Annotated in this window: 107 protein-coding genes and 3 pseudogenes; 74 read left to right on the plus strand and 36 right to left on the minus strand. The window is 70.7% G+C overall.

Features of this window, described 5'->3' with window-relative positions; genetic code table 11:
• Positions 1-52 precede the first annotated feature (52 nt).
• The 6 genes from BI06_RS00900 to BI06_RS00925 form a co-directional block, all read right to left on the minus strand.
• A complete protein-coding gene (locus BI06_RS00900) occupies positions 53-784 on the minus strand; it encodes a hypothetical protein (protein WP_043463754.1) in 732 nt (243 codons plus the stop codon).
• Positions 785-974: 190 nt separating this feature from the next.
• A complete protein-coding gene (locus tag BI06_RS00905; protein ID WP_149030209.1) occupies positions 975-1,205 on the minus strand; it encodes a hypothetical protein in 231 nt (76 codons plus the stop codon).
• 294 nt (positions 1,206-1,499) lie between these two features.
• On the minus strand, positions 1,500-2,057 hold the full coding sequence (locus tag BI06_RS00910; RefSeq protein WP_149030210.1) for a hypothetical protein: 558 nt from the start codon (positions 2,055-2,057) through the stop codon (positions 1,500-1,502).
• Between the two features lie 231 nt (positions 2,058-2,288).
• Complete coding sequence (locus BI06_RS00915; protein WP_043463760.1) at positions 2,289-4,850, minus strand: hypothetical protein; 2,562 nt, start codon at positions 4,848-4,850, stop codon at positions 2,289-2,291.
• A gap of 1,133 nt (positions 4,851-5,983) precedes the next feature.
• Positions 5,984-6,772, minus strand: a complete 789-nt coding sequence (locus tag BI06_RS00920) for a GntR family transcriptional regulator (protein ID WP_043463763.1) — start codon at positions 6,770-6,772, stop codon at positions 5,984-5,986.
• On the minus strand, positions 6,769-7,278 hold the full coding sequence (locus BI06_RS00925; RefSeq protein WP_051740068.1) for a UTRA domain-containing protein: 510 nt from the start codon (positions 7,276-7,278) through the stop codon (positions 6,769-6,771). Before BI06_RS00925 ends, BI06_RS00920 begins: the two co-directional genes overlap by 4 nt.
• Before the next feature lie 188 nt (positions 7,279-7,466).
• Here BI06_RS00925 and BI06_RS54585 point away from each other — a divergent pair, with 188 nt between their 5' ends.
• From BI06_RS54585 to BI06_RS01010, 17 genes are all read left to right on the plus strand, one after another.
• On the plus strand, positions 7,467-7,832 hold the full coding sequence (locus BI06_RS54585; RefSeq protein WP_082558170.1) for a helix-turn-helix domain-containing protein: 366 nt from the start codon (positions 7,467-7,469) through the stop codon (positions 7,830-7,832).
• Between the two features lie 76 nt (positions 7,833-7,908).
• Positions 7,909-8,106, plus strand: coding sequence for a hypothetical protein (locus tag BI06_RS49095; RefSeq protein ID WP_149030211.1), 198 nt, complete (start codon positions 7,909-7,911; stop codon positions 8,104-8,106).
• An 879-nt stretch (positions 8,107-8,985) separates the two neighbouring features.
• Complete coding sequence (locus BI06_RS00935; protein WP_043463773.1) at positions 8,986-9,513, plus strand: hypothetical protein; 528 nt, start codon at positions 8,986-8,988, stop codon at positions 9,511-9,513.
• Between the two features lie 144 nt (positions 9,514-9,657).
• On the plus strand, positions 9,658-9,906 hold the full coding sequence (locus tag BI06_RS00940; protein ID WP_043463776.1) for a WhiB family transcriptional regulator: 249 nt from the start codon (positions 9,658-9,660) through the stop codon (positions 9,904-9,906).
• Positions 9,906-10,367 carry a hypothetical protein gene (locus BI06_RS00945; protein WP_043463780.1) on the plus strand — a complete coding sequence of 154 codons (462 nt, stop codon included), beginning with the start codon at positions 9,906-9,908 and terminating at the stop codon, positions 10,365-10,367. The genes BI06_RS00940 and BI06_RS00945 overlap by 1 nt, the downstream gene beginning before the upstream one ends.
• A gap of 178 nt (positions 10,368-10,545) precedes the next feature.
• Positions 10,546-12,417, plus strand: a complete 1,872-nt coding sequence (locus BI06_RS00950) for a hypothetical protein (protein ID WP_043463782.1) — start codon at positions 10,546-10,548, stop codon at positions 12,415-12,417.
• Between the two features lie 179 nt (positions 12,418-12,596).
• Entirely contained in the window at positions 12,597-12,824 is a 228-nt protein-coding gene (locus BI06_RS00955; RefSeq protein WP_043463785.1) for a hypothetical protein, read from the plus strand.
• 572 nt (positions 12,825-13,396) lie between these two features.
• A complete protein-coding gene (locus BI06_RS00965) occupies positions 13,397-13,648 on the plus strand; it encodes a hypothetical protein (RefSeq protein ID WP_043463788.1) in 252 nt (83 codons plus the stop codon).
• A gap of 152 nt (positions 13,649-13,800) precedes the next feature.
• Complete coding sequence (locus BI06_RS00970) at positions 13,801-14,766, plus strand: hypothetical protein (protein WP_043463791.1); 966 nt, start codon at positions 13,801-13,803, stop codon at positions 14,764-14,766.
• A 17-nt stretch (positions 14,767-14,783) separates the two neighbouring features.
• A complete protein-coding gene (locus BI06_RS00975; RefSeq protein WP_043463794.1) occupies positions 14,784-15,248 on the plus strand; it encodes a hypothetical protein in 465 nt (154 codons plus the stop codon).
• Between the two features lie 5 nt (positions 15,249-15,253).
• Entirely contained in the window at positions 15,254-16,459 is a 1,206-nt protein-coding gene (locus BI06_RS00980) for a hypothetical protein (protein ID WP_149030212.1), read from the plus strand.
• 285 nt (positions 16,460-16,744) lie between these two features.
• Positions 16,745-17,209: a hypothetical protein gene (locus BI06_RS00985; RefSeq protein ID WP_043463801.1), complete on the plus strand. Its 465-nt coding sequence runs from the start codon at positions 16,745-16,747 to the stop codon at positions 17,207-17,209.
• Positions 17,206-17,562: a hypothetical protein gene (locus BI06_RS00990; protein WP_043463804.1), complete on the plus strand. Its 357-nt coding sequence runs from the start codon at positions 17,206-17,208 to the stop codon at positions 17,560-17,562. The genes BI06_RS00985 and BI06_RS00990 overlap by 4 nt, the downstream gene beginning before the upstream one ends.
• The gene (locus BI06_RS00995) at positions 17,555-17,758 is read left to right on the plus strand and encodes a hypothetical protein (protein ID WP_043463808.1); all 204 of its coding nucleotides are present in this window, start codon (positions 17,555-17,557) and stop codon (positions 17,756-17,758) included. Before BI06_RS00990 ends, BI06_RS00995 begins: the two co-directional genes overlap by 8 nt.
• Before the next feature lie 194 nt (positions 17,759-17,952).
• On the plus strand, positions 17,953-18,387 hold the full coding sequence (locus tag BI06_RS01000; RefSeq protein WP_149030213.1) for a hypothetical protein: 435 nt from the start codon (positions 17,953-17,955) through the stop codon (positions 18,385-18,387).
• A gap of 84 nt (positions 18,388-18,471) precedes the next feature.
• Positions 18,472-19,005 carry a hypothetical protein gene (locus BI06_RS01005; RefSeq protein WP_149030214.1) on the plus strand — a complete coding sequence of 178 codons (534 nt, stop codon included), beginning with the start codon at positions 18,472-18,474 and terminating at the stop codon, positions 19,003-19,005.
• Positions 18,989-19,474, plus strand: coding sequence for a hypothetical protein (locus tag BI06_RS01010; RefSeq protein WP_043463815.1), 486 nt, complete (start codon positions 18,989-18,991; stop codon positions 19,472-19,474). Before BI06_RS01005 ends, BI06_RS01010 begins: the two co-directional genes overlap by 17 nt.
• 69 nt (positions 19,475-19,543) lie before the next feature.
• Here the strand turns inward: BI06_RS01010 and BI06_RS53050 are convergent, their stop codons facing one another.
• Positions 19,544-19,669 carry a hypothetical protein gene (locus tag BI06_RS53050; RefSeq protein WP_369826029.1) on the minus strand — a complete coding sequence of 42 codons (126 nt, stop codon included), beginning with the start codon at positions 19,667-19,669 and terminating at the stop codon, positions 19,544-19,546.
• Positions 19,633-20,229 (minus strand): winged helix-turn-helix domain-containing protein, encoded by a 597-nt coding sequence (locus BI06_RS45765; protein WP_082558171.1) that lies wholly within the window; start codon positions 20,227-20,229, stop codon positions 19,633-19,635. The genes BI06_RS53050 and BI06_RS45765 overlap by 37 nt, the downstream gene beginning before the upstream one ends.
• A 191-nt stretch (positions 20,230-20,420) precedes the next feature.
• Between BI06_RS45765 and BI06_RS01020 the strand changes: the two genes are divergently transcribed.
• From BI06_RS01020 to BI06_RS01045, 6 genes are all read left to right on the plus strand, one after another.
• Entirely contained in the window at positions 20,421-20,786 is a 366-nt protein-coding gene (locus BI06_RS01020) for a hypothetical protein (RefSeq protein WP_149030215.1), read from the plus strand.
• A 113-nt stretch (positions 20,787-20,899) separates the two neighbouring features.
• Entirely contained in the window at positions 20,900-21,334 is a 435-nt protein-coding gene (locus tag BI06_RS01025) for a hypothetical protein (protein ID WP_043463819.1), read from the plus strand.
• 140 nt (positions 21,335-21,474) lie between these two features.
• Complete coding sequence (locus BI06_RS01030; protein WP_043463822.1) at positions 21,475-21,849, plus strand: hypothetical protein; 375 nt, start codon at positions 21,475-21,477, stop codon at positions 21,847-21,849.
• A gap of 175 nt (positions 21,850-22,024) precedes the next feature.
• Entirely contained in the window at positions 22,025-22,582 is a 558-nt protein-coding gene (locus BI06_RS01035; RefSeq protein WP_043463824.1) for a Pycsar system effector family protein, read from the plus strand.
• 174 nt (positions 22,583-22,756) lie between these two features.
• Complete coding sequence (locus tag BI06_RS01040) at positions 22,757-23,329, plus strand: hypothetical protein (RefSeq protein WP_043463829.1); 573 nt, start codon at positions 22,757-22,759, stop codon at positions 23,327-23,329.
• A 220-nt stretch (positions 23,330-23,549) separates the two neighbouring features.
• On the plus strand, positions 23,550-24,554 hold the full coding sequence (locus BI06_RS01045) for a hypothetical protein (protein WP_043463832.1): 1,005 nt from the start codon (positions 23,550-23,552) through the stop codon (positions 24,552-24,554).
• A gap of 91 nt (positions 24,555-24,645) precedes the next feature.
• Here BI06_RS01045 and BI06_RS01050 read toward each other — a convergent pair whose 3' ends face one another.
• Positions 24,646-25,212, minus strand: coding sequence for a hypothetical protein (locus BI06_RS01050; protein ID WP_043463837.1), 567 nt, complete (start codon positions 25,210-25,212; stop codon positions 24,646-24,648).
• A 385-nt stretch (positions 25,213-25,597) separates the two neighbouring features.
• Here BI06_RS01050 and BI06_RS01055 point away from each other — a divergent pair, with 385 nt between their 5' ends.
• The 5 genes from BI06_RS01055 (at position 25,598) to BI06_RS01075 (ending at position 29,010) form a co-directional block, all read left to right on the plus strand.
• Positions 25,598-26,113 (plus strand): hypothetical protein, encoded by a 516-nt coding sequence (locus BI06_RS01055; protein ID WP_043463840.1) that lies wholly within the window; start codon positions 25,598-25,600, stop codon positions 26,111-26,113.
• A gap of 214 nt (positions 26,114-26,327) precedes the next feature.
• A complete protein-coding gene (locus BI06_RS01060; protein ID WP_149030216.1) occupies positions 26,328-26,513 on the plus strand; it encodes a hypothetical protein in 186 nt (61 codons plus the stop codon).
• Positions 26,514-26,670: 157 nt separating this feature from the next.
• Positions 26,671-27,447 carry a hypothetical protein gene (locus BI06_RS01065; protein ID WP_149030217.1) on the plus strand — a complete coding sequence of 259 codons (777 nt, stop codon included), beginning with the start codon at positions 26,671-26,673 and terminating at the stop codon, positions 27,445-27,447.
• A gap of 352 nt (positions 27,448-27,799) precedes the next feature.
• Positions 27,800-28,093, plus strand: coding sequence for a hypothetical protein (locus tag BI06_RS01070; RefSeq protein ID WP_043463851.1), 294 nt, complete (start codon positions 27,800-27,802; stop codon positions 28,091-28,093).
• Between the two features lie 545 nt (positions 28,094-28,638).
• Positions 28,639-29,010 carry a hypothetical protein gene (locus BI06_RS01075; RefSeq protein ID WP_043463855.1) on the plus strand — a complete coding sequence of 124 codons (372 nt, stop codon included), beginning with the start codon at positions 28,639-28,641 and terminating at the stop codon, positions 29,008-29,010.
• A 29-nt stretch (positions 29,011-29,039) separates the two neighbouring features.
• On the opposite strand, the pseudogene BI06_RS55355 reads toward BI06_RS01075, so the two are convergent.
• Positions 29,040-29,132, minus strand: a pseudogene (locus BI06_RS55355) (hypothetical protein); the annotation flags it as partial.
• Positions 29,133-29,579: 447 nt separating this feature from the next.
• Here BI06_RS55355 and BI06_RS01085 point away from each other — a divergent pair.
• From BI06_RS01085 to BI06_RS01110, 6 genes are all read left to right on the plus strand, one after another.
• The gene (locus BI06_RS01085) at positions 29,580-30,023 is read left to right on the plus strand and encodes a hypothetical protein (protein ID WP_043463861.1); all 444 of its coding nucleotides are present in this window, start codon (positions 29,580-29,582) and stop codon (positions 30,021-30,023) included.
• A gap of 730 nt (positions 30,024-30,753) precedes the next feature.
• On the plus strand, positions 30,754-31,260 hold the full coding sequence (locus tag BI06_RS01095; protein ID WP_043463867.1) for a hypothetical protein: 507 nt from the start codon (positions 30,754-30,756) through the stop codon (positions 31,258-31,260).
• A gap of 489 nt (positions 31,261-31,749) precedes the next feature.
• A complete protein-coding gene (locus tag BI06_RS45770) occupies positions 31,750-32,325 on the plus strand; it encodes a phosphotransferase family protein (RefSeq protein WP_082558172.1) in 576 nt (191 codons plus the stop codon).
• A gap of 119 nt (positions 32,326-32,444) precedes the next feature.
• On the plus strand, positions 32,445-33,188 hold the full coding sequence (locus BI06_RS01100; RefSeq protein WP_033818554.1) for an aminoglycoside phosphotransferase family protein: 744 nt from the start codon (positions 32,445-32,447) through the stop codon (positions 33,186-33,188).
• 271 nt (positions 33,189-33,459) lie between these two features.
• A complete protein-coding gene (locus BI06_RS01105; RefSeq protein ID WP_149030218.1) occupies positions 33,460-34,446 on the plus strand; it encodes a hypothetical protein in 987 nt (328 codons plus the stop codon).
• 79 nt (positions 34,447-34,525) lie between these two features.
• On the plus strand, positions 34,526-35,161 hold the full coding sequence (locus BI06_RS01110; protein ID WP_043463876.1) for a hypothetical protein: 636 nt from the start codon (positions 34,526-34,528) through the stop codon (positions 35,159-35,161).
• Positions 35,162-35,296: 135 nt separating this feature from the next.
• Here BI06_RS01110 and BI06_RS01115 read toward each other — a convergent pair whose 3' ends face one another.
• Positions 35,297-36,232 (minus strand): hypothetical protein, encoded by a 936-nt coding sequence (locus BI06_RS01115; protein WP_043463880.1) that lies wholly within the window; start codon positions 36,230-36,232, stop codon positions 35,297-35,299.
• A gap of 272 nt (positions 36,233-36,504) precedes the next feature.
• Here BI06_RS01115 and BI06_RS55360 point away from each other — a divergent pair.
• From BI06_RS55360 to BI06_RS01140, 8 genes and pseudogenes are all read left to right on the plus strand, one after another.
• A pseudogene (locus BI06_RS55360) lies at positions 36,505-36,693 on the plus strand (helix-turn-helix domain-containing protein); the annotation flags it as partial.
• A 36-nt stretch (positions 36,694-36,729) separates the two neighbouring features.
• Positions 36,730-37,704, plus strand: a complete 975-nt coding sequence (locus tag BI06_RS01120; RefSeq protein WP_233289967.1) for a transcriptional regulator — start codon at positions 36,730-36,732, stop codon at positions 37,702-37,704.
• A 156-nt stretch (positions 37,705-37,860) separates the two neighbouring features.
• Positions 37,861-38,019 carry a hypothetical protein gene (locus BI06_RS50155; RefSeq protein ID WP_158515428.1) on the plus strand — a complete coding sequence of 53 codons (159 nt, stop codon included), beginning with the start codon at positions 37,861-37,863 and terminating at the stop codon, positions 38,017-38,019.
• Positions 38,020-38,069: 50 nt separating this feature from the next.
• Complete coding sequence (locus BI06_RS01125; protein ID WP_033817952.1) at positions 38,070-38,432, plus strand: ATP-binding protein; 363 nt, start codon at positions 38,070-38,072, stop codon at positions 38,430-38,432.
• Between the two features lie 206 nt (positions 38,433-38,638).
• Entirely contained in the window at positions 38,639-39,745 is a 1,107-nt protein-coding gene (locus BI06_RS01130; RefSeq protein ID WP_033817951.1) for a radical SAM protein, read from the plus strand.
• Positions 39,746-39,749: 4 nt separating this feature from the next.
• The gene (locus tag BI06_RS54590) at positions 39,750-39,884 is read left to right on the plus strand and encodes a hypothetical protein (protein WP_255360172.1); all 135 of its coding nucleotides are present in this window, start codon (positions 39,750-39,752) and stop codon (positions 39,882-39,884) included.
• Between the two features lie 68 nt (positions 39,885-39,952).
• Positions 39,953-40,759 carry a hypothetical protein gene (locus BI06_RS01135; RefSeq protein WP_082526177.1) on the plus strand — a complete coding sequence of 269 codons (807 nt, stop codon included), beginning with the start codon at positions 39,953-39,955 and terminating at the stop codon, positions 40,757-40,759.
• An 11-nt stretch (positions 40,760-40,770) separates the two neighbouring features.
• Positions 40,771-41,691, plus strand: coding sequence for a phosphotransferase (locus BI06_RS01140; RefSeq protein ID WP_033817949.1), 921 nt, complete (start codon positions 40,771-40,773; stop codon positions 41,689-41,691).
• Positions 41,692-41,868: 177 nt separating this feature from the next.
• Here BI06_RS01140 and istB read toward each other — a convergent pair whose 3' ends face one another.
• The 7 genes from istB to BI06_RS01175 all read right to left on the minus strand — a co-directional run bounded on the left by istB (position 41,869) and on the right by BI06_RS01175 (position 52,251).
• On the minus strand, positions 41,869-42,660 hold the full coding sequence (gene istB, locus BI06_RS01145) for an IS21-like element helper ATPase IstB (RefSeq protein WP_033817948.1): 792 nt from the start codon (positions 42,658-42,660) through the stop codon (positions 41,869-41,871).
• On the minus strand, positions 42,657-44,153 hold the full coding sequence (istA, locus tag BI06_RS01150; protein ID WP_033817947.1) for an IS21 family transposase: 1,497 nt from the start codon (positions 44,151-44,153) through the stop codon (positions 42,657-42,659). Before istA ends, istB begins: the two co-directional genes overlap by 4 nt.
• A 40-nt stretch (positions 44,154-44,193) precedes the next feature.
• Positions 44,194-45,441, minus strand: coding sequence for an IS110 family transposase (locus BI06_RS01155; RefSeq protein WP_051740072.1), 1,248 nt, complete (start codon positions 45,439-45,441; stop codon positions 44,194-44,196).
• A gap of 873 nt (positions 45,442-46,314) precedes the next feature.
• Positions 46,315-46,764: a hypothetical protein gene (locus tag BI06_RS01160; RefSeq protein WP_051740073.1), complete on the minus strand. Its 450-nt coding sequence runs from the start codon at positions 46,762-46,764 to the stop codon at positions 46,315-46,317.
• The gene (locus tag BI06_RS01165) at positions 46,761-48,857 is read right to left on the minus strand and encodes a hypothetical protein (protein ID WP_033819452.1); all 2,097 of its coding nucleotides are present in this window, start codon (positions 48,855-48,857) and stop codon (positions 46,761-46,763) included. The genes BI06_RS01160 and BI06_RS01165 overlap by 4 nt, the downstream gene beginning before the upstream one ends.
• The gene (locus tag BI06_RS01170; protein ID WP_033819453.1) at positions 48,854-50,788 is read right to left on the minus strand and encodes a hypothetical protein; all 1,935 of its coding nucleotides are present in this window, start codon (positions 50,786-50,788) and stop codon (positions 48,854-48,856) included. The genes BI06_RS01165 and BI06_RS01170 overlap by 4 nt, the downstream gene beginning before the upstream one ends.
• Positions 50,788-52,251: a site-specific integrase gene (locus tag BI06_RS01175; protein ID WP_043464155.1), complete on the minus strand. Its 1,464-nt coding sequence runs from the start codon at positions 52,249-52,251 to the stop codon at positions 50,788-50,790. The genes BI06_RS01170 and BI06_RS01175 overlap by 1 nt, the downstream gene beginning before the upstream one ends.
• 163 nt (positions 52,252-52,414) lie before the next feature.
• Between BI06_RS01175 and BI06_RS01180 the strand changes: the two genes are divergently transcribed.
• A complete protein-coding gene (locus BI06_RS01180; RefSeq protein WP_149030219.1) occupies positions 52,415-52,645 on the plus strand; it encodes a hypothetical protein in 231 nt (76 codons plus the stop codon).
• 410 nt (positions 52,646-53,055) lie between these two features.
• Here the strand turns inward: BI06_RS01180 and BI06_RS50160 are convergent, their stop codons facing one another.
• Both BI06_RS50160 and BI06_RS01185 read right to left on the minus strand, forming a co-directional pair.
• Positions 53,056-53,193, minus strand: coding sequence for a hypothetical protein (locus BI06_RS50160; RefSeq protein WP_158516361.1), 138 nt, complete (start codon positions 53,191-53,193; stop codon positions 53,056-53,058).
• Positions 53,194-53,255: 62 nt separating this feature from the next.
• Complete coding sequence (locus BI06_RS01185; protein WP_043463886.1) at positions 53,256-53,846, minus strand: hypothetical protein; 591 nt, start codon at positions 53,844-53,846, stop codon at positions 53,256-53,258.
• Between the two features lie 323 nt (positions 53,847-54,169).
• Between BI06_RS01185 and BI06_RS01190 the strand changes: the two genes are divergently transcribed.
• From BI06_RS01190 to BI06_RS01200, 3 genes are all read left to right on the plus strand, one after another.
• Positions 54,170-54,907: a hypothetical protein gene (locus BI06_RS01190; RefSeq protein WP_043463889.1), complete on the plus strand. Its 738-nt coding sequence runs from the start codon at positions 54,170-54,172 to the stop codon at positions 54,905-54,907.
• Positions 54,908-55,365: 458 nt separating this feature from the next.
• Entirely contained in the window at positions 55,366-58,770 is a 3,405-nt protein-coding gene (dnaE, locus tag BI06_RS01195) for a DNA polymerase III subunit alpha (protein WP_043463892.1), read from the plus strand.
• A gap of 5 nt (positions 58,771-58,775) precedes the next feature.
• Positions 58,776-59,825 (plus strand): hypothetical protein, encoded by a 1,050-nt coding sequence (locus tag BI06_RS01200; protein ID WP_063794890.1) that lies wholly within the window; start codon positions 58,776-58,778, stop codon positions 59,823-59,825.
• A 190-nt stretch (positions 59,826-60,015) separates the two neighbouring features.
• Here BI06_RS01200 and BI06_RS01205 read toward each other — a convergent pair whose 3' ends face one another.
• From BI06_RS01205 to BI06_RS01220, 4 genes are all read right to left on the minus strand, one after another.
• Complete coding sequence (locus BI06_RS01205; protein ID WP_043463895.1) at positions 60,016-60,552, minus strand: hypothetical protein; 537 nt, start codon at positions 60,550-60,552, stop codon at positions 60,016-60,018.
• A gap of 9 nt (positions 60,553-60,561) precedes the next feature.
• A complete protein-coding gene (locus tag BI06_RS01210; RefSeq protein ID WP_063794883.1) occupies positions 60,562-61,248 on the minus strand; it encodes a DUF402 domain-containing protein in 687 nt (228 codons plus the stop codon).
• 248 nt (positions 61,249-61,496) lie between these two features.
• A complete protein-coding gene (locus tag BI06_RS01215) occupies positions 61,497-63,278 on the minus strand; it encodes a hypothetical protein (RefSeq protein ID WP_043463898.1) in 1,782 nt (593 codons plus the stop codon).
• Entirely contained in the window at positions 63,275-65,071 is a 1,797-nt protein-coding gene (locus BI06_RS01220) for a hypothetical protein (RefSeq protein WP_149030220.1), read from the minus strand. The genes BI06_RS01215 and BI06_RS01220 overlap by 4 nt, the downstream gene beginning before the upstream one ends.
• A gap of 141 nt (positions 65,072-65,212) precedes the next feature.
• On the opposite strand from BI06_RS01220, the gene BI06_RS01225 reads away from it, so the two are divergent.
• The 5 genes from BI06_RS01225 (at position 65,213) to BI06_RS01240 (ending at position 70,513) form a co-directional block, all read left to right on the plus strand.
• Positions 65,213-66,679 (plus strand): hypothetical protein, encoded by a 1,467-nt coding sequence (locus BI06_RS01225; protein ID WP_051740092.1) that lies wholly within the window; start codon positions 65,213-65,215, stop codon positions 66,677-66,679.
• A 61-nt stretch (positions 66,680-66,740) separates the two neighbouring features.
• The gene (locus BI06_RS01230; protein WP_149030221.1) at positions 66,741-67,730 is read left to right on the plus strand and encodes a hypothetical protein; all 990 of its coding nucleotides are present in this window, start codon (positions 66,741-66,743) and stop codon (positions 67,728-67,730) included.
• Entirely contained in the window at positions 67,727-67,858 is a 132-nt protein-coding gene (locus tag BI06_RS54595; protein WP_255360173.1) for a hypothetical protein, read from the plus strand. Before BI06_RS01230 ends, BI06_RS54595 begins: the two co-directional genes overlap by 4 nt.
• Positions 67,859-68,231: 373 nt before the next feature.
• A complete protein-coding gene (locus BI06_RS01235; RefSeq protein ID WP_051740077.1) occupies positions 68,232-69,698 on the plus strand; it encodes a helix-turn-helix transcriptional regulator in 1,467 nt (488 codons plus the stop codon).
• A gap of 521 nt (positions 69,699-70,219) precedes the next feature.
• Positions 70,220-70,513, plus strand: a complete 294-nt coding sequence (locus BI06_RS01240) for a hypothetical protein (RefSeq protein ID WP_149030222.1) — start codon at positions 70,220-70,222, stop codon at positions 70,511-70,513.
• Positions 70,514-70,528: 15 nt separating this feature from the next.
• Here the strand turns inward: BI06_RS01240 and BI06_RS01245 are convergent, their stop codons facing one another.
• A complete protein-coding gene (locus tag BI06_RS01245; protein WP_082558177.1) occupies positions 70,529-71,149 on the minus strand; it encodes a hypothetical protein in 621 nt (206 codons plus the stop codon).
• Positions 71,150-71,153: 4 nt separating this feature from the next.
• Complete coding sequence (locus tag BI06_RS45775) at positions 71,154-74,258, minus strand: DnaB-like helicase C-terminal domain-containing protein (protein ID WP_107113244.1); 3,105 nt, start codon at positions 74,256-74,258, stop codon at positions 71,154-71,156.
• A 299-nt stretch (positions 74,259-74,557) separates the two neighbouring features.
• Here BI06_RS45775 and BI06_RS01255 point away from each other — a divergent pair, with 299 nt between their 5' ends.
• The 3 genes from BI06_RS01255 to BI06_RS47615 all read left to right on the plus strand — a co-directional run bounded on the left by BI06_RS01255 (position 74,558) and on the right by BI06_RS47615 (position 76,231).
• Entirely contained in the window at positions 74,558-74,839 is a 282-nt protein-coding gene (locus tag BI06_RS01255) for an HU family DNA-binding protein (RefSeq protein WP_043463911.1), read from the plus strand.
• A 113-nt stretch (positions 74,840-74,952) separates the two neighbouring features.
• Entirely contained in the window at positions 74,953-75,432 is a 480-nt protein-coding gene (locus BI06_RS01260; RefSeq protein ID WP_043463913.1) for a hypothetical protein, read from the plus strand.
• Positions 75,432-76,231 (plus strand): IS5 family transposase gene (locus BI06_RS47615; RefSeq protein WP_369826033.1). Its coding sequence is split into 2 segments (ribosomal slippage): positions 75,432-75,780 and positions 75,780-76,231, totalling 801 coding nucleotides; the frame shifts between segments, so codons are not numbered across the junction. The genes BI06_RS01260 and BI06_RS47615 overlap by 1 nt, the downstream gene beginning before the upstream one ends.
• 592 nt (positions 76,232-76,823) lie before the next feature.
• Here the strand turns inward: BI06_RS47615 and BI06_RS01270 are convergent.
• A complete protein-coding gene (locus BI06_RS01270) occupies positions 76,824-77,936 on the minus strand; it encodes a hypothetical protein (protein ID WP_043463917.1) in 1,113 nt (370 codons plus the stop codon).
• A gap of 194 nt (positions 77,937-78,130) precedes the next feature.
• Between BI06_RS01270 and BI06_RS50165 the strand changes: the two genes are divergently transcribed.
• Entirely contained in the window at positions 78,131-78,286 is a 156-nt protein-coding gene (locus BI06_RS50165) for a hypothetical protein (RefSeq protein ID WP_158516362.1), read from the plus strand.
• A gap of 87 nt (positions 78,287-78,373) precedes the next feature.
• Here the strand turns inward: BI06_RS50165 and mihF are convergent, their stop codons facing one another.
• A complete protein-coding gene (gene mihF / locus BI06_RS01275) occupies positions 78,374-78,676 on the minus strand; it encodes an integration host factor, actinobacterial type (RefSeq protein ID WP_043463920.1) in 303 nt (100 codons plus the stop codon).
• An 82-nt stretch (positions 78,677-78,758) separates the two neighbouring features.
• Here mihF and BI06_RS01280 point away from each other — a divergent pair, with 82 nt between their 5' ends.
• The 3 genes from BI06_RS01280 (at position 78,759) to BI06_RS01290 (ending at position 80,799) form a co-directional block, all read left to right on the plus strand.
• Complete coding sequence (locus BI06_RS01280; protein ID WP_043463923.1) at positions 78,759-79,421, plus strand: hypothetical protein; 663 nt, start codon at positions 78,759-78,761, stop codon at positions 79,419-79,421.
• Positions 79,418-79,600: a hypothetical protein gene (locus BI06_RS01285; protein WP_043463926.1), complete on the plus strand. Its 183-nt coding sequence runs from the start codon at positions 79,418-79,420 to the stop codon at positions 79,598-79,600. The genes BI06_RS01280 and BI06_RS01285 overlap by 4 nt, the downstream gene beginning before the upstream one ends.
• A gap of 227 nt (positions 79,601-79,827) precedes the next feature.
• Positions 79,828-80,799, plus strand: a complete 972-nt coding sequence (locus BI06_RS01290) for an SUKH-4 family immunity protein (protein ID WP_149030223.1) — start codon at positions 79,828-79,830, stop codon at positions 80,797-80,799.
• 293 nt (positions 80,800-81,092) lie between these two features.
• On the opposite strand, the gene BI06_RS01295 is transcribed toward BI06_RS01290, so the two are convergent.
• From BI06_RS01295 to BI06_RS01315, 5 genes are all read right to left on the minus strand, one after another.
• Positions 81,093-81,860 (minus strand): hypothetical protein, encoded by a 768-nt coding sequence (locus BI06_RS01295; protein ID WP_043463933.1) that lies wholly within the window; start codon positions 81,858-81,860, stop codon positions 81,093-81,095.
• 62 nt (positions 81,861-81,922) lie between these two features.
• On the minus strand, positions 81,923-83,161 hold the full coding sequence (locus BI06_RS01300; RefSeq protein ID WP_043463936.1) for an IS110 family transposase: 1,239 nt from the start codon (positions 83,159-83,161) through the stop codon (positions 81,923-81,925).
• 538 nt (positions 83,162-83,699) lie between these two features.
• Entirely contained in the window at positions 83,700-84,476 is a 777-nt protein-coding gene (locus tag BI06_RS01305; protein WP_043463937.1) for a hypothetical protein, read from the minus strand.
• 368 nt (positions 84,477-84,844) lie between these two features.
• Positions 84,845-85,573 (minus strand): hypothetical protein, encoded by a 729-nt coding sequence (locus BI06_RS01310; protein ID WP_043463938.1) that lies wholly within the window; start codon positions 85,571-85,573, stop codon positions 84,845-84,847.
• A gap of 147 nt (positions 85,574-85,720) precedes the next feature.
• On the minus strand, positions 85,721-86,650 hold the full coding sequence (locus tag BI06_RS01315) for a trypsin-like peptidase domain-containing protein (protein WP_082558180.1): 930 nt from the start codon (positions 86,648-86,650) through the stop codon (positions 85,721-85,723).
• A 162-nt stretch (positions 86,651-86,812) separates the two neighbouring features.
• Here BI06_RS01315 and BI06_RS01320 point away from each other — a divergent pair, with 162 nt between their 5' ends.
• The 6 genes from BI06_RS01320 to BI06_RS01340 all read left to right on the plus strand — a co-directional run bounded on the left by BI06_RS01320 (position 86,813) and on the right by BI06_RS01340 (position 94,931).
• Positions 86,813-87,802 carry a DNA-processing protein DprA gene (locus tag BI06_RS01320; protein ID WP_051740078.1) on the plus strand — a complete coding sequence of 330 codons (990 nt, stop codon included), beginning with the start codon at positions 86,813-86,815 and terminating at the stop codon, positions 87,800-87,802.
• A 254-nt stretch (positions 87,803-88,056) separates the two neighbouring features.
• Positions 88,057-88,542, plus strand: a complete 486-nt coding sequence (locus BI06_RS01325; protein WP_233289968.1) for a ComF family protein — start codon at positions 88,057-88,059, stop codon at positions 88,540-88,542.
• A 444-nt stretch (positions 88,543-88,986) separates the two neighbouring features.
• Positions 88,987-91,008, plus strand: coding sequence for a polymorphic toxin-type HINT domain-containing protein (locus BI06_RS01330; protein ID WP_043463943.1), 2,022 nt, complete (start codon positions 88,987-88,989; stop codon positions 91,006-91,008).
• Complete coding sequence (locus tag BI06_RS49100; RefSeq protein ID WP_149030224.1) at positions 90,995-91,489, plus strand: hypothetical protein; 495 nt, start codon at positions 90,995-90,997, stop codon at positions 91,487-91,489. Before BI06_RS01330 ends, BI06_RS49100 begins: the two co-directional genes overlap by 14 nt.
• Positions 91,486-91,671, plus strand: coding sequence for a hypothetical protein (locus tag BI06_RS01335; protein ID WP_043463946.1), 186 nt, complete (start codon positions 91,486-91,488; stop codon positions 91,669-91,671). Before BI06_RS49100 ends, BI06_RS01335 begins: the two co-directional genes overlap by 4 nt.
• A gap of 851 nt (positions 91,672-92,522) precedes the next feature.
• Positions 92,523-94,931 carry a hypothetical protein gene (locus tag BI06_RS01340; RefSeq protein ID WP_158516363.1) on the plus strand — a complete coding sequence of 803 codons (2,409 nt, stop codon included), beginning with the start codon at positions 92,523-92,525 and terminating at the stop codon, positions 94,929-94,931.
• 250 nt (positions 94,932-95,181) lie between these two features.
• Here the strand turns inward: BI06_RS01340 and BI06_RS01345 are convergent, their stop codons facing one another.
• Together BI06_RS01345 and BI06_RS01350 are read right to left on the minus strand one after the other, a co-directional pair.
• The gene (locus BI06_RS01345; protein ID WP_043463952.1) at positions 95,182-95,745 is read right to left on the minus strand and encodes a peptide deformylase; all 564 of its coding nucleotides are present in this window, start codon (positions 95,743-95,745) and stop codon (positions 95,182-95,184) included.
• Complete coding sequence (locus BI06_RS01350) at positions 95,742-96,695, minus strand: helix-turn-helix transcriptional regulator (RefSeq protein ID WP_233289969.1); 954 nt, start codon at positions 96,693-96,695, stop codon at positions 95,742-95,744. The genes BI06_RS01345 and BI06_RS01350 overlap by 4 nt, the downstream gene beginning before the upstream one ends.
• 145 nt (positions 96,696-96,840) lie before the next feature.
• Here BI06_RS01350 and BI06_RS01355 point away from each other — a divergent pair, with 145 nt between their 5' ends.
• The 6 genes and pseudogenes from BI06_RS01355 to BI06_RS01380 all read left to right on the plus strand — a co-directional run bounded on the left by BI06_RS01355 (position 96,841) and on the right by BI06_RS01380 (position 102,231).
• Entirely contained in the window at positions 96,841-97,992 is a 1,152-nt protein-coding gene (locus tag BI06_RS01355) for a vegetative cell wall protein (RefSeq protein ID WP_043463957.1), read from the plus strand.
• Positions 97,989-98,702, plus strand: a complete 714-nt coding sequence (locus tag BI06_RS01360; protein WP_043463960.1) for a hypothetical protein — start codon at positions 97,989-97,991, stop codon at positions 98,700-98,702. The genes BI06_RS01355 and BI06_RS01360 overlap by 4 nt, the downstream gene beginning before the upstream one ends.
• On the plus strand, positions 98,699-99,937 hold the full coding sequence (locus tag BI06_RS01365; protein WP_043463963.1) for a hypothetical protein: 1,239 nt from the start codon (positions 98,699-98,701) through the stop codon (positions 99,935-99,937). Before BI06_RS01360 ends, BI06_RS01365 begins: the two co-directional genes overlap by 4 nt.
• The gene (locus BI06_RS01370) at positions 99,934-100,791 is read left to right on the plus strand and encodes a hypothetical protein (protein ID WP_043463967.1); all 858 of its coding nucleotides are present in this window, start codon (positions 99,934-99,936) and stop codon (positions 100,789-100,791) included. The genes BI06_RS01365 and BI06_RS01370 overlap by 4 nt, the downstream gene beginning before the upstream one ends.
• Positions 100,792-100,834: 43 nt before the next feature.
• A pseudogene (locus BI06_RS01375) lies at positions 100,835-101,593 on the plus strand (transposase); the annotation flags it as partial.
• A 35-nt stretch (positions 101,594-101,628) separates the two neighbouring features.
• Positions 101,629-102,231: a hypothetical protein gene (locus BI06_RS01380; RefSeq protein ID WP_043463969.1), complete on the plus strand. Its 603-nt coding sequence runs from the start codon at positions 101,629-101,631 to the stop codon at positions 102,229-102,231.
• Between the two features lie 14 nt (positions 102,232-102,245).
• Here BI06_RS01380 and BI06_RS01385 read toward each other — a convergent pair whose 3' ends face one another.
• Complete coding sequence (locus tag BI06_RS01385) at positions 102,246-102,728, minus strand: ATP-binding protein (protein ID WP_043464185.1); 483 nt, start codon at positions 102,726-102,728, stop codon at positions 102,246-102,248.
• A 502-nt stretch (positions 102,729-103,230) separates the two neighbouring features.
• Here BI06_RS01385 and BI06_RS01390 point away from each other — a divergent pair.
• The 4 genes from BI06_RS01390 to BI06_RS49110 all read left to right on the plus strand — a co-directional run bounded on the left by BI06_RS01390 (position 103,231) and on the right by BI06_RS49110 (position 105,188).
• The gene (locus BI06_RS01390; RefSeq protein ID WP_043463971.1) at positions 103,231-103,434 is read left to right on the plus strand and encodes a hypothetical protein; all 204 of its coding nucleotides are present in this window, start codon (positions 103,231-103,233) and stop codon (positions 103,432-103,434) included.
• Positions 103,434-104,006 carry a restriction endonuclease gene (locus BI06_RS01395; RefSeq protein ID WP_369826031.1) on the plus strand — a complete coding sequence of 191 codons (573 nt, stop codon included), beginning with the start codon at positions 103,434-103,436 and terminating at the stop codon, positions 104,004-104,006. The genes BI06_RS01390 and BI06_RS01395 overlap by 1 nt, the downstream gene beginning before the upstream one ends.
• Before the next feature lie 145 nt (positions 104,007-104,151).
• Positions 104,152-104,421, plus strand: a complete 270-nt coding sequence (locus tag BI06_RS49105) for a hypothetical protein (protein WP_149030227.1) — start codon at positions 104,152-104,154, stop codon at positions 104,419-104,421.
• Between the two features lie 239 nt (positions 104,422-104,660).
• Positions 104,661-105,188 carry a hypothetical protein gene (locus BI06_RS49110; protein WP_149030228.1) on the plus strand — a complete coding sequence of 176 codons (528 nt, stop codon included), beginning with the start codon at positions 104,661-104,663 and terminating at the stop codon, positions 105,186-105,188.
• Positions 105,189-105,582: the final 394 nt, after the last annotated feature.

The raw sequence follows: 105,582 nt of genomic DNA on the forward strand, positions 1-105,582 counted from the left end.
GGCCGGCCGACTCAGTACCTGATGGTGGTGTGCACCGCGTACGCCCCGTCGGTCAGGTCCCGGCGATGGTCCTCAGCTGACCGAGGGTCAGCTCCTGGGTGCGTGCGGCGGCGTTGCTCGCGGTGAACTCGAGGAGGCCCCGGCCGGGGTTTCCGCCACCCGGGTGCAGCGCCGCGGTGTCCTTGCCGTCGGATTCCACCAGCTGCTGGAGGTAGGCGGCGAGCGCTCGGGGGCCGCCGCCGCTGTAGCCGACGTTGTACTCGTTGGCGCGGTGCTGGGGGAGGAGGGCCAGGACGTTGCGGCTGGTCCTGGTCCAGAAGGTGCCGCGGTCGATGACCAGGGTGGTGACGCTCTCGCCGTCACGCAGGCTGACAGGGGCGAGGGTCTGATAGGCCCACCGGTCGGTGCTGCCGCTGACGGTGCGGTGGTGCTCGGCGACCACAGGCGTGCCGAACTGGGGATCGGTGAAGGATCGCCGGCAGACGCAGCCGGACTCACTGACGGCGGCGGGACTCGCGGTGTTCTCATCCACGCACGGGTCGAACAGCCGCGGCAGCTCCAGGTTGGTGACCAGGAGGGCGTGCAGGGCGTTCGGGGTGGAGCGGTGCAGGCGCTCGGCCCACTCCTGCACGTACGGGCTGGAGTGTTCGATCCGGGTCTCGGGGTGCAGACCGCTGGTGACGACCTCCGAACCGGGCTCGGTGTAGAGGACGAAGTTCGCCCAGGAGCGGGTGCTCTCCGGGTCATAGGTGGCCTTGAGGTCGTGCCGGGTGTAGCTGCTCAACTGCGCTCTCTCCCTTGGAGACTCCCCCGCCGAACAGGCGATGTCACGCTCAGTGTCGCAGGTGCTACCGGGCCGTGTGGGGCCTTCGACCGTTGCGGCCGGATCGGCTTCGGTAGGCCGATTCCCTGTGCACCGGCCAGCGGTGCAGCAGCTCGGACCGGGGATCTGGGGTGCCGCGGATCCGGCGGGGTCAGGGCTGCTGTGGCTCCGGGGAGGGTTCGGCCTCGGCAGTGGCGCCGGGGCCGAGCCGACGCCGGGTGCTGGGGGGCTGGCGCGGCTCGGCGGAGTCCTGGACGAAGGTCGGTTCCAGGAACGGGCTCCGCTCGGCGGCGAGCATCCGGGCCTGACCGTCCGGCGGAGGGGTGTGGGCGGCCGGCTCGGAGAAGGGCTGCCAGAGTGGCCGTCGGATGGGCTGATTCATGATCACCAGTGTGTCAGTTCCTTCGCACCGACCAGCGCGGGAGACCGGGACGAACCACGCACACAGCGACCGCAGCGACTGACAGTCGGACAGCTGTGCACGGTCGGCCGGTCCTGGTGTTCCGGGGCGGCGGCCCGGCCGGGGTCTGCGTCTGCCATCTCGCTCCGGTCGGCCGGCGTCCTGCGCAACGCTGCGGATTCCGCTCACCCCAGGGCGTGCCACGGCGATCCGTCGCCGTGTCGAGCACGGTGCGCGCGACCCGGCGCACGGGGACGGCGAGGGCCGGGGGCCCGATCAGATGCGGATGGTGATGTGGACCTTGCTGGACGGCGGAGCATCGGGGTGGCAATAGGCCCAGTCGGCGCCGCCGGGAGCAGCGACGAGGTACGGCTGCCGCAGGTCGCCGCAGATCCACACCGTGCCGATGTCGTCGGTCATTGCTCCGTAGAGCTTGGTGGGAAGGCGGGTCTTGCCCGACCGCACCACGGCCCCGTTGCGGGCGAGGAGCTGTACGCGGACCGCGGTGGCACCGGTCCGCTTACGGCCGGGCAGTGCCTGGGCCTCCGCCCGGGTGAGTACCTGCACGCGGCACGGCCAGACCTGCCAGGGATGGCCGGCGAGGATGCTCTGTTCGCCCCGGGCGAGGATCCGCTGCTGGCCGATTCCGACGACGACGATCACCAGGAGGGCGAAGGCGAGGAGAGCCGGGAAGACGAGCAGGTCGACCCACTGCCCGATCACGACGAGCAGTCCGGTCACCCCGGCCAGCGCGACGACCACGTGGAGCTGCTGTCGGTCGAAGGCTTCCTCGAACCGGCGCTTGAACGCCGCCGCCGTTGCAGGGACGTCCAAGGCGACACCGTCGACGACATGGTGGCCCAAGCGTTCCGCTTCCACTGGTGATCCTCTCCCCCGGCCGGTTCCACTTCGCCGCGGGGGACAGTCTTCCAGCCCCAACAGGCGGGCAGAGGCGGTTCTTCGAGGTCGACCAGTTCGTCTCCGGGACGAGGTCGCCGCGCATCCAGTCAGGCCGGCGCATGGCGGGTCTCCGGCCCGGACCGCGGGGCCTCCTGGACGGCACGCTCACCTCCCGGATTCGGCAGCGGCCAGGGCCTCACCAACCGCCCGACGGCTCAGTGGTGCGGGCTGCACCGGGCGTCCGTGCTCACGCAGCTTCGCGATCTTGTCCAGTCGCCGGTTCAGGAGGTACTCGGCGGTGCGGCGGATCGCGGCCCTCCCCTGCGCCACGGCCTCGCGCTTGGCGGCGGCACGGTCGTCGTACCGGTGGGCGACGCGCATGACGGTGTCGTGCGCCATCTGCCCTTCCTCCGTGGCCTGTGGGTTGCGGGCCAGCTCGCGCAGGGCCCACGTCCGGGCGATGCCCGCGCAGTTCTGGGCCGTCACCATGTCGCTCAGGGCCAGCGCCGCGGTGCTGGCGTCCGGGCCGAGCCCGTTGGTCGCCCGCTCCCGCCGGATCGCCGCATCCAGGTTCTTCCGGGCTCGGGCGATCACCTCCCGCACGCTCGCCCGGTCGGACAGGTCCGCACCGCCGGCCAGCTCCAGGTCGACCGCCTCGGCGAGCGCCGCCCGGGCCGCGAGCTGAGCGGAGCAGGCCGTGCACAGCCCGGCCGACTGCTGCGCGCCGCACCGCGAGCACGGCATGGCCTGCCGCTCCAGTTCCGCCGCCAGCCGCTGCGCCGCCCGCTGCGCCTGACGTTCCTCGGAGCGCTTCCGGTCTGCTTCGGCCCGCTCCAGAGCTGCAGCCAGGTCGGCCGCCCGCAGCTCGGCGTGCCGGCGCAGGTGTGCGTCGATCGCGGGCCCGCGGTCCTCGAAGGTGGCGTTGGGAGTGGAGGCGACGACCTGGGCGATCAGGGCGCGGCGGAGCGAGCGCCGGTCGGCCAGGCGGCCGTCGCAGCTCGCGCAGTCGGCTCCCCAGGTCAGGTCGATGCCGTCGTCGCAGGCTGCGGAGCCGCAGATCTGGCGCTGGGTCAGGCCCTTGCGAATCAGCCAGCCGAACGGGTTGGTGACCATCGTGGGACCGCCCTGCTGGTGGAGCCGGTCCTTGAGCCGGTCGGCCAGCAGGTCGACGGCAAGGCTGGAGCCGGACCACAGGGCAATTTGTCCGAGGGCCTTCCGGGCTTCGACCACCACCTGGTCGCGCAGGTACGGCCGGTCGAGCCGTTCCCAGACCGGAAGAACCGGGAGGAGGGCCTGGGCAAGGTCCGCAGGAGGAGCGACCGGCGAGACCGACTGCAGGTGTCGGCCCTGCCGTCCCCGGCCAGGGGTCCGTTTGCGCTGCTGAAGGCCGGTCGAGTCGAGGTTCGGCTGTTCCCCGCGAAGCGGGTGGCCGGAGCTCTCCACGACGGTCAGCTGCGGCGCGGCGTCACGGGACTCGCCCTCGCGCGCACCCGCGCGCTCCGGCCGGACATCCTCAGCCCCAACGGCGCACGCGCCGGAAGAGCCATCTACAGCGCGAGCAAGACCACCCACCTCAACCACCGGAGAGTGCAGGGTGTGAAGGGGGGTAACAGCCGCGAGGTCTCCAACAGCAGGCTTCCCGGGCTCCGGTGCGCCGCTGACCTGGGCGTTCTTCCCGACAGCAGCGGCGCACTCGGGTGGGGTAGCAGCGGCGGGGCTGCCGGCGAAGCCGAGGTCGGTGTCGAACCCGTCCTCCAGGGCCGGATCGGCGACCGGAGGCTCCTCGAGGTCGGGCTCGCCGCAGAACTCCCACCAGCGATCTGCGGCCGGCCACTCCCGGGCAGCTGGCGGCTGTGCGGCCTTCGGGTAGGACGACGCCTTCGTCTGGGCGGCGGTGGGCTCGGGGACGGACCGCAGGGCCGGCAGCGCCGGGTCGGCCGACGGGGTGGCGTTGTCGGCCTGGTGCGCGGCGGCCACGGCCGGGATCACGATCCGGGCACGCGAGCGCAGCCCGGACGCGCCACGGCGCGGACGGGTCAGCACGCCTGCGTCCTCCAGGCGGACCAGGACGTGCGCGGCGCCGGCCGGGGAGCAGCCCAGCATCCGCGAGAGCGTCACCGCCGGTCGTCCGACGTGGGTGTCCACCCGGCCGCCGCACATCCGGACCCGGCCCCGGGCTGACGCCGAGAGCACCAGCAGCAGCAGAGCGAGTCGATCGGTGCTGGCTCCGCGACCGGTGCGTGAGGCCAGCAGACCCACCACCGGATCGCGGCCGTCCCGGAAGGCCCACCCCGGCGCGAACAGGTGCTCGATCAGGCGGAAGAGGACCGCGAGTTCCCGCTGGCTCAGGGCCAGCGGATCCCGCTCCCCCGTCTCCGGGCAGCGCCCGGCCAGCCCCAGGGTGGACGACATTGCGCTCCACAGCGGCAGGACCTTCAGCTGCAGGGAGTCCTCAGCTCCGTCGGAAGTGCCGGGGGCGCTCGCCGCCACCGGCTGGACGTCGCCGGGCAGGCCGGCGCCCCGCAGCGCCCGCAGCACGTGCTTCATGTTGTCGCGGCCCGTGCCGCACCAGCGGCCCAGCTCCGCCTTGCGGATCTCCACCACGCCGGTCGTGGCCGGGGTGCGGGCCATCAGCACCACCGCGGCCAGCCGGACCGAGTCGTTCTGCTCCTTCAGGCCGGGAGATGCCAGCAGCGCTCGCACCGCCGTGCTCAGCCGGGACCGCATGATCGGCGAGAGGACGAGCGGGTGCGGGGCGGGTGCCTCGGGGCCTTGGCCAGGGATCAGCTGCAGGGCCGGGCCGGCCGATCGCTGTGGGGGGACTTGAGCCGGCGGTCCGTCGTACGTGCGCGCGGGTGTGCTCACCGCCCACGCCCTTGTCCGGCTGACCGGGCAGCACCGGACGGCGCCATCGCACGAGGGTGCAAGGGCGCGAGGAGGAAGTCCGAAAAGCAGCGGCTCCACGGACTTTTGGGCATGCCGAAGTGGCAAACGGCAGCCGTTTGCTGCATGATGGCCTCGTTCATCGCCTCTTGGCGAGAGCACGCAGAAGGGCCCTCACCGGGCTTGACGCGGTTCCTGGGAAGAAACCGAATAAGGGTGCGAGAGGCGACGGGCCCCTGCCAGGGCGGTCCCTCACGTGGACGATCTGGGCGCGAGCCGGCTGACAACCGGATTGCTCCCGGGCGGCGCTGCGCGAAGTCCTCCCCGGCAAGGGAGGAACAGCGAGATGGGCGCCGCCCCTAGAGGGGCTAGGTCATCCACACCCCCGCACCGGGCCGGCTGCGCTCGGCAGCTACGGCGAAACCCGCGCTCCTGGCGACTCGGAGCGCGAGCAGTTCCACGCGGATACGTCCCGATCGGGCGTCACGCGCAGTGGTGAACCCCACGGGCCGCAGGGCGGCGTTCAGCGGGGAAGTCCTGAGGGCAGGTTGGACCGGGCTGGCCGGGCGCGGCGTTCCGCTGCGCGACATCGGCCGGGCGCTGTTGCACCCCGAGACCGCAATCCAGGTACGCTGATTCACAGCGCTACACCATCCTCGAGCTAGGTGTTACGCGACGAGTCACCCGGAGCCGTCTGATACACGGCCCCCGACTCTGGCCCCCGGCCGCCGATCGTGCGGGACTTCCAACCCCGCCGGCGGCCCAAGGGGGCCTATTCTTTTGTCCGACTTGTCCAGCTGACCGGGGATTCCAACTCCCAGTCAGCCACGACGGCCGGATCCTGATCCTAAACCCATCGCACACGGCAATCGCCATGCGTTTGCTTGGCCTCTCGCGCGTGTGTCGCTGCGCCACCGCTGGCGCGATCATGCCTGGCTGACGGTACATCCATTCGCAAAAAGCAGCAAGGCAACCCTCTAGAAGCTGTACTGGAGCTCGTAGAGGTGGCCCGCCTTCGCCATGACGGTGACCTCGATGATCACGTCCTCGGTGCTGCGCACGACCCGGAAGGTCCGCAGCACGGGAACCAGCTCTCCCGGCAGATGCAGGGCAACGAACTGCTCCTGGGTCGGGATGCATGCCGAGACTCGGTCGACGGTCCCATCCGGCGCCGGCGTATGGCCCATCGCCGCGAGAAGCGCCGGTGTGCCGCCCCGGATCTTCCGGGGCTCCAGGAGAGGAGTTCCCTCCGCGATCGCCAGCGGGTAGTGGGAGTGCACCAGCTCGGCCGGCTGATCATCAAGGCGCAGTAGCTGAGTCCGGCGGGCAACCAGCTCCCCGGCCTCGATACCGAAGGCAGCCGCGACTTCCCGCGGAGCCGCCACCTTCCCGACGGATAGCAGCTCGATCGTGGCTCTGTCGCCCTGACCCTCCGCCTCCGAGATCCAGCGGTACGTCTCACCCGGTGCCGCCGGAGCTGAGTAGGCGGCGGGGACCATGATCCGTCGCGGCCTGTAGGTCACCGTGGTGCTGGCCCCTGCGCGCGACGTCACGAGGCGCTCGTCCTTCAGCAGGTTCACGGCCTTCTGGACCGACGCATTCGAGGCGCCGAAGCGGCCGATGAGAACAGCCGTGGAAGGCAGCCGCGCCTCCCGCGGCAGCTCGCCCGAGAGGATCTCGTCACGAAGGTCGGCCGCGATGCGCTGGTGAACAGCGCGCGGGTCTTCCCGATCCGCCTTCCTCGAACGGTCCTGATCAGTTGTCACAATGCCTCCCCGGCGGCGTACATCTCGTAGCGGAAGCGCTGGTGGAGGGCAGAGGCGACCACCACGTCCACCTGGATCGGGCGGCCGGCCGCCGTCGCGCAGGTCCTGTGCATCACGAGCACCCACACGTCGGCCGGCAGGCGCAGCAGGTCGACCTCGGACTGGATGGCCGGCCTCGCCTCGATCTCCTCGGCGACGCAAGGCATCTCGATCCCGGCCTCGCGGAGCAGCTTCTCCGGGCCGCCCTTGATCTTGGCAGGCCGAATCAGTGCCGTTCCGTTGGCCACATCGAACTGGAAGAACGAGTCGGTGAGCTCCACCGTCACGTCGTCGAGGTCCACCGCGCGGCGCCGGACACCTACTGGCGAGCCGGTCGGCACGCCGAGGAGGTACGCGACCCTGTCGGGTGCCTCGACCACCCCGGCCTCCACGATCCGGTGGGTCCCCCGGCGGCCGGCCTCGGCCGCCTCCTCCGCCCACGCATCACCAGGGGCTGCAACGCCCACGTACCGCGATGAGCTGCTTGTCCACCCAGCTCCGCCCATGCCTCTCCCCCCACGCTCCTAGCCGTCTCACCTTGCTGGTTTCCAGATTAAGCCCAGGCAGGCGCACGGAGACCCAATGAGAAGCTTGCTGCTTTTCGCAAAAAGCAATACGGTTCGGGTGTTGGGAATCCACGCAGGGGAGAAAGCACATGGATGCCGCCCGTTCGGCGCCCGGGCGTTCGCCTGCGAGGAGTGTTGCGGTCAGCTCCGGAGCTCGCTTCGGTCTGGCCGGCCACCGAGGGCGAGCACGCCGGTCCGCGGTCCGCCAGCAGGCGGCGCCGAGACCGGATGTGTCCGTCCAGGAGGCTGCGACGCTCCTCGGGGTGCACGCCTGCACGATCTACCGCTACATCAAGGCCGGACTGCTGGCGCACAAACGCACGGGGTCGGAGCCGCCGCAGGAGGGCGGGACGGGCCGGCGCGGCGGGGGGATTCGCATCCCGGTCTGGTCGATTGACGAGATGCGAAAGGTCAGGCAGCGGCAGGCCGACAGCCCGGAGCACAGCAGTAGTTGAAAAGCAAGAGACCTCGGCTCCGCCTGAGCAGCTGTCACCGAGGTCTCCGGGAATCAACTCGCGAGGAGAGATCCACATGGACATCATGCACCAGCCGCCGCCCGCAGAATCACGAGGAGTGCACCCCGCGGCCGCCCCGGTCATCCTCGACCCGCGCAGCGCCTACTTCGGCCAGCGCGCGTACACCCGGGACCCCTGCAGCCGGCCCGGCGCCGAGCAGCACACCGCGCGCAACTTCGGCGGCCCGTACACGGTCGAGGGCGGGGGTGCCTGATGACGTTCAAGCCCGAGTTGCGCAGCTACATCGGAGGCCGCGGCCCGGAGGACTCCGGCTCGTCGGAGGGTTCGTCCGCCGAGCCGGAGGGGGGCGACCAGTAGTGGAAATCCAGCAGGAGAAGCAGACCCAGCAGGCCGACCTCTTCCTGACCTGGTCGAAGGCTCCGACGCAGCCGGAGCCCGTGCCGCAGCCCGCACCACAGGGCAGCGGCGCGCAGTAGGCGCAGCGCGCCTCGTAGATCATCACCCGCAGTACGCCGTCCCGGCGCGTGCTCTCGGAACCGCTCTGTCATGGCCATGCCAGCAGATCGGCGCCGGGAGTGTGCGACGGGCCCGTCAGGGCCTCAGCACTCTGCACCACCACGACGCGCCCGGAAGGGCGGCCCGAGGGGGCCGTTCCATGGAAGTGCCCGCCTACTTCTCAACTCAACAGTGTGGCAAAAGAGTTAGACCCCGCAGTCGCGAGCGTGACGCCGCTGCGAGGTGATCAACAAGCCTTCGATCGAGATGCACGAACCTTGGCCGCGGGGCCCGCCTCCCCGCTCACCATCCAGGCGAGATCGTCCCGGCCTCGGCCGGGCGGTAAGCGGCCGTCACGCCTCCCTGACAGGGGGCGCGGCCGTCACGCACTCCGAGTTCCACCCGAAGTACCTGTTCGACTCGGCCGCCGCCTCCCGCACGGGAGGCGGCGGCCGAGTCGCAGTTCGCTCCGGAGCTGCCCAGGACCCGCAGCCGAGAACGGCGTCAACCGCCCTTCTCCGTACGGCTTCTGGGGGGTTCCGGATCACCCGGCCTCCGCAGGCGCAGCGCTTGCGACCGACATCCGGCGCCAGCCCGGCTACCCACTGCGGGGCCGGGCAGGTCCGAAGGAGTCGCTATGGACGGTTTCTCCCCGGCACCGCAGGTGCCGTGCTTCTTCCGCGGCGGCCTGACCGGCTCGCTGCGTGCCGTGAAGGGTGGCATCGCCCTTCTCGCGCTCGGCGCCTCCGGGGCCACCGGCCTGCTGGACGCCCTCCACCTCCACGTCCTGGCCAACAGGGCGGACCGGCTGCAGTTCTGGCTGGCCGTCCGCGCCGGGCGATGGTCCTACCGGGCCGCCTGCATGGACGGCACCGTCACGGTGAAGGTGCCCGGGCCCGACAGCGTCTACCTGCCCGACCCCCACCCGGCGGAGCTCGTGGACGGCACCGCCCCGGCGCCGTTGTCGCCGCTCGACCGGGCCCGCGCTGATCACCTGGCGGGTCTGTGCTGCCCGGCCGACGTCCCGATCGAGGGGTGCCCGCCGGTGCAGGACGCGGTGCTGGCCGCCGACCCCACCCTTCTCGATCTGCTCGAGGCGGATCTGATGCGCCGGTTCGCCGCGCTCGACGACCTCGCGGTCCGCGAGGACGACGGTCCGCGGTGAGCGACGAGCGGTCCACCCTCTAGGCCCAGCACCTCAAGTCCTGCCCGGGCCGTTGCGCGCCCGGAACCTGACCACGGCTTCACCCGAGTCATCCGCCGCCCGGCAACCGGGCCGGCCCACCGTTCCAAGAAAGGAGAGACGACGATGCACTGGATTCACCGCGCTGTCTGCCGCGAAGAGGACCCCGAGCTGTTCTTCCCGATCGGCAACACCGGCCCGGCCCTGCTCCAGATCGAGGAAGCCCGATCCGTCTGCAGACGTTGCCCCGTGATGGAGCAGTGCCTGCAGTGGGCGCTGGAGACCAACCAGGACGCCGGCGTCTGGGGCAGCATGAGCGAGGACGAGCGTCGTGCGATGAAGCGCCGCGCCACCCGGAACCGGGCCCGGACCTGATGCCCCCGTTCGCCACCTTCCGAGCCGAGCGTCTGGCCGACGCCGCGCAGGCCGCCGCCCAGCACTTCGAGCGGCACCCGCCGGACCCCGTGCTGCTCCGCCGTGCGCTGGAGCGGCCGGGACTTCGGGCACAGGTCCTGGCGGCAACGCTGAGGTTCCTCAATGCGATCACCGACCTGGACGCCAACGAGTCCGTGGTCTCCGTGCACGGCCAGCTGCGATCGGTGTTCGTCCAGCTGGGCAGGCTGGTCCGGCTTCTGCGTCTCCAGGCGTTCCTGAGTGCCGGCCGTGCCCGGCCGGGAGCGGCCACCAGCGCCGAGATGTCCAGGTTCACCAACCGCCTCGACGACCTGGCGCACCTCCTGCTCACCGACCGCCGGGCCGAGGGCTGCGCTGGCTCCGCGCGGCTTGGCCTCGGCCTGGTCCACCACATCCTGACCGGCAGTCACCTGCCGGTGTGAGTCCGCCTGAATCTAGGCGGCGTCCTCGGCGCCGGTCTCACCGCGCCTGCTCCGACCCGCCCAGCCGAACCCGGTGGGCGCTTCCCCTTCCCCGCTGGACAGCCGGCCGATTCGAGTCCCACCGAGTCGGCCATGTCCCGTACTTCCCGCCCACCGGGCCCGACCAGGAGACCCAGAAATGTCCACCCTTCGCTCCCTGCTGCCGTCCCCCGACTGGCTGGCCTCGCACACCGATCTGCTCGCCGGGGTCTTGGTGGCCGTCGCCACCGCGCTGCTCATCCTGCACCGCTGGCGCAAGGCGGAGCGGACCTACGAGGACGAGCTGACCATGTCCGACGAGCAGATCGCCGAGCGCAACCTGCGCGCGGACGCCCGCGGCCGGCGCTCCGACGACCTGTGGACCGTCGCCGTCGCGTCGGCGGCGGCCGGGCTGTCCTCGAACGGACTGCGGAAGATGGGCCGCGACCTGATCGGGCTGTCCTCTCCGTTCGACTGGCTGCCATTCGTGGCGCTGGACGTCGCCGCCTACATCTGCGGCGCCCGGGCCCGGCGCCGCTCCCGCGCCGGTCAGCCGCCCGGCATCAGCGGTGCGCTGGTGTGGGTGTTCGCCCTCATCTCCTCCGCCTTCTCGGCCTCCGAGGGCGCGACCCTCGGAGAGGCCGTGGCCCGCGCGCCGTGGCCGATCATCGCCGCGATCCTGTTCGAGCTGGGTTCGCTCGAGGAGCGCACCGCCGCCCGCGAGCTCGCCCGCCGGGCCGGCGACTGGTTGGACCGCCGCATCCGCATGGTGCGGATGCTCCACCCCATCGAGGGCATCAAGGTGGCGCTCGCCCTGGCCGCCGACGAACACCTCTCCCAGGCCGACGCCACCCGCCGGGTCCGTATCCAGACCGCCGCCACCCGGTTGTACAGGGTGCGGCTGATGGACGAGCGGGCCAAGGACAAGGAGTCGGGGGCGCAGCGTGGGGGCGCAGCCCGGGCGCGGGCCCGGGCGGTCCGTCGCGCGCAAGCTGCTCAGGCCCGAGTCGCGCTTGTTGACCAGACGCACATCCTGGCCGACCTCGAGCGTCTGGTCCGTACTCCCGACACTGCCGGGGTCAACTTCGGCAAGCGTGCGGCGGTGGAGACCGTACTCCGGTCGTTCGTCGGGGAGGGTCCGGGTACGGCCGAGCCGGGTACGGGTGCCTACCCGGGTACGCCCCCGGTTCAGGACTCGACCGGAGGTACCCGCGGGGCCGTACCCGAGTACAAGCCGTACCCGGCCGTACCCGCCTCGTACCTGGCGGCGGGACAGCCGGGTACGGGTACGCCGCTGCCGACGAACCCGGGTGCAGAGGGTCGTACCCGGCCGGCCGAAGAGCCGTACTCAGGTACGGCGCAGCCCGGACCGGGCGTGTACCCGGGTACGGCGCAGCCGGGTACAGCGGCGTACCCGGGTACGGCGCAGCCGGGTACGAGCGTGTACCCGGCCCCCGCAATGCCGGGTACGGGTACGCCCGCTGACGGTGTACCCGGGATGAATTCGCAGGTCACGGCCGGTGCGACCGGCCAGGACACGAGTACGCCCGCCGCCGAGCCGGGTACGGGCGCGCCCCAGGCGGGTACGCCCGGCCCCGCCGAGGCGGTCGAGCACGAGTACGTGCCCGGCCCCGACAGCGTGTACGAGCCGGACCGCCACGCCTGCGTCGATCACCCGGGTACGCCCGCCCCGACGGCTCCGCCGACGGGTACGGCGGCGGAGGGCGAGGACAGCGGGGACGAGTCCGAGGAGGACGGCGAGGACGACCTCAGCCGCGCCCGGAAGCTGGTGCCGTACCTGGACGCCGATGGGAAGCTGCCGCTGAGCATCCGGGAGGTGAAGAAGCTTCTGGGCGTCGGCCAGATCAAGGCGAAGGCCGCGATGGAGGTGGCCCCCACCCTGGCCGCCGAGACCGAGGCGGAGAGCACGCCGGTGCAGGACTCGGCGTCTCCTGCACCCGCGTTGGACAACCGGCTCCCTGCCCAGCCCAAGGAGAGGGAGTACGCGAGTGCCGCAGCTGCCGCGGCTTGACTGCTCCGGCCCTGGGCGTCGGGACTTCCGCGACGCCGCTCCCGGTACCTCGCCCTTCTGGGCCGCCGCCCCCGTGCGCCGGCCGGCGGCGGTCCAGAAGGGCAGCTCCAGGCCGGCACGGCCTTCCTGCTGGCCGCTCGACCCCCAGATTCGATGACTGAGAGTTAGGAAAAGCCGCGATGGCCCTGAGCCAAGTTCTGGTCTCGGCCGCGCTCGCCGGCGGCTCCACCCTGCTGGGACTGGTGGTGATCCGGCCGATATCGGACCGGATCCGCGCCCGCCAGGAGGCCACCGACGAGGCGCAGACGCTCCTGGAAGCGACCCCCGACACGGCCGTCCCAACGGCCGCCGAACCGCCCCGGCCGCAGCCCCGAACCGACACGAAGCACCCGGCCCGAGCTGCCTGACGGGCCCATCCCGTGGTGGCCGGCCACTTCTGGCCGACCACTGCGGAAGCCGCCCGCCGGGCCCGCACACCTGTCGCGGTAGCCCGCCCCCTAGCCGATCTACCTGCACAAATACCGATTCTCGCGGTGCCCTACCGCCCCTGCGGACGATGCCCGGCCCCAGATGGGGGAGCGGGGCATCCGCCGGCCACGCACGGGGCACGCCACCTCTCCGTCCCACCACTCGACCCGCCAGCCGCCGACCGGAGCTTCGCCATGCCCGCGCACGAGATCCGCATCAGCCACACCGACCACGGCGACGTCCGCATCGGTCCCGTCGACGAGCGCCAACAGGCCGTCGCCATCGCCGTCAACCTCCAGGCCGCGCGCAACGCCAGCCACTGGCACCGAGACACCATCATTACCGTGGGTGACTGGTCTCCCGGCGGCCGGAGTCTTCCACTCCTCCCGCCGGACCCGCACACCATCGCCGTCCTGCTCGGGCGCGAGCACGCCGACCCCACCGTCGGCTGCGTGCCCAGTACCCGGGACCGAAGGCGCAACAGCTCTGGGAGCAGGCCGTCGACATCGCCGTGGGCCCGCAGTCGCGCCGACTGCCGGTGCCCGCCGCGGCCGGACCGAAAGGCGAGGCCGGTCCCGACGGGCAGGCCACCCGGCTCACCGAGCGGCTGCGCGTCGTCGCGGTCGCCGCCGCCGTGCTGACCGGCGTCGCCGGCCGGCTGCGCGCCGACCCCCTTGTCCTCTGCTTCGGCCTCGGCTTCGGTCTCGGCCTGCTGCTCGCGCTGGGCGGCCTGGTCGCCACGGCCCTGTCCCGCCTGCACTGACCACGCCCCGTCCGCCCCGACCCGAAAGGCCACGCCATGCTCACCGAGGTCTTCCGCTACCTCGCCTCCGCCCTGTTCCTCACGGCCGCCGCCATCTACGGAGTGCTGCTCAGCGCGCTGATCGTCCACGTCCTCGGCGGGAGCGTGGCGCGATGACCGAGCAGACCCCCGCACCGGACGCCTCCGACGGAGGAGACGGCACGCCCCCCGAGACCCGCGTGATCGTCCCGACGCAGGTCGTGCCCGCCGCCGACCAGCCCCCGCGGCCCGACTTCCCGCCCTTCAGCCCGCAGGACCGCGCCGGCCTCGCCAAGATCACCGATGCCCCCGCCGCGCCCCGGCCGGCAGCCCCCGAGCAGCCGCACAACCCCAACCCGCAGTGGTGGCGCGACCTCACGGCGAAGGTCATGGGCACCGAGGAGGTCAACGAGCTGCCGGTGGGCGGGGCGCAGCCGGTCACCGCCACCGTCACGGTGAAGACGACCATTCCCCAGCGCCCCGCCCACCCGCCCCGTGGTCCGGCCGCCCAGGCCGGCGGCGGCAGCGGGGGAGGGTGGAACGGCCGCGGCCCCGGCCCCGGCGCTCCCTCCGAGGGCCCGCCGGCGAACGACTCGAACTGCCCACACTGCGGCGGGCAGTTCACCGCCTGCTCCTGCCCCCTGCACAAGACCCCTCCGACGACCCCGCCCGCCGCGGCGCCGACCGAGGAGACCGAGGAGCTCGAGGACATCGAGCAGGAGGTCACGGTCCTGGTCAAGGTCGGCGACGAGAAGGCCAAGGAGAAGTCCAGGTTCAAGAGGGCCCTGCCCGAGGTCCTCAAGGCCACGCCGAACAAGACAGGCAACGGCTGGCACAGGGCCCGCGTGCTGTGGACGGTGAAGTGGATCGGCCCTGTGGTCCCGGCCTGGGGCTTCGACCTGCTGGAGAAGGCGCAGCACCTCATCCTCTGGTTCCAAGGCCCCGGCGAGCAGTTCTGGATGTCGGTGACCTTCGTCGGTGTCGGCGCCTTGATCGGCTGGCGCACCCGCGGCTGGTACCCGCCGCTCGCCTGGGTCCTGCGCATGCCCTTCGCCACCGCGCTCGTGGCCGCCCTGACCGTCACCATGCCCCTCACCTGAAAAGGAGTCACCCCGCCATGTCCGAGATTTTCAACACCGCCGTTCAGCTCGCCTCCGCGCCCGCCACCTCCGTGGGCACCGGACTCGGTGTCATCACCGCCGCCGGCCTGGCCGGTGTCGGGACGGTCGGCCAGATCGCCGTCCTGAAGAACGGGGCCAACCCGAAGATCGCCGGGAAGCTCAAGTGGGAGCACCTCGCCCTCGCCGGCTACATCAACGCAAGCCTGTACGGGGCGGCCGGCTGGGAGGGCCCGCACGACGCCATCACCAGCGCGACCGGACCGATCGCCGCTTCCTGGGGCCCGGGCGGCGTGGCGCTGGGCATCACCGCCATCCTCTGGCTGCGCACCCACGGCAAATGGCGGGCGAGCATCCTCGGCTTCTCCGCCGGTGTGCTCTACGCCACCGCTGGCGGCTGGTGGTCGATCGGGAGCATGGCCGTCACCTACGTCGCCAACATGGTTCCCGGGCTGGGGAAGTGATGGCCGTGGACGCCGTACTGACCAAGGAGCCCATCGCTCCGGCCGCTGACGTCGAAGAGGCGGACGTCGAGGAGGAGCTGGACGTCGAGGAGGAGGACGAGGCCGAGGCCAAGGAGGTGGAGGGGGCCCCCAAGCGCGTCGCGCGGGCACTGTCCTCCACCTTCCACGCGGCGCTGCCGTACGTCGTCGGCATCCAGGCGATGAAGTCGCTGGCGCTCGGGACCTGGGTCATGGCCAGGAAGACGGTGGTCTGGATCATCGACGGCGATGCCCTGGAGATTTTCGCGCCAGGAATCATCCGGAAGCGGAAGGCGAAAGCCGCGGCGGCCAAGAAGGCCAAGGCGGCGCCCGCCAGAGCCAGCGGAAAGGCGAAGGCGGGGGCCAGCGCGCGGAGGCCGAAGGGGAGTGGCGCCAAGCGGCCTCCGGCCTCCGCAGTGAAGGAGAAGCCGGCGCCGCAGACGCAGCCCCAGCAGGCGGAGGGCAAGGAGCTCCCCGGGTGGATGCTGCGGCTCGGCGGCCTGCTCTTCGGCGGATTCCTGGTCGTCTACTACCTGCCCCACAACCCGGCGATCTGGATGCCGATCGTGCTGGTGCCTTGGGCCGCCGCCGCGTGGGTCTACGCGCCGCTGCCCGCGCCGAAGGCCGAGAAGCCGGAGCAGGAGCAGGAGCAGCCCGAAGAGGAGCAGGAGGAGGTCTTCGAGGACGACGAAGAGCTCGACGAGGACGACCCGGCGGGGGAGCAGAGGGCTGGGGAGCAGCGGGTGCTTTCCCCGGAGCAGATCGCGGACCGCTTCAGGGTGTACGTGGAGCATGCGGTTGCCGCCCGGTACGCCGAGGGTGTTCGCGGCATCCGGCAGGGCGTCCATCTGGAGGACATGCTGGCCGACCTGAAGCGGCGGGGACTGATCACCGACCCGGCCTGGGACACCACCGCCCTGGCGGCCTACTTCCGCCGGATCGGCATCCCCCTCCGGGACCCGCTGCCACTGACAGTAGCGGGCAAGAAGAGGAACCGGATCGGCGTCGACTTCAAGGAGCTGTCCGCGGCCCTCGGCCGGGAGCCCCTGCTGCCCCCGCATCTGGTCCCCGACAACACCCCCCAGGAGGCCCCCGCCGGGCCCCCTTCCGGGGCTTGCTCGACCCTCTCCCGGGGGGTCCCGGAAGGGGCGCGGAGCACCCCCGCCAAGGCCCCCCGGGAGGGGGCCGGATGACCCTCGCCGACAGCCCCGCAACCGCCCCTTCCACCGCCCCGGCCGGGGCCGGCCGGGGGCCGCCCCTCCCCCACTTCCCCGGCTTGGCCACGCCCCCTACCGAATCGCCCTACCGGCGCCCCGACCTGCACAAATACCGAACCGCCTACCGGCCCTACCGTGACCTACCACCGCCCTACCAGCCCCGGGAGGGGTGCGGCAGCACCAGCTGCCGCACCCCTCCCGACGTCTGCCCAGGGCATCTCGGAAGGCCGGCAGGCACCCCAACCTCAGACAGGAAGCAACATGTCCAACTGGCTGTACAGCCGGGCGCTGACCCTTGCCCGGGCCGGCTCCCCGTCCGCCGGAACCATCATGATCGACTTTGACGGGGTCATCCACGACCAGAACGACGGATGGCGCGGCGGCGAGGTCTACGGACCGCCGATCCCCGGCGCCCTCGAGGAGCTGCAGTTCCGGTCCGCAGGCGGATGGTCCCTCGCAATCGTCACCGCCCGTCACCACGACCAGCACCCCGACGTCGCCCGCTGGGTCGAGAAGCACACCGGGCTGGAGACGGTCGTGTGCGCGCAGCGCCACGCCTACTGGCAGGACCGCCGGGTACTGGTGACCAACGTCAAGCCGGGCGCGGTCGCCTACGTCGACGACAACGCCGTCCGGTTCGACCCGGCGGCCGGCGGCTGGGCGACCGCGCTCTCCCCCTTGCCCTACGACCGCTCCGAGATCCTGTCCGCCGGGAGGCGGGGATGACCGGGGAGCTGAGGCTGCTGCAGCCGGACATCCGCACCGATCTGCTCGCAGCACTGAGGACGCCGGACGCCGCGGGCACGGCCACCACCGCCGCCAGCGCCGCGACCACCGCGTCGACCGTCGAGATCGTCCTGCAGATGAAGGGCCACGAGCACGAGCCCGAAGACCTGTACTGCGAGAACCTCCTCGGTGTCCTGGGGCAGCGCGTGCCCTACGTGCTGCTGCGTCTGCTGGAGCTGGAGGAGGAACTCCACCAGCTGCGCCGGGTCGGGACCGACCCGGCGCAGCTGGTGGGCGACGGCACCGGCGGAGTGGCCGGTGCCGCCCTTCCGGTGGAGACCCCCGGTGAGTGACCACGGTCTCGACGACGAAGAGATCGAACGCCGGACGGCCGCCGCCGAGCAAGCCGCGCAGAAAGGCAGGGACCGCGAGGCCGCCAGCCTCTACAGCAAGCTCGGCGAGGACATCCAAGCCGGGCACGGGCCCTTCGACACCCGCGCGATCGACGCCTTCGAGGCCATGGCCCGCGTGATCAGTGGCGGCAGCTAGAACCCACCGCCAGCCCGCCGATGACGTCGTCTGGACACCTCGCCCCAGAGGTGACAGCACCACCTGCACCTCCGTGGCCGGGTGGCCCGCTGCGATCGGCGCAGTCGGGCCGCCCGGCCTCTCCGCACCCAGTGCCGCCAGCCTCGCGCTGGTGAGCACCTCGAACGAATCGAGTTCTCACATTGGTCACCGTCTTGCGAGTCGCCGCGCTTCTGGCCCTCGCCGCGCTCCTGCTCGCCGAGCTTCGCGGCCGTGAGTCGCTGCGTGACCTCACCGTCCACGTGGACGTCCGCTACCCGGGCAAGCCGGTCCCGAACACCTGGGACCACCCCGGGGCGCTGGCCACCGTCTCCTGGATGGCCCGCCGGATCGACCTGACCGGCCGAGAGGTCCCGGAAACCGAGATCGGCTCCACCCGGTGGACCGACCCGGGCACGGGTCGCGAGTTCGACCTGGAGGCCGACTTCCTTCTGGAAGGCGGGCCGGAGAACAGCATCACCTGGCGCTACGACGACCAGTGGCAGGGCGGAGTGCCGGTGCTGCATCCGTTCTGGGGCGCCGACCGCACTCCGGCGTTCGGTGATCGGCTCCTGATCACCGATCGTAGGTTGGTCCTCGCCACCCGCTGAACCTCCCGCCCGCGGCGGCGGGGCGATCCGGCGCTGCCCGGACCGCCCCGTCCCGACCGCCCGATACCTCTGCTGGAGGACCCCGTGCCCGACCAGGCCAATCAGTCCCGACCTGCGGATCCGATGCGCCTGTTCGACCGCTGGCGTCGCCGCCGCGCGCAGCGCCCTGAGATTGACGCCCTCTTCAACGCCGTCACCTACCGGGCCGAGGGCCGCTACCGGCCGGGCGGCGTGGTCCGCTGCTCGGCCGTGTGCTGGCTGGCGATCGCGGAGATGACCAGCCGCAAGGGCGGCCTCGTCATCGGCCGGATCGGTGAGCCGGATGGCAAGCCCATCCCGGTGGGCGGTGGCGCGGAGGTCCTGCTGAAGGTTCTGCGCCGCCTCACCGCCGCGGGTGCGTACGTGCGGGTCGACCTCGGTCCGCTGGAGATGGGCTTCCTCGTGGACAGCGCCTACGCGGTCGGCGACGAACAGCTCCTCGAGGCGCTGCGCAGCGCCGTCGCCCGCAACGCCTTCCCACTGCACATCACCCTCGACTACTGCATTTTGCAAGTCGGGGTCGCCCCCGCCGTCGCTGTGGCAGTTGTGCGACGATCGCACGATGTTGCGCAGTCTTGAGATCACCGCGGTTCTGTCTGGACTTGAGAAGGTTCATCGTGATCGGTTGTTCTGGAAACCCACGATCCAGCTGAACCTGGATTGCTTCGTCTGCGAGCGGGTTGGCCGCACCACCTCGCTGGAGAGGGGCGCTGAGCGGGCCGTCTGCTGGAGCGGCAGGGACGAGCAGCACTTCACCGCGGCTCGGATCGCTGCGTTCGACGTGACGAGCCAGGACGACCGGCTGGCGTTGCGGACTGTGGTGGACTTCTGGTGGGCGCCATTCAAGGACGCCAAGCGGTGCGGCGACGCAACGCCGTTGAGCAACTGGGTCCGCCTGCACTATGGCAACTACTGCCCCCACCAGGAGACGTCCAGCGAAGGCTCGATCCAGACGAACGTGCGACGTCCCACGGGTGTGTACTGCGGAAGCTGCAAGACGGAGATCGCGGTGGATGCGGAGGTTCCGTCGATTCGGCTGCTGGTGTGAGTCTCGTGCGGGACAGTCCTTCATGTCCATGCAGGGCTGCGGCGTAGTCGCCTCATGTCCGGTTTGTGATCACGCGAGGCCGAGGAGGGTCAGCGGGCGTAGTGGGTCGCGGGCGTTGCGGCGGAGGGCGGCGGCGATGTTGGTGACGCCGGTCCGCTTCAGGGCGCCGATGGCCAGGTTGCGGAAGGTCGCCATCGCGCGCGGCGCACTGCCGGTCCTCGCGAACCCGGCCTCGTCCTCGAAGACGATCCAGGCCCCGAGCGCCGCCGCGGTACTTTTACACGGGGCCACACCTCCTGCTTCCACAGCTCCACCGCACACTCGTCCCGCTCGAGCGCCCGGCGGGCGGGAGCCTGCCAGGGCCAGCCGTGCCGCTTCAACAGCCGCCACACCGTCGCAATCGACAACCTCATCCGGAACCGGCGGCCGATCACTGCCTGAACCCGGGCCAGCGTCCACCGCTGGTCCTCGAACCCGTGAGCGGCCGGCCCCCTGCCCAACTCCAATTCCAGTTCCGCGAACTGGTCCGCCGAAAGCTTTGGCACACTCGCAGGACCCGACGAGCGCGGGGCATCCGTGCCGCCCTCGCGCCAGGACCGCCTCCAGCGTTCCACCGACCGCTCGCTGACCCGCAGGTCACGGGCAATCACCGCGGTCCGCTCGCCTGCCTCGAACCGCGCAGCGGCCTCCAGCCGCACCTGTTCACGAAACGCCCGCCGCTCAGCGGTCAGGCCCCCACCCTGCGCATACCGCACACCATTGGCATACCGCAGGGATCACTTCCTGTCACTACCCGACAACCAAGCGAAAACCTCAGTAACAGCTCCCGAACCCCTAGGTGCTCACCGCTCCCGGCGAGCACCCGCCCCGGCGGTGCGCAGGCCTTCCGCCCGCCACGGGGTCGGTGGGCCGACCGGCCGCCGCGTCAGATTCCATGGAGAACCCGATGACCACGATCAGCCCACCCGCCGAGGGCATCGGCCCGCCCGGGCCGGACGAACCACACCAACCGAACTGCCCTGGAGGATGCGACGGGACCGGGGTGCGCCTGGTGACGGTGACCTGGGAGGACCATGGCGACGGGATCTTCGTTGCGGTCTACCAGGAGCCCGTCGACTGCCTGGCCGGCCAGGACCAGGAGCCCCACGACTGCGCCGACTGCAACGGCACGGGGTACGTCTACGAGGGCGGGTACCGGCACCTGTGCCAGCGCTACCTGACCCCCGGTCTGTTCTTCTGGGACGCTGACGACCCCGAGGCTGACGCTGACGGCGGTCCGTCCTACCCGGCCGCGGACGACCACCCGTTCTGAGTCGCCGCCCACGAGCCCGTTCGCGGCAAAGTGGAGAAGGAACCGAATTCCTGCCGACGGCACGGCCCTGTGAGCCACAATGGCGATGTATCCGCAGGGTGAGGGGAGCAGCGATGGGGTGGCGGAAAGCCGAGGAGGCCGGCCTGCGGGTTTTGGAAAACCCGGACGGTCGGTATCCCGATCCCTACCTTGAACTGCTCCGCCTGGGTGTCCAGCACACGGGGGACAGGCTAGTGGTCACCCTCTACCTGGCTGGCGGGGTTGTCACCGGCCAGATCATCACGCTCGACGAGTGGGAGAAGCGGATCCTCCGGGAGATCAAGCAACAGAGCAGCGGCGTACGCAACTCCGCAGGCGGGCCGATGGGGGTGCTCGACGAGCGGGCGGACGAGCAGGAGACGGACCGTTCCGACGCTGACTCCCCGTTCGTGCACCTGCGCGACGCCTTGTACCGCCGCTCGGGTTGCGAGCCGCTCAACGTGCCTACCTGGCGCGGGCCGATCGCGGCGATCACCGGATGGTCTGTCGGAGAGCCGCCAGCGGCGTAGGCGGTTCAGTCACCGACCGTTGTCGGTTGTCGCCGTTACGATCCGCCCCGGACGGCCCCCGCGCACGGGGTCGGATAGGCCGTCCCTCGCGGAGACGCGGTACTCCGCTGCACGATGCGTCAGCTTTTGGGGGTGGGCCTGTGTTCGATCTTCTCCGCCGTCGGCAGGTCCTGCCCGTAGTCGAGCTGATCCAGCTGCTGAACCAGGCGCTCCGGCGCGCCAGCACGAGCTGGAGATGCCCGACGCCCACTGCCCGGTACAGGGGACTTGACGCCCCGGCGGACTTCCAGCGGCCCCTCGCAGCTGCGTACCACACCCAGACCGAGGTGCTGGCCGACGTCCACGAACTCCTCACCGCTGCCCGGGCGAACCTCCCCGACACAGTGCCGGGGCTGCACACTCAGCAGTCGATCGCCCGGGCCGCCCAGCTTCTCGGCGAGGCCGAGATCGCGCTGCGGCAGGCCGCGCTCGCTACCTGTCCCGACGCCGACCCGCTGGCCGCCCGCCAGCGCTGACCGACAAGCATCCCTGCCGCACACAGCCGCGCCCGGTCCGAGACCGGCGCCCCGTCGGCATTCCCGCCCGCTCTCCGTACCGCCGTCCTGGCGATACCCCCGAACGAATGCCCGGTGACGCCCCGGGCGCAGCCGGCGACCACGAACCGCCCCACCGCCACGAAGGAGAACAGCGATGAGCACTCCGACCACGGACCGCACCGCGGCGCAGACGCCGGCGCTGCCCAACCCCGCCCCGAGCGACCCCGTAACGGAGGCAACCACCGCCAGCGCCAGCGGCGCGCCGTCCGCCTACACCGCCGACCAGGGCCTCGCCGACGAGCTGGCGGCCGTCACCGGAGACCTGCTGCGCGTCGAGCCGAAGTCGGGCCTGGTCTTCACGTCCGCGACCGCTGTGATCGCGGGTGTCGCCCTCATGCCGAAGATGCCGCCCGGTGCCCTCGTCCTGGCCTCGGTGGGCATGGCCGCGACGCTGGTGGCGACGGTGCTGGCGACCTTGGTGGTGACCCCCCGTCTGGACCGCAGCCGCAGTACGAGCTTCACGCGCTGGGCGGTGATGAGGCCGGAGGAGATCCCGGCTGCGCTGGCCGTCGACAAGCGGCCCGAGCGCCTGCACAAGCTCAGCCGACTGTGCGAGTGGAAGATGCGCCTGCTGATCTGGGCCAACGCGAGTTCCATCGCCTCCATCGTCGCCATCGGCCTGGCCGCGATCATCACGAAGTTCGCCGCGTAGCCCCAGCCGGTGCGCATCGCGGGAGTTGCCGGGAATCGGTGCCGCCCGCGGAGTGCACCGGCCACAATCGGTCCGGCCCGACTTCCGGCGGCAGCCCGGCGGCCGGAGCACGAGTCCGGAAGAGCTGTAGCAGCACATCGCGCGCGCCGGACGGCGCGCAGAAGGGACACAAGCGTGAACGCACTTCCGCACCCCCAGCAGCAGGGCGACGGCCCCGACGGGCAGCCCTCCGACCGAGAACTGGCCGCGGCCCTCGCCGCCGGGACCGTGCTCCTCGAGCTGCCGTACCGCGGTCATTGCGTCCAGGCCGTCATCACCGACTTCGGTGTGTTCGGCCGGCGCGACGTCTTCGGGTGTTTCCGGGAGATCGCACCGCACACCCTGAACCAGTGGACCCGGTTCCCCGACCCGCAGGCCGCTACCGCGTGGTGCCGCAACGTCCTTGCCGAGAGCCTCTACCGGGTCGGCCCGACCGGCGTCGGCCGGCACTTCGCGGTCTGGCACGGCACGGGCTGGGCGGCCGAGATCGACCTCGACCGCCAGCGCTACACCTTCGCGACGGGCACGCCCCCGGCCGCCGCCTACGACGTCCTGGACGCCCGCGAGGACGCCGACGAGCCGCTGACGGCGGTCGAGGCCCGCGGCTGGGCCTGGCTTCTCGACCAGATGCCGGACCCCGTCTCGCAGTGGCCGCGCAGCATGGCGGACGAGTACCTGCGCCGCGTGCTGATGGCTGGCCTGCAGTAGTCCGCACCACCGGCCGAACGGGAACACGGGCGACGCCTACGGCCGGCCACGACCGGCGGCGCCGCCCGCACCGGCCGCCGAGAAACCCGGAGCTGACCGACAGCGGCGGGCGCTACCATGCCCGAAGGTCGGTCGGGGACGGAGCAGCGACCCTCGTCCGGCCTGCACGTTCGCGGCCCACCGCAGCGGGCTACTGACGATGCGCGAACCGGGAGTACCGATGGCCGACTTGAGCAAGCAGCCCGGGGCGAGGTCGGTGTTCGACCCCGCCGTCCCGGCCCAGACGCAACATGCCCTGGTCCACGAGGCCGACGCCTGCCCGGAACTCCTCGCCGACGCCGACGCGACGGGCCGGTTGGGACTTCGCTCCCGTACCGACGGGAAGCTGCTGCGCCGCAGCCTGGGGACGGCCGCGGGAGGCGGGGCCCTTGCGCTGGGGATCTGGATCTTCGAGGCGTGCGGGGGGTTCGGCGAGGACATCGACATGGGCACGTACGAGCCCTTCGACAGGTTCATGCGGAACGCGGTCGACGCAGGCTTGGCGATGGGGCTGATTCTGTTCATCGCCGGGGCCGCGTTCGCGGCCCTCCAGGTGTTCCTGGACACGGGCCGCGACGCGGAGATCAACCACCACATCGACCAGGCCCGTGGCCGCTACGTCCATCCGAGCTGGTTGACCACCGACGCCGCTCTGCTGCTCGGCCGGGCCCAGCAGGCGATCGACATCATCTTCGCCTCCCGGCTCCAGCAGGACGACCTGGGCGGCCTGGGCACCGCGAACCGGATCCAGCTCCCGCAACTGGTGTGGGACCTCGCCGACTCCCTGCACCGCTACAGCAGGACCGCGCAGGCCGCCGCCACAGCGGTCGCCGACAGCCCGGAGGTCGACCAGCTGCTGGCGGCCGAGCGGGAGACGCTCGACGCCGTCCTGGCCGGAGCCAAGGAACAGGTCGAGGCGCTGGAGGACTACGCCGCCCGCGCCCAGGAGGTCGACCGGCTCGCCGCCGACCAAGCGGTGGCGGAGGGGATCGAGGCGCGCAGCGCCGAGGTGCGCGACCTGGTGGCCGGGACCGCCGCCGCGCGGATCGGAGTGGAAGGGATCACCTCGCTCAGCACGTCCGCCGCGGTGGTGAGCGAGGCCCTCGCCGACGCGCTCCAGGCGGCCCAGGACGCCGCAGCCACCGTGCTGCCGGTCCGCTCGGACACCAGCCGCCAGCTCCCCTAGAGCAACCGCAGGGGCCCGATTCGCCTGGCGGCCGGCCCCAGCGCGGGCCGGCCCAGGCGCCCAGGGGCCCGTGCAGTGCTCGGTGGCCGGGTCAGCCGGCCCGCTCCCCTCCGGGCAGGTTCAGGACGCGCCCACCCGACGGCACCTGCGGGACGTCCCTGCCGGGAAGCCACCAACCCGTCCGGTCGACATCGGGCCCGCTCTCCCCGTGATGGAGCACCGCGACCGCCCGCAGCACACCGGTGACCGCCTCCTGGAGCGCGCGGGCCTCGGCCTGCCCGAACTCGGCGAGCCGTTTCGGCAGTCCACCCGGACACAGCCAGACCAGGTGCCGGCCGAGCTCCCGGAACCGCGCGTCCCAGTCCGCCGCCAGCTCGAGGTACCTCTTCACCGTCCGGTCCACTGACTGCGCGAGGCCCTCATCGCCGTGGCTCCGCCCTTCCACCGCTTCGCCCCGGAGTACCTCCGCGTCGACCCCGTCCAGCTCCTCCCGGAGGTCCGCGACTGCGGCCTGGTAGGAGGCGAGGGCGGCTCGCTGCTCGGAGACCGTGCCGGAGACCGCGGGCGACAGCCGCCCGCCCGGTTCGGGGACCTCCGCCAGGTTGGCCGCCGCCAGGGGGCCAAGGCCCCGGGCGCGGGCTGGAGTTCGGCTGCGCACACCCCGTCCAACGAGCCGGCCGGAAGCCGGACACCGGCCCTCGGCGGCGCCCGGGGCGCGCGTTCGTTGCAGAGTCGGCCGGCGACCCCGCAGGCCGCCGGGGCGGCCGGGCCCCGCCGGACGCACTCCGGCCCGGGCAGTTCCGCGGGCCTTACCCGCTGCGGCACCCCCTCGGCCCCGGCGATCTGCCATCATGACGCCAGGGCGGCCCGTCACTCAGCGACAGCCGCCGGCCAGGTGATGGCTGGCCGACTTCTCCCCGCATGCGCGGGGTTGGATCATCCAACGCCCCTTCGGGCGCGCACTGCCCTCCCTGCACGGCGCAGGGCGACACCCGGGCCCCGCCACGGGTGTGCACCCCCGTCACCATCCAGGAGGAGCCGTCGTGTTCAAGAGCACCGCCACCGATCAGATCGTCCCCGCCGTCACCGTGGCATTCCCGGGGCTGCGGCAGGTCGCACCTCTCGCGTTGGGCTCCGGGCTCGACCAGGTGCAGATCGACCGGGACCTGACCGCCCGCTACGCCTGCGGCCAACTCACCGTGCACGTGAAGGTCGGCCAGGCCGACCACCTCAGCGGCGATCCGGACGACGAGAGCCTGCAGCGGCGGGTCGACGCCCACGCCAGCATGCTGGTCCAGAGGCTGCACCCGACCGAGCTGCCGGCCGGCGAGTGGGCGATGATGGCCCCCGCGGCGGAGATGCACTTTCCGACGGCGTACATCGCGGCGACCGACAAGCTCACCCCGCGTTCGCCGATGCTGTGCTCGCGGTGGTGGCCCAGGCACTCCTCTACGCCACCGCTGCTACCGAGCAGGCCACGCCGGTCGCTGCCGACCTGGCCGAGGAATCCCGCTGGGCGGCCGATTGCCCGGCCGACAAGCCGGTGGCCGCCTATGTGAGGACACGGCGCCTGGAACGCGACAGGGCCCGGCAGGAGCAGCAGATGGAGGCGAGCGCGGCGCGCTGGGCCGCGGTGAAGGCCGAGATCGACGAGCCCCCGGCACGGTAGCCCCTGTCCCGCCGCCGGCCGCTAACCAGGCCAGACGTCAGACTCCGTGCCCCGGATCGGTGAACCTCTCCGCGGGCACGGCCTGACGGGCCATCATGTTCGGCGTGGACGACCTCACCCCCGCGCCGGGGTATACCGCTCATCTTGACCAGCTCGGGGCCCGGGCGCGTGATCTGAGCGCGCAGGAGCGCAGCCGGGTCGAGGAAGTCTCCGCGCGAGTGCACGAGAGCCCAACACCAGAGGCAGTCGGCGAGCTGCTCACCGCGCTGCGGGCGGCGGGGTTCGAGTAGGCCGTCGGCGCGTACGGGCTGGATCCTCCTGCGTGGCGTCGTCCGGTGCGTGCCCCCTGTCGCATGCCGTCCGAGGCACCTTGTCCCTGGGGCCTGTCAGCCGGCGGCCCCATAATGAGAGGACCGCCATGTGGGCGACGTGCGATGGGGAGTGCTGATGGGGTTGTTCCGGTCCGGCCAGGGCGATGCCGTCATCGTGGACCCCGGTCTGTCGAAGCAGGTCAGGGAGACGGTGCGCCTGCTCGCACGACAGCACCCCCAGGTGCTCACCGACCCGTCCGCGCCCCTGCCCCGGACCGCGGGCTTCGACTACGGGCGGCTGGCGCTGGCTGCACGCGGGTTTCTCATCACCGTCGTCCTCGCCACCGCCGTAGCGGTGGGGCTGAGCTGGGGGATGCCCCGGTTGATGGCCGCTGCGCAGCCGGACGCGAAGCAGCCCCACTTCTTCCAGCCCATGATCGTGTCGATGTGCGTCCTGGTGGTGATCATCAGTACCGCTCTGGAGCTGCTGCGGGCCCGGGTCGACGGAGGACGCGCCGCGGTCGCCCGTCACCTCGCCGAGGCCCGTGGCCGCTACCTGCTGCCCGGCCGGGACCTCGACCGCGTCACCTGGGCATCGGCGGTGCGGGCTCGGCGGGCCCTGGCCAGCGTCGCGGCCAGTACCTACTTCCTGACCTCCGTCGACGGTCCCGACCACGAGGCGCTGGCCGGGAGCTTCTGGACTCTGGCGCAGGACATGGCCAGCAGCCACAGCAGTGCGGCCATGGACTCGTTCGCGGCGGCCGTCGAGGTCTACCTCGCGGACATCGAGGCGGCCGACGCGATCAGCTTGACGCCCACCCGCTCCGGCCCGGACAAGGAGCGGCACGAGCAGGCGATCGAGCGGGCCAACGCAGCCGGCCGCCACGCCATCGCGCTGGCGACGGCCACCTGACCCCCACGCCCATCCCCCCATCCCCAGCGAAGGCTCCATCCGGCACCCGGGTGGAGCCTTCGCCGTGAAGCACGCCTCAGCGAGGTGCGGGGCGAACAAAGCGCGTCCCGAAGGGCGTCAGTCCGCTATCCGCCCGTCACCGCGCGCCGGATTCCCGGCCGCACCCTCGGCCGCATCCGTTCGTTAGACCGGGAGAGCGCCCCGACCAGGGTGCGCAGTCGCGCCTGCTCCACACGGCCCGGTACGCACCCCCACGGCCTGGGCCGGTACGGCGCACCTGGTCGGCCGGTCACACCGGCCGACCAGCACGCTCAAGCCAGCTGTCCCCACGCCCGCTCGGAAGGGAAAACCCGTGACCGACCCGGTCTCCACGGCCCGCACCGACATCAACAGCCGGTACCTCGTGACTGCCCAGGCCACCCAGAGGGAGATCGACGGCCTCGAGGAGACGTGGGCTCTGCCCTCGGCCCAGCGCTGCGCCCACTGCGGTGAGGTCATCACCGCCGGCGGGCGGGGTGAGGACGCCTGGTCCGGCCCGATGCCGCTGCCCGGGCAGGCCGCGCTGTCGGTTCCTCGTTATCACCTCGACCGCGACGAGTGCAGGCAGGCCAGCGGTCTGCCCCCGACGGCGCCCAGGCCGTCCTGACCGATCACCTACGGGCACACCGGTCAGGAAGCTGCGGTTACCCGCAGTGCAGTGGCCCCCGGTTCTGGATGACGGTTCTCGGCTATCACGCCCAAGCCCTGGTGCCGGAACCCGAGTGGAGTCGACGGACAGCGTAGAACCCACTCTCCCAGTCGTCCCGCGCTCGCGGCCACCGGCCGCACCGTGCACCGCATCGACCAGCCCGGCGGCGACAACCCGCACGCCCAGCGGGTGCGCGCCGTCAACAACCTGTTCGCGCCGATGCGCCGCCACCGACGCCAGCTGGGAGCTCCTCACCGAGCGCAGTGGCCAGTGCATCCGGCGAATCATCGGTGTCAGAGGGAAAGGCTATGGGCTGTTGACGAGTACGTGCGACCAGCAAGGCAAGAAGGCTCTCGGAGATCGTTTCCCGTCACGCCGGTGATCGTTTCCCGAAGCTGGCGATGCCTGTCGGGGGCGGTCGCGTGGGCGAGCCGTACCACCTTGCCTCGCAAGCCGTTCGACTCGGCGTGACAGGATGTCGCGACAGGTTGGGAGGGACGCCGATGAGCATGCCCGAGTGGTGGCGGAACGTGGTGACGGTCAGCGATGCATTGGATGTAACTGTCGACGACGACCTCTCGCTGGTCTTCCGGGCCGCCTGGCTGGCCGACGCCTTCGTCGGGGTCGCGTCGGAGCTGACGCAGGACCAGCGGCAGCGAGTGCTGAGGATCCTGGAAGGGGTGCTCCGCGAAGGCAGCGAGGACGATGCCGCAGCGGTCGCCACCGGCTTCCTTGACGCCCTTCTGAACGCATGGGACAACGGTTTCGATCTCGGCCTGGTCTGGGATGACCTGGGACCGGAGTCGCAGTCCTACTGCCTGGCCTGGAACCAGATCTGGGGCATCGAGTCACCAGAGTGGATGGTCTCCTCCTGACACTGCGACCCTTGTCCCGCTCCACGCGCCTACGGCAAGCCTTCCGCCGACAGGCTGATCCGGCGCCGTTCGAGGTCGACACCGAGGATCCGCACGAAGATCTCCTGGCCTTCGTGGACGGCCTGCCCCGGCGAGAACTATCGTGCCGCGCTGGAGCGGCTGACGGAGACCTGGGAGCCGGGCCGCCCCGTCATCCCCTCCGCGTCCACGGTCAAACAGGCCCGGCTGGAGAGCACCGTGCTGCACCGCGGCCGGGGACTGTCCACCGTCGCCGCGCACCCGATGGGAATCCGGGCCCTCCACCCGCAGGCCGACCTGCTGACCATGACCTTGGAGCCCGAGCCGTACGCCATCGCGCACTGGGCGAGGAGCCTGCTCCCGGTCGACCCCGGCCCGGGCAACGAGATGTACGGCGCCGGCGGACTGCGTTACACCACCACCAACCACCACGTCCTGCTCGCCCAACTCGGCACCGGAGCCCACATCAAGCTGAACGGCTTCCCCGTCCGCCTGTGGGAACGCGCTGCCGCTGCGGTCGAAGCGCAGGCCTTCGCCATCGGGGAGCCCCCGTGCTCCGCAGCCCGGCAATGTGTCCCGCCGAACGCGACATCGAGCAGTGGCGCGCGGCCGTCCGCCGTGACCCGCAGTTCGGTAGCGACCTGCTCCGCCGGATCAACGTCACACGCTTTCCCGGCCGCTACGGCGGCAGTGACCTGTGGTCCGACCCGAGCAGGCCGGGATGGAGGTGGAAGCTGGAGATGATCAACACCCCGGACCACCCCCGGATCCTCGCGCTGCTCGCCCACCCCGTTGTCGGTCTGGATCTCGCGGTCACCGACGTCTGGTGCCACTGCCGCCAGCCCGACACCGACCTGCTCGGGCTCGGCAGCGACCGCTCCGGCTGCATTATGACGCTGACCAGCCCGGACGGTCTCCGCGAGCTGGAGCTGCGGGATCTGCGGTGGTCCGACGGCCCTGAGGCGCAGCTGCAGGCGCAGGGGAGCAGGGCGTAGGAGAACGCCGACGCTTTCGTGGTCCGCGCGTAGGGCGGCAGGTGGCCGGGCCCAGAGCGACGGGGGAGCGCTCTGGGCCCGGCCACCTGCGCCGTGGCGCGGCTACTTTGCCCGGCGGCCCGTGTCGAGCTCTGTGGTGGGGCCGCCGTGCCGGGAACACTAGACCCATGCTGCGGTGGGCCGCTAGGGCTGTGAGCTGCGATTTTTCGGCCGCGAACATGCCACGGACTCGCCCGTGGGCACGGCCCGGTCCGTAGACTGACTGACCCCGTCACGCACCCCGCCCACGGTCGTCGGACCTGCCCGGCCCCCGCCCCCGCGGCGGAGGCCGCCGTCGCCCTTCGCGGCGCCGGCTCGCTCGCCGAGCTCGACCGCCTGCGCACCAAGGAGAAGGCCGCCCGCGGTGCCCTGGTGGCCGGGGAGAGACCGCCGTACGGGGCGGCTGTCGGCGATCGCGCCGACGTGTGCCCTGTCCAGGTCCCGCAGCAGCAGCTCCTGCGTGGTCGGGCCCGGGTGGGCGTCGAGGTCGAGCCCCCACACACCCATATTCTCGGGCGTGGCCTGTCCGCACGTCAGTGATCGCGGGCCTGTTGTCGGTGGTCCGTGGCATCCTTCTCGCGTTCACCGGCAAACGGTGATGCTGTTCTTCTCTGCGCAAGCGGAGGTCGAGGCGATCACGCCTCCCTGACCGCGTCCGTACGCCCCTACGGCGTGCGGGAGAGGATTTGCTATGCCCGCCACCCCGCCCGAACTCCCCCCGTACGTGTACCTCACGCCCGTCACCGTGGGACTCAACGACGGAAGCACAAACGCGGTGCTGATCATCAGCACCAACGACCCGCAGGCCGTCCGGCACCTCCCGCTGCCCGAGGCCCTGTATGTGTCGGAGGACGGCAAGCTCGGCATGTGCGGGTCGAACGTGCAGACCCTGGACTGCCGCCGACTGCCGGAGGACTGGCAGCAGGCCGCAGCCCCCGCCGACGGCTATCAGGCGCAGGCGATGGTCTGCGTCGTGCAGGAGGCGATCCCTCACCACCCCGACGAGCCGCCGGGCTGGGCCCCGGACGCATCCCCCTCGGCGGAGCCGCCGCAGTGGGCCGCCGACGTGCTCGCCGAGCGGTACCGGATCGCCACCCGCCCCGTCCCGGTGACGATCGGCGGGCTCGCGCCCATCCCCGCCTGGAGGACCCCGACCACGGTGGAGGCCTGGGCGTCCCGAATCTCCGGCCCGAACTGAGAACGCCGGCGCTCCAGGCAGCCCTTCCCAGGAGCGGGCAAAGGCACTCGCAAGAGTGAACGTGGATAGAGGAATTTCTGACGAGATGTCAAGGGCTACGCCCCTTTCTCGTTAGGGATGCCTCTATCCACGTCAGCTGTGCCGGGAGTCGCTTTGAGAATCACCCTGATCGCCGAGGAGACCGAAGGCTTCCTGGACGAGCGAGCTCCAGCGGTAGGTCGAAGCGCGTCCGGCCGGGGCCCGCCACCACTTTCCGTGTCTTCGGCACCCCTACCTCCTCTCCTTCACTCCAGGATGGTCCGGCCGCGATGCGGACGGCATACGCCGCTTTCTGCTGGATACCAGGGCCCGCCCGAGGCCGCGCCGCTGTAGGCTGAGAGCCCTTGCCGGGCGCGTACTTCGATCGCGGGGCCACTCTCACACCAGGGGATCCTGTGCAGGGCCAGCCCGCGACCGAAACGTCTGAGGACCATTGAGGGAGCGGCTGCAATGGCTGATGCGCCTGATGGCGCGATCACACTTTCCGGCGGGCGGATGAGCCCAGGTCTTGTCCGGGTTGGTGATTCCGTGCGCAGGCCGGTGTCAGATGCCTCAGAATTCGTTGCCGCTCTCCTGAATGTTTTCGAACAGCGGGGATTCGACGGCGCCCCGAAGTATCTCGGGCAGGACGACGGAATGGATATTCTCAGCTTTCTCCCGGGTGAGGTTCCGGCGCGCTTCCAGGTCTGGAAGAACGAGCAGGTGGCGACGGCCGGTGCGCTGCTGCGCGCCATGCACGACGCCACGCGAGGCAGCGAATTGGCCGGCCGCTCGCCGGTGGTATGCCACCACGATGTCGGCCCAAACAACGCCGTCTTCGTCGACGGAGTCCCAGTCGCATGGATCGACTTCGACACCGCGGCCCCCGGCTCGCCCCTGGAGGACGTGGGCTACGCCGCGTGGACCTGTTCTTCGCGCTCAGCGTGTCTCATGAGACATGACGCCGGTCACGATTCATGCGCTGGACCTGGGAAGCGCTGGTGCTCGCGAAGCCTCGGGGAACAGCGCGCCTCGACAGCTGCCTGACACAGCTGGATCGAACGATCAAGGCGCGGGTCAACATCTCGCGTGGGCGGCCTGCCGCGGGCAGCGGCCCGGTGTGACTGCCGCATCATGGACAGTGGCGATGGAAGGGAACCAGTGGCATGCCCGAGACTGATGACGAGGTCGTCCCCCTGCGGGGAGGCCGCATCACTTCCGGCGTCGTCCGCATCGGTGACACGGTCCGGCGACCGGCCTCGGCCGCCTCACCGTTCGTCGCCTCCCTGCTTGATCTGCTGGAGAGTCGAGGCTTCACGGGGGCCCCGCGATATCTCGGTCGTGATCAGGAAGGTCGGGACACCTTCAGCTATCTGCCGGGCTGGGTTCCGCCCAAGTTCCGGCCATGGACCGACGCGCAGGTTGCTGCGGCCGGCGCCCTGGCCCGGGCGATGCACGAGGCCACCCGGGGCAGTGATCTTGCCGGTCAGCACCAGGTCGTGTGCCACCACGACCTGGGTCCGAACAACGCCGTCTTTCAGGACGAGATGCCGGCCGCCTTCATCGATTTCGACATGGCCGCGCCGGGCAGTCCACTGGAGGACATCGGGTATATGTCCTGGCTGTGGTGCCTGTCGTCGAAGTCAGAGGCTCCTCCCGTGGATGTTCAGGCCACTCAGGTGCGCGTGCTGGCCGATGCGTATGGCCTGGCCGGTCCTGAGCGTGCTGTGCTCGTTGACGCGATGCTGGAACGGCAGGCCCGTAATGTCCGTTTCTGGGCAGAGGTGCAGGTCGGCTTTCTGGCTGTCGAAGCCACGGCCCAGCAGATCTCGGATCGCATCGCCTGGTCCCGGCGTGAGCACGCACACACCGCTGAGCACCGCAAGGTGTTTGAAGACGCCCTGAAGTGACTCCCACGTTCTTCGATAGCTGAGGCAAGCCGTGGGTCGCAGGCCCTAGCATCGGCCTTCGGCCGATCCGGTAGCCCGATCGAGAGCGGTGGGGACTGCTACCAAATGATTTGCCCCCTGGTCGCCACGGCGGTGATCCCCGCCCGAACCCATCGTCGACTGCTTGGGTGGTGCCACCTTCCGTAATGGCGAGTCAACGCGTCTAGCTAAGGCGCTGGGCTTGGCACCCGTGACACTGGAAGGACTCGTACCGTCGCGGGAAGGAGCGGGCATGGCAGCGCCCGATCACCCCATTCCTCCATCATGGGCTGCTCAAGGTAGTGACCTGCCGCTAGAGGCCGAGTCCGTTGCGCGGGTGCGCGGATGGGATGTTGTCGCCTTCGAGCGTCCCGAGCAGTTCGCAGCGGCCCTGCAGGCTCTCGGCTTACCGCCGGACGAAGTAGCCAGCGGGATAGAAATCCTTCGGGCTGCACAGGCTGAAGCCTCGGATGCGGTACGAGCGTTCTGGAAGTCTCAGCCCCTGGCGTACATCCGGGCCCCCGAGGACCTCTTGAATGAGGCCGGACAGGTTCATGAGAGAGCTCGGAACAGTGCGTTGAGCCGACTTCGCGACTGGTTCGCGGGCCACAGACTTGCCGTTGAGGACCGCCAGCTCATTAAGGTTCGCTTGCCCCTGTTCGTCCTGGCGGCCCATCCCGCAGCAGGCTGCTCCGCAACCTACAAGACGACCAGCGACCGCAGCCGGCAGCTTGGCTGGAGCATCGAGATCGCTGGCAGCGGTATGGGTGGCGAGGCCACGGTCCTGTCGTCAGTCACCTCGACGCTCATCGCTGAGGCCGGGCAGGTGTGTTTGGTGTTCTTGCCGGTCACCGTGGCCGTGGAGCAATTCCGCATCACTGCGAAGAACGGCGCGACGGTCAGCTCCGGCCAGCGCATCGACGTCTCCCCAGCCAGGGATACGACTCCTGTGCCCGGAGGGCTTCTGCTAGCCCCCGAAGCTCTTCTGACACCCGGACGCCTAGTTCGGGAGTACGAACTCGCTGGCTACGCTGCCGGAGTACCCGCCGAGTTTGAGCACGTCTACCAACAAGAGCGAGTTTCGAAGCTTCAGGTTGGGGTGATGGCAAACGGCGTCGGGCTTGCCGTCACTGGTGTGGCCAGAATGGAGGCGGCCGTGACACTCACCTACACGCTTGTGGGTGGACGCGACTACCGTCTCTGCCAGCTTGCCGATGCCGAGGGTCTCATGTGGGGGTGAGTGGGCATCGGAGCACGTTCAAGGGCCACTCTTCGTACAGTAGGACAGCGCTCCCACAACCGGCTGCCAGACTGAGCGGGTGATGCACCCTGGCTACTACATAGGCACCGCGCCCGACGGCAGCCCCACCATGACGTACCTTCAGGGCCCCGATACCTGGTGTTGCGATACGCACGTACTCGACCTGGAACCGGCAGTCGATCTCGTCGGCGCCGCGGTACACGAGGCCGGGCACGCCGTTGCCGCTCTCCTTCTCGGCATCCACGTCGTCGATGTCGAGCTCACCTCCCAGGCGGTGGAACTGAACTGCGCCCCAGTCGTCGCGGTGAACGGCTGCACCTCGGTCACGTACGAGGTGCCCGAGTCGGCCTATCTAACGATGCTGGCGGCCGGAGAACGGGCTCACCAGCGGTGGCTTATCAACCAGGGGCTGTGGTCGCCGGAGCGGGCGTGGGCTGTCGAACGAGGAGCGCGCGACGACCAGAGCAAGGCCGTCGGGGTACTCAAGGGGCGGTTTCCGGAGCCTGCCTTCATCGGCCCGGCCCTGCTCTTCTGGCAGTTCAGGCCCGCTGCGGACGCCCTGCTGCAGGCAAACTGGGACAGGGTAGCCAGCCTTGGAAGGGGCCTCGCCCATCGGATACACCTGAGCGGCAACGAGGCGGCCGAACTGACTGGCTTGGCCAACCCTCCGGGACCGCAGGCAGGTTCGGAGTAACCTCGCCGTAGTAGCTGCGCCGACGCCGACCTCCGCCGTCTCATCGCAGGCCCTGCCAGTTTGGGCTTGTTGGAAACGCCTGGCCTCGAAGTCTGAATTCAAGCCCTTGACTGGGAATCTCAGAGGGTATGTAACTCAACCGAGCGTCGACAATCGGTTGGAGTAAAGCTCGATCGCCCGCGCGGTCAGGAAGAACTGCTTCTCCACCTCAAAGGGGGCATCAGGCCGGACAACGGGCCCATGCCAGCCAATGTGCCCCCACTCTTCAGGCCAATTCCAGTTACGCCCCTGATCCCTCATTCTCGCCGCAGCTTCAGTCCCCCACGGGAGATCCAGAACCCGAAGAATCTCCTCACGCCTAAACTTCAGGATCTCAACAAATTCCGCTAGCGTCGGAAGCGGCATCTCAGCCCGCTGGTCGCGTTCTTTGAACCTCCCAACCGCTTCGGTCAGCACCTCGTATCTGTAATCAAATTCGGGCACCTCGGAGGCGATTACCGACCAGAAATGATACTTGTTCGGCTCGCCTGGCGGAGGCCACCAGGTGCCATGACTCTTGAAGTCATACACAAGATGCTCGACCAAGTACCTATGGCGGACATTGGCGAACAGCATGTCCCCGACACAAAGAGCATGCATAGCTTCATTGTCGTCCATGCTGGGTGCACGCAGCAGTTGATCAGTGATCCAGAAGTAGTCCGTCAGGGATGCGGCGACAGACTCGCTGAGGACGTCCTTGTCAGACAACACGGACACCAAGGCCTCGGGGCTACGGATCCGGCGCCGATTAAATCCCAGCCTGACTTGACCGAGCCCAATGAGCTGTTCCTCAATCGCCAACCGCGTGGCCGTTAGGTCCTCTGACGACAATCGGCGACGCGTATTCTCAGGGGATTCTTTGACTTGCTTCTGAAGCGTGTCAAGCCGCAGTTTCAATCCACCAAACTCGGCCTCTTGCACGTGAGGCAGCAAATCGCGAATCTGGCGACGAAAGAGAAAGATAACGGCAAGGATCGTAACGGGCCATACCAATGTGCGAGCTGCGTCAACACCCAAGTGGGCCCAGTCCATACCGGCATTCTCCCAGCCCGGGTTTGTCCTGGCCGCACATTAGCGCTCGGCGTGTCTCGAAGTGGCCTTGCACACCGGGCGGCCTTGCTGGCACTGCTCTGCTCCGCCGCCACCCGCTTCCACAGCCGAGGGCGCCACCCCGCATCGGCCCGGATCGCGAATCCTCGGCGAGCAGAACTCGGCGTGGCTGCTGAAACGATCTGTGGGCGGGCGGCTTTGGGGGTACGGTCCCGTGCACACGGGTTCAAGGCATGCACGGGATGGGGACCAGCATGGCACCTCCAGGCGGAATCAGCATCGGCCAGCGGATCGCGGCCTACGAGGATGTGAGGGGTTTGAGCCACCGGCAGCTCGCCGACCGTGCTCACGTCTCGTACAGCCTGCTCACGAAGGTGGTGTCCGGGCACAAGCCGGCGACGCCGGAGTTCGTGGCAGCGGTCGCCAGGGCCTTGGGAGTTGAGCCGGGCGACCTGCAGCCGCCCTCGTACAGTGACGGCATGGCCGATGACCCGCTGGTCCCGCTGATGGGGCCGATCCGCACGACGCTCGACCTGTACGACCTGCCGCCGCAGGAGGTCGTGCGCCCGCGGGCCCTGCCAGCGCTGCGGGCGGCGGTACGGCAGGTGAACGCACTGGCCCAGGCCGCGAAGTACAAGCCGATGGTGGCGATGCTGCCGGGGTTGCTGGTCGAGCTGCACACCGCCGCGCACGAGTTCACCGGCGAACAGCAGCGGCAGGCCTGGGGTCTGCTGGCGGAGGCCTACCGGTGCGGACACTCGGTCGGGATTGCGATCGGCCTGAACGATCTGTCCGCGACGGCTCTGGCCCGGATGGACTGGGCCGCTCAGCGGGCCGGTGATCGTGCTCCCGCTCTGCGGGCCGCCCGCGAGTACCTGCGGGTCACCGCCTACCTGCGCGTCGGCGACCTGGCGGCATGCCGGCGTCTTCAGGAGTCCGGCCGGGGCCACCTGGAGGGCACGGACGCCAAGACGCCGAGCGCGCTGGTCACCGAGGGGCAGCTCCACCTCGGCTCCGCCGTGGTCGCCGCCCGCGCCCGGGAGACGGACGTGATGAAGCATCACCTGGACGAGGCTCAGAAGGTTGCCGCCAGGACCGGCGAGCGGCTGGACCTGTCACTGCACTTCGGGCCCACGAACGTGCAGGTCCACCGGGTGATGACGCTGGTGGAGGCCGGTGAACACGACCAGGCGGTGGACGCCGCGAAGGGCCTGCGGTTCCCGGCCGGGTGGGCGCCGACCAGGATCGGACACCATCACATCGACCTGGCCCGCGCCTACCGGTGGATGGCCAAGCCCGAAGCCGCGCTCGACCAGCTGGATGCCGCGTACGCGGTGGCGCCCGAGCAGGTCTCCCGGCACCCGCTCGCCCGCGAGACTGTGACCGCGTTGTCACGCTCCGCTAGCCGCCGGAGTGTACGGCTGTCAACCTGGATCACACGAACGGGCATCTGACGATCTTTCACTTCTGGTGAAATTCACGGCCTTACATCAGCGGCATCGTGGTGTTCAGGCCCCCGCGACGTGAAGCCGGGGCATGAGCCCGGTCCGGATCCACGCGCGGTCCGGACCGGCGCTTCCACCACACCGCTGATCCCTCTGGAGCCCGTGATGGCCGCCACCCGCCGCCCGCCGCACCCCGCCCCGGCGCCGTCCGGGCCGCGCAGATCCGCCGGGGACCGCCTGCGGCGGAGGGCCCTGGCCACCGCGGCGGCCGGCTGGGCCGACTTCTCCCCGGCCGCCGACCCCCGGATGCGCCCGGCCTCGTGAGCACGGCGACCGCCCCGGCGCCCGCCGTCGAGAAGCCGTCCATTGCTCACTTGCCTTACCGGCCCGAGTCGGCCTCGGCGGCCCGCCGCCTGGTCCGCGACAAGCTGGCCGAGTGGGAGCTGGACGACCTGATCGACGACGCCCAGCTGATCGCCTCCGAGCTCGTGGGCAACGCCTCCAAGACCGGCTGTCTCCTCAGGATGACCGTCGAGGTCACCCGGATCACCGCTACGGCAGTACGGATCTCGGTGACCGACGGCAGCCGTGTCCTGCCCGTGCTGATCGACGCCGGCTTGAAGGCCGAGGGCGGGCGGGGCCTCGCCCTCGTGCACCAGCTCACCAGAGGCCAGTGGGGCACCACCCTGGAGCCGCTGGGGAAGACGGTGCATGCGGACCTGCGGGGTGCGTCATGACCGGCCAGCACCTCGGCACCACCGAGCACACGCCGCGGCTCCACGGTCACCCGGCCGCCCCCAGTCCCATCCGCCGAGGAGAAGGCCATAGACCCGTCCGACGCTCGGCCGAGCCGATACAGCCCCGCTGGGTTGGGGCTGCTGTCCCCGCACACCCATTCCACTGCGCGACCCCGCCATCTCGCCCGCCGTCCAAGGGAGTGTCCATGCACGACTTGATCGCTTCTCCGTTCCTGGACGGCTATGTGGCCGTCCGGCCCGGCCGGCGCGAGGGCCTGCGGATCGGCGGGGGCCGATACCGGGAGCTCCTGGATGCGCCGCCGCAGGCCATGGTGCCCGGATGGCTCGCGGAGGCGGCCCGCAACGCCTGGGGTGTGGTCCTGGACGGGCGGCGGCTCCACGAGACGGTCCTGGTCCGGCAGCCCGCCGGGCTCGGCTACGGCCGCGCGTCGTGGGAGATCAACAAGGGCTGCGACTACGACTGCGAGCACTGCTACCTCGGCCTGAAGAACTTCGAGGGCCTGGCCTGGGAAGACAAGGTCAAGATGTTGAACGTCGTCCGGGACTCCGGCGCCCTGTGGTTCCAGATAACCGGCGGCGAGCCGCTGATCGACCGCGACTTCCCGGCCGCCTACCAGTACGCGAACGAGCTGGGGCTAATGGTCTCGATCGCCAGCAACGGCAGCCAGCTGTCCAAGCCGCGCGTCCAGGAGCTCTTCGCCCGCCACCGCCCCTACCTGATCGCGGTCAGCGTCTACGGCGCCACCGCCGCCTCCTACGACGGCATGACCCGCAACCGAGGCGCGTTCGACCGGTTCATAAAGGGCCTGGAAGCCTCCCAGGACGCGGGCCTGCCCCTGAAGCTGAACATCGTGGTCTCCGAGCGCAACGCGGGAGAGATCCCCCAGATGCAGGCGCTGGCCGACCGGTACGGCTTCCCTCACCACGTGTTCACCACGATGAGCCCCACCATCGAGGGCGGCGGCGAGCGGATGGGCACCCAGGCCGCCGACTACGTCATGCCACGCAGGCCCTTCCAGGGCTGCAACGCCGGGCACACCTTCTTCCACGCCGACCCCTGGGGGAAGGCGTCGATCTGCAAGGTCGGCCGCGACCCCCAGTTCGACCTGATCACCGACGGCGTCGACGGCCTGCGCCAACTGGGCGCCGTCGCCGACTCCCTCCAGCTTCGCACCGGTGGATGCTCCGGCTGCACGCTGTCCGGCACCTGCTTCACCTGCCGGCCGCTGGCCAAGCTCTACCAGGAGGCGAAGGCCCCGCTCAACACCTACTGCCAGCACGGAGGGAGGTAAACCCATGCCGGTACCCGTAGCGCTTACGCTCACCGAGCGGCCCCTTGAGGACGAGGAGGTCGTGTTCGTCGGCGACTTGGACGACGTCCTGGAGGTCGTCATGTGCTCCTGCTCGTCGAGTGAATCCCAGCCGTACTAGCACGTCCGGTGGTGCCCCGGCCCAGGTCGGGGCACCACCCACCGCCCCTCTGGAGTCCAGCAGTGTCGATGAACCGCCTCGCCTGGCACCACCTCCCGCCTGCCGCCCGCGCCGCCGTCCAGGAGCACACCGGCCCCTTCCTGACCACCGCCGACGCGTCCACCGGAGCGAACTCCGGCGTCGCCGTGAAAGCCCTGACCGCCTCCGGCGAGGTGTTCATCAAGGGCATCCCCGTCGACAACCGCCAGGTCAAGACGCAACTGCGCGAAGCCGCCGTCAACCCGCACCTGCCCAAGTCGTCCCCCCGACTGCTGTGGCACCTGCAGGCCGGGGGCTGGGACCTGCTCGGCTTCGAGGCGATCGAGGGCCACCTCGCCGACTTCTCACCGGGCAGCCCCGACCTGCCCCTGGTCGTCGAAGCGCTGACGGAACTCGCCCACACCCCCTGCCCGGACATCCCGCTGCTGAGCTTCTCCAAGCGGTACGCGCCCTACGGCGACACCCCGGAGCTGTTCGACGGGGACGCGCTCCTGCACACCGATATGGCCCCGCACAACGTCCTGGTCGACCACGCCGCCCACCTCATCGACTGGGCCTGGCCCACCCGGGGCCCGGGCTGGGCCGACCCGGCCGTCTGGGCCGTACGCCTGATCGACGCCGGACACACCCCTCGGCAGGCCGAGCAGTGGGCCGGCCGGCTGCCGGCGTTCGAAGCCGCGGACCCCAAGGTCCTCCTCGCCTTCGCCGAGGCCAACGCCCGCTACTGGCGGGAGGTCCACGCCCAGGCGTCGGCGGCAGCGTGGACACGGTCCATGGCCGCCTCCGCTCTCGCCTGGCGCGACCACCGGCGCGACCACTCGCTGGCCGGGAAGTGACCGACCCACCCATGGACCCGGCCCTGATCAGCGGCCTCCTGGACGAGATCACCGACGCCGCCGGCCACCGGGCGCCTACCCGGCTTCCGCTGCGCGTCTGGTCCATGTCAGGAGTCGAACGGCTGACCTACCCCGACGGCACCACCGCCGTCCTGAAGTACGCGCGCGAGCCGTTCACCCGGGAGGACCGGATACTGCGGACCGCCGCACGGGCTGGCGTCCCGGTGCCCCACGTGGTCGGCTCAGCCCGGCGAGGCGGCCTGCTCGTGATGGTGCTCGAAGACCTCGGCGACCCGCAGCGCGAAGCCACCGACAGCGAAGCCGCCACAGCCGCCGCGCTCCTGCACGCAGCCGCCCCGCCACCGTCATTGCCGACGCTGGATCAGAACGCCTTGGCGGCCCTGCCCGGCAAAGCCCTGGGTCACCTGAAACGACTGCACGCCGCCGACCGCTGGACGGAAGGGACCGAAGACCTCACCGGCATCCTGTACGCCCTCGCGCACGCCGCGAAGAAGAAGGCAGTCGGCGCACAGACCGCTCCCTTCGGCTGGGTGCACTCCGAATACCATCCGTCCAGCCTGCACATCGGCCCCCGGGGCCGGCACCTGCTGGACTTCGCCCACTCCTTCACCGGACCGGGCCTCCTCGACCTCGCCTCCTGGCAGGGCCTCACTCTCAGGCAGCCCCCGGATCCGGCACGCCTGCGCGGACTCATCGACGCCTACATCGCCGCAGGAGGGCCACGTGACGCGCTCGCCCGCCGCGGCGGGCTGCCCCCGGAGGCGTGGGCGCTGGGATGGCACCGGGTCTGGGCGATCGAATGGTTCCTTGAACAAGCACACCGATGGATCAACGACCCCGCCAAGGACCCCGGGGCCGTCAAAGTCGTTCGCCGCCATCTGATATCGGCGGCGGATCTCCTCGAGGTGTGAAGGAGGCCCCCGCCAGCTGCGGGGCTCCTCCTCCGTGGTCTTCACCCCCGAGGGCGCGACCGTGTGTCAACGGTCTTGAAGTTCTCCCCATAGGCGGCCAGGAGTTCTCCCCACTGGTGGCCTGCGGGTTCTCCCCAACGGCGGCCAGATATCTCCCCGCCCTGGGTCGTGTGGTGATCAGCTGAAGGGCTTGACGCCCTGACCGGAGGTGGCCTGGGTGAGCCGGAAGCTGTCACCCTGGGTGACCACGATGTGAGCGTGGTGCATGAGCCGGTCGACGGTGGCCGTGGCCAGGGTCTTCGGCATGATCTCGTCGAATCCCGAGGGGTGCAGGTTGCTGCTGACCGCGAGCGCGCGGCGTTCGTAGGCGGCATCCACCAGTCGGTAGAAGCCCTCGGCTGCGTCGGGGCTGACCGGCAGCAGGCCGATGTCATCGACGATGATCAAGTCGGATCGGATGACCCGGGCCAGGGCTCGGGCGATGGAGTCGTCCGCGCGGTGGCGGCGGACCAGGGCGCCGAGGTCCTCGATGGTGAACCAGGCAACCGTCATCCCGGCCTCGACCGCGGCCTGCCCGAGAGCCTCGGTGAAGTGTGACTTTCCCGTGCCGGACGGTCCGCAGACGCAAAGGCTCTCCCGGCGCCTGACCCATTCCAGGGTCTTGAGGGCGTCCTGGGTGGCGCGGGGTATGGAGGATGCCGTCTCGTCCCAGTCGCCGAACGTCTTCCCGGCGGGGAACCCGGCCCGCTTGCGGCGGGTGTGAAGGTTGGCGCGGTCACGGCCGGCGGCCTCCTCGGCCAGCAGGACACGGACGACCTCGGCCGGGTCCCAACGCTGGGCCTTCGCGGTGGGGATCAAGTCGCCCAGCGCGCGACGGATGTGAGGCAGCTTCAAGCGCCGGGTCAGCGCGATCGCCTCGTTCAGGGGATCGCCGGCCGAGCCGGGGACGCTGCGGAGCGGGGTCGTCATCGAAGGTCGTCCTGTTCGTCGTCGGTCGCGTCGGTGCTGGTGGTGGGGCCGAAGCGGGCCCAGGCGGAGGTGCCGGGCTGCAGGCTGTGGGTCTCGCTCGCGCGGGTGGGTTCGGGGATGCCGTGTCTGGCCTGGTAATCGAGGATCGACAGCAGGTCCTTCTCGGCGAAGCGGCCGGTGACCGCGGCGGTGCCCAGGGCCCGATCGACCTGGGCAGCGGGGAACAGTTTGGACAGCGCGACGGCTTCGGCCATCTTGGCCTTGACCCTGCGGGTCCCGGCGGTCGCTGCCTCGACCAGCCAGGCGGCGGCTCCGGGGCCGATCATCAGGAACGCGGCCTCCTCGGCGCTGGTGGCGCGCGGGGTGCGGTCGCCCTCCTTGTCCTCGCGCTCGGGGTAGTGGGCCTCGTCGATGACCGGGCTGCCCGGGGTGCCGCGCTGGTGGCGGGCCACTTCGGAGGCGGTTCCGTCGGCCTGGACGGCGGTGACGATGAGCTCGTCGCCGTGGAACCGGGCCCAGACCCGGGTGTCGATCAGCGGGTGCGGGACCGAGTAACGGACCGCCTCCACCGAGATCGTCGCGTCCCAGTTGACCCGGCGGGTGGTGCCGAACGCGACGGTGAAGGGCTGCTTGGGCAGCGGGTGCAGCCGTTGTTGTTCCTCGGCGAGCATCTCGACCGGGCGGCGGCGGGTCTCGCGGTGGACGCGGTTGTTGACCTCTTCGCAGAAGCTGCGGCAGGCCGCCTCCAACACGGCGAAACTGCGGTATTCCTCAAGGAGGTTGACGTCCTTGGGGACCAGGTCTGCCTTGGCGATCCGCACGGTCGCCTCCGAGCCGCCCTTGGTCTCCGGGTCGGCGGGCAGGCAGGTGCGGATGGTCATGCCGTAGTGCCGGGCGACCTCGACGATCTCCGGGTTGCGGACCGCGATCCCGGCGATGTGGTCGGTGCTGACCGTCTTCTCGTTGTCGGTCAACGCGTAGGCGGGCACTCCACCGATCCTGCGCAAGGTGGCATCGAGGCAGGCGGTGATCGTGGGCAGGGTCTTGTCCCAGACCGGGATCACGACCCGGAAGCGGGACCAGGCCAGCCACGCGCACCACAGCGAGGTCCGCCGCCCGCCGATGGTCGGGCCCTCGCCCCAGTCCCACTGCAGCCAGAGCGCCGGCTCGGTGATCCAGGGCCGGTAGATTCGCCGCTGCCCGGCCCTGAACTGGGCTTTCGCCTCGGCGACAGTGCGGCGGGTGGTGCGTTCCCCGCCGGTGAAGCCCATCGCGGAGATCCGCTTGTGGACCACGTCGGCGCGGATCCTGCCGCCGGAGCGGACCACGAGCTCCTCGATCTTGGGCAGGAAGGCGTCGATCGCCCGATCGCGGTGTCGGCGCTGGTCAGGCTGCTGGCCGGCCGCGCGCATCTTCACATAGCGGGCGACCGTGTGGTGGTCGCATCCGGCCAGCTCAGCGGCCGAGCGGTAACTGCCCGTGAGACATCGCACGGGGTTAGCGCGTCAAGTTTTGGGGGCGAGTCCGCCGGGGTCACGCGGCAGCTGCCTCTGCGTCTGCCTGTGAGGCGCCGGCTGCGGGGAAGGCGGTGTTCTCGTCGAACCGTTCGTGGTGCTGGAGGCAGTGGTGGAGCTGTCCGAGCAGGCGGTTGAAGAGGTGGCGTTGGGCGGCGGCGTGCCAGTCTCCGTGTTCGCGGCGGGCGCGGTAGTGGGCGCCGGCTCCGGGTGAGGCGGTGAGGGCGGAGAACGCCCAGAGGTAGCCGGTGTGGTTGAGGCGGTCGTTCTTGACGATGCGCCGGCCGATGTGGCTCTTCTTGCCGGAGGCGCGGGTGACCGGCGCGGCTCCGGCGTAGGCCTTGAGGCCGCGGGCGTCGGCGAAGCGGGTGTGGTCGTCGCCGACCTCGGCCAGGACGCGGGCGGCCAGTTGGGTGCCCAGACCCGGGAAGGACAGGAGGATCTCCGCGTCGGGGTGCTGGGGGAAGAGCTCCTCGACGGCCTGGGCCAGTTCCTCGGCGGCCTGGCAGGTGGCGTCGAGCTGGTGCAGGAGGGCGAGCATCTGCTTGCCGAGGGCGTCCTCGACGAGCTGGGGCTGGTGGGCGTACTCGGCGCGGAAGACCTCGCGCAGCCGGTCGGTCTCGGTGTCGAGCTTGCGGCTGCGGCCGGCCCGTCTGAGGGCGGCGGCGATCTGGCTGCGGGTCAAGCGGGCGGCGCGGGCCGGGGTGGGGGCGAGCTTGAGGAGTTCGCGGGCCTCGGAGCGGCAGAGGCCGTTCTGCCAGGGTCCGAAGGCGTCGAGGGCGGCGGGGTAGTACTCGCGGAGCAGGGAGCGGAGCCGGTTGGAGATCTGCTGGCGGTTCCAGGTGGCGTCCTGTTGGGCTCGGGCCAGCACCGCGATCGCGCGGGCGAGGTCGGTGTCGGCGGGGAGCGGGCGGTGCATGGGCATGTCGGTGCGCAGGATGTTCGCCAGGACCAGGGCGTCGCCGGGGTCGGACTTCTTGCGGGAGACGCCGTGGCGGTCGCGGTAGCGGGCAGCGGCCATCGGGTTGATTGCGAAAACCTTGCGATCCCCGGTGCGCAGGATGGCGACCAGCAGGCCGCGGCCGGTCTCGATGGCGACCGGGATCGGCTCCTCGGCGGTGTCGCCGTGTTCGGCGAGGAGGTCGAGCAGGAGCTGGTAGCCGGCCGCGTCGTCGGTGATGCGGCGCTTGGCCAGCAGCTGGCCGCTGTCGTCGACGAGGGCGACGTCGTGGGTCCGTTCGGCCCAGTCGATCCCGCAGTAGATCACGCTGTTCTCCCTGGTCAGGGCATGCTCGGGCACTGATCCGCGAGCACGTGTGGGGCCACTCAGCTCCCTAATTCCAGGCCTCGTCTCGGGCCGACATCGCACTAGTTGTTGCGTGGCACCAGCTCGCTCCACAGGCCTCGATCTGTGCCGGAGCTCAAGGCCCGGGCCTTTCGAGAGGTCACCGTGGAACGGGCTCGCACCGCCAACATCGCTCCAACGAATGATCACCGCAGCCCGCCGTCGGCCGGGGCACCAAGCGCCGCAGATCTGCGGCAGGGCGTCGAACGCCAGGTCAGAGACATGTGCGTCCGCTCGGTGCCCCGGCCGACGGTGGGCGGCTGTGTGGCGGTGACCGTGGAGGGGCCAGGGTGAGCCAGGGTGGCACCGATCTCACAGAAGGCCTCTGTGGCCGGGTCGTATGCAGGTGTCTCCCTGGCCCGCTCACGACCACCCCTGCGGGCCAGGGTGGCGGCAACCGCTCCGCTTCCCACGGCCCTCTAATAAGGAATTAGGTCGTAGGCCTCCAGGATTTCCATGATCTCCCTGCTGTTCTTCACCCGGTCGAGCGTCGCCGACCGGGGAGGGTGGGGCGAGCGGGGAGATATCTGGCCGTCCACGGGGAAACCCCTGGCCATCAGTGGGGCCCTATATGGCCGCCTATGGGGAGATTGTCACGACCGCTGTCAACCGTGCTGACCGCCAGCCGCACCAGCGACCAGCTCACCCCGCAGGCCCTCGGCGAAGCGGCGCCGAGGCACCGATCCGCGACCGTGCCCAGGACCTGATCGACGCCATCGCCCACTGAAACTGGTACGGGGCCCTGCCGCAGCGGGGCCTGCACCGCTTCACTCGAAAGACTTGGGCCCCCGTCGCTCACAGTCCTTGCCGGGGCCCGCGGGGGCGGATGGGCGTGACCGCGGTTGCGGCGTCCTGGTGGAGTTGCTGCCGGAGGGCTTCGTTGTCGTGGAAGAGGGCGGCGATCGCGGTGTGGGCGGCCTTGAGCTTGTTCTCCAGGAGCGTGCATTCCTGGGTCTTCTTGGTCAGGCGCTTGTTGAGGTCGGCGATGGCCGCGTCGCGTTTGGCCTCGCCGGGCGTGGTCTTGCCGTGGGCGGCGAGATGGGCGTCCCATTCAGCGAGGATCGCCTTCGCGCGGTTCATGGTCGCGCGGCTGACCTGGGCTTCTTTGTAGAGGTTCTCTTTGGTGAGGCGGCCGTCGGTCCGTTGCGGGCGGCCTTCGAGGAGGCGGGTCATTGCTGCCCGCAGGGCGGCGACGGTCTTGGGGCTGACCTGGTCTTCGGGGTTGGCGTCGGCGGGTGCGGTCACTGGGGTTCTCCCGCCATCTTGAGGACGTTGCGGGTGATGTCGAGTTCGCGTTCGGCGAGGTCTCGGCGGCAGGCCGGGGTGGAGGGGTTGTTGATGAGCTGGAGCTGTTTGCGCTGGTGGGAGTCGTAGATCGGTAGGTGCTCGGGGCCGATCATGCTGTTGGCGCATCGGTCGGGCCGGCAGCGTTCGTCGAGGGGGCCGGTGTGGCCTTCCGGGATGATCGCGTTTTCGAGGCAGACGGCGCCGACGGGGTTGGTGTGGTCGGCGGTGCAGTTGTTGAGCATGCCGAACCGGATGTGGATCCTGGTCGTTCGCAGGAGCGTGTCGGCGGTGCGGGCGTCCCCGTTGCGGGCCTTGACGGTGGCGTTGATCTGGTCGAACGCGTCCTTGACCCGTTCGGCGCCGGGCCCGAATCCGATCTCCTCGCCCGCGGTGTGACGCTCGTAGAGGTCTTTGATCTTGCGGAACTTGACGTTGTCGAGGGCGTCTTCGAGGTATTTGGCCCAGTTGTCGTCGGAGGCGGCATAGCTGCGGGTGGTGGCGTTGGCCAGGGCCCGCTTGGCGAGGTGCTTGAGCTGGATGCCGGTGGCGATCTCGGACCCGGGGAACTGATCGGTGAGCATCGCCATCGTCCTGCGGAACATGTGGGGGCGGATGTAGGTGGTGGGAATCTCGTCGAGGCCGGTCCAGGTGCGGTGCCTGTTCACGAAGCGCACGAACGCCGCCAGCATCCTGGTGCCGACGATGGTGCCGTCCTGGTTGCCAGCACCCACTGGGGCGAAGACGCGCTCGGGGTGCCGGGAGACAGCCTCGGCGACCGCGAGGGCTTCAACGAGAGGTTCGGCAACCCACCAGTGCTTGCCGGGGCGGTTGGGGGTGCCCTTGATCTTCGTGGAGGAGATGGCAGGGGTGCTGTAGTGCTCGACGACGGATGCCCGCAAGATCTCGTGGATTTCCGAGTCGCGCATCATGGAAAGGCCCACGACCAGCGCGAACGCCGCATCGCGCAGGATCGCCTTGAGGTCGTTCAGCGCTCGAGGGCCGATGCCGGGGTGCCAGGCTCCCGTGCTGCCGTCCGGCCGAGTCGTCTGTACGAGTTCTCCATTCAGCGCCTGGGTCGTGGTCCGCCCCTTGGCCACTTCCTCCAGAACCCGTGCACGTCGCCGCCTCTCGATCTGGCTGCCCGTCTCGCAGAAGGCGCCATGGTGCTGCCGCTCGTAGCCGAGGAGAAGCGCCAGCAGGCTCCAATTCACGTGCGGAGCCCGGCCCTTGGAAGCCTTGGCGTGGAGCGGGATCTTGTTTTGGGGGTCGGCAAGCCATTCCTCGAGCCGTGGGTCGATGCCTTGGGACGACGACTTCGCGGCGGCGAGGAGCTCGTTGTGACGGCGATCGGCGCGCAGGACGTCAGGGGCGAAGTCGTGGATGTAGGCCCAGGCCGCGCGGATCAGCGGGAACCACGTCTCCGGGGGAACTGTGGGGGTGGAAAGATCTTTGCTGGCGCTCAGCTGAGCGACCTTGCGGGCGCTCTGACCAGGCCATGGGTCGCCGACAGGCCAGGGCAGGCTCAGGACGGGGGCGGCTGCCGCCAGATTCTTGAAGGCGGTCACGTGCCCGCTGACCGTGTACGGAGCGGACCCGGTCGCGGCCATGTCGATGATGCGCTGCCGCAGGTCCTGCACCGTCCATGCGTCCGGGTGAGCCGGGAGTCCGTTCTTGCGGCCCCACTTCGCCGCCGTCCGCAGGCGCGAGGCCACCTGGATCAAGGCGCCCGGGGCGCCGTAGCCTTCGAGGACGACACCGCTCTTGAGGACCTCGGGGTGCCGCGGGTTGAAGGTGAGCATCAGGAACTCGCGAGCCAGCAGGTTCCAGTACGGATCCTCCAGCTCCAAGCTGAAGTGGACCATCCACGAAGCGGCCGTGCGGTTGGCCGGCCGCTTGAGAACGCCGTTGAAGTTCCAGATGGCCCTGTCACCGAACCGGGGGATGCGGGCGCCGGGCTCGCGGGCCTCGGGCAGTAGCGAGCGCCCCTGGACGACGGGTTCGTCATCCCGAAATAGAGAGGGACGCCGCTGTTCGGGCAAGGGCAGGATCATGCGTCGAACTCCGTGTTCGCAGCGAGCGGCAGGTCGAGGACGGCTTGGCCGGCTTCGATGTGCTTGCGGGCCTGGTCCAGTTCCTCGGGCGTTCGGTCGTTCAGGACGGCGCGGAGGTTCACCCAGCTCTGTCCCCAGAGCCGCTCGAATGCCTGCGGAGTAAGAACGGTGCGGACTCGTTCCAAGTGCGCTTTAAAGAGAAGGAGTTGAGGCAGGTTGGTGGGCAGGATCCAGGCGTTGCGGCATTCCAGGCAGCGCAGTGGTGCGACGGCGCAGAGCTCGCCGGGTCGGCTGTAGGGGCCCTGGTAGGGGTTCCTGCAGTGGGAGACGCCCATGTCGAGCTGACCGGCCATGATGTCCTCGGCCTCCTGCGCGGACAGGCCCGAGTCCTCCAGCACGGCCTGGTCGACTTCCCCCGGGGCGTCGGAGATGACGGTGGGGCCGTCGACGCGGTCAAGAGCTTTGTCGAGCCAGTGCTGCTGGGCCGTGGCGATCGTCCGTCCGGACATGATTCGCAGCGTGGTGCCCTGCGCGTAGTGGGTGGCGAAGGTCTCCTCGGTGTGGTCGTCCGCGGCGGCACTGATGCGTCCTTCGGTCACGATGGCCTTCTCGACCTTGACCGATTTCCGCATGCGGCCGATGTGCCGGTCGCCCGTGATCTCGACTCCCGCGGCGTCCAGCCAGTTGCTGAAGGAGCTCTTGGACACGGGCTTCCACTCGTTGAAGACCGCGGTGAAGTCGTTGCGGACGGTAGCGGTGACGAAGAGCGTGTGGGTGATGTGCGGGGCCTTGGCCCGTACCCGTGCGGTCATATCCATGAGCTGGCGCACCACCTCGCTGGCCTCGCGCCGTGGCCAGTTCACCGTGAGTTGCCCGTCAGCGCCTTCGTCCGGGCCCGCCTCCACGGGTGCGGACTGGTCACGAAAGGCCCGGTGGCGTCGGCGTTCGGCCCGGTTCTTGAGGAGAGTCAACCGAACGCCCTTGGGAAGGAACTCCACCTCTGTCTCTCCGAAGCCGGTGACCTCTTCCGAGGCGTGGCCGGTGGCGTCCATCAGCAGGATGCGGAAAGCGTGCAGATCAAGGTTGTGCGGATACAACCTCGCGAACAGCTGGCGAGCCAGCTGCCTCCGCGCTGCCTGAGGAACGAAGACCTCGTCAGGGCCTGCGGCGAACGTCCGAAGTTCCGACGGCCATTCGCGAGGCGGAGGCACGAGCCGGTGAATGTCTCGAGGGGTGATCCGCTCGTGGGCGAAGCCCCAGAGCAGGTCGGGAATGCTGGTCCAACTGCCCTGGTCGGGGTGGCGGCCCTCTCCGGCCAGGGCCCAGCCCTCCTCCACACGCTTGCGGGTGGCGTGGACGCTCTGCCAGGCCGCACGAACCAGGGCCCGTTTCTCCTGGCGAGTGAACTCGTCCCGCTCCGTCTTCTCCCCGCTGCCCAGCAGCCCGGGACCGCGGGCCAGCCGGGCCAGCTCCGGGGCAACCGGACGCTCGGGGTGATCGTCCCGACGAATAATCAGCACCCGCAGGGCGCCCGCCAACAATCCAGGGTAAGTGGAGCTCGGAGCGTAGCTCTCGGGCAATGACAGCTCCCACTTCAGCAGCAGGTCAAGCAGGCGTGGATCGGTCAGGCTCACCGCCTCTGCCGCCGACCCGAGCTCCTTGTCCACGTACTTGCAGAACCGGGTGATCGCCAGGTGGTAGACCCTCGCATGGGTCGTGATGGCGGTGGCGGCCACGTACTCCACCCACTCGTCCGCCAGCTGCATGGCCAAACGCGAGCAGTAGAAGCCCGACGGATCCACCGCCACGAGCTGTCGGGGGATCTCGACGACTCGAGGACCGATGCCGCCGGGCGGGACCGGATTTGCCAGGGCCGCCCGCAAGCGGTCTCGATCTTCGTTGCTGCGGCCTTTCCGGCGTACCTTCGGCATCAGCAGCCGCCCTTGGCGCCGCTGATCGCGTGGGACGCGATGTCGGCATAGGTCGCCTCGTCGTCACCGATCCAGCTGGAGAACGCGGCCTCGAACTCATTGATCAGGTCATCTGTGTACTGGAGGTACTCGTAGGTGGTTTCCGGATTCGCATGACCGAGTCTGCGGCTGACAATCAGCAGCGGGTTGTGCCGGATGTGCCCGGTCAAGTACGAACGGTGCCGTCGGCGGCGCGCCTGCTGGTCCGGCTCCTCGCCGTCCATGATGTTCTCCAGGTAGGTCAAAAGCCGCAGAGCGTAGGTGTGCCTTAGGTCGTGCCAGCGCCACCGTCGTGCCGGCAGCAGTGGCGTGGACCGGTCGGCGAGGTTCGTCATGCGTGTCCAGGCCCGGTGGCGGTAGCCCTTCCAGGCGTCCGCCCCCGGCATTAGACCGCCGCGGCAGACGAACAAGGTCAGGGCCTCCAGGCCGAACTCGCCCTCGTAGACGGTGATCCGCCGCAGCTTGGCGTCCATGGCCGACATCTGGAACTCGCGCACGACGCCGTCCAGGACGCCCCTCACCCGGCCGCCGGCGACGTCGACCTCGCCCACCACGAACAGGTCGCGGGCTTTACGCTCCAGGGTCCGGGCTGCCCTGCGGACGATGTCCGGACGTTCGAGCAGGCAGAACAGGTCGGCGGACGCGACGGCATCCTCGGGAACGTAGACGGTCCGGGCTTTGCCGTACTTCGCGCAGGCTTGGACGATGTACTCGGCCGCTCCACCCGACATCCCCGGCCAGAGCCCGATCTCCGGCAGCAGCACGGTCGACCACTCCCGCCAACGAGCCCCCGATCCGAGTGCGATGTCGCCGCCGGCTCGGCCGCGCAGCGGCGACCACCCGCGGAAGGTCGGGTCCACCTGGGCGTTGGGAAGTTGCCCGCCCAGTCCCACATCTCGGAAGTATCGGTACTGCTCGAACGTGAGGTGCCGGATGTCCATGCCCGACCGGACCCGCGGCGCCAACGCGTTGCGTCCCCGCGCAGCCAGCCTCGCCGGGCGGCGCGGCAAGATCTTCCGCTCGACGAGGAAGCCGTAGAAGTCGTCCAGGACGAACGATTCCCGGCCCCAGGCCGACGCGCCGACCGGCCTCTCCTGCCACTGAGTCCGATGGCCGCGGTACGAAACAAGGTCGGACTCCGTCGCCGACAGCACATCGCTGTCCAGACCGGCAAGATGGTCGTCCAGCCGGCCGATCACCCGCCCGTAGTCCTTCAGCGTGGTCTCGTCCAGCAACGCCGTCGACAGGTACCTGCCGAACTCGCACAGGGGCGGGATCGGCGTCTGCGTCTCCTCGTCGAGGTACACCGGCGTCCCGTCGAGGATGCCCCGTCGCTTCAGCAGAGCGACCACCCTCGCAGCAGAGATCACATCGGTGTCCAGGTACTTCTCCAGCAGCCCTGCCTGCACGAAGGCAAGATCCATGTCCATCCCTCCCCGGGGGCCGGAGGGGAACTCCTGTCAGCTCACCTGTCTCGTCCCATCGAGACTGAACCACAGGTCTCATGAGACAGATTTGAACAGCTGAAAGAAGACCTGGTGCATCGCGTCGAAGTGCACCGTTCCGGTGGAGCGGCAGGCCGAGCAGGTGAAGATCCTTACGGACGCCTACGGCCTCCGGGGACCGGAACGCGGTGCGGTGGTCGACGCCGTCCTCGAGCGGCAGGCGCGCAACGCGCGGTTCTGGGCCGAGCTCATGGCCTCGCCCGACACCGCACCGGCCGAGCCCGAGGTGCTGGCTTCGCGGATCGAGTGGAGTCGTAGGGAGTTCGCGTTCACCGCCGCGAACCGGTCGGTGTTCGAGAACGCGTTGGCCTGAGCCGCGTCGACGTGACGGCCCGCCCGTCCGGCCCGATCGCCGCGGGGCGTGCACGCTCACCCGGTGCTGCCGCTGCCGCTCCAGCGCGGTGTAGGTGACGTAGGCCAGGGTGTCGGTGCGCAGCTGACCAGCCGGGAGGCGTAGGCGGATGGTGCGGGCGTCGGCGGTGATGTCGAGCAGGACGGGCCCGGCGGCCGGGCCGAGGGTCCAGCCGCCAGGCAGCATGCGGGTCGCCCGGGCGGCGGCCGTCGGGTCCGCGCCGGCGGGCAGGCGCAGGACGGCGGTGACGTGGCCGGTGGTCACGGCCGCCGTGGTGCTCATGCGGCCGGGGCCTGGTCGAGGTCGGTCAGCAGCTGGTCGAGGGGTTCGATGCGCGGCAGGTAGTGCGCGTTCTCCACCAGGTCCAGGACTCAGTCGGTGCGGGCGAGGACGGTGCGTACAAGGTCGAGGGCCTCGGGCTGGTCGGCGCCTTCGGCGGTGGTGGTCTGCAGCAGGGCGGGCTGGTCGTGCCCCGGCTGAGTGCCATAGCGCGTCGAGATCGCTGGCACGGTGCCCGCCAACTCCATCCCCACCCCGTCATTTCAGCTGGTCAGTGCTGCGAGATCGCCGGTCAGACGGCCCGGACCCGGTTCTTCTTCTGCGGAGGAAGGTGCCCTTCCTCCCAGTAGAGGATCCGATCGGAGACCTTCGTCCAGGCGGCATGCTCGGGCAGATCGGCGGCCTCGACCAAGGCTCGGATCTCTACCGCGTACCGTAGTGCGTCACGGCCCCGGCCGGCCCCGATCGCCGTGCGTACCTGCTCCATGAGCGCGGAGCCCGTGCCGCCGGCGCGCTGCTGGGCGGCGTCCAGAACGGGCAGGACTTCGGGGAGGAACCGCGGGCCGACGAGCAGTTCGTCGGACCACATGTCCAGGCGGATCCGCGTCATCAGCCAGCTGATCAGCATGACACCGGCCACCACGAGGACGCCGTGGACCAGGCCGAGCCACAGGGGAGGCCTGCCGGAGTAGACCCCGAGCACCGTGAAGAGCATCGGCAGGCACACTCCGACGAAGGCCACCATGCCGTAGCGCAGGATCTTCTCCGGCCCTCCGGCGTCCGAGCTGCCGGTCGTCCCGCCGCGCGCCCGGGCGACGGCGACCGCGATGCAGGTGAGTACTCCCAGTCCTCCGATGGTCAGAGCCAGGCTCAGCAGGATCACAGACGTACCTCTTGAGGAACCGGGGTGGTCGCGGACCGAGCGTCAGCGGCGTGTCGCAGTGTAGTGACGGCCACCGACGCTCACGGGGCCGCTGGAGCCATGGGCCCAGTGTGACCGCACCTCGGGGTGGTGAGCAGCAAATTCCAGTTCCGCCTGTGCCTATGGACCCGGCAGCGCGGGCGCGTCTGCTCCGCGTTGATGCGCTGCGCCGGGCAGGGGGCCCGCCGCGATCCGGTGAGGCTGACCAGCCGGTTCGCCGCCTGAGCCGCTGTGGCGGGGAGCCCGCGGCCATCGGTGTCGGAAGAAACGGCTAGATTCGGGGCGTGGACCACCTCGACGCCTCGTCCGCCAGCACAGAACCGCAGTTCTGGCTGCTGGTGGCCGACCAGCTCGCTTACCAGGAATTCCCGGACGCCGACAGGCGCGTTCCGCTGCGCGCTCCCGTCAGCGGCTGGCCGATTCGATGGTTCGCCTGCCCACAGTGTGAGAGCGCGGGGCCCCACACGGTGGCCGGTTGGCTGGGCGAGGAAGGGCGAGTCGTCTGTCACCTGTGCGGGACGCCCTGGGTTCCCGACTACGGTCGTCACGCCGATCAGACCGAGTCCCGGCGCGAACTGCTCAAGCAAGCCGTCGCCACGGCCTATGACCGGGGCTCGACGTTCAGTGGGTCGGGAGAAGCCAACGCGCAGGGGCTACACCTCGAACTGCGTACCCGGCTCTGGGAGCCCACGGCAGCCGACATCGAGTGCGCGCGCCTGCTCCGCACGGAGCTTCGCGCCGCCGTCCGCGCGGGGATCACCGGTCCGGAGCCGGTCTCCCTGTCCATGTACCTCAGCAGTCGGCGGGCGCGCTGGAAGCCGACCCGGTCACCGGACTTCTCCCGCATTTTGGCCGGGGGCGTTGCCGTGCTCGCCGATCCGGAGATGGTCGTCGATTCGATGGCTGACCGCATCCTGACGGCCCTCATGGAGCTCGCGGAGGACCTCGCCGAGTGTCCCCTCCCACCACCGGCTGTTCCCCGGTGGAGGCGTCTCGTAGCCCTCTTGTCCCCCTGGCGCTGACGCTGCGCCGGGGCGAGGCAGGCCTGCCGTGATCCGGTGAGGCGGAACCAGCTGGCCCGCTGTATGCGCCGATGACACGCCACCGGGTGAGGGCGCTTCCCCCTTGCGAGACACGCGCGCCGTGCATGACTCTGAGCCCGACTGAAGGCGCGGTCGACCGCCGCGTGTCGAAAGTCCGGTGTCCCGACTCGGTCGGTTGTACGTCCCGCTCGGTGTGCCGCTTGTAAGTCGCGTTCGGGTGGGCACCTGACGGTCGATTTCAAGATTTTTCGGCGCCCCGGGCGTCGTCGTCCCATCCCGGCGGGGCCGACCGGTCGGACGCGACGTCGCTCACCGTCCTAATACCCCCACCTGCGGTAACGCGGCTTGCCTTGCTAATCGAACATATGAGCTACTGGAGGTGCCGGAAGGGGAGCCGGGACACGAGACGAAGGGACTGGCCGACCGGAGGTGATCAGGTGTTCCCGCACCTCCACACTGCGTCGGGCTACTCGGTGCGCTACGGCGCCTCGCTCCCGGCCGCGCTGGCCGAGCGGGCCGCTGAGCGCGGCGTCACCGAGCTGGCGCTGACCGACCGGGACACCGTCTCCGGCGTGGTGCGGCACGCGAAGGCCTGCGCGGCTGTCGGAGTCCGGCCGCTGTTCGGCGCGGATCTGGCGGTCGGCCTGGTCGAGCCCGCCGCCCCCGCCGGGCGGCGCAGGACCCCGGTCCGCGGCGGGGCCTTCGTGGACGAATCCGCGCCCCGAATCACCTTCCTCGCCCGCGACAAGGCTGGCTGGGCCAACCTGTGCGCGCTGATCAGCCTGGCGTGGGCGGTGCGGGGCGAACGCGGCGGCGGGCAGCCGGTGGTCCCGCTGGAGGTGCTTGCCGACCACACCGAAGGGCTGACGGTGCTGTTGGGCCCCGGCTCCGAGCCCATCCGGGCGCTGGCGGCCGGCCGGCCGGACCGCGCCGAGCAGCTGCTCGCCCCGTGGCGGCAGTGGTTCGGCCCGGCGCTGCGCCTGGAAGCGGTGCACCTGCGCCGTCCCGGCACCGGGCCGGGTTCCCTGCGCCTCGCCGCCCGCACCATGGGCCTGGCCACGGAACTCGACCTGGAGGCGGTACTCACCAACGCCGTCCGCTACGCGAACCCCGGCCAGGGCCCGGTCGCGGACGTCCTGGACGCCGCCCGCCTGCTGCGCCCCGTCCAGCCCGGCGCGGTGTGCGGCGGCGAACGGTGGCTGAAGACTCCGGCCGCGATGGCGCAGCTGGCCGACGAGGTCGCCGAGGCGGCCGGGCAGGGCCCCGGGGGTGGCCGGCGCCTGCTGGCAGTGACCGCCCGTACGGCAGCCGAGTGCCGGCTGGATCCGGCGTCCGACCTTGGGATCGGGGGCGTGCGCTTCCCGGAGGAGGACCGGCTTGGCCTGGTGCCGGGGTCCTCGGCGCGGGTGCTGCGCAAGCGGTGCGAGAGTGCGCTGGCCGAGCGCGGCATGGACCGCGACCGGGAGGCCGTCCGGCGTCTCGCCGAGGAGCTCGAGGTGGCGACCGGCCTGGGCTGGTCGACGTTCTTCCTGACGGTCGCCCGGATCGTCGGAGACTTCAAGGAGGCCGGGGTGCGAGTGTCGGCGCGCGGCTCCGGCGCCGGATCGCTGATCGTGCACCTGCTGGGCATCTCGGCGGTCAACCCGCTCGAACACGGCCTCATGATCATGGAGCGGTTCCTGTCCTTCCGGCGCCGCTCGTTGCCCGACATCGACGTCGACGTGCCCGCCGACCGCCGGATTGCCTGCTACCGGCTCGTGCTGGAGCGATTCGGCACCGAGCGGGTGGCTGCGGTCGCGATGCCGGAGACCTACCGGGTCCGCTGGGCGATCCGCGACGTCGCCCTGGCCACCGGCCTCAGTCCCGAGGAGGCGGGCCGGCTCGCCAAGGCGTTCCCGCACATCCGCGCTCGGGACGCCCGCTCGGCGATGGCCGAGCTGCCGGAGCTGCGTCAGGTCGCCGAGCAGGCCGACCGCTACGGCGACCGGTTCTGGGACCTGGTCGAGGGCCTGGACGCGTTGCCCCGTGGAAGTGCGATGCACCCCTGCGGTCTGCTGCTCTCCGACGACTCCCTGCTGGCCCGCACGCCGGTGCTGCCCACCCCCGGGGACGGCCTGCCCATGTCCGTGTTCGACAAGGAGGACGTGGAGGACTTGGGCTGCTTGAAATTGGACATCCTGGGCAATCGGACCATGCAGGCGATGTCGTACGCACTGTCCGAGATCGAGCGCACCACCGGCCGAACCGTCGACCTGGACGACCCGGCCCAGGTGCCACTGGACGACGAAGCGGCGTTCGCCCTACTGCGTGAGGGAGAGTCCCTCGGCGTCTTCTCCATCGACAGCCCCGGCCAGCGGGATCTGCTCGGCCGCGCCCAGCCGAGGAACTTCCTGGATCTGGTTGTGCAGCTGGCCTTGTTCCGGCCCGGGCCTGTGGCCGCGGACATGATCAGACCATGGCTGGCCGCGCGGCACGGCCGACAGCCGGTCCGCTACCCGCACCCCGACCTGATCCCCGCGTTGTCCCCGACCCTGGGGGTGCTCGTGTTCAACGAGCAGGTGGCGAAGGTGATTTCGACCTTGACACGAACGGATCTGGCGATGGGAGAGGAGGCCCGCCGGGCGCTCAGCCGCCCAGAGCGCCTGCCCGCCCTGGAGACCTGGTTCCGCACCCGCGCCGCGAAGGCCGGCTACGACCAGCGGGTCATCGACACGACCTTCGAGCAGCTCAAGGGCATGGGAGCTTACGGGTTTCCTGCCTCTCACAGCGCCGCGTTCGCCGTCATCACCCTTCAAAGTGCCTGGCTGAAGGCGCACTTCGGCCCTCACTTCTACGCGGGGATCATGCAGGCGGAGCCGGGGATGTACCCGCTGCGCCTGCTGCTGGCCGACGCCCGCCGCCACGGCGTACCGGTGCTGCCGGTGTGCGTCGAGGCCTCGGAGGCCGGCTACCGGGTCGAGACCGGCCCGGACGGCCGGGACGGACTGCGGATCGCGCTGGCCGCGGTGAAGGGCATCACGGCGGAGGAGATCGACCGGATCACCGCAAGCCGCCCGTTCGCCTCGGTCCCGGACTTGTGGGAGCGGGCCCGCCCGTCCCTGCCCACCGCCCAGCACCTCGCCCGGATCGGGGCGCTGGCCGCGGTGCCCGGCGGCACCCGGCCGCGCCGCGACCTGCTGCTGCTCCTGGACGAGCTCCACCACGGCCGCCGCACGGCAGCGGTACCGGACCAGCTCGCCCTGCCCGCTCCCGCCGAGGCCTGCGCCCCGACCGGCCTGCCCGCCATGACCCCCCGCCAGGAGCTCGACGCCGAGCTGGAGGTCATCGGCCTGGACGTCTCCCGGCACCTGATGGCCGAGCACCACGCGCTGCTCGCCGAGCTCGGTGTCACCCCTTCCACCGGGCTGCGCGACGTCGAGGGCGGGGAGACAGTGCTGGTGGCCGGCGCGAAGGTGGCGATCCAGACGCCGCCGCAGAAGTCCGGCAAGCGCACGATCTTCCTGACCTTGGACGACGGGGCCGGCGGACCGCCGGTCGACCTGGCGTTCTTCTCCGGTCCGGACGCGGAGGCCGCTGCGCACACGCTGTTCCACTCCTGGTTGCTGGTGGTGCGCGGGCAGCTGCAGCACCGGGGCCGCTCCCTGTCGGTGGTGGGGCACCGGGCCTGGGACCTCGCAGAACTCGCCCGGGTACGAGCCGAGGGCGGCACCGCCGCGGTCCGCGCCCTCCTTGCCACATCGGGGTCCGAGCACGGCGACGCCCGCCACGACGACCAGGGCACCGGCGGAGGCCCAGGCGGCGCCGGCCGGATGTGGCACGCCTCGCCGGGCTCGGCCGGGTGAGCGCCGTGGACACCACCAGCAGCGCGGGCCAGGTGACAGTGCTGCACCTGCGCTGCCACCGGCCCAGCTTCGAGACCTACCGACAGGTCTTCACAGTCCTCGGCGACGTCACCCCCGTCGTCCAGGCCCTCCCGCCCGACAGCGCCCTGCTGCAACTCGCTGGCGCCGTTCGCTACTTCGGGCAGTCCCCGGCCGAACTGGCCGACGTCCTGCAGACCCGCCTGGCAGGCCGGCTCGGCCTCATCACCACCGGCGGTCTCGGCGCCAACCGGCTCTACGCCACGCTCGCTGCCGACACCGCCCGCCCCGGCACCGTCCAGGCCCTGCCCGAGGACCCGGCCGCGGCCCTCGCCTTCCTGCACCGGCAGGACCTCCGGCTGCTGCCCGGCGTCGGCCCCGCCCTGGAGAAGAAGTTCCGCCGCTACGGGATCGACACCATCGGCGAACTCGCCGCCGTCCCGGTGGCCACCGTGCAGCGCATCGCCGGCGCCAGCACCGGCCGCCTGCTGACCGAACGCGCTACCGGCACCGACCGCCGCACCGTCACCCCGGCCGGACCGCCGGCCACCATCGCCTCCACCCGCCGATTCGACCGCGACGTCCTCGACCCCGCCGAGATTCGCCGCGCCCTCCTCCACCTCGCTCTCGACCTCGGCGCCCGGCTGCGGGCCGCCGGGCAGAGCGCCCGCACCGTCGAGCTCCAGGTGACCTACGTGGACCGCTCGGCCACCACCAGGTCCAGGACGCTCCCGGAGACCACCAGCCACAGCCCCGTCCTGCGCGACACGCTGTACGCCCTGTTCGGTGGGCTGGGGCTGGAACGGGCCCGGATCCGGGCGATCACCGCCCGGATCGGGGGCCTGGTCACCGCGAGCCGTGCCAGCGGGGTGCAGCTGAGTTTCGACACGGTCACCGAAGCTGCCCGCGCTCTGGAGCCCGTCCTCGACCGGGCCGCGGCCCGGTTCGGGAGCGGCGCAGTTGCCCCCGCCGCACTGTCCGCCACCCGAGGTCGCCCCGGCTGGACAGCGGGGGCGAACCGGAGGCAGACCCGGTGACCCGGCCCGACCGGGGCAGGTCGGGTTGCCAACGCCTCTGTCGGCTGGCGGTGCTACGGCCTTGCGGCCTCGAGTGCCGGCCGGGCCGATGGTCCACCGGTCGCCCGGCAGCCGTACGAAGGCGCGGTGGGCCGCCATCGGCGGCTGTCACTGCCGAGCGAGCGGCACCGACACGCTGCGCAGGGGCGGATCAGGCGCGCCGTGACCCGGTGAGGCGGACCAACCAGCCGGCCCGTCGCCTGCGCCGCTTGGGCAGGTGGGCCAGGACAGCGTGTGCCGGGCGGACGCCAGGTGCTGGGCGGGCGGTGGGCGCGGTGGCTTCGGCCGACGCTGCGGGGAGCTGGAGATCAGGGTGGACGACGAGGAGGTGCTCGTCGGCGTAGGCGGTGCGCAGCCCGGCATCGGCGAGGAAGCCCTGCAGGATCAGATTGTTCACCGTGCGGGTGCTGGGCGCGCCGTCGCGGGTGCGGCAGACGTTGACGGCCAGGACGCCGCCGGGCAGCGGGTGCTGCTCGGTGGGTTGCCAGGCCACCGCCACGGCTAGACTGCGGGGGCCGAGCCGGAGCACCGCCCCGGGGCGTCCGTCCCCGGCCTGGACGATGTCGATGCCGACGGCCGCGAGAGCATCGGCCGTTGTGTTCCACAGCGCCCGGTCGTCGTCGCCGGGTTCGCCGGTGGCGGGGGAGAGGGGCTGTGCAGGCTGATCGCCAGAGTGGTGCGTGTGCATCCTTTGACTCTATAGCGCCACCTGCTGGGCGCCCGGGGGCAGGACGGGCAGTGGCCAGGCCGGGTCCGGGGCCCAGGCGGGCCACGGGAAGCCGAAGGGACCGCGCCGCTCCTGCAACAGGCCGATGGCGTGCTCGCGGGCGTGGTCGACGGCCCGGTGGTCAGCCTCGGTGACCAGGCCGAGGCGGCGGCCGTGGGCGTACTCGTCCTCGTCCTTCCACCGCCAGGAGGACAGGTCGGGATCGACCACCAGGTCGACGAGCAGGTCCAAGGTGTCGATCCCGATCCGGGTCCGCACCGCGGGCCGCTCGAAGTTGACGTAGAGGCGCAGCGGCTCGCCCGCCGGGGACTGGAAGTGGTGCAGGGAGAACCAGCTGCCGGTCTCGAAACGCGAGCGCAGAACAGTGTCGCGCCAGGCCCAGGGCTCCAACTCCCATGAACCTGAAGCGAGATGCTCCAGCCCGTCCTTGCGGGAGGAGTCGTCGCCGGTGCGCAGCGCCGTCGTCCACGTGGTGGGGGCCAGAGCTCGGATGCCGGGCCAGTAGCCGATCTCCAGCAGGCTGCCGCTGTCGGAGAGGGCCCGATGGGGCTGGGCGGACCAGACCCTGCCGAGGTGGACGTCCCGGCGCACCACCGTGGTGCCGCAGGCGAAGGGGGCCGGGGCTGCCGGGGCGGCGGCCGTCACGGTGCTCCCCACGTCGGGCAGGAGGGTTCGTGCCAGGTGGTGCGTATGACCATGCCGCCCGGGGAGAGGTGCTCGCTGGACCGGGTCCGGCAGCATCCGGCCCGGTGCAGAGTGGGCGCGGTGTCCTGCCTTGGCGGTCGGGCGGCGGCTGGCTGCCGGCGGCGGCGGGTGGAGGTCGTCATGACGGATGCTGTGCCCGCCATGTACGGGTGCCTAACCCGGCTTTCGCCCGGACGGAGGAGCGTGCGCGTCCTGGGCGGTCACCAGGCGCGCCGTGCGGCCGGCGGCCGGTAGTCCTCCCACAGCCCGGCCTGGCCGGCGCCCCGCCGGTAACGCACCCCGCTCAGGCCGATGATCCGGTGCTGCGCCACGGCGAGGGCGCGGTGGCCATCCACCGGGCGGAAGCGCAGGACGCCGCGACGGGGATCCCAGTCCTCGGGGTTGCCGAACAGAGTGTGCACTGCGGGCGCGTCGGCGGGGCCGGACTCTACGTGCAGGCGCAGCGGCTCCCAGCCCCGGCAGTGGGGCAGCAGCGTTGTCAGCTGCTGGCAGGCCGGCCCGTCGCCTGTGTCGTCGGGCACCCACGTCCACACTCCGTCGGTGAACGCTCGGATCCAGTCCCACCGGGACTCCTCCTGGCGCTTGTCCGCCCAGTGCAGCTGCTCCTGATTGCCGCGTGCCGCACGCTCCGCCGCACGCGCAGCCCGGACGGCGGCGGTGGGTTCGGCGGCGGGCCCGTCTGCCGCGGCGTCCAGCGGCAGGTAGGGGTAGGCGGTGCGCAGCAGGGCGAGGGCGGCCGGGTCGGGACCAGCACTGGGGGAGTGCTCGGTGGCTTCGCCCGCGCCGGCCACGGCCTCGCCCGCGGTGATCCGGCCGAGCTGGTGGCGGGCGTGCTCCAGGGCGTGGTCGACGGCGTACCGGGGTGCGGAGAGCACGACGGCGTAGCGGGGCTCGCGATGGTAGGGATCGCGCGGGTCGGCGGCCAAGTGATCTGGGACGGCCGGGCCGACCTGCGCGAACTGGGCGAGGTAGGCGAGTTCCTCGTCGCCGTGCCGGGTCAGAGGCCAGTCCCGGACGAGCAGCAGGACGCGTTCGTCCGACCCCATCGCGCTGGGTGCCAGGGCGGTCTCCAGCAGGGTGCACCATGCGGTGACCGTCTGCCGCCACCAGGCCTGCAGCACCGCATCACCCCAGGCGGCCGGGGTCGGAAAGTCGCCGACCGGGACCAGCGGCGGGTCGGGCAGGACGGTGACGTCCCGCACCCGGGTCCGCTTCCACGTCTTCGCCGCCATGGTCAGGGTGAAGTCGAGGGCATCCTGTGGGTCGCGGCCCTGGCGGCGGGCCGCGCTCCAGGCGGTGCGCACCAGCGGCCACAGCGAGACGTGGTCGCAGTAGTAGCGGCGCTCCCGGCCGAGGGCGGCGTCCAGCGCGTTGGAGGTCGCGAAGACGGACCGGTCCTGCTCCACCATGTCGCAGGCCCGGCTGACGGCGGCGGTGGTGTCCGCGGCGGGCGCGGCGGCCTGGTAGGCGGCCAGGGCCAGGTTGGAGCGCTCCACGCAGGCGGTCCAGGCCCGCAGCGCCGTCCACGCCTGGTCACCGACCTCGGCGTCGTCGAGCCAGGGCTTGAGCAGCGCACGAACCGAGTCGTCGTCGTGGTGCGCGGCCTCGGCCAGAGCACGGGCGTACCCGGGCCACGTCCGGGGCCCGGTGGAGGCGGCCAAGGCCCGGGCCCGCCCGTCGGCCGCGACGATCGCCGTCGCGGCCTCCCACAGGCCGCGTACCGCTTCCGGGAGGGCGGCGACGGGGGAGCACTTCGCGCACACGTCAGCCTGGGTGGCCAGGAACGGCATGGAGGTGGCCGTCTCCAGGTCTTGGGCGTGATGGCAACCGTGCCAGCGTTCCTCGCACGGGCGCACGACGTGCCACTTCCCGCTGCCGCGCCGTGCCAGCGGGACCGTCGCGGACACGAGCACGGGCAGGTCCACACCGGCCCGCTCCAGCGCCGCCAGGTCCACCGCCGGGCCGCCGTACGCGTTCCTCATGTCCGCACCGCCCCGGCGGTCAGCGCCCGGTGGTCGCGGTCCGCGCGCAAGGCCTCGAGCACGGCGGCCCGGGCCGCCCACCCGGCGGGCGGTTCGGGCTCAATGACGGCATCGCCGTCCCAGCGCGGCCCGGGCACGTACAGGGCGTCGAGCTTGTCGCGCAGAGTGCGCTCATCGTCCTCGACGACGCGGACCGGATCGCTCCACACGCTGCCGTCCGCCCCGACGACGTCGACCAGGCCGTGCTGCAGCAGGTGGTTGAGGCGGACCGTCCACCACCTGCTGTCCTGATGGCGCGATCGGTCGGCGCGGCGGGCGAGGTCCACGGCCGACAGCGCCCCGGCGGCGCGGATGTCGGCCAGCAGATCACGGTGGACGTCGGTGAGCCTGGGCAGCGGGCGACGCTTCGGCCTGCCCTTCGGCGCGGGCAGGGGCACGCTCGCCACCTGGTGGAGGCGGACCGTGAAGCCGGTCAGGCAGGCGTCCTCGTACCGGGCCCGCCACCAGCCCTCGCGCTCCGCCCGGTCGGCGAGCTCCAGCAGCCCCGGGCACACGTCGCACAGCCGCAACTCCACCGACCGCTGCTCCCCTTCTCGGCCGCGCTCCCGCTCATGCCACCAACAGCCTTCCGTGGCACGGGAGTTGCCGCATAGGGCGCAGCCGGCCGGGTGGTAGGGCTCGGCGGTGAGGCGCTCCAGGGTCTCGTGCACCGCCCCGTACAGCGACAGCGAGCCGAGGAACCCGCCCTGGCCACCGCGTCCGAGCACCAGGCAGGCCTCGCACAAGGCGATGGGGGAGCGGTCGATCGACATGCCCGTGACCGCGACCCGGACGGACGGCACCGAGCGCCGGCACCAGGAGCACCCGTCGACCGGCGCCGGTTCGGCGGGCCGCTCGTAGGCCGGCGTCGGGACGGCGTCCACGGTCAGGTCCCGCTTCTCCCGGAACAGCACCGTCCCGCATTCCAGACCCTCGGGGCAGGTGAACAGCCGCAACACCTTGCCGCGACCGCCCAACGCGAGGCGCGTGCGCCAGTGCCCGTAGCCGAACATGTCCCGCACCCGGCCGCGCTCGCCCCGGTCCCGCGCGTCGTCCTCCAGCCGCCGCTGCGCCTTGGCCTGCTCGGCCGGGTCGACCAGGCGGGGGCGCAGCCGCACCGCGAGGTCGACGTGCAGCAACTCCTGCCGGTCCGGGTCCGCGAGCTGCCCGACGGCCCGGATCTCCTGCACCCACCACAGGAACTCGTCCGGGTTGTCGTTGATCGCGGCGGCGCCCTCGAGCACCTTGGCCACCAGGGCGTCGGCGGCGCGGCGGGTGGAGGGCCTGCGCCCGGTGGCGTAGGCGAGCACGTGCCCGGACTCGGTGAGCTCCCAGGTTCGCCAGTCGCGGCCGTAGTCCTCCGGCGGATCCTCGTCGAGGCCCGGACCGGTCAGCAGGCCGGCGCCGACCAGGGAGTCGAGGAACGCCACGGCGGTCGGCTCGTCGGCGTCCAGAATGCGGGCGGCCTCGTTCGCCCGAATGCCACGGGAGTCCGCGCGGTGCAGCAGGTCGCGGGTGGCGCGCAGCGGCCGGCCGCAGAAGGCGGCCTGGAGGTCGACGGCCAAGGCGCCCTCATAGGTGCCCAGGCCGCCCAGCGGAGCAAGGCCGGGACGGTCCTCGTGCGCACCTCGCCCGCGCAGCTCGGCCAGGAGCGCGACCTCGTCGGTCGACAGATGGCTGCCCGACAGAAATCCAGTGGGACTGCCAGCACGCACGTTGAACCCCAACCCCTCGACCTCGACTGCCCCGATCATGCCGTACCGCAGCCGCCCCCGGGCCTGGCCAGCCGTGATTCACCCCCGGTTGACGGACCACCGATTCGAACGAACGCGCTGGTATTAAGGGGAAGGGGAAATGAGTCGGCCCGCGTTCCCGGGCCGGTTACCGTGTCCACCATGAGCACGACCTCGCCGTCCGCCGCCCCGGTCCCGCTGCACATCGCCATCGAAGCGCCGCCGCCACCTGCGCCCTTCGCTCCCACGGTGATCGGCTCGGCCGCCGGCCAGCACAACCGGCCCTCCCCGGCCCCGAAGCCCACCGGGCCCGACTGGGCGGCGCTCGGCATCGAGCCGCGCTGGAAGGACCAGGAGACGAGCGACTGCGCAGCGATCCTCTCCCCCGTCCTCGGGCCCGCGACCGGCGCCGAGGAGTACACCCGGTACGCCGCGGGTGCCCAGCGGCGCGGCGAGAGCGTGCTCGTCGTGGCCTGCACCGGCGCGGGCGAGCGCAGCTACAACGTCTTCTCGGGCACGGTCGCCCCCGGCATCCACCTGCCCGGCGCCTACGGCCAGATCACCGCAAACCCGCTCCCCAACGGGGTGCGCCCCGAGCTCGCCGACAACCTGGACCACGCCGAACACGAACTGGGCGCCCGGCTGCTCAACAGCCCCCCGAACACCTGGTTCGGCCTGAAGCTCCTACAGGCGATCACGCACTCGGGGCGGGCCGGGAGCGCGGTGATCGCACCGAAGCCGAAGGAGGCGGTGCTGCGCCCAATCCTGGTCGACGGCCTCGGCAACCCGATCGCGGGGGTATGGGTGCCGGCCGACAGGAGTGCCCGCTGGTTCGTCGTCCCGCACGGCACCGACCAGAGGCTGCTGGCGGAGTGGGTGGTCCAGCACGCGCTGCCCGCGTACGTGCCCGGCGCGCTGACCCGCGCCCGCTCGACCCTGGTGCGCGACCCGGCGTTCGCCACCGACGCCGAGACGCGCCTGATCGAGGCGATCGCCCAGGAACGGCGCGACCACGAGGAACGGCAAGCCGAGCTGCAGCAGGAGCTCGCGGCGCTGCAGGCCGTGGCCGACCCGCTGCGCGACGGCCTGCTGTTCGGTACCGGCCGCCAGTTGGAGGACGCGGTGCAGGACGTCCTCGTGGCGGCGGGTGCCACGGTGACCCGCCTGGACGACGTCTACGGCCCCGAGTCGGCGGACCTGCTGGCCGAGTACTGCGGCCTCCGACGCCTGGTCGAGGTGAAGTCTGCAGGCAATCGGCCGCCGCAGAACCTCCCCGACAAGCTCCTCAAGCACCTGGCCACCTGGCCGAACCTGGACGGGGCCGAGCCGGTCGACGGCGGCGTCCTGGTCGTCAACCACCAGATCAAGCTGCCGCCCGCCCGGCGGGATGCCGAGGTCTACACCGACCGGGCGTTCGCCGACGCGCTGACCATGCCGGTGATCGGCAGTACCCGCCTGTTCGAGTGGTGGCGGCGGGAGGACTGGGAGTCCGTGCGGCACGCCGTCTTCGGCGACACCACCGAGGTGCGGCCGGTCGAGCATGCCCAGATGCGGCTGACGGAGCCCACCGAGCCGGGCGCCGGGCCGATCCCGGCTCGACCCGGCCTGCTCGCGCGCTGGCGCCGATAGCCGTCAGCCCTGCTCCCAGGACCGCGGCGAGCCAGTGGCCGACGGCTGCGGCGTGGAGTTGGTGCCCACCAGCCCGTTCGCCGTGGACGAGGAGACCGATGTCCTGGATGCAGCGGAGGAGGCGTTGGGCGCCGCCAACGACGGCGACGGGGCCGACTACGTGATGTTCGGGCAGCAGCCGTCCTTCACCCTCGACGGCGTCGGTGTGTCCCTCAAGAGCTACTGGGGCCCCAACTCCCTCACCACGTGGCTCCGCTCCTTCGCGCACGCCCTGGAACAGCGCGGGTTCACCGGCCGGCTCACCGCCACCTCGCTCGTGGGGCCGCCGCGGTGGCTGTGGCACGACTACACCCCCCGCGCCGGGGCATTCATCGCCCTGGACCGCCCCCTCACCGACGCGGACCACACCGCCCGCTGGTGCGCCGAGACCGCCGACTGGGCCCGGCACGGGGGCAGCCACGCCCTCCTCCACGCCGGACCGGTGCTCCAGCACGACACCACGGACCAGGTCCCGCAGCATCTCGCCCGGACCCTGCGCACCGCCGGCCACGGCATCCTCACCTACATCGACCCCACAACCCCCCGGGCCGCCAGGGTGCGAGTGCAGCAGGACGACCTGGCCGTCTTCCAGAGCTACGACCCGGCCGCGCCGACCGCCGCTCTGGTGGCCCGAGCCCGGGACGCGATCGTGGCCAACGCCGCCCGCACCCGGCTCGCGTTCGCCACCATGACCCCGATGTGGTCCTACGGCTGGGAGCAGACCGGCCGCCAGCCACCGGCCGTCGCCCCTCACGAGGTCCGCCACAACCACCCGCTCTGGGAGCGCCGCCTCCCCGATGTCCACGCCCTGCAGTTGCGCACCCGGGCCCACCTGGACCACGTGCAGGACCTGGCCGGCTGGACCGTCACCGAGGTCGGCTCCGGCCGCTACCTCGTCGAAGCGGACGACCTCGCGGCCTGGTGCGGGCCGGGCGGGCCGCCGGAGGACGTTCTCGCACAGGCTCGCGCGGCCTTCGGCGCCGTGCTCGCGACGTCGGACGACCTGCAGTGAACCCGGCCCTCGCGCTGGTGTGCGAGGAAGTCGGCATCAACTGGGAGCCCGTGCCTCACCCGGACGGAGAACTGCACCTGGCCGGGGCCCTCGCCCGGATCGAGGCTCGCCGCGCCCTGCAGAGCTAGCACCAGCGGCCCGGGCCCACCTCGTGCCGATCCGGAAATGTCCAGGGTCTTTGACACCGATGTCAAAGACCCTGGACATCCTGGCCACCAGATGTTCCCGCTGCCGGTACACGGCGACAGCAGCGAGGCCACGAAGCAGCGGCGTCCACGGCTGTGCAGGCGGATCGAGTTGATCGCCCGTAACCGGCGGCCACTATCGACGTCCGCGAGGGCGGTGCACCGCGCCCACCGCACCGCTGTGCTGTCACCCGGCCGCTGGCCAGCGCCACCGCCCCGCGCCTCGGTGTGCGGTCCTGGGCGATACGACAAGGCCGCACATCGCCATGCCAAAATGGCATATGGTGAATCCGAAACGGTATACACACTGGGGTCTATGGCCAGTCATCCGAGCCCGAGCACCGCGATCTCCGCGAGCTCCCTGATCGCGCGAGCCAGACTCGGCAGCACCGACCTCAGCCAGACCGATCTTGCCGCTGCCAGCGGGATCGGCCAAGCCGCACTCAGCCGCTACGAGCTCGGCCGCCGAGAGCCCTCCTTCGAGGCCCTCCAGCAGATCATCGGCCGCACCGACTTCCGGCTGGAGGTCACTTTGCGCCCGGAACCGCGCGCTGCGAGCCAGCTCGACGGCCTGCTAAGGGACAGCGCCCTGCGCTTCACCGACCTTGGCGACCACCTCAAGCGCTGCCTGCCCACCGACCTGAAAGCAGATGCCGGCCACCGACCGTGCTCCGCGACGGACGGACCCCGCCTCGGCGATGCTCTGTTCCACCTCTACGAGATCCAGGGCCTCGCCCGTGACACGCATCGCCCCGAAACCCGGCTCCGGCTGGCTTTCGACGAACACGGCAACTCCCGCGACCACCACCTTGTCCGAGAGATGAGCCTGGTCGGCATCGGAGCCGACCAGGCGGCGAGGCAGCTCGCCCACGCCATCCATACCACCACCGCCACAACGAAGAGCAGAGGAACCAAGGGCAACGACGAGGAACCACGCGTGGCCGGCGACACCTGGGCGTACGTCCTGTGCTGCCTTCGCGCGGAGGAAGCGATCTGCCGCGACCACGCCGACCGCCTGCGCCAAGCCGTCGCCGCCGACCGCATCCGCGCCAACGCCACCCGCAGACTCCACGACGCCGAACGCATGGCCCGCGACCCCGACTGGGCCGACAGCGACCACCACGTCGACCAGGCCCGCGCCGACCTCGACAGCGCGATCCGCCGCTGCGCCGCGCTCAGCTTCCACGGCGGCTCACCCGAGGTCGGGCAAGCCGGGGAGCGACAGCTCGCCGTCGAGCTGGACCAACTCGCCGAGCAGGCCCGGGTGCTCTTCGACCGCCTCGCCACCGAACCCGCCTTCATCGACTGGCGCACCCGCACCGCCGCAGACGACCCGCTGTACGACGCGTGGCTCGATGGGGAACTGCGGGCCGCGTTCGTACCCCCACGGCTCCTCCCGGACAAGGCCGCCTTCTACCAGGTCTACCCCGGTCTTCAGCAGACCCGGCTCGACGAGCTCCGGCGGGGCGAGGGCGGGCCGGCGCCCTTTGGAAGCGACGAGTGCCGGGCCCACGACAACAGCGGTCAGGAATGGACGATCACCATTGCCGCCCCTAGCAGCGGCGATCCACGAACCTGGCCGAAGCCGGAGGCCGTGGTGGTGGCCACCAGAGCCCCACACCTGGCCGTCGGCGAGCTGCGGACGCCGGTCTACGTCCTCGCCGAGTACGTCCGTGCGGCCGAGGCCGCCGAGGTCATCACGAGCGTCAAGAGTCCGCGGACCCTGACCGGCCTCGCCGCCCGGCTTCTTACCCTCACGACCACGACAGAGGCCCTCCGGTGAGCCGGCCACCCCTTCCGCCCGCCGGTACGGCCCGCTTCATCGGCGCTCCCGAACCCGAACGCCGTGCGGCCGGCCTGCCCGGCCACTGCGACGCCTGCGCACTCCCCGGCCACGACGACGCCCATCCCGATCTCGACTGCGCCAACGTCGGGTGCTTGGTCGCCCACAGGCTCGACGAGTCCGGCCGACCGCGGTGCGCTGACTGCGGGTTGGTGATCACCGGCCCGTGCCTGTCGGATCTTCCTCTTCCCGGCGAGGCCGGAACCGACCAGCTCCGGCACTGGCATACCGGCCCGAGCGCCTGTGAGAAGGCCATCCAGGAAGAAGGCGGCAACGCCCGGTAGGCCCAGCAGCCGGCCGCCGCGATGCTGCCGCCTGCCGCACCCGGGCTCCGGCCGGCCGTCTGCTCAACCGCCCGGGGCTCGGCACCGGGTCGCCGGCCGGGCCGGGCAGGGACTCAGGAGCTGTGGTCGCCGTCCGGCCGGGGGGTGACGAGGTCGGCCTGGCCGATCCCGGCTTTCTTGAGTTCCTCCGTGACGATGGGTGCTCCACCCGGGGCGCACCTGGGGATCGCGATCGCCCGCGCGCTCAAGGACGCGATGGACACCCGGGGCATCAGTGCCCGGGAAGCGGCCAGGCAGGCCGGCTTGGGGACGACCCACCCGACCGTCCTCGACACTCTGCAGGGCAAGCGCCTGCCGGCCACGCACACAGTCCTGCTGCTGGAGATCGCGCTGCGCACCCTGCTCTACCCGAGCGAGCTGTACGCGCAGCTGGAAGCAGAAGAGCCCGGCCCCGGCGGCACGGGGGCCTGATCCGGGGCCGGGAGGTCAGGCGCCGAGGCCGACGTGGCTGACGTAGAGGTAGGCGCCCCAGTCGGAGTCGAGCCCGGAGATGATGTCGTCCCAGACCTTCGCCAGCTCGGAGGTGTCCCCGGCCACCATGGCGTCGACCGCGGCACCCCAGACGTAGCGGACCTGGACCTTGCGCACGCGCAGGTTGTCGCGGCGCCTGCTGGGCAGGACCGGTGCCTGGTTGATCGGGTGGATCTCCACCCGCGTGCCCTTGCCGCCGTTGTCCAGGTGCTGCTTGAACGGGCCGGGGTTGGACATGATGTTCGCCGCGCGCAGGTTCCAGTAGGCGGTGTCGATCTTCTCCAGGTTCTCGGGGCGCGGCATCTGCTTGCCCTTGGCCCAGGCCTTGACGGTGTCCGGGACAGCGGTGATGCCAGCCTCGGCCATCGCGGCCGGGCCGCCGCTGACGCTGGTCAGGTAGCGCACGCGGGCCTTCATCCCGCGCCGGGTCGTCACGGGCGACTTGATGCCGCCCTCGACGATCATCCGCTCCAGCGCGTCCTCCAGGGCGGCGCCCAGGGCGATCTTCCCGTGGACGTTGCCCGGATCGCCCGCGGCCCCGTACTTGCCGAAGTTCTTCCATCCGTCGGTCGACACGTTCTCAGGCAGCCTTCTCGTAGTTCTCGGGGACGATGTAGCGCCTCTTGAGCTTCATCTGGGTCGCATCGCGGCCCTCGACGAACGCGCCGCCGGTCTGGCCCGGAAGGCGGCGCCACTCGCCGCCGGTGACGTGGAGCTCGTCGGTGCCCTTGAGCCGCACGATCGTCAGGCCGGACCGGTGGGCGGCCTCGGCCTTGTACCAGAGGTTCGCGAACGCCTGGCTCCTCAGGATGTGCATCCAGTCGGGCCGCCGGAGCTCCCTGTTGAAGGTGGACTCGCCGATCGTGGACACGAACTTGGAGTACATCGCCTTCACGTACTCCTCGCCCACCTCGTCACCGGCGGCGATGAACTCGTCGCGGGCGATGTTCAGGACCCGCCGGAACTTCTCCAGCAGGTTCTCGCTCGCCCCGGAGGTCCACGACTCGGTGATGTGCGGCAGGTCGGCGTAGTAGTCGAGCTTGTGGCAGCGGATCAGCAGCCGCACGGTGGCGTCGTCCAGCAGCACGGCCCCCGGCTCCTGCCGGTTTCCGATCGGGTCGGGCAGGTGCGGGTGCTGCCACAGCGGCCGCTTGGGCAGCAGGTAGATACCCGACCGCTTGGGGTGGAAGCCCCCGTCGGGGTCGTGCTGCAGTGCGCCGATCGGCAGGTGCGTCTTCAGCGCGCTCATGTAGGCGGCGTTGGTGTCGAGCGCGTCGATGGTGACCGGGGCGTCGGCCCGGAGCCCGGACATGAAAGGCCGGTTCGTCCAGTTGTGGCGCCCCTCCCACACCTCGTCGGCGCCGCCCTGGGTCTTCTTCCTCAGGAACTCCAGCCGCTCCGGGTACACGGTGTGCTCGTAGGTCGCTCCGACCCGGGTGGCCTCGAACAGCGCCATGCCATCGGGGATCCCCCGCAGCTTCGCCGCCTCGATCGCCTCCTTGCCCGTGCCGTACTGCTCCTTCACCTCGGCGACAGCGAGACGGATCACGCGAAGGAAGTGGTCGTAGTCACGCCCGCCGTAGCGCCCGCCGTTGGACGACGAGCCCGCGCTCGCCCGGCGGCCGCGGGATCCGGAGGCACCCGGGCTGATCTCCGGCACCGGACGCCAGGCGTCCGGGGAGGTCAGGTCCGTGGGGAAGCCGGATCCGCCACCATCCGCCGTCGGCTCCTCTCCGGCCGCCGGGCCGGATCCACCTGTGGGCTCCTGCTCCGGGGCGGACGGCGGTTCGGCAGCCGCTTCGGCCGATGGCATGGCGGGATGCTCGACAACGGGAACCTGCGCCGGAGCGGGAGCGGCGGCGGGCACGGGGCCGGGGTCGGTCAGGCGGGCGTGAGCGAAGTCCGCCTGCAGGACCACCGTGGCCTGCTCGCCGAGGTCCCGCTCGGCGACGGTCACCCGGATCTGGTCGCCGGCGCCCCGGGTGTGGTGACGTTCGAGAAGCAAGGTGACGTCCGCCGCCAGCGCCCGCAGCAGGGCCGCATCGTCGGTGTCGAGCGCGGCCAGTACCGGGATGCCGTGGGTGCGCGCCAGGTGGGTCAGGGCCTGAACGGCGTCGCGGAGGGCGGGCGGACCGGACAGGGGAAGGCGCGGGTCGCGGGCGGCCTGGAGACGGTCGACGATCACCAGGGCGAGGCCGGGGAAGTCGGCGGCGGTCTCGGTGATGGCGGCGGCGTCCAGGCCGCTCCCGTCGTCGATCAGCAACTGCGCCGAGGACAGGAGCCGGGCGGTCTCGGCGACGGCCCCGCGCTCGGCGTCGTCCAAGGCGCCGGCGCGCAGGCGGCGGTAGTCGACCGGCGTCTGGGCGGCGATCACCCGGGCGGCGACGTCGGCCCGGGTGAGCCCGGAGGCGGCGTAGAGGACGGGGTGCCCGAGGGTGAGGGCGCTGGCGCGGGCGGCCGCGGTGGCGATCAGGCTGGAACCGGTGCCCGGCTCGCCCGCGACCAGGTGGAACCGGCCGGGCTGGAGCCCGCCCAGCACCGAGTCCAGGACCGCGATGCCGGTCGGCAGCCCGGCTGCGGTGACGGCCCGCTCTGCCTCGTCCGCGGTGGCCACGGTGAGCAGGGCTTCGAGCGCGTCGCCCAGGGGAGTGATCCGCCGCCGGCCCGCCGGGGTCGGTGCCACTTCGGCGGCTGAGGCCGCAGCGGTGGCCGACTCGGTGGAGGGGACGGCTGGTGCGGGCACAACCGGGCTCTGCTGCAGCTTATGCGGCTCTGCGGCCGGAGCGGACGCGCCGGTGTCGTCCGCCGGCTCAGGCGGGCCGGCGGGCGGCTGGGGCGTGCCGGGGGCGTCCATCGTGTGGCGCAGGAGCTGCGACTTCAGGCTCGCCAGCGCGGGGCGGTCGAGGACGCCGTCGAGGTGGGTGGTTCCGGTGAGTACCAGTGGGAAGGGGTCTGCGGCCCACAGGGTGTACGCGGCTTCCAGCGCCTCGGTGGGCAGGCGGTGCGCGTCCAGGACGACCACCAGGGGCCAGCGGCGCTTGAGGGCGGCGGCGATGAGGGCCGTGGTGTCGGCGAGCGAGCGCGGGCGAGCCTGGGGCCGGCCGGGGTGCAGTGCGGCGAAGAGCGGGTTCAGCAGCGCCGAGCGGGTCTTTGACGCCTCGGGGGAGACCCGGACGACGGCCGCCGGATCGAGGTGCGCGGTGAGGGCGGCCTGCGCGCTCGCCGGGTCCGGGGAGGTGAGGGCCATCACGGCACGATCGCGGACGACGCCGTGCACCAGCTCGGCGAAGTCGTCCGCGGGCTCGGCCGAGACGGGGGCGGCCGGTTCCGGGGACGCGGTGGCCGGGACCGCGGTGAGGACCGCGACAGTGGCCTTGTGGCGCCGGAGTACCTGGGGCTGACCGGCCGCGGCGTTCTGTACCAGGGTCGCCAGAACCGGGCGTGCTTCGGCGATCCCGTGCACCGGCGCGTCGGCCAGCGCGAGGGCGAGCTCGTCGGCCAGGGCCGGTGAGATGAGCCAGGCGGCGTCCTCGCCGCGTTCGAGGCGAACGGGGCCGCCGGTCGTCTCCCTGATGAGGGCGGGCAACTGCGGTCTCGCGTCGCGCGCCTGGACGGTGCGGACGACCGCGAGCCGCGCGGCCGGGTCCGGACTGGGGGCGTTGGCGGGCACGGTGAGGCCTCCCACGGCGTCAGGGTTCGAGCGGCGGATCCGCCACCGAAGATGTACCGCACACTCTATCAGTGCGGTACATATTTTTTGGGGTCATTGTGCACCGCATCGGGTGGCGACGGGGGCGTGGGATTGACGCCAGCCGTCTGGTGCCCGCGGTGTGTCGCCTCTGTCGGCGTAATGGTCAGTGGGGCTCGTGTGCGGGCAGCTCTGTGCCCGGGGGGCGACATGCGAGACCTGGGAGCGATGCGGGCTTCGTGCCGGTGGCCTGGCAGCATGTCGGTCACTGACTGTCGATCGGAAGAAGTAGCCTCATGAACCGCAGTGAACTGGTGGCCGCCGTCTCGGAGCGCGCCGAGGTGACCCGCAAGGACGCCGACGCCGTTCTGGCCGCCTTCGCCGATATCGTCGGCGACGTCGTCGCCAAGGGCGACGAGAAGGTCACCATCCCCGGCTTCCTGACCTTCGAGCGCACCCACCGTGCCGCCCGCACCGCCCGTAACCCGCAGACCGGCGACCCGATCCAGATCCCGGCCGGCTACAGCGCCAAGGTCAGCGCGGGCTCCAAGCTCAAGGACGCCGCCAAGGGCGCCTGACGTACCCGGGTGTCCGCGGCCCGCCCGGCTGCGGACACCCGCACCGCGGCGCCGGGCGCCAGCAGGTCGCATCGCCCCCGTGCCCTGTCGGACCGGCGTGATACCCCTCGGTCATGACCGATGCCGCAACGCCCGGGCCCGAATCGCTCTTCCAGCAGGGATGCGCAGCGCTGACCGCCGGCGACGAGGGGGCTGCCGACCTGTTCGAGCGGGCGGTGCGTGACACCGGAGACGACATGCTCTGGCGGGTCGCCGACGCGTACGCCCGGGCGTACTCCGCGCAGGCCGCGCCCTGGACGAGCCGGGCCGTCACCTCGATGAGCACCGACGCCGGCCTGATGGTCCACCCAGGGACACTGCGCATCATCGCCGACCACGGAATCTGCGAGCAGCAGCTGTGGGCGGTCGAGGTGCGTTCCTCCGAGACCGACCGCCCGGCGGTGGTCACCGCGCTGACGGCCGCTCTGCCACGCCTGATGCGGGTCACCGACGGCGGTCAGGAGCTCACCGTGCAGGAGATGGACGACGCCCTCTCCACCGGCGTGACCTTAGAAGTCATCTCATTTGGAAGGTTGAGTAAACTTCGGGTGTGATGATTGTGGAGCGCCTGGTGCCGGATGAGCTGTGGGAGCTGTTCCAGTTGGTGGTGCCTGAGGCGCCGACTCGTCCGCAGGGCGGCGGCCGACGCCGGCACGGGGACCGCGAGGTGCTGGCGGCGATCGTGTTCGTCGCGACGTCAGGCTGTACATGGGCCCAGCTTCCACCGTGTTTCGGCCCGTCAGGACCGACAGCTCACCGGCGGTTCACGGAGTGGAGCAAGGCAAGGGTGTGGGCCAAGCTGCACCGGGTCGTCCTGGACGAGCTGGGCTCGCGGGGCCAACTGGACTGGTCGAGGTGCGCGGTCGACTCGGTGAACATGCGCGCCCTCAAAAGGGGGAGCTGACGGGTCCGAATCCTGTAGATCGGGGCAAGTACGGGTCGAAGATCCACCTACTCACCGAACGTACCGGTCTGCCCCTTTCACTTGCGATCTCCGGGGCCAACGTCCACGACAGCCAGGCCCTGATCCCGCTGGTCGACGCCATCCCCCCGATCCGCTCCCGCCGCGGCCCCAGGCGGCGCAGGCCCGGCAAGCTGCACGGCGACAAGGCCTACGACCACCGCTTCATCCGGTCCTACCTGCGCCGACGCCAGATCACCACCCGCATCGCCCGCCGCGGGATCGAGTCCTCCGCCCGCCTCGGCCGGCACCGTTGGGTGATCGAACGCACCGTCGCCTGGCTCGGAGGCTTCCGCCGGCTCCACCGCCGCTACGAACGCAAGGGCACCCACTTCGCAGCATTCGCCAGCATCGCCGCATCCCTCATTTGCTACCGCAGGCTCACCAAATGAGATGACTTCTTATACAGCCCCAACCACGCCGCAGTCGACGCCGGCGGAACCGCTCCGCGGGTCTGGCTGGACTGCAAGGACGCAGTAGCGCCGATGATGGCCCGCGCTGTGCTCCACGTCGTGATCGACGAGTTGAACGCCGTCGGCATCACCCGGGCCGAGCTGTGCACCCAGCTGTAGCCGAAGCACCCGTAGACCAACGCGATCAGCACTCGCCTGCCGGCCGCAGCGGAGGTCACCCACCCCAGCGCTACGGCGTCAGGTCCCCCGCACCAGGATGCCCGGCCCATGCGGCTACTGCTCCCTCGGGCAGGCCCCACCGCAGCACCTGCTCGTTGTCGCCGACGCGGAATAGGTTCCCACGAACTCCCGCAGTCTCGCCGCATCGTCGCTTGCCGCCATCGCCCCTCCACTTCGGTCCGGCGCTGCACCTGGTAGCGCCGCCAGGGCGACCATCGTGCCGTACCCGGTCCCATCAGATGGCACCGAGCCGGCCAGCCGGTGACAGAGAGCCGCAGGGCGGCACGGCTGCGCACACCGAGGTGCGGGCCGGGCCGACGACGGCTGCTGCACATCGCCGGCGGAGGACGGCTCAGATGCCGGCGGCCGGCCCGGGCTTCAGGCGACCGTCGAGAGCCGCGTCGATGAGACGGGTCGCGCTTGCCCGTACTTCCGGCTCGGCCCTTCGGAGATTGCGTGCGACGGTGCTCGCGGGCATCTCCAGGACGCGATCGAGGTTGCCCAGCAGCGGTTGGAACCGGCCTGCGGCGGCGGTGACGTGCTCCAGCTGTTCGGCGTAGCCGCGGCTGATCAGGGACGTGGCCAGCCCGACCATCAGCAGCCGTACGAACGGCTCTCCGGCGAGATCCGAGACGGCCTGGAGGCCGGCCCGATTCGCACTGCCGGTCGCCTCGTCGAGCACCCGACTGGCGAGAGCGAGGCCCGCGGCGAGCGTTTGGGCCAGGACACGCGCCCGCTCCAGCTCGTCGTCGCCGGCCGCCGCGACCGACCCGGCGATGGCGGGAAGCGAGGTGACACTGGCGCCGAACTTGAACAACTCGGCTGCGGGACCGGTGAGCCAGGGCCCCGCATCGGCGACACGATCACGACGACCAGGCGAGATCCCCAGAACCCGTTCGGCCATCAAGGCGTCGTCCTCGCTGACACCCTGCTGCTCACCGAAGGCGAAGGCCCTCAGCAGCCTCACCACGGCATCGGCCCGGTCCGCTGCCTTCACGCGCACGCGGCGCGGAAGGGCGTGCGAGCCACGGCGGCCGGAGAGCTGGCCGGCCAGCGACTCCAGCGCGCGGTCGCGGGAGCCGGGACCGGCCTCGCCCAGCCGCTCGGCCTCGGCCGTCAAGGCGTTCTCGAGCTCACGGCAGGTCTGGTCGAGGACTGCGGCCAGGGCCTCGCGGCCGGTGGCCGTGTCGATGGCGTGGCCGTCCAGCCACAGCAGAGCCCGCAAGGTGGCCGGGTCCTTGGTGCGGGCGCGGTAGGCCATCACCGCGACGAGCTGGCCGTCGGCACCGGCCGGGTAGGACCAGACCGGCCTGACCCCGTTGTTCGCCGTCCGCCTCGGCCGGGGGACCAGGCCCTGGGAGCGAAGCGTCTCCAGCAGGCGCTCGCTGACCACGTACCCGGCCTCCGCCGCCGCGCGCAGGAGATCCTCGCGCCGCAGTGGCGGGGGCACCAGGTCGTCGTTCATGGCCCAAGGGTAGTGGCGCCCACCCGCGAACCGGGGTGCCGCGGCGACGGCTCCGACAAGGTACTCCCGGCGCAGCCCCCGACAACTTGCAAACGGGCAACCGGCGGTTGATCAGGAGCAGTTGGAGTTGCTTCTCTGGAAGTGGGCCCGCCGTGGGCCCGGTGCATCCGACAACCTGAAAGGTAGGAATGATCATGAAGCGATCCGCGTCCGTGATGGCGCTCGCCGCGCCTTGCGCACACCTGCTCACCCGGCAGTGGGCCCAGCGGAACGGCTACAGACCGTGGGAGGTGGCTCTGCTGGCCTGGGCGGTCAGCGCCCTGGTGTCCGCGGCCGTCCTCCGGCCGTAGCGGCCGAAGCGGCGTGCCGGGGCACGCTCTGGCACGCCGCATCCCGGACGCACCGAGACCGAGCCCGTACGGGCGGGCGGAGGCAGCTCAGCGCGGAGCCGCGAACGCGGCCACGAGCCGCTGGCGCTGCTGCGCCCCCGGGCCGCGGACGCGCCGGCTCTCGGAGATGCCGAGCTCCGTCAGCAAGCGTCGGCCCCGCACCGCCCCGACGCCCGGCAGGCTCGTCAGCAGCTCGAAGATCCTGGTCTTCCCGGTGACATCGTCCTGCCGCGCCAGGAAGTCCTCCAGAGCGAGGTTGCCGGCCTTGAGTTTCGCGAGGAGCTCCGAACGGTGGTGGCGGGTGGCCATCGCCTTCGCGAGCGCCTCGAAGCGGGCCTCGCGGCCTGACATCCGTGGCAGGTTGTGCGTGACCCATCGCCAGATGTAGCGTGCGATGCATTGTCTGTAGTGCGCGCTGCACCTGGAGGATGTTGTGAGCTCCACGGTCACCACCGGCCAACTGATCCGCGAGGCGATGGCCTCGATCGAGCAAGCCGGGACCGACGAGGGGACCCCGACCCCGGTCGTGCTGGACTCGCCCTCCACGGAGAGAGTCGGATGGGGCGGGCCGGTCGAGTGGCACCCGCTCGTCGCCCTCGCGGTCGCCGGCCACATCGTCCAGCACTGGAGCGATGGCTGGCAGCACAAGGGACCGTTCGAGGTAGAGACCGGTTCGCCCATCCGCCGCACTGCCGTCCTGCACTACCCGGGCACCCCCCGCTTTGCTTCGCGTCGCTTGATGGCTGGCGGCCACCCTGACGACGGAATCCGCGTGCGGGAACTCTGTGGCCATCGAACCTGTATGGAGGACGCGCCGGCCGGGCCCGGATCGCGCTGCCCAGCACACTTCGGCGACCCGGTCGAGGGCGCCCACTGGGACCACACTCGCTGGGCGAGGATCGCCGCCGAGGCCTGGCGCACCAAGCATCCGACCGCAGGCGAAGAGAAGGTGATGCTTGACAACGAGCGCAACCACCTGATCGCGGCGGCGCTGGGCGTCGGCATGCGCCCTATTGACTTGCACCGAGCCACGGGCATCGCCCGCACGACCATCGACCGGGTCGCCGACTCGCAGCCGGCCCCGGAGCCAGCGTGAGTGAGTCGTTCGGACCGGAGTCGGGGATAGAGTCCGATGTCGAGGCCGGTGAGGAACGCCTGGTGGCGGTGGACGACTACGAGTACGAGGAACGGGAGTTCCAGGACTTCCTCGCGGACAGGCGCGGGCACCGTCGTCCGACGACGAACAACCACGCGGGGGCACGACGGTGGGACTAGGTGCAGGTGGGAAAGCTCACGGCCAGCCGGCCGGACTGACGGACGAGACGAGCCGGGAACTACTGGCGAGCGGCGAGTTGTCCTGGTGCTACGCGTATCTGGACCTGCGAGCCACCTCCGAAGGGCCACCGTGCACGGTCGGCGAGCGGTTCGGCGACCTTCTCGTCGAAGACAGCGAGGGCCTGTTCGTCCTGGGCGAGGCCTTGTACCCGTCGGGGAACGAGGACGTGACCGTGCTGCTCGACGGTGCGAACGGCGCGGTGTACCTGGCCTGCCCGGACAAGCACGGGGTGCTTCGACGCGACCTGCTGGCCAGCAACCCGCGCGCCCTGATTGCGATGATGCTGGTGGTGGAGTCCACCACGCTGTGTGCCGCGGGCGACTACGAGAGGGAACCGGGCGAGGAGGTCGCTCCGTACGGGCCCGCGACCGTCGACGCGGCCGTGCGGCTCGGTCTGCGGGAGATGCGCGAGGCCGATCCGGACCTGTGGAGGCGCACCGGTGGGCGGCCCGCGCACTGGGAAACCGCACTGCGGGTCCGTGCACTGGCTTGGGGCGCGGAACCCGCGAAGCCGGGCAGCTCGGTCGTGATCGGGCCCGACCTGGTCGAGGACCTCGCCGCACTGACCGGTGACGGCACCGTCCGGCGGTTCGGCCCCCACAACCTGCCCGAGAGTCTCGTCCACGGCCCGACACGGCGCCTGCTCACCGACGTCGGCTTGCCAGTCTCCGACCGCTGCACCCTGGTAGTTGACTCCGACGGGCCGCTGGCAACCATGGCCGAGTGCTACCCCGGAGACTACGTACCCGGCGACGGGGAGTCGACTGGGCGCCAATACCAGGGCGAGTACGTAGTGCTCGGCGGGTGGATGTACGACCTCGACGTCGCGCTCAACGGCGCCACCGGCCGGATCGAGCTTCCCGACCGGTTCGACGACAACCAGCCCGCGCCCTACCTCCACCGCGATGTCGCCACATTGCTCCATGTGCTGTGGACCTACGAGCGGCTCCGTGCGGAGCGTAGGCGCTGCAGCAGTCCGGCCGCTTCATCACCGTGGGCAGTCTTCCGCCCCCGCGATCTCCTCGACAGCGTCTGTGAGACCCTCCTGCGCGCCCTCGATCCCCCGGCGTGGGCCACCGAGGACCACTTCTGGCCGATGCGCACCGATGACTGCCACATGGGCGCCTTGCTCGATTAAGCGACCTGCCGCCGGGCGGTTCGGCCCGCAGGAGGTTGGCGTCCCGCTGCTGAACGTGTGGACGGTGAGTGGGGGTTGGTCGGCGGGGTGGCTGTGAGCGGGTCCGCAGCGCGGGCAGATGACGGTGGTGCGGTCGCGAGGGCCGAGCACGCTGGTTCTGTTATCTGAGGCTCCCGGGCCGTCTGAGCAGATCAACTGGCATCCGAAGCTGTCAGACACCTCACGGCGCCAAGCCGTCAAGTCAGGGCAGCGGGCACGAGCCCAGTGTTCGATTTTGAGGTCCCTGCCGGTGGTCAGGGAGCGTCTTTGGTGTGGCTTCGGGTGAAGTTCCATGGGGCGGGTGCGTTGGCGGCCTCGTACTCGTCTGCGATGCCGAAGACGCTCCCGCATCCTGGGCATTCCGCCCGGCCGAACAGGTGCGTCAGGCCCCAGGCCAGCTCTTGCTGGCCATCCCGTACAGCCAGCTCGCACAGCGTCCTCCCGATGCCGGTCAGCTCGTGCGAGGCGGCCGGCCGGAGCGGGACCTGGTGGACGTCCCCCAGGTGCCAGTCCCGGATCGACGAGTAGCAACCGTAGTCGCCCACCGCGATCGTCACCGAGGCGTCGCAGTGCGGGCAGGCGACGGTGACGAAGGAGTCGGTGAAGTCGTCCAGAGACTCGAACCACAGAGGCTGGCCGTCGAACGCGAGCATGACCCGCAGCCGGCCTAGGTAGGTCTTCCCGTCCAGGCCAGGCCTCAGCCGAGCAGCAGCCGTGACCCGCAGCTCGGCCAGGGTCGGCGCGCACCGGGCGACTTCTTCGTCGACGCCGTGGGGTTGGAGGAGTCCACCCGCTATGGCGCCGGCCAGATCAAGCGCCCAGTCCCCGATGTCCTCGGCCTTCGCGATGTCCGCCAGCCGCGGCAATGCGGCAATGCTCGCGGGGGTGATCGTCCCCTGGTGGCACAAGCTCCCCCAGAGCAGGTCGATCGCCTCCTGGTCACGATCGACGGCCCGGTCCAGCAGCCCGGGTATCGCGTGTGCCGGGCCGTAGGCGTCGTGGAGTGTGGACCAGTCGATCATCCGGTGATTCAAGCACGCTGCCCAGCGGCCTCCGCGGGGCGGTGAGTCGCAAGCGAGATCACCTACGCCACCGCCAGTGCTGGGGCCTGCGGCGCCGGGAACGCGGTGTGTTCGTCGAACAGGCGGCGGTTCTTGAGGCAGTGGTAGAGCTGGCCGAGCATGCGGTTGAACAGGTTGCGCTGGCCGGCGGCGTGCCAGTCGCCGTGGTCGTCACGGCGGCGGCGGTAGTGGGCCTTCGCACCGGGCGAGGCCGTGATCGCGGAGAAGGCCCACAGGTAGCCGGCGTGGTTCAGCCGGTCGTTCTTCACCCACCGGCGGGTGATGCTGGACTTCTTGCCGGAGGCCCGGGTGACGGGAGATGCGCCCGCGTAGGACTTGAGACCGCGGGCGTCGGCGAACCGGTGACGGTCGTCGCCGATCTCGGCGAGGACGCGGGCGCCGAGCTGGGTGCCGAGGCCGGGAAAGCTGAGGATGATCTCGGCGTCCGGGTGCTGTGGGAACACCTCCTCGACGGCCTGGGCGAGGTCGTCGGCGGCGGTGCAGGCGGCCGTGAGCTGGCCCAGGAGGGCGAGCATCTGCCGGCCGAGGGCGTCCTCGACCAGGGCGGGCTGGTGGGCCCAGTCGGCACGGAAGACCTCGCGCAGCCGATCTGCCTCCGCCTCGATACCGCGCTGGCGACCGGACCGCCTGAGGGCGGCGGCGAGCTGCGTGCGGGTCAGCCGCGCGGCCCTGGACGGTGTGGGGGCGGCCTTGAGGATCTCGCGGGCCTCGGGGCGGCACAGACCGTTCTTCCACGACTCGAAGGCGGCCAGGGCGGCTGGGTAGTACTCGCGAAGCAGGGAGCGGAGCTGGTTGGCCATCTGCTGCTTGTTCCAGACCGCGTCCTGCTGGGCACGGGCGAGGACGGCGACGGCACGGGCCAGGTCGCTGTCGTCGGGCAGGGGCCGGTGGGCGTGTATGTCGGTGCGCAGGATGTTGGCCAGGACCAGGGCGTCGCCGGGGTCGGACTTCTTGCGGGAGACGGCGTGGCGGTCGCGGTAGCGGGCGGCGGCCATCGGGTTGATCGCGAAGACCTTGCGCCGACCGGTCCGCAGGATCGCGACCAGCAGGCCGCGGGAGGTTTCGATCGCGACAGGGATCGGGGTGTCCTCGGTGTCGCCGTACTCGGCGAGCAGGTCCAACAGCAGCTTGTAGCCGGCTGCGTCGTCGGTGATGTGCCTCTTGGCCAGCAGCTGGCCGGTGTCGTCGACCAGGGCGACGTCGTGTGTTCGCTGGGCCCAGTCGATGCCGCAGTAGATCAAGGTTCCCTCCCCATGGGCGCGGTGTTTGCGCTGGTTGCGAGCGCATGCGGGCCACGCAGCGACCTAATTCCAGGACTCGACCACCCGGCCGGTCCGCCACCTCACTAGCCGTTCGTGGCACCAGCGCGCCGCGCGGGCCTCGGTCTGTTGCGGGAGCTCGGGCAGCTCGGGAGTTTCGAGAGGTCACCGTGCGACGGGCTCGCACCACCAACACCAACGAGTGATCAAGCGAGTGGTGTTGACGGTGGTGGCGGTCGGGAGGCCGCCGGACGCCGCCGCTCTGACAAGAGGCCTCGACGGCCGGGCACGTAATAGGCGTTCGTCCGGCGCCCACGCGACCGCCACCACCACGAACACCGGGGCCGCGCGCCGATCTATCCGAAGGCCTCACCGGCCCGGGTGGCGCGAGGCGTCACGACCTCGGCATTCGAACGGACCGACATCAGCCCCCTGGCTCCACCGATCCGCTATCAACGAATTAGGCACGTGAGGCACGTAGGCGATTGGAAGCAAGAGGGGCACCGCAGCATGGCAACGGCTACTTCGACTGGTCCAGGTACCGGTCGATCGTGGCGCGGGACATGCCGGTCAGCTGGTGAAGCTGCGACTTGCTCATGCCCGCGTCGACCGCCCAACGGACCATGGGGCCCCGGGAGTCCTCCACCTCGTCACGCGCGGCTGCCCACGCCTGCGCGCAGAGCTCCATCAGCGGCCGGGTCCAGAGCTGGGTGATAGGGCCGGAGCCGGGTACCACCCAGCTGTTCGGGGTGGGCGGCAGGGCACCGCGGGGCGGCACGGCGGCCATGGCCTCGGTGCGGGCGTCGAGGCTCTCGCCGTGGACGGCCGTGGCCTTGACGCTGAGCCCGTTGTAGATCTTCTGGCGGTGCGACCACCAGAGCTTGCGCTCGTCGGCGGTCAGCAGCCCGGGGTGGCGGTCGAGTAGCCAGTCGATCCGCTCGTTCGGGGTGTCCCTGGTGATCTCGTCCCTGAGCTGCACGATCCTGTCGTGACTCGCGGCGAGACGGTCGGCCCGGGCGAGGGCCGCGACCGCCGGCGCCCACGGGGCCATCTGTGCGACCAGGCGCTCCACCTCTGCGTCCGCCTCGGCCCGACTGACCTCCTCTTGCGCGCATGCGACGGCCTCGCTGCCGTCCATCAGCCAGACCCGGACACCGTGCTGCACCGACCGCGCGGAGTGCCATCCGCTGCCGCCGAACTCGCGGTAGCCATTGTTGAGGAAGTACAGGCCGGGGCCGTACTCCGCCAGGGCCTCCTCCCGCATGTCCTTGCTCGTGTGCAGGGGCAGTTCCACCATGACGAACCCTCTCGCAGGACCGAACAACCGGCCGTCGATGTATCGCACGATACATGCTACACCGCAATGCGTATCGAGCGATACATTTGCATGGGTCGGGCCCGAGCGGGTGCATGCTGGGGGCATGGCAGGCCAAGGGGCGCGCCAACCGCCGACATCCCGTACGTGTCGAACTTGCCTGACGAACCCCCAGATACCTGAATTAGGCACGTTCCGATAATGGGCAGTTGTGCGTGCGGGCTGGCGCAGATCCCGGTACCACGACTCCTGTGGCCGATCCGCTGTCGGCAGAGCATCCGGGGACTGCCGGGGCCACCGCGGGGGACCAGGGAACACGGATAGCAGGGCGACACCAGCCAGGTAGACCCTCAGGACCGCGGCGGCTCGGCCAAGCTCAACCAGTCGACAGCTTCGTCGAGATGCGGGACACAGGGCCCGTCAGGAAGAAGCCCTCGTTCCACGATGTCGTCGATCACCGAGCGCTTCCACACCACACCCACGTTGACGTCGCCCGACGTCGTGCCGCCGCCGTACATACCGACGAGGTCCCACCAACGCCCCTCCGCCGGCCTGCCGTCGGACATGATGAAGGCCCGCGTGTCGTCCATGTAAGCCACCACGGGAGAGCCGATCTGACCCGGCCGGGCACGGAAGTCCAGGAGCATACGCGGCAGCCCCTCCCAGTCCAGCGAGGGCGGCCAGGCGACCGTCCCACGGCACCAGACGCCGAGTGCCGCGTTCGCCCGCAGTGAGCTGAATCCGATCGGGAAGCCGATCACGAAGAGCTCGCTCGCGATGTCGACGCGGGAAAGTGGAGACTCGGCCACCTGGTAGGAGATGAGGTCGACCGCCTCCTCCACGTTCTGGGGGATGGGAAGCGCGATGACATCCACTTCGACCCCGTGCACAGGGTGCTCGTACCAGAGGGGCCGCCCATGCTCATCGCCCAGCCTGAGGGTCACAGGGATCCAGACGCCGAACGGCCGGCCGTGGGCGTGCATGAGGACCCGCAACACGGTCGCGGGGGCGTCCTCACCGCTGCCGACTACGGCGCGGCGGCTGGTGACCAGGTAGGGATCCTGATTGCGATCGCGCATGACGAATCCGGTCGCGCCCCCTACCTCCCATCGGCTTGCCCTCGTGGTCGAGGAACTCCAGGTCCAGTGACGCGAGCGCCGGGACCTCCAGCTTGCGCGGCACACCCCGGGCCATGCCGTCGTCGGGCGGGCTGGAGGAAGGGCCGGTCATGAGCCGGAGCCTAGTGCAGCGCCCCCGTGCTGCTCAGCCTCGGACTCGGCCGGAAACAGGGCGGCGGTCCGGTCCGCGGCAGCGTCGAGGGGATTCACGTAGGGCCCGTCCGGCCGCTGGCTGGCAGCGATGATGTCCGCGACCGCTGAGCGCTTCCAGACCATGCCGACGTCGCTGTCCAGTTGGGTCCGTCCGCTGTAGACGCCGACGAGATCCCACGCCGGTCCCACCAGCTCGCTGCCGTCGGAGGCGAGGAAGCGAGTCAGCTCGTCCGCGTAGAAGACCACGGGTGACCCGGACTGCCCTTGGCGCGCACGGCAGTCGATGAGCATCGTGGGCAGGCCCTCCCAGTCGAGTGACGGTGGCCAGGCGAGCGTCCCGCGTGTCCAGACCCCGAGCCACGCACTGGTCCGGTTCGGGTCGAACCCGACGGGATAGCCGATCACATGCACCTGGCTCGCGATGCCGAGCCGGGGCAGCGCCGGGCCACCCACGGTGTAGGCGGCCGACCAGTCCACCAGTTCCTGAGGCACTCCCTGCGCCGGGAACGGGATCGCGACGACGTCGACCTGCCATCCGTGCTCTGGGTGCTCCCACCACAGCGGCCGGCCGTCCTCGTCACCGAGCTCCACCACGACGCCGACCCACCGGCCCACGAGCTGCGAACGGAGGTAGACACGCACCGCCGACGGCGAGAGCCCTCCCAGCCGGTCACCGGTCTTGGAATTCCGGGCGGTCACCACGTGCCGGTTCGTGACCAGGAACAGCGCCTGGCCGTCCCGCACGACGAACCCGGTCGCGCCTCCCGAGACCGGCAGCCCCATCGGCCCCAGCGGCTCAAGGTAGAGCGACGCCATCTCGGGCACCTTCAGCACGCCCCGACTCTGACCGTCCTGAACAGGAGCACCACGGGAAGCGTCGGTCATAGCCGGATCCTAGGCCCTCCGAGTGTGCCTCCGGAGGATCCCGCCCCCTCGACTGCCAGGTTCGGTACGGCACGGTCACAGGAGTGCGCCATGATGGCCCCAGGCCCAAGGCAGTGCGCTGAACCCTTCGAACAGATCGGGCCGCGAGTAGAAGGAATGATCATGTCGCCCACAACCGGACAGGGCAGGCTCCCCAGTGAGCTGCCCGAGCTGCACCACGACCTGCTGGCACTGTGCGCCCTCAAGGTCGGGGACACCTCTGTCGACTGGAGCCTGCTCGCCAGGACCTGCCAGACAGCAGCCGGCATCGAGACGGTACTCGGGGGCGACCTGCCCGAGCAGTCCTCGGCATCTCGCAAGAGCCTGCCCGTGCTGCGCTCGGCGCTGCCCCACCTCGACGCGGCACGAGAGCGTGTCGCCGCCGAGCTGGAAGCAGCCGAACACGTGGGAGCCCGTCTCGTCACTGTCCTCGACGAGGCGTACCCGGCGAACCTGCGCCTGATCCCGAACCTGCCGCCGTTCCTTTTCCACCTCGGCGAGCTGTCCGTCCGGGACGGGCGCTCGGTCGCCGTCGTCGGAACGCGCAACTGCACCGAGGACGGCCGGCGCCGAGCCGCCCGGATGACGCGAGGGCTGGTCGACGCGGACGTTGTCATCTACTCGGGCCTGGCCAAGGGCATCGACACCGCAGCCCACCAGGAAGCCCTGACGTCCGGTGGACGAACCGTCGCGGTGATGGGCACGGGGATCGCCTCGAAGATCTACCCAGCGGAGAACACCAGCCTCGCCCGCTCCATCGTCGACGCCGGCGGCGCATTGTTCTCGCAGTTCTGGCCCACCTCGACCCCGGCGCGGTGGACCTTCCCACGGCGCAACGTCGTCACGAGCGGATCGACCCTGGGAAGCGTCGTCATCGAGGCATCCAGCACCTCAGGCGCCAAACTCCAAGCCCGCGTCGCGGCCGAGCACGGCAAGCAGGTGTTCCTCCTGCACTCGCTCGCCACCTCCGAGGCGTGGGCCGCGGACATGCTCGCCGGCCACCGCGCGATCGAGGTCTTCGAACTCGAAGACGTCCTGGACAGACTTGGCAGCGCCACGCAGGCGCAACAGGCCGGGCAGCAGCGCCTGCAGCTCGCCCTGGCCGGCCTGTGACCGGGCCCGGTCCACTCCCCGAGCCTGCCGGCTTCCCGGACTGCAAGAGCTGCGCATACAAGCTGACCGGAGCACCGGCGATCTGCGCGGCGTGCGCCGGAGCCACACTCCCGCCGGTCGCCCCTGCACACTGCCTGGTCTGCAGCCAGACCCTTCCGACTGCGGGTGGTCTGTGCGGGAACCGCATCTGCGGGTGGCCCCTGGAGGAAAGGCACTTCACCAGGGTCGACGCGGTCGCGATGTACGACGGGGCGATGAAGCAGACCCTGCCCCGCCTGAAGTACGAGGCCAAGATGGGCTGGGCACTGATCTTCGGCCGGCTGATCGTTGGCTGGCTGGACACCCACGCTGCGGAGGTTGCCGACATCGACCTCATCGTCGGAAACCCGACCTCACCGGACCGCCGACCGCAACACCTCGAGGCGATCATGCGAGCGGCCAGAGATGCCAACGCCCTGGGCCGGTGGCCGATCGCAGATCCCGACAAGCCCGTGCTGACCAAGACCGGCACGACGACCGCGTCCGCGGCACCCGGCGCCGCCTGGCAGACCAAATGGACCGCGGCCGAGCAGCACGCCGCGGCGATCGACGTCGGATCGGCTGTGAACGGCGCCAGCGTGCTGCTGGTCGACGACGTCTTCACGACCGGTGCCCAGATGGCGACAGTCTCCAGGCTGCTGAGGCAACACGGTGCGCGTGAAGTGCGCGGCCTGGTCCTGGCTCGAGCACCCTGGAGGTAGACCCACCGCGGGGGCAGAGGCAGCGCGCTCGATCGGCCGGGACGCCAGAGGCGGGGGGTGCCCGGCGTCCCGGCCGGAGGCAGCCCGTCTGGAGGAACCGGCCGCAACTGCTCGCGATCCGCTGGATGCGTGGTGGGACCGCTGTGTCCCGCATCGTAGACCGCGATGTGGGCGCCCCGAAACTGCTTTGACCTGCCGCTTTTCGACGCGGCCATGCCAGGCCTAGGCCACGGCGGACGCTGCCCACCGGATGGCCCGATGCTTCGAGCTCCCTGCCCACGTCCGCAGCCATTGGATCAGATCCGGACAACCGGCCTCATTGACGTACATCGGCCAGGAAGTTCTGAGAACCTGCCGTTCTCGCACCTGCGCTAGGGCAGGCCGAGGAACACGCTCGCCACGCCTGTCGGATGACAGTGGGTGGGGCTTCGCGATGGGGGAGTCGTGACAGAACTGGGTTCCGAGCAGGGGCAGCCACTGTCCAATGACACGCTGCAGCCAAGCCCCGGCCGCACGCCCCGAGGTCCGCTGCTGCTCGCCGGCGTCGGCGTCGTGGTTCTCGCGCTCCTTGCGGGCCTGACCGTATGGCTGACCGCGGCAGACTCTCCTGAAGGGGAACCGAAGGGCAATCGCGATCCCTTCATCCAGGCGATCGACAATCTGGCAGAGGCACAAGGCCTGCGCTACAGGGCCACCGAGATGGTTGGATCTTCCACCCAACGAGAGGTCACGGTCACTGCGTACGGCGACCAAGTCGGCAACCTCGGCTACGGCGGAAAGCTGGACGATCTGACCCGTGACGTCCTTCGAGTCAACGGGGCCACCTACTCCAGGTGGCAGAAGGACCCCGTGAGTAAGGGCCTCGGCAAGTGGACCATCGACAGGCTCGGCGGAGACGCCCAGGACAACGAGATCCTCGACCTGTACGGAACCCCATCCGAACTCGCCTTTCAGCTTCAGGACGCTCTTGACGAGGTGAAGCGCCTACCGGATCCCAACGACCCGAATCTCCCTACCATCACTGTGGCCGGGGTACCTGCGCTGCGTGCCGATACTGCGTTGGGCCGCCTCATCGTGTCGAAAAACGCGCCGTACCGCGTCCTGCGGCTGGAGCCAGTCAGTGTCCACGAACAGATCGAGCAGCTGAAGCAGACGAAGTCGCCACAGGCAGTCGCACCGAAGGTGACCGCTGGCCCGCTCATAAAGTCACTCACCGACGGTTCCAACGGGATCGACCTACTTCCTCTGGCCGGTGACGAAGCGGTCCAGATGTATGACACCCTCGAGCGCTACACCAAGCAGCTCGTCGACGCAGTCGACGGCGGGATCGACCTCCAGCTCAGCTCCGGAGGCGACCTCCAGTGCGGCACCGGGGGCTGCACAGTCCAGGAGACGTTCAAGGGGACCGTGAGCGCCAGTGCCAAGACACGCATCACCGGCGGCAAGGTCACCGCCAGTATGCGTGCGACCGTGACCATTGACGGCCAGCCTGCCGGCTCGTGCACAACTGCACCCAGCACGTTCGCAGTTAGCGGTAGCGCCACCTCTGGCAGCCTCTCCTGCTCCGTGCCGGAGGCCGGCCCGGTCTTCGCCGCCATTGACGCGAAGTACAAGGCTCAGGCTCAGAGTCAAGCGAACTCTGCCGGGGGCACCGTTACAGTCCGGTTTTCATCTCGCGCCAACGCAATAATCGACGCTCATGCCCTGGTGGGAGCCGAGGTTGATGCACTTGTCGAACGAGTCCAGCGCGGTAAGCAGAACAAGGAATGTGCACCCACTCACAGCTTCCTGCCCGGAACGCCGGTCCTCCTCGCCGATGGAACCCACCGAGCCATCGAGGAAATCCGTATCGGCGACCGGGTTCTCGCCACCGACCCAGAAACCGGCATGACTGCCGCACGGCCGGTGACGGACACGATAGCCACGAGTGGAGACAAATACTTCACGCGCCTGGCCCTGACCACACCCACTGGCAACTCAGAAGTCACGGCAACCAACACTCATCCATTTTGGCTCTTGGATCAGCGGCGCTGGATAAACGCCGGTGACATTCGCCCCGGGAGTAGACTGCTTACAGCCTTCGGCGTGCCAGTCGAGGTCGTCAATACCAGTAAGTACGAGCAGATTCAGGCGACGTACGACCTGACCGTCGAGGGCGTCCACACGTACTACGTATTGGCGGGAGCAACGCCAGTACTAGTTCATAACGACGACTATCCCGGCGTGGGCACCATCGTAAACCAGGGCGGTGTCACTATTCAGATATACTCAAATGACCATGCGCCACCGCATGCGCACGTCCAGGGGCGCGGTGATGAGGTCCGCATCGGGCAGAATGGAAAGCCACTGAAGGGTGACCCGGCCCTCTCGAAGAATCAGCAGAAAGTGATTGATGACAATATCAAACTGATTCGAGGTAATATTCGCGCCTCGATGGCAAAGTTTAAGGCCAATGGTGGGTGCTGAGCGCGAGACCCTGAAGGAATTGATCCAAGAGCTTGCCAGTACGCTGGGGCTCGACGCCTCCAGCTGGCAAGATGGCCACGGCAGATGGGAAATCTATCGAAGGGCCGCCGACCACCCAGGGGTGGTGGAGAAGATGTACCGAGCAGTCGAGATCGAACCCGATCCTTCAATTTCCTCGGCTGCGGTCGTTATGATGCTTGAAAGGGTTGACTGCTCGACCAGAGCGCGGTGGGTTGAGCTCATTCAGCCCCAGGTGCGTAAATTTGCTGAGATCAGGGCGCGAGAGCTAGATATTTTCGAATCGCTCACCTCTCCCGGAGTCACAGTAGAACAGGCTGACCTGGAGGGCTGGTCTGATTGGCTGCAGTTGAGGGTGGCGAAGTCGGCGAGCGATCGTCTAGTTCTGTCCAGAATTTCTGAACACGGAAGAACGAAGAGGATTCGTCGAATTGCGGCTGACCGTTTGAGGGCCGACAAATGATCAAGTGGATGCACCGGTGGTTGGGTGAGGTCATTCCTGCCACTCGGGTCGCGCTCGACGATGGAGCGGTGGGCGGGGCGGAGGGGATCGTGCTGCGCGATGCCAGCCGCCGGGTCATCGCGAAGGCGCGCTTTCAGGACTACGAGCGGACTCTCAAGCGGCGTTCTGCCAATCGGCGTTGACCTGATCGTCGCCGCCCGGCTCCTGGCCGCCCAGGGGGCCGGGCTGCCCGCCGCCCGGGGCCCGTCCCGCCCGGCCCGACCCGGGCCGCCCCGCCGCGCCGCTGTGCTGGGCTGTCCGGCCGCCGCCCGTCCGCCCCGCCGCCTCCGGCCGGGCTGCTGCTGGGCCCGTCGCCTGCCAGCCTGTCCGGGCGTTGACTTGTGGGTCACCCGATCAGGTGAAGCCGGCCGTCATCGCTACGCCCTGTTCTCCCTGCCCAGTAGCCTTGGCACCAGCCTGGCCCGGGCGCTCGGGCCAGATCCGACCGTCCCTTCGGACGGGGCCGGAGAACCTTCTAGCGCCGAGGTCGTTCCCCGGGCCGGGCACGCACTGCGACGTCGACACGCAGCGCACCCGTCCCCGGGGGACACCGCGCTCCACACCCGCTCCTGCCCGCCCCGGCTGCTCCACCATCCAGCCCCGCGGTCCGGCCGCCGCCCCCGCCCGGGGCGTCCGTCTCCAACCTGGACGATGCCGACGGCCGCGAGGGCAGTGGCCGTCTCGTTCCACAGCGTCCTGTCGTCGGCGGCCGACTCGGCGGCGACGGGGGAGGAGAGGTGTTCCTGCTGGTCGCCGGGGTGCTGGTGGTGCATCGTGCGACCCTACAGCGCAGCGCGGCCGGCGCCTGGCGGCAGGACGGCCAACGGATCCGCGCCAGCGGCTCCTCGGCCAGGGGGTCAGGAGTGCTCGGCCACCAGGTCCGCGACCCCGTCGCCCTGCCCGCTCCCACCGGGTTGCAGGCGCCCACCGGCCCGCCCGCCATGACCCCGGGGGCGGGCCGTCGCCGCAGACCCGGATCGCCTGTTGCCGCCCAATGTCGCTGGCACGCCGTGCGGGGACCCGGGCTGCACCTGCCAGGCGATGTAACTTACTTCGTAAAAAGCTCGGATCGGTCCCGACCGCGCTCAACACCGTGTACCGTCGGCGACGGCAGGGACTGCTGCCACCGTCTGCGCATCGCGGCCCGGACCTGCTGCGCTCAGGCGACGGAAAGAGGCGAACGCTTCGTCAGTGCGATGACCACCACGCCCTGAGCGGCATGCTGGTCCGGGGCGTCGTGCCGCAGTTGGGACTTTCCATGTCGAAGGACAGCAACGCGACTCTGCGCACCCGGTACACAGGGGAGTCGTACACCCAGGCCCATCACTGGCTCCGGCGCAACGGCCTCTACCGAGGCCTCGTCCCGGACGCCGACGACCCCCAGCAGATCCGGCTGGAGGCAGCCGCTCTCCTCACCCTGGCACGGCCCACCGCCGGTGGCCTGCCCCCGGTCGACGCGGCAGGAACCTTCTTCGGCCTCGCGGGTACGAGTCCGGGCGCGGACGAACTGGTCCTCCTGCCCGCCAGCGGGCTCCACGGGAGCGTACTCGCCCGTCTGCTGCCGAGCCTGACCGCCGACAGCACGATCGTCGGGATTCCGGGCCTGCGCGCCTTCGTCGACCGGGCCGGCCCGTACCTGTGGCTCGGGCGGCTCGGAGAGCACGCCGCCCTCGATGTGCTCCCCAGCCGGCGCACCAGTGCGACGGTCGCCCGCGAGCACGTCACCGCCGCGACGCTGGCAGCCGAGCAGAACGGCCTCACCCCCTTGTGGGACCTCGACCACCAGCACGAACGTGAGATCGCCGCGTGGCGCGCACTGCGGGCGGAAATCGGCGACGACGGGCCGCGGTGGAGCCGTGCGCTGCGCCGTGCCGGTCTGTTCCTGGGCGGCGCGCCCGGGTGGCGGTCGCTCGCGCCGACGGGCGAGGAGGTCCGCGGCCCCAAGCCCGACCACTTGGTGCCGCGGTCGGTGGCACCGGAGGCAGCGGAACAGGTCAGGGGCGTGGTGGCCGTCGCCTCGGCGGACGGGCGAGGGGGCCGGGGCTGCACCACGCTGGTGCTGGCGCTGGCCGGCGCGCTGGCGCGTTCCGGTGTTCGCGTGGTGGTCCTGGCCGGCGACGACCCGGTCGGGGTGTTCGCGGCCTTCCGTGTGGGGCCCCCGCAGCCGGGGGTGTGGGCGCCTCTGCCCGGTGGTGTCCTGCGGCAGCCGATCATGCTCGGCTCCCTCACCCGGGAGATCGCAGAGCGGCAGGTCACGGCCGCACGTGCCGAGTTCGATGTCGTCCTCATCGATGCCGGCACCGACTACCAGCACCGCGCGCTGGCCTCGTCCGCCGACATCGCCGTCCTCCTCGCCAAGTACAGCGTCAGGGACTGGGGGTACGTGGAGAGGGTGGACCACCGGCCCGAGGAAGTCCGCTTCTTCGAGTGGCTGAGCCAGCGGGCGGACGAGTACTTCCACCGGGCTCCCACGGCCCACACCGACCGCCGGCGCCTGCTCAACCTGCTGACCGAGGAACTGCAGTGGTACCAGGCCTCTGCCCTTCCGGACAGCGGCGAGCACCAGGAGCTCGTGGACCTTCTGTGGTCCCGGGACCCTGCGGCCGCCGATGCCGAACCCGACGGCGAGGGCGACCTGCCCTACGACCCGTCGGACCCCGAGGATGTCAAGGACTGGTGGAACGAGACCTGGTCGGACAGCGTGACGATCGACCTCGACACGCCCTTCCCGGCCCAGCTCCCCACACCCGGTGACCCGCGAACCCGTGAACGACAGCGCGCGCTGGTCGAGTTCCTCGCCCCGGAGGGACAGATGCGCCATGGCGCCCAGTGGACGGCGGCCACCACCGAGTGGCTCACGCGCCCGCTCGAGGAGATCGTCCAGGAACTCACGTCCCGAGCCGATCGCACCGTCGACGGCCTGCTCGACGAGGTCCAGGAGCCGGCCGTCGAGCGCTGGGGACCCCGGCTGTGGCACGAGAAGCGGGGTGTCTGGGCAGCGGCACGGGAGGCCGGCGACGATCTGGTCAGCGGGTGGGCGGACATGATCGAGCACCGGCACCGCGACGTGCCGGCCGAACAGACCGCGCAGGCACTGACCATGGCCGTCTGGCAACGGCCGGAGACCACTGGCGTCCTCGCGCTCATGGGACGCGAGACGCAATTTCCGCACCATCGGCTCGCCGCCGTCCGAAAGGCCCTCCCGGAGGGCCTCGCGGATGTCCTGCTGTGGCCTGAGCAGACGGACCTCCGCGAGGCCCCTACGCCCGAACTGCTGAGCCACCGCTCCGGGCCGGCTTCGGTGGCAGCCAACCGGGTCGCACAGACCGTCGTACGGCAACTGCGCCTGGCGACCACCGGTACACCTGTCACGAGCGCTAGGGACAACAGGCTGGAGTCGTAGGAGGACAATGCCTGCGCGGTGGCCGTTCCGCTCGGCGGCCGTCACCCTGGCCAACCTGCGGCCTGTCCGCGCAGTTGCTGAGCGGCCCTGCTCGGTTCGCCCGTCACCTGGGGGTGTGGCTGGCCCGCCCGCTGCTACCTGGCCGCCGGCGAGACCGTTCGGCCTGAGCGGGGCAGCATCAGGCGTTCACGGCCGTCCGCCATCAACCGGCGGACGGCCGTCAGGTGTAGCCGCGCCCGCGCTGCAGAGGTCAGTAGGTCCAGGTGGATCCGGTGCCGCGGTACTCCTCGACGGGGATCGGGTTGATGCCGGGGCGCATGCGGTCGGTATAGAGCAGGCCGTCGAGGTGATCGATCTCGTGGGCGATGAGTCGGGCCAGGCCGCGCTCGTAGGCGACGGTTTTGTCGGATCCGTCGAGGTCGGTGGAGGTGACCTCGAAGTGCAGAGGCCGCGGGACGATGCCGCGGACGTCGAAGAAGCTCAGGCAGCCCTCGTACTGCTCGTCGACGTCCTCGCTGGCGGCGGTGACACGGGGGTTGAGCAAGATGATCGGTTCGGCAGCCGGGTCCGGGGAGAGGACGAGGGCGGCGGCGCGGTCGAGGCCGATCTGCGGGGCGGCGAGTCCCATGCCCTTGGCGAAGGAGTGGACGCGGCCGATCTGTTCGACGGCGGCGAAGAGTTGGTCGATGACGGCCTGGGCACCGTTGCGTTCCGTTGGCAGGTCGAACGGAGCGGCGGGCCGGTGGAGGATGCTGGCGCCCCGCTGGACGACGCCGAGATTCTGCATGTGCTGGCTGGGCCGCACCTCGATCACCTGTACTCCTTGCTGGGTTGCTGCTGGTTCCGGAAGCGCCATTCGAGGCGGAAGCGGGCGTGCAGGGTGGGATCGACGGTGGACCAGTCGAAGGTCCGCCGGCTGCCGGCCTCCTGGCGCTGGGGCGCGGTACGGAGCGGTGTGGCTTCGGCGGTCATCGAGGTCTCGGTGCCCCAGACGACCGGGTCGAGGTCGGCGGGAAAGTCGAGGCGGACCATGAGGTGCTGGGTGGGTAGCCGTACGGCGCGCTGGAACCAGTGGCCCCACTTGTCCTCGGTGACGCTGTAGGCGTACTCGATCCACGTGGCGTCGCCCGGGTAGAGGGGGAAGCGGCCGTCGTCGTTGTCGAACAGCAGCCAAATCTCTTTGAAGGCGTCGCGGTCGTGCTTGGCCTGCCAGCGCATCCCCTCGCCCTGGCACTGGGCGCTCAGCGCGAGTTCGTCCCAGGTCAGCGGGTGTTCGCGGTAATGGGCGTTGGAGCGCTCCGGCTCGCCGGGGTAGCGGTCGACGGCGATGCGGATCAGGTACCTGGTGACGGGTTCGGTGCCGGTGTTGCGAAGCCGTCGGCGCATCGTGAGCCGGTAGACGCCGTTGTCGAAGTGGAGCCGGGCTTCGTCGTGTTCGACGACCAGCGCGGAGCCCGAGGCGTACGGCTGTTCGGGCTGGCGCGGTTCCGGTGGGGCGTGGTGGGTGCGTGCGCGGATGCGGATGCTGTCGTACTCGGTCCAGCGGCGCCAGATCGCCTTGCCGGCGTTGAGGACCTCGTCGGCGAGCCGGGCGAACTCCTCGGTGGGCCGGTGGCGGCCGGACTCCATGTGGCTGACGTAGGAGGGGTCGAAGCCCATCTTGTCGGCGAGGCCGCGCTTGGACAGGCCCCGCACCTCACGCCAGTGGGCGACCTCCGCGGCGAACGCGCCAGCGGCCTGCTCGACCGGATCCAGTTCGGCCACCTCAATCATCCGGTCGCTCGCCCCCAATGAGTCATGAATGAACCGTGAGTGATGGTAGTTCAGCATCCCGTCACGGGCCCAGTCCGCGCTGTCCTGGTACCCGCCCCGCCCGGCCCCGGGCGGAGCAAGGAGAGGGAGGGCCCTGATGACGACGGTGCTGTACCTGCTCAACATCTCGAACCCGGACCGGCTGTCGGCCGACTCCGGCTGGGTCGTGGCCGACACCCTGCTGCCCGCCCTGGTGGACGCCGGCGCGAAGGCGGTCTTCGCTGCCCCGGCCCCGGTGAGCGACGAACGCGTCGGCTTCGAGCCGACCGCGGTGCCCGGCACCAAGTACCGGGCCCGGTTCGACGGCGACACCGCCGCCCTGGCCGACCTGCTGCGGCGCACCCGCCCGGACGTGGTGGTGGCCAATCAGGTCGAGTCGGCGCCGCTGGTGCGCGCGGCGATGCTGGAGGCCGGCAGCGACGCCGTCCTCGCCGGGTACTGCCACTACCTGCCGTTCTCCTTCGAACGCGCTGACCTGCTGTTGGATCCGTCGCTGGACGACGCGGGGCTCGGCCGCCCGGTGCTGCTGACCTTTCTTGCCGGGGTGGCGGCCCTGGACCGGGTGCTGGTGCACTCCGAGACGGCCGCCCACTGGCTCACCGTCGCGGCCGGCCGTGCCGGGCTGGAACTCGGGGAAAGGCTGCGGATCGTTCCGCCGCCGCGCGACCCCGCTCTCGTCCGCGATGACGCTCCCGCCCCCATCGAGGGTGCCGTGGCCGCGGCGGTCTACAACCACCGCCTGTACGCGCACTACGGCACCGAGGAGTTCCTGCGGCTCGCCGTCGAACTGGTCTCGCCCGCGCTGCGGCTGACGGTGATGGATCTGTTCGGCAGCCGGCGCCCGGGCCGCACCGCGTTGGACGCCAGCCCCGAGCGGTTCCGCGACGCGCTCGCGGCCGTGCCCGGCGTGGAGGTGGCCTTCGACGGCGGCGACCGGACCCGCTACCGGCAGGTGCTGGCCTCCTCCCATTTCGGGATCGCCCCGTACCGGCCGTCGTGCCCGTGGTCGCTGTCGGTCATCGACTGCCAGGCCATGGGCCTGCCCGTGATCTCCCCGCGCCTGGGCTGGATGGCCGAGCACATTCATCCCGACCTGCTGTTCGACACCCCCGCCGAGGCTGCGAAGATCACCGCCCGGCTCACCGGCGACCCCGCGTTCTACGCCGGTCACTCCGCCTTCGCCAAGGCGTCCACCGAGGCCCTGGCTCCCGCGGTGGTCGCCGCCCGCTACCTGGAGGCCGTCGCGTGACCGGCTTCGACGCGGTGTTCCTGTCCTTCGACGAGCCGCTCGCCTCCGTGCTGCACGCGCGCTCCGAGCGGGTGCTCGGCCGGCCGGTCAAGCGCCTGCACGGCATCCGCGGGATGCGCCGTGCCTACCGGCTGTGTGCCGAGCTTCCGGACGCCGAGGCGTTCTTCCTCGCCGACGGCGACTTCGAGATTGACGACCGCTTCGCCCCGGGAGCCGTCGCGCCGCTGGACGAGGGGGTCGCGATGCGGGTGTGGCAGGCCGTCAACCCGGTCAACGGCCTGACCTACGGCTACGGCGGGCTCAAGCTCGTACGGACGGCGGCGCTGAAGGAGATGGGCGAGGCCGTCGACGTGCTCGCCGCGCTGCCCGGGAAGGTGGAGTTCGCCAAGATCGTCGCCGGGACCACCCGGTTCGATCAGAGCCCGTTCCACGCCTGGAGGGCGGGCTTCCGCGAGTGTGCGATGCTCGCCCGGGGCTGCGAGTATGGCACCGCCCCGGCCGACGCGCGGTTCCGGATCGCCGCCTGGACCGACCGCGGAGATGGCCCGTACGGGGAGTGGGCCATTCTCGGCGCCCGCGAGGGCGTCTCCTTCGCCGCCACCGGGTACCGCACCGAGGCGGCCGGGTTCGAGGTGATCAACGATCCGTCCTGGCTGCACGGGCGCTTTCAGCACGCCCACGGTGCCGCCCTCCCGGTCGGTGCCCGGTGACCGGTCCTGGTCGGCTGGTGCTGATCGAGTCGAGGGCGGCCGGGCACTCCCCGCGTGTGCTCGCTGCCCTCGCGGCCGCCGCCCGCGGGCGGGCGGTAGTCGTCCTGCTCGGCGGCACCGATCACGACACCGCCGCTGCCATCACCACCACCGGCGCCTGGCTGGCCGATCGGCCGGCCGGGCCCGCCGCCCGCGTGTTCTGGGCTGCGGCCCGTGCCACCGGACGGCTGGCCGCCGCCGCGATTCGGGTCACCCGCGGCCGCCGGCTGCCCAGGGCGGCGCGGCGTCTGCCGCACCAGGTCACCTTGCTGGCCCGGTGCCTGGCCGAGGCCGCCCATCTGGCCACCGCCCGCACTGTGCTGGGAGACGAGCGGCCCGCCGCGGTGGTCGTGCTGACCGCCAGCGAGGCCCTGCACCACAGCGCAGCCCGCCTCGGGGGCCTCGCGCACCTGCGCTTCGTCCACGAGGTCTCGACCGGCCCGGCCGGGTGGCTGCGGCGCCTGGACCGGCCGGGCGGGCCGGCGGTGCGGGTCCTGTGCCCGACCGATGGCGTTCGCGTCGACGTCGCCGCCAACGCGCCGCGCCTGGCAGCCCGGGTGCGGGCGTTCGCCGTCCTCGGCCCCGAGGCCCCGCCCGGCGAGCGGGAACGGGAGACCGCCCGGGCCGTGTTCGGCATCCCGCCGGACGAGCAGGCCGTCGCCCTGGTGGGCGGCTGGTGGCCGCACAAGGACATCCCCACCGTCGCCGCCGCGCTCGGCAAGGTGAACCGGCCCCTGCACCTGCTGGTCGCCGGCCACCCGCTCGACGCCGCCCTGCTGGGCGAGATCCAGGCCATCGGGCAGGTACGGCTGCACCTCATCGCACGCCGCGCGGAGGAAGCGGAGATCCGGGCCGTGTACGCGGCCGCCGACCTGGCCGTCGTCGCACGCCGGCCCGGGGTGGCCAAGGAATCCGGCCTGGTCACCGACGCCGTACGCCACCAGGTTCCGTTGCTGGCCTCCGACCACGACCGAGCCCTCACCCAGGCGCTGGCCGGCTCCGGCTGGGCCCGCCTGTTCACCACCGGCGACCCCGCCGACCTCGCACGCGCCCTCGACGCCGCCCACCTCAACCCGGCACGCCGCCCCACAGCAGCAGACGCCCGCGCGCTCGGCCTGCCCACGGCCGCCCAGCAGGCCGAGTTCCTCACCGACGCCTACAGCCGACTGACCGGAGACGGAGACCTCACCCGATGACCTCATCCATGCCGCCGGTGATCGCGGTGATCGGCCCCGTCGAACCCGAGTTGCTGACCGCCTTCACCACGCACTACCGCACGCTCGGCATCACCCGCTTCCACCTGGCCTTCCACTTCCCCGACCACGTCGGTGCCGACCGGCGCCAGGCGTTGCTCACCACTTGCCGCGACCTCGGCCTCGCCCCGCGGATCACCTCCACCGGGCCGTGGCACGAGACCACCAACGGCGGCCTGCGCGACGAGCTCCGCCGCGGCGCGGGCGAAGGCTGGCACCTGCTCGCCGACTCCGACGAGCTGCAGACCTACCCGGACGGACTCACCACCACCATCGCGGACGCCGAGGCCGACCGCTGCGGCACGGTGCGCGGGCTGATGCTGGACCGCGTCACCGCCGACGGCTCCCTCACCGGCTGGGACACCGCCGACGGCCTGGACGCGGCGTATCCGCTCGGCGGATTCGTCACCCACCGCGTGGTCCGCGGCGACCCCCGCAAGATCGTCCTCGCTCACTCCAGTGTGCAGGTCGCCTCCGGCAACCACCGCGCACCCGGCCACCCGCCGGCCAACCGGCCCCCGGTGGTGGTCCACCACTTCAAGTGGCGCCACGGCGTCGACGACGACGTCCGCCGCCGCGCCGAACACTCCGCGGACTGCACCTGGAAGTCCCTCTCCCAAGCACGCCATACCGAGGCCCGCCGAGTCCTTGCCCACCTCCAGCGCAACGGCGGCCGGATCGGCGTCCGGCAGCTGGGGCTGCGGCCGGTCACCCTCGCCCAGACACCCACCTGGTGGGCCGACGAGGCCCAGCACCTCGTGGACACCTGGCGCCCGCCCGCGCGGTCCTTCGGCTAAGGGCTGTCCCGTAACTGCTGGTCGCGGATGGGATGATCTTGCCGTGGCTGGTGTGATCACGGCGTCGGAGCCTTTCTGGATAGCCCCGTTCACCGGGCTGAGCGTACGCGACTTCCGCAAGCTGATGACGGTATTGCGCCGCGAGGGCGCCGACAGAGTGCGGCCGGGCCGGCCCTGGGGCCTGTCTCTGGAGGACCGGGTCCTGTTGGTCGCGGCCTACTGGCGCACGAACCTGACACTGCGCCAGCTCGCCCCGCTGTTCGGCGTGTCCAAATCGGCGGTCGACCGGATCATCGACCACGTCGGTCCTCTGCTCGCGCTCAAGCCCCGCCGGCGTTTCCGCAAGGACACCGTGCTGATCGTCGATGGCACCCTGGTCCCCACCCGCGACCACACCATCGCCGCGCCGTCCAAGAACTACAGATACTCCACCAACCACCAGGTCGTCATCGACGCTCATTCCCGCCGGGTTGTCATCGTCGGCCGCCCCCTCCCGGGCAACCGCAACGACTGCAAGGCATGGGAGGAATCCGGTGCCAAGGCCGCCGTCGGCAATGCCACGACCATCGCCGACGGCGGCTACCCGGGAACAGGCCTGGTGATCCCGCACCGGCGGGCGCGCGGGGGTGACCTGACCGAGTGGCAAGTTGAGCACAACCGCGAACACAAGCAGGTCCGCGCACGCGTCGAGCACGTCTTCGCCCGGATGAAGGCTTGGAAGATCCTGCGAGACTGCCGCCTCAAGGGCGATGGGGTCTACCACGCCGTACTCGGCATCGCCCGCCTCCACAATCTCCTCCTCACCAGCCAACACGGTTGTCTCGCTAAGGTGCAACCGTGGAAGAAATCCCCTGGTTCGAGCACGACAAGGACGACCTGACCTCCGCGCAGCAGGAGTTCGCGGCAGTGCTTTCTGCACGCGCGCGTTCCTGGTCGGTGGACCCGCTCGACACGGTCCTGCTGCCCCCGTGCCACACCTGCTTCGGCGAGCTGCTGGCCTATCTGGACATCGGCGACCCGGAGCGCCACCAGGGTGTGCTGACCATCGGAGCCCACTACGACGGCACCAACGTGCGCGCGGACAAGCTCCACAACCAGAACTTCAGTCGTCCCGACGCACCGACTGAGTTCACCTTCACCTCAGCCGGCACCCCCACGGAGGCGGCCCACCGGACGGCCGACTGGTTCGAGGTGGTCCTCGCACGGCCGTTGGTCCGCTGTGAGTGGCTGTACGAGGGGAAGGTCTACGCCCTTCGCTACGAGTACACCGACGACGGGCGAGGCCTCAGTGAGGGCTTCGAGACGCCGCTCGCCCCACCTGAGCTGCAAGAACGCTTCGCGACTGAGGGCGTCGACCGCGGAAGTGGCCGGATCAACCGCGCTGGCCTGGGCGAACCCGACCGGGTGGTCCATGTCCGAGGCATGAAGTCCACACCTTAGTTACGGGACAGCCCTTAGAACGACCCCGGGGCAACGATCTCCTCGCCCTCACCCTCGGGGACGTCGAACCGCTCGTAGAAGTCGTCCAACGCGCTGGCCGTCACGGTCAGCGCGTTGGCGTCCTCGCGCTCATTGCGTTCCTCGAGGCGCCGCAGCAGTTCGTCCTTGGGCACCGGGAAGTACAGCAGCCGCCACCGGCCGCCGGCCTCGGCGACGAGCTTCTTCCACTCCTCGCGGTCCCGCTGGAGCCACAGCCCGTGGTCGAGCACCACGTCCGTCCCGGCCGCGACCAGCTCGGCCAGGCGCTCGCGGACCTCGACAACCACCGGGGCCTCCAGATCGAAGTACCGGTGCTCGGGGTAGTCCACGCCGTAGCGGCCGTGCCGCTCGTGCACCAGCTCGTCCACCGACAGCCGGACCGCACCGGCCGGTTCCAGTGCCTGGGTCGCGTAGGTGGTCTTGCCCGACCCCGTCAGCCCGACCAGGAGGTAAACCACCGGCCCCCTGTCACCGGCCGACCGGTCGACCACTCCGTGTGTCCCCACGCGAACTCCCATCGACTCCCGCCGCCCGGCCCACAGGCGGCTGCTGCCCATCATCCTCCTCACGAGCCCCGGACAGCGGCGGAACCGGCGCGAACAGCCCCAGCCCGTACCACCGGAGTACGCCGCCGGTTCTCGCCATATCCATGCCCAGGACGCCCACGTCGCTGTCGACCCGGTATCCGCGCAGGTCAGGGCGCCTCTCCCGGTCCCGGGACATGCGAACCCCCTTGCCCAGCTTCGAGCGCGCGCTCCACGGGGTCGTTCGATCACACAAGGTCACCGGTGGTGTTCGGGGCCGGATCCTGACATCCGGGTTTCGACGACGGGCTGTCCGGAACACGACCAGAGCGGCGATCACTTGCCGATGATCCGTCGGTTCCTGTCGTGGGGCGCTGGTACATCAATGACCAGACAGGCCGCGCGGTGCGGCCCGCCGACGGGAGGGGAACATCCGATGCCGGTACCCGAGGGATACCACGTCGTCCGCAGCCACATCCGCCGCAACCCGCGGCCCAGCGCCAAGAAGATGAGCGGCTGGACCATCGCCGGGATCTGCGCGGCTGTGTGGCTGTGGGGACACTTCATCGGATTCAGCGACACCAGCCCGGCCACGCCGAGCACCCCCGCGCCTGCGGCCACCGCCCCCGCGGCGCACTGATGGCCCGCAGGCGGCGCCGGCTGCGTCGGCCGCGCGGCGCCACCGAGCTCGCCCCGGCCGGGCTCGTCGTCCTCGCGGCGGCGGTCGTGCTCTTCCAGGCGGCCGAGGCCGGTGCCCGGGCCGCCGCGCGCTACTGGCCCGTCCTGGCGGTACTCGCGGCGGTGGCCGCCGCCGGCACGGTGGCGTGGTGGGTACGGCGCAAGGCAGCGGGCCGAGCCCGGGTGGAGCGGCTGGCGACGCTGCGGCTCAGCCTGGCCGGCATCGACGCCCTCAGCGACCAGGAGTTCGAGTTCGCGCTGCGGGACCTGCTGGTGCGGGACGGCTGGAGCGCCCGGAAGGTCGGCCAGCAGGGCGACCAGGCCGCCGACGTGATCGGCCAGCACCCGGCGCTCGGCCGGATCGTGGTCCAGGCCAAGCACACCAAGGTCGGCGCGAAGGTCGGCTCCCAGGTGATGTACCAGGTCAAGGGCACCGCAGGCCCGGCGCACGGTGCCGACATCTCGGTCGTGGTCACCAACGGCACGTTCACCCGCGACGCGAAGGCATGGGGCGAGAAGCACGCGGTGCACTGAGTCGACCGCGACCGGCTCCGCCTGTGGGCCGAGCACGGTCTCGCCCTGCATGACCTGCTGCGACTGCCGGCCCGTACGCCCAGGCGCCGTCTCGGCCGCCCGGCTGCCTGCACCGGGCCCTCATGATCAAAAGATCAGGCTCTGGATGTACCAAGTTTCTGCTGGATTGAGCGGTGAGGCATTGTTGGGAGCGCCGAACTCGTATGATATCGCCGCCAGTCTTGTGCGCCACTGGCTGGATGCAAGTGGGACGCCGGTCGAACTTAATCCAAGCAGCATGATCAGTGAGATCCCGAATTTCAAAAAGGATGTTAAAGGTTACTTGACCGGCGATGCCGTCAAGAATGGAGCATTTGATTCCGGCTGGCAAAGGACCCGCCCGGTGGAGACTGACGGGGCGTCCAGTATCGGTTGATTCTATGCTCTGAACAACTTTCAGTGGAGAGCCACGGGCGTGAGCCAGGGTGGGGCGATTGCGGAATACAAGCTTGAGATCAGGAAGCGCTGCGACTGGGGTGCGCCCAGTGAGGGGCGTGATGATTTGCATAAGGTATGGCTTCAGATGACTCGGCCGGAGATTGCCCATTTCAATACTGTTGGATTGGCGAGGGACTTTGATGTGTTCGGCTCATCCATAATGCGAGGGGCCCCTCGGTGACAATTGACAGGAAGACGCTGACTGTATTCCTGGTGGGTGTGTCGATGCTGACCGCTGCGTCGTGTACAAGTGCAAGTGTGGCGGAGAGCAGGCCCGAACGCGTTGGCTCGGCGTCGCCGAGCTCGATTGCCAGGGGACAATTGACGATCGCAGGGGCGCCCAGCAAAGAGCGCCAAGAACGATACGGAATAGCCGTTCCGGCTGGCGCAACGGCTGTCTCCCACGGGTTCCAGCGAGAAAGTGGTGGCGGAGAGCTCTGGGTGACCTTCAAGATTGGGCCAGAGGGTCGCGATCTCTTTCTTTCGAGTATCGGAATCAGTGAAAAAGACTTGAATTCAGGTGTTGTCGAGTTCACTTCGAGCGATCTCGACCTCACCGGCTGGTCCATCGGTAACGCGCAGTCGGTGAAAGGCAAGATGGTTCCTGCAAAGGACGATGACATGAAGAGCCCGAGCATCAAGGTTGTCATTGACTACTCGGGTGTCGACGTGATGACGGTCTACGCCCTTTCGGCAAGGCCGTAGTGCCTTGGTGACTCCTCTGCATTGTTCCCTCCTTCGGTTTTGATTCTTCGCTGCGGCCTGCCGGCCAGTCCGGCAGGCCGCAGCAGTTTTCGGCTGATCGCGGGAATGCATGCGGTCCGAAGGTCAGACTGGATGCGGCGAGCACCAGATGGGTAGGAGGTTCGATGGCGTTCCGCGTCACGGCCTCTCGCCCGTACAGCCCACCCGGCTGCGGCCCTCCGGCCGGGCGGGGCCCGCCGCGGCCGCCCGTCCGCCGCCGGCCCGTCGTCGTCCGCCCGCCTGCCCTCCGGCCGGGCCGGGCCGCCGCCCGGCCGCTTGCCCGCCGGCCCGGCTGCCGGGCTCGTGTGGGCTGCCACACTGGTGGCCATGTCCCCTGAGTACCTGTTTCCGAGGG

This window comes from Kitasatospora sp. MBT66, from assembly GCF_000710405.2.
In the GTDB taxonomy this organism is placed as follows: domain Bacteria; phylum Actinomycetota; class Actinomycetes; order Streptomycetales; family Streptomycetaceae; genus Kitasatospora; species Kitasatospora purpeofusca.

What these genes read in the sequence shown, in the direction of transcription:
- BI06_RS00905 (WP_149030209.1), bottom strand. Translation starts at nt 1,205, where the DNA reads ATGAATCAGCCCATCCGACGGCCACTCTGGCAGCCCTTCTCCGAGCCG.
- BI06_RS01165 (WP_033819452.1), bottom strand. Translation starts at nt 48,857, where the DNA reads ATGATCCTGCCCTTGCCCGAACAGCGGCGTCCCTCTCTATTTCGGGAT.
- BI06_RS01235 (WP_051740077.1), top strand. Translation starts at nt 68,232, where the DNA reads ATGGCCAGTCATCCGAGCCCGAGCACCGCGATCTCCGCGAGCTCCCTG.
- BI06_RS00955 (WP_043463785.1), top strand. Translation starts at nt 12,597, where the DNA reads ATGGCCCTGAGCCAAGTTCTGGTCTCGGCCGCGCTCGCCGGCGGCTCC.
- BI06_RS01130 (WP_033817951.1), top strand. Translation starts at nt 38,639, where the DNA reads ATGCACGACTTGATCGCTTCTCCGTTCCTGGACGGCTATGTGGCCGTC.
- BI06_RS01105 (WP_149030218.1), top strand. Translation starts at nt 33,460, where the DNA reads ATGGCAGCGCCCGATCACCCCATTCCTCCATCATGGGCTGCTCAAGGT.
- BI06_RS01335 (WP_043463946.1), top strand. Translation starts at nt 91,486, where the DNA reads ATGATCAAGTGGATGCACCGGTGGTTGGGTGAGGTCATTCCTGCCACT.
- BI06_RS00940 (WP_043463776.1), top strand. Translation starts at nt 9,658, where the DNA reads ATGCACTGGATTCACCGCGCTGTCTGCCGCGAAGAGGACCCCGAGCTG.
- BI06_RS01075 (WP_043463855.1), top strand. Translation starts at nt 28,639, where the DNA reads ATGAGCATGCCCGAGTGGTGGCGGAACGTGGTGACGGTCAGCGATGCA.
- BI06_RS00985 (WP_043463801.1), top strand. Translation starts at nt 16,745, where the DNA reads ATGTCCAACTGGCTGTACAGCCGGGCGCTGACCCTTGCCCGGGCCGGC.
- BI06_RS01220 (WP_149030220.1), bottom strand. Translation starts at nt 65,071, where the DNA reads ATGATCGGGGCAGTCGAGGTCGAGGGGTTGGGGTTCAACGTGCGTGCT.
- BI06_RS01270 (WP_043463917.1), bottom strand. Translation starts at nt 77,936, where the DNA reads ATGAACGACGACCTGGTGCCCCCGCCACTGCGGCGCGAGGATCTCCTG.
- BI06_RS01100 (WP_033818554.1), top strand. Translation starts at nt 32,445, where the DNA reads ATGCCCGAGACTGATGACGAGGTCGTCCCCCTGCGGGGAGGCCGCATC.
- BI06_RS49105 (WP_149030227.1), top strand. Translation starts at nt 104,152, where the DNA reads ATGTACCAAGTTTCTGCTGGATTGAGCGGTGAGGCATTGTTGGGAGCG.
- BI06_RS00950 (WP_043463782.1), top strand. Translation starts at nt 10,546, where the DNA reads ATGTCCACCCTTCGCTCCCTGCTGCCGTCCCCCGACTGGCTGGCCTCG.
- BI06_RS01370 (WP_043463967.1), top strand. Translation starts at nt 99,934, where the DNA reads ATGACCTCATCCATGCCGCCGGTGATCGCGGTGATCGGCCCCGTCGAA.
- BI06_RS01095 (WP_043463867.1), top strand. Translation starts at nt 30,754, where the DNA reads ATGCCCGCCACCCCGCCCGAACTCCCCCCGTACGTGTACCTCACGCCC.
- BI06_RS00935 (WP_043463773.1), top strand. Translation starts at nt 8,986, where the DNA reads ATGGACGGTTTCTCCCCGGCACCGCAGGTGCCGTGCTTCTTCCGCGGC.
- BI06_RS01315 (WP_082558180.1), bottom strand. Translation starts at nt 86,650, where the DNA reads ATGACCGACGCTTCCCGTGGTGCTCCTGTTCAGGACGGTCAGAGTCGG.
- BI06_RS01325 (WP_233289968.1), top strand. Translation starts at nt 88,057, where the DNA reads ATGAAGCAGACCCTGCCCCGCCTGAAGTACGAGGCCAAGATGGGCTGG.
- BI06_RS00990 (WP_043463804.1), top strand. Translation starts at nt 17,206, where the DNA reads ATGACCGGGGAGCTGAGGCTGCTGCAGCCGGACATCCGCACCGATCTG.
- BI06_RS01225 (WP_051740092.1), top strand. Translation starts at nt 65,213, where the DNA reads ATGAGCACGACCTCGCCGTCCGCCGCCCCGGTCCCGCTGCACATCGCC.
- BI06_RS01390 (WP_043463971.1), top strand. Translation starts at nt 103,231, where the DNA reads ATGCCGGTACCCGAGGGATACCACGTCGTCCGCAGCCACATCCGCCGC.
- BI06_RS01045 (WP_043463832.1), top strand. Translation starts at nt 23,550, where the DNA reads ATGGCCGACTTGAGCAAGCAGCCCGGGGCGAGGTCGGTGTTCGACCCC.
- BI06_RS01135 (WP_082526177.1), top strand. Translation starts at nt 39,953, where the DNA reads ATGAACCGCCTCGCCTGGCACCACCTCCCGCCTGCCGCCCGCGCCGCC.
- BI06_RS00970 (WP_043463791.1), top strand. Translation starts at nt 13,801, where the DNA reads ATGACCGAGCAGACCCCCGCACCGGACGCCTCCGACGGAGGAGACGGC.
- BI06_RS00915 (WP_043463760.1), bottom strand. Translation starts at nt 4,850, where the DNA reads ATGCGGTCCCGGCTGAGCACGGCGGTGCGAGCGCTGCTGGCATCTCCC.
- BI06_RS50165 (WP_158516362.1), top strand. Translation starts at nt 78,131, where the DNA reads ATGAAGCGATCCGCGTCCGTGATGGCGCTCGCCGCGCCTTGCGCACAC.
- BI06_RS01340 (WP_158516363.1), top strand. Translation starts at nt 92,523, where the DNA reads ATGTCGCTGGCACGCCGTGCGGGGACCCGGGCTGCACCTGCCAGGCGA.
- mihF (WP_043463920.1), bottom strand. Translation starts at nt 78,676, where the DNA reads ATGTCAGGCCGCGAGGCCCGCTTCGAGGCGCTCGCGAAGGCGATGGCC.
- BI06_RS50155 (WP_158515428.1), top strand. Translation starts at nt 37,861, where the DNA reads ATGGCCGCCACCCGCCGCCCGCCGCACCCCGCCCCGGCGCCGTCCGGG.
- BI06_RS01025 (WP_043463819.1), top strand. Translation starts at nt 20,900, where the DNA reads ATGGGGTGGCGGAAAGCCGAGGAGGCCGGCCTGCGGGTTTTGGAAAAC.
- BI06_RS01115 (WP_043463880.1), bottom strand. Translation starts at nt 36,232, where the DNA reads ATGGACTGGGCCCACTTGGGTGTTGACGCAGCTCGCACATTGGTATGG.
- BI06_RS01395 (WP_369826031.1), top strand. Translation starts at nt 103,434, where the DNA reads ATGGCCCGCAGGCGGCGCCGGCTGCGTCGGCCGCGCGGCGCCACCGAG.
- BI06_RS01175 (WP_043464155.1), bottom strand. Translation starts at nt 52,251, where the DNA reads ATGGATCTTGCCTTCGTGCAGGCAGGGCTGCTGGAGAAGTACCTGGAC.
- BI06_RS01020 (WP_149030215.1), top strand. Translation starts at nt 20,421, where the DNA reads ATGACCACGATCAGCCCACCCGCCGAGGGCATCGGCCCGCCCGGGCCG.
- BI06_RS01010 (WP_043463815.1), top strand. Translation starts at nt 18,989, where the DNA reads ATGTTGCGCAGTCTTGAGATCACCGCGGTTCTGTCTGGACTTGAGAAG.
- BI06_RS01260 (WP_043463913.1), top strand. Translation starts at nt 74,953, where the DNA reads ATGACCGATGCCGCAACGCCCGGGCCCGAATCGCTCTTCCAGCAGGGA.
- BI06_RS01310 (WP_043463938.1), bottom strand. Translation starts at nt 85,573, where the DNA reads ATGCGCGATCGCAATCAGGATCCCTACCTGGTCACCAGCCGCCGCGCC.
- BI06_RS00945 (WP_043463780.1), top strand. Translation starts at nt 9,906, where the DNA reads ATGCCCCCGTTCGCCACCTTCCGAGCCGAGCGTCTGGCCGACGCCGCG.
- BI06_RS54585 (WP_082558170.1), top strand. Translation starts at nt 7,467, where the DNA reads ATGGATGCCGCCCGTTCGGCGCCCGGGCGTTCGCCTGCGAGGAGTGTT.
- istB (WP_033817948.1), bottom strand. Translation starts at nt 42,660, where the DNA reads ATGACGACCCCGCTCCGCAGCGTCCCCGGCTCGGCCGGCGATCCCCTG.
- BI06_RS01065 (WP_149030217.1), top strand. Translation starts at nt 26,671, where the DNA reads ATGGGGTTGTTCCGGTCCGGCCAGGGCGATGCCGTCATCGTGGACCCC.
- BI06_RS01205 (WP_043463895.1), bottom strand. Translation starts at nt 60,552, where the DNA reads ATGCACACGCACCACTCTGGCGATCAGCCTGCACAGCCCCTCTCCCCC.
- BI06_RS01120 (WP_233289967.1), top strand. Translation starts at nt 36,730, where the DNA reads ATGGCCGATGACCCGCTGGTCCCGCTGATGGGGCCGATCCGCACGACG.
- BI06_RS45770 (WP_082558172.1), top strand. Translation starts at nt 31,750, where the DNA reads ATGGCTGATGCGCCTGATGGCGCGATCACACTTTCCGGCGGGCGGATG.
- BI06_RS01035 (WP_043463824.1), top strand. Translation starts at nt 22,025, where the DNA reads ATGAGCACTCCGACCACGGACCGCACCGCGGCGCAGACGCCGGCGCTG.
- BI06_RS01305 (WP_043463937.1), bottom strand. Translation starts at nt 84,476, where the DNA reads ATGGTGGAACTGCCCCTGCACACGAGCAAGGACATGCGGGAGGAGGCC.
- BI06_RS53050 (WP_369826029.1), bottom strand. Translation starts at nt 19,669, where the DNA reads ATGGCGACCTTCCGCAACCTGGCCATCGGCGCCCTGAAGCGGACCGGC.
- BI06_RS49095 (WP_149030211.1), top strand. Translation starts at nt 7,909, where the DNA reads ATGGACATCATGCACCAGCCGCCGCCCGCAGAATCACGAGGAGTGCAC.
- BI06_RS01320 (WP_051740078.1), top strand. Translation starts at nt 86,813, where the DNA reads ATGTCGCCCACAACCGGACAGGGCAGGCTCCCCAGTGAGCTGCCCGAG.
- BI06_RS01295 (WP_043463933.1), bottom strand. Translation starts at nt 81,860, where the DNA reads ATGATCGACTGGTCCACACTCCACGACGCCTACGGCCCGGCACACGCG.
- BI06_RS49100 (WP_149030224.1), top strand. Translation starts at nt 90,995, where the DNA reads ATGGTGGGTGCTGAGCGCGAGACCCTGAAGGAATTGATCCAAGAGCTT.
- BI06_RS01140 (WP_033817949.1), top strand. Translation starts at nt 40,771, where the DNA reads ATGGACCCGGCCCTGATCAGCGGCCTCCTGGACGAGATCACCGACGCC.
- BI06_RS00975 (WP_043463794.1), top strand. Translation starts at nt 14,784, where the DNA reads ATGTCCGAGATTTTCAACACCGCCGTTCAGCTCGCCTCCGCGCCCGCC.
- BI06_RS01215 (WP_043463898.1), bottom strand. Translation starts at nt 63,278, where the DNA reads ATGAGGAACGCGTACGGCGGCCCGGCGGTGGACCTGGCGGCGCTGGAG.
- BI06_RS01170 (WP_033819453.1), bottom strand. Translation starts at nt 50,788, where the DNA reads ATGCCGAAGGTACGCCGGAAAGGCCGCAGCAACGAAGATCGAGACCGC.
- BI06_RS01355 (WP_043463957.1), top strand. Translation starts at nt 96,841, where the DNA reads ATGACGACGGTGCTGTACCTGCTCAACATCTCGAACCCGGACCGGCTG.
- BI06_RS54590 (WP_255360172.1), top strand. Translation starts at nt 39,750, where the DNA reads ATGCCGGTACCCGTAGCGCTTACGCTCACCGAGCGGCCCCTTGAGGAC.
- BI06_RS01255 (WP_043463911.1), top strand. Translation starts at nt 74,558, where the DNA reads ATGAACCGCAGTGAACTGGTGGCCGCCGTCTCGGAGCGCGCCGAGGTG.